The organism is Mariniphaga sp. (genome assembly GCF_041687215.1).
In the GTDB taxonomy this organism is placed as follows: domain Bacteria; phylum Bacteroidota; class Bacteroidia; order Bacteroidales; family Prolixibacteraceae; genus Mariniphaga.
The window spans coordinates 57672-173014 of sequence record NZ_JAWLCI010000003.1; the positions used below are offsets into that span (position 1 = coordinate 57672).

At 41.9% G+C, this 115343-nt stretch carries 76 protein-coding genes, 1 other RNA gene and 1 riboswitch (2 of these 78 cut by a window edge); of the genes, 41 read left to right on the forward strand and 36 right to left on the reverse strand.

Annotation, left to right across the window (positions count from 1 at the left end; all coding sequences use genetic code 11):
* Positions 1–3686, forward strand: the 3' portion of a protein-coding gene (locus ACESMA_RS02360; RefSeq protein WP_372947153.1) for a tetratricopeptide repeat protein. The gene continues 2317 nt to the left of window position 1, outside the view; the window shows 3686 of its 6003 coding nt (coding positions 2318–6003); its start codon lies off the left edge, out of view; it ends in the stop codon at positions 3684–3686.
* A gap of 43 nt (positions 3687–3729) precedes the next feature.
* Here ACESMA_RS02360 and ACESMA_RS02365 read toward each other — a convergent pair whose 3' ends face one another.
* From ACESMA_RS02365 to ACESMA_RS02380, 4 genes are all read right to left on the reverse strand, one after another.
* Complete coding sequence (locus tag ACESMA_RS02365; RefSeq protein WP_372947154.1) at positions 3730–4260, reverse strand: dihydrofolate reductase family protein; 531 nt, start codon at positions 4258–4260, stop codon at positions 3730–3732.
* 159 nt (positions 4261–4419) lie between these two features.
* Complete coding sequence (locus tag ACESMA_RS02370) at positions 4420–4908, reverse strand: DinB family protein (protein WP_372947155.1); 489 nt, start codon at positions 4906–4908, stop codon at positions 4420–4422.
* Positions 4909–4954: 46 nt separating this feature from the next.
* Positions 4955–6952, reverse strand: a complete 1998-nt coding sequence (locus tag ACESMA_RS02375) for an alpha/beta hydrolase (RefSeq protein ID WP_372947156.1) — start codon at positions 6950–6952, stop codon at positions 4955–4957.
* Between the two features lie 22 nt (positions 6953–6974).
* Positions 6975–8429 carry an aminoacyl-histidine dipeptidase gene (locus ACESMA_RS02380; protein WP_372947157.1) on the reverse strand — a complete coding sequence of 485 codons (1455 nt, stop codon included), beginning with the start codon at positions 8427–8429 and terminating at the stop codon, positions 6975–6977.
* Between the two features lie 186 nt (positions 8430–8615).
* Here ACESMA_RS02380 and ACESMA_RS02385 point away from each other — a divergent pair, with 186 nt between their 5' ends.
* Positions 8616–10487: a LytS/YhcK type 5TM receptor domain-containing protein gene (locus tag ACESMA_RS02385; protein WP_372947158.1), complete on the forward strand. Its 1872-nt coding sequence runs from the start codon at positions 8616–8618 to the stop codon at positions 10485–10487.
* A gap of 15 nt (positions 10488–10502) precedes the next feature.
* On the opposite strand, the gene ACESMA_RS02390 is transcribed toward ACESMA_RS02385, so the two are convergent.
* Positions 10503–11714, reverse strand: coding sequence for an S-adenosylmethionine:tRNA ribosyltransferase-isomerase (locus ACESMA_RS02390; RefSeq protein WP_372947159.1), 1212 nt, complete (start codon positions 11712–11714; stop codon positions 10503–10505).
* A gap of 83 nt (positions 11715–11797) precedes the next feature.
* Here ACESMA_RS02390 and ACESMA_RS02395 point away from each other — a divergent pair, with 83 nt between their 5' ends.
* Positions 11798–12835 carry a DUF2027 domain-containing protein gene (locus ACESMA_RS02395; RefSeq protein ID WP_372947160.1) on the forward strand — a complete coding sequence of 346 codons (1038 nt, stop codon included), beginning with the start codon at positions 11798–11800 and terminating at the stop codon, positions 12833–12835.
* Between the two features lie 91 nt (positions 12836–12926).
* Positions 12927–13337: RNase P RNA component class A (gene rnpB, locus ACESMA_RS02400), an RNA gene on the forward strand.
* A 20-nt stretch (positions 13338–13357) separates the two neighbouring features.
* Here rnpB and ACESMA_RS02405 read toward each other — a convergent pair.
* From ACESMA_RS02405 to ACESMA_RS02425, 5 genes are all read right to left on the reverse strand, one after another.
* Positions 13358–13870 carry an aminoacyl-tRNA deacylase gene (locus ACESMA_RS02405; RefSeq protein ID WP_372947161.1) on the reverse strand — a complete coding sequence of 171 codons (513 nt, stop codon included), beginning with the start codon at positions 13868–13870 and terminating at the stop codon, positions 13358–13360.
* A 131-nt stretch (positions 13871–14001) separates the two neighbouring features.
* Positions 14002–14472 (reverse strand): phosphate-starvation-inducible PsiE family protein, encoded by a 471-nt coding sequence (locus ACESMA_RS02410; RefSeq protein ID WP_372947162.1) that lies wholly within the window; start codon positions 14470–14472, stop codon positions 14002–14004.
* 139 nt (positions 14473–14611) lie between these two features.
* Positions 14612–15595, reverse strand: a complete 984-nt coding sequence (locus ACESMA_RS02415; protein WP_372947163.1) for a cellulase family glycosylhydrolase — start codon at positions 15593–15595, stop codon at positions 14612–14614.
* 12 nt (positions 15596–15607) lie between these two features.
* Positions 15608–17605, reverse strand: coding sequence for a cellulase family glycosylhydrolase (locus tag ACESMA_RS02420; protein ID WP_372947164.1), 1998 nt, complete (start codon positions 17603–17605; stop codon positions 15608–15610).
* 70 nt (positions 17606–17675) lie between these two features.
* Entirely contained in the window at positions 17676–21668 is a 3993-nt protein-coding gene (locus ACESMA_RS02425; protein WP_372947165.1) for a T9SS type A sorting domain-containing protein, read from the reverse strand.
* A gap of 528 nt (positions 21669–22196) precedes the next feature.
* Between ACESMA_RS02425 and secA the strand changes: the two genes are divergently transcribed.
* The 3 genes from secA to ACESMA_RS02440 all read left to right on the forward strand — a co-directional run bounded on the left by secA (position 22197) and on the right by ACESMA_RS02440 (position 27627).
* Positions 22197–25514 carry a preprotein translocase subunit SecA gene (secA, locus tag ACESMA_RS02430; RefSeq protein ID WP_372947166.1) on the forward strand — a complete coding sequence of 1106 codons (3318 nt, stop codon included), beginning with the start codon at positions 22197–22199 and terminating at the stop codon, positions 25512–25514.
* Between the two features lie 84 nt (positions 25515–25598).
* The gene (gene lgt, locus ACESMA_RS02435) at positions 25599–26417 is read left to right on the forward strand and encodes a prolipoprotein diacylglyceryl transferase (RefSeq protein WP_372947167.1); all 819 of its coding nucleotides are present in this window, start codon (positions 25599–25601) and stop codon (positions 26415–26417) included.
* Positions 26418–26427: 10 nt separating this feature from the next.
* The gene (locus tag ACESMA_RS02440; RefSeq protein WP_372947168.1) at positions 26428–27627 is read left to right on the forward strand and encodes an agmatine/peptidylarginine deiminase; all 1200 of its coding nucleotides are present in this window, start codon (positions 26428–26430) and stop codon (positions 27625–27627) included.
* A gap of 85 nt (positions 27628–27712) precedes the next feature.
* On the opposite strand, the gene ACESMA_RS02445 is transcribed toward ACESMA_RS02440, so the two are convergent.
* A complete protein-coding gene (locus tag ACESMA_RS02445; protein WP_372947169.1) occupies positions 27713–30052 on the reverse strand; it encodes a TonB-dependent receptor in 2340 nt (779 codons plus the stop codon).
* 70 nt (positions 30053–30122) lie between these two features.
* Positions 30123–30332: riboswitch (cobalamin riboswitch) on the forward strand.
* Between the two features lie 65 nt (positions 30333–30397).
* Between ACESMA_RS02445 and ACESMA_RS02450 the strand changes: the two genes are divergently transcribed.
* The 9 genes from ACESMA_RS02450 (at position 30398) to ACESMA_RS02490 (ending at position 40432) form a co-directional block, all read left to right on the forward strand.
* Complete coding sequence (locus ACESMA_RS02450) at positions 30398–32752, forward strand: T9SS type A sorting domain-containing protein (protein ID WP_372947170.1); 2355 nt, start codon at positions 30398–30400, stop codon at positions 32750–32752.
* Complete coding sequence (locus ACESMA_RS02455) at positions 32749–34713, forward strand: TonB-dependent receptor plug domain-containing protein (RefSeq protein ID WP_372947171.1); 1965 nt, start codon at positions 32749–32751, stop codon at positions 34711–34713. Before ACESMA_RS02450 ends, ACESMA_RS02455 begins: the two co-directional genes overlap by 4 nt.
* Positions 34710–35756, forward strand: coding sequence for a DUF5074 domain-containing protein (locus tag ACESMA_RS02460; protein ID WP_372947172.1), 1047 nt, complete (start codon positions 34710–34712; stop codon positions 35754–35756). Before ACESMA_RS02455 ends, ACESMA_RS02460 begins: the two co-directional genes overlap by 4 nt.
* Before the next feature lie 24 nt (positions 35757–35780).
* Positions 35781–36755, forward strand: a complete 975-nt coding sequence (locus ACESMA_RS02465; protein WP_372947173.1) for a DUF4465 domain-containing protein — start codon at positions 35781–35783, stop codon at positions 36753–36755.
* Between the two features lie 129 nt (positions 36756–36884).
* Entirely contained in the window at positions 36885–37463 is a 579-nt protein-coding gene (locus tag ACESMA_RS02470) for a peptidylprolyl isomerase (RefSeq protein WP_372947174.1), read from the forward strand.
* A 47-nt stretch (positions 37464–37510) separates the two neighbouring features.
* Complete coding sequence (aroC, locus tag ACESMA_RS02475) at positions 37511–38620, forward strand: chorismate synthase (RefSeq protein ID WP_372947175.1); 1110 nt, start codon at positions 37511–37513, stop codon at positions 38618–38620.
* A gap of 1 nt (position 38621) precedes the next feature.
* On the forward strand, positions 38622–39035 hold the full coding sequence (locus tag ACESMA_RS02480) for a DUF134 domain-containing protein (protein WP_372947176.1): 414 nt from the start codon (positions 38622–38624) through the stop codon (positions 39033–39035).
* A 311-nt stretch (positions 39036–39346) separates the two neighbouring features.
* A complete protein-coding gene (locus tag ACESMA_RS02485) occupies positions 39347–39898 on the forward strand; it encodes a PepSY-associated TM helix domain-containing protein (protein WP_372947177.1) in 552 nt (183 codons plus the stop codon).
* 27 nt (positions 39899–39925) lie between these two features.
* A complete protein-coding gene (locus ACESMA_RS02490) occupies positions 39926–40432 on the forward strand; it encodes a hypothetical protein (protein WP_372947178.1) in 507 nt (168 codons plus the stop codon).
* A 10-nt stretch (positions 40433–40442) separates the two neighbouring features.
* On the opposite strand, the gene ACESMA_RS02495 is transcribed toward ACESMA_RS02490, so the two are convergent.
* Complete coding sequence (locus ACESMA_RS02495) at positions 40443–40952, reverse strand: methionine-R-sulfoxide reductase (protein WP_372947179.1); 510 nt, start codon at positions 40950–40952, stop codon at positions 40443–40445.
* A gap of 119 nt (positions 40953–41071) precedes the next feature.
* Between ACESMA_RS02495 and ACESMA_RS02500 the strand changes: the two genes are divergently transcribed.
* Positions 41072–41308, forward strand: a complete 237-nt coding sequence (locus ACESMA_RS02500; protein ID WP_372947180.1) for a hypothetical protein — start codon at positions 41072–41074, stop codon at positions 41306–41308.
* A gap of 180 nt (positions 41309–41488) precedes the next feature.
* Here ACESMA_RS02500 and ACESMA_RS02505 read toward each other — a convergent pair whose 3' ends face one another.
* From ACESMA_RS02505 to ACESMA_RS02520, 4 genes are all read right to left on the reverse strand, one after another.
* Positions 41489–41878 carry a hypothetical protein gene (locus ACESMA_RS02505; RefSeq protein ID WP_372947181.1) on the reverse strand — a complete coding sequence of 130 codons (390 nt, stop codon included), beginning with the start codon at positions 41876–41878 and terminating at the stop codon, positions 41489–41491.
* A gap of 49 nt (positions 41879–41927) precedes the next feature.
* Complete coding sequence (locus ACESMA_RS02510; RefSeq protein ID WP_372947182.1) at positions 41928–43055, reverse strand: dipeptide epimerase; 1128 nt, start codon at positions 43053–43055, stop codon at positions 41928–41930.
* A gap of 62 nt (positions 43056–43117) precedes the next feature.
* Entirely contained in the window at positions 43118–44281 is a 1164-nt protein-coding gene (locus ACESMA_RS02515) for an NlpC/P60 family protein (protein WP_372947183.1), read from the reverse strand.
* Positions 44278–45729: a transglutaminase-like domain-containing protein gene (locus ACESMA_RS02520; protein ID WP_372947184.1), complete on the reverse strand. Its 1452-nt coding sequence runs from the start codon at positions 45727–45729 to the stop codon at positions 44278–44280. The genes ACESMA_RS02515 and ACESMA_RS02520 overlap by 4 nt, the downstream gene beginning before the upstream one ends.
* A 63-nt stretch (positions 45730–45792) precedes the next feature.
* Between ACESMA_RS02520 and ACESMA_RS02525 the strand changes: the two genes are divergently transcribed.
* The 3 genes from ACESMA_RS02525 (at position 45793) to ACESMA_RS02535 (ending at position 50025) form a co-directional block, all read left to right on the forward strand.
* On the forward strand, positions 45793–46491 hold the full coding sequence (locus ACESMA_RS02525; RefSeq protein WP_372947185.1) for an RluA family pseudouridine synthase: 699 nt from the start codon (positions 45793–45795) through the stop codon (positions 46489–46491).
* Positions 46492–46570: 79 nt separating this feature from the next.
* A complete protein-coding gene (locus ACESMA_RS02530; protein WP_372947186.1) occupies positions 46571–49351 on the forward strand; it encodes an alpha/beta hydrolase family protein in 2781 nt (926 codons plus the stop codon).
* Between the two features lie 170 nt (positions 49352–49521).
* Positions 49522–50025, forward strand: a complete 504-nt coding sequence (locus tag ACESMA_RS02535) for a DUF4252 domain-containing protein (protein WP_372947187.1) — start codon at positions 49522–49524, stop codon at positions 50023–50025.
* 128 nt (positions 50026–50153) lie between these two features.
* On the opposite strand, the gene ACESMA_RS02540 is transcribed toward ACESMA_RS02535, so the two are convergent.
* From ACESMA_RS02540 to ACESMA_RS02550, 3 genes are all read right to left on the reverse strand, one after another.
* Positions 50154–52607: a helix-turn-helix domain-containing protein gene (locus tag ACESMA_RS02540; RefSeq protein ID WP_372947188.1), complete on the reverse strand. Its 2454-nt coding sequence runs from the start codon at positions 52605–52607 to the stop codon at positions 50154–50156.
* An 80-nt stretch (positions 52608–52687) separates the two neighbouring features.
* Complete coding sequence (locus ACESMA_RS02545) at positions 52688–53533, reverse strand: ATP cone domain-containing protein (protein WP_372947189.1); 846 nt, start codon at positions 53531–53533, stop codon at positions 52688–52690.
* Between the two features lie 45 nt (positions 53534–53578).
* Complete coding sequence (locus ACESMA_RS02550) at positions 53579–54274, reverse strand: hypothetical protein (RefSeq protein ID WP_372947190.1); 696 nt, start codon at positions 54272–54274, stop codon at positions 53579–53581.
* A gap of 482 nt (positions 54275–54756) precedes the next feature.
* Between ACESMA_RS02550 and ACESMA_RS02555 the strand changes: the two genes are divergently transcribed.
* Positions 54757–56430 (forward strand): M20/M25/M40 family metallo-hydrolase, encoded by a 1674-nt coding sequence (locus ACESMA_RS02555; protein ID WP_372947191.1) that lies wholly within the window; start codon positions 54757–54759, stop codon positions 56428–56430.
* A gap of 37 nt (positions 56431–56467) precedes the next feature.
* Here the strand turns inward: ACESMA_RS02555 and ACESMA_RS02560 are convergent, their stop codons facing one another.
* From ACESMA_RS02560 to ACESMA_RS02585, 6 genes are all read right to left on the reverse strand, one after another.
* Complete coding sequence (locus ACESMA_RS02560; protein ID WP_372947192.1) at positions 56468–58192, reverse strand: DUF5060 domain-containing protein; 1725 nt, start codon at positions 58190–58192, stop codon at positions 56468–56470.
* Positions 58193–58256: 64 nt separating this feature from the next.
* Entirely contained in the window at positions 58257–59030 is a 774-nt protein-coding gene (locus ACESMA_RS02565) for a cupin domain-containing protein (protein ID WP_372947193.1), read from the reverse strand.
* Entirely contained in the window at positions 59027–60076 is a 1050-nt protein-coding gene (locus ACESMA_RS02570; RefSeq protein WP_372947194.1) for a galactitol-1-phosphate 5-dehydrogenase, read from the reverse strand. The genes ACESMA_RS02565 and ACESMA_RS02570 overlap by 4 nt, the downstream gene beginning before the upstream one ends.
* A gap of 6 nt (positions 60077–60082) precedes the next feature.
* The gene (locus ACESMA_RS02575) at positions 60083–61819 is read right to left on the reverse strand and encodes a M14 family metallopeptidase (RefSeq protein ID WP_372947195.1); all 1737 of its coding nucleotides are present in this window, start codon (positions 61817–61819) and stop codon (positions 60083–60085) included.
* 2 nt (positions 61820–61821) lie between these two features.
* Entirely contained in the window at positions 61822–63834 is a 2013-nt protein-coding gene (locus ACESMA_RS02580; protein WP_372947196.1) for a M14 family metallopeptidase, read from the reverse strand.
* A 20-nt stretch (positions 63835–63854) separates the two neighbouring features.
* Positions 63855–64631 carry an NIPSNAP family protein gene (locus ACESMA_RS02585; RefSeq protein WP_372947197.1) on the reverse strand — a complete coding sequence of 259 codons (777 nt, stop codon included), beginning with the start codon at positions 64629–64631 and terminating at the stop codon, positions 63855–63857.
* A gap of 210 nt (positions 64632–64841) precedes the next feature.
* Here ACESMA_RS02585 and ACESMA_RS02590 point away from each other — a divergent pair, with 210 nt between their 5' ends.
* Positions 64842–65435, forward strand: coding sequence for a porin family protein (locus ACESMA_RS02590; RefSeq protein WP_372947198.1), 594 nt, complete (start codon positions 64842–64844; stop codon positions 65433–65435).
* Between the two features lie 56 nt (positions 65436–65491).
* Here ACESMA_RS02590 and ACESMA_RS02595 read toward each other — a convergent pair whose 3' ends face one another.
* The 4 genes from ACESMA_RS02595 to ACESMA_RS02610 form a co-directional block, all read right to left on the reverse strand.
* Entirely contained in the window at positions 65492–66649 is a 1158-nt protein-coding gene (locus ACESMA_RS02595; protein WP_372947199.1) for a formylglycine-generating enzyme family protein, read from the reverse strand.
* Positions 66650–66747: 98 nt separating this feature from the next.
* A complete protein-coding gene (locus tag ACESMA_RS02600; RefSeq protein WP_372947200.1) occupies positions 66748–67014 on the reverse strand; it encodes a transporter suffix domain-containing protein in 267 nt (88 codons plus the stop codon).
* Positions 67015–67072: 58 nt separating this feature from the next.
* The gene (locus ACESMA_RS02605) at positions 67073–68653 is read right to left on the reverse strand and encodes a beta-N-acetylhexosaminidase (RefSeq protein ID WP_372947201.1); all 1581 of its coding nucleotides are present in this window, start codon (positions 68651–68653) and stop codon (positions 67073–67075) included.
* A gap of 71 nt (positions 68654–68724) precedes the next feature.
* Entirely contained in the window at positions 68725–69489 is a 765-nt protein-coding gene (locus tag ACESMA_RS02610; RefSeq protein ID WP_372947202.1) for a ThuA domain-containing protein, read from the reverse strand.
* 189 nt (positions 69490–69678) lie between these two features.
* Here ACESMA_RS02610 and ACESMA_RS02615 point away from each other — a divergent pair, with 189 nt between their 5' ends.
* The 3 genes from ACESMA_RS02615 (at position 69679) to ACESMA_RS02625 (ending at position 74879) form a co-directional block, all read left to right on the forward strand.
* Positions 69679–70917 carry a M48 family metallopeptidase gene (locus ACESMA_RS02615; RefSeq protein WP_372947203.1) on the forward strand — a complete coding sequence of 413 codons (1239 nt, stop codon included), beginning with the start codon at positions 69679–69681 and terminating at the stop codon, positions 70915–70917.
* 98 nt (positions 70918–71015) lie between these two features.
* Entirely contained in the window at positions 71016–72257 is a 1242-nt protein-coding gene (locus ACESMA_RS02620; RefSeq protein ID WP_372947204.1) for a competence/damage-inducible protein A, read from the forward strand.
* Between the two features lie 99 nt (positions 72258–72356).
* Positions 72357–74879, forward strand: a complete 2523-nt coding sequence (locus ACESMA_RS02625) for an AsmA family protein (RefSeq protein WP_372947205.1) — start codon at positions 72357–72359, stop codon at positions 74877–74879.
* Between the two features lie 85 nt (positions 74880–74964).
* Here ACESMA_RS02625 and ACESMA_RS02630 read toward each other — a convergent pair whose 3' ends face one another.
* Positions 74965–78138 carry a glycoside hydrolase family 2 TIM barrel-domain containing protein gene (locus tag ACESMA_RS02630; protein WP_372947206.1) on the reverse strand — a complete coding sequence of 1058 codons (3174 nt, stop codon included), beginning with the start codon at positions 78136–78138 and terminating at the stop codon, positions 74965–74967.
* Positions 78139–78364: 226 nt separating this feature from the next.
* Here ACESMA_RS02630 and ACESMA_RS02635 point away from each other — a divergent pair, with 226 nt between their 5' ends.
* The 16 genes from ACESMA_RS02635 (at position 78365) to ACESMA_RS02710 (ending at position 104697) form a co-directional block, all read left to right on the forward strand.
* Positions 78365–79411, forward strand: a complete 1047-nt coding sequence (locus tag ACESMA_RS02635) for a zinc-dependent alcohol dehydrogenase (RefSeq protein ID WP_372947207.1) — start codon at positions 78365–78367, stop codon at positions 79409–79411.
* 298 nt (positions 79412–79709) lie between these two features.
* Positions 79710–80957 (forward strand): tagaturonate epimerase family protein, encoded by a 1248-nt coding sequence (locus ACESMA_RS02640; protein WP_372947208.1) that lies wholly within the window; start codon positions 79710–79712, stop codon positions 80955–80957.
* A gap of 11 nt (positions 80958–80968) precedes the next feature.
* Positions 80969–82372, forward strand: coding sequence for a glucuronate isomerase (gene uxaC / locus ACESMA_RS02645; protein WP_372947209.1), 1404 nt, complete (start codon positions 80969–80971; stop codon positions 82370–82372).
* 77 nt (positions 82373–82449) lie between these two features.
* Entirely contained in the window at positions 82450–83487 is a 1038-nt protein-coding gene (locus ACESMA_RS02650; RefSeq protein WP_372947210.1) for a PfkB family carbohydrate kinase, read from the forward strand.
* Between the two features lie 159 nt (positions 83488–83646).
* The gene (locus ACESMA_RS02655) at positions 83647–84318 is read left to right on the forward strand and encodes a bifunctional 4-hydroxy-2-oxoglutarate aldolase/2-dehydro-3-deoxy-phosphogluconate aldolase (protein WP_372947211.1); all 672 of its coding nucleotides are present in this window, start codon (positions 83647–83649) and stop codon (positions 84316–84318) included.
* Positions 84319–84347: 29 nt separating this feature from the next.
* Positions 84348–85316 (forward strand): TRAP transporter substrate-binding protein, encoded by a 969-nt coding sequence (locus tag ACESMA_RS02660; protein ID WP_372947212.1) that lies wholly within the window; start codon positions 84348–84350, stop codon positions 85314–85316.
* 11 nt (positions 85317–85327) lie between these two features.
* Positions 85328–85807 (forward strand): TRAP transporter small permease, encoded by a 480-nt coding sequence (locus ACESMA_RS02665; protein WP_372947213.1) that lies wholly within the window; start codon positions 85328–85330, stop codon positions 85805–85807.
* 5 nt (positions 85808–85812) lie between these two features.
* A complete protein-coding gene (locus tag ACESMA_RS02670) occupies positions 85813–87276 on the forward strand; it encodes a TRAP transporter large permease (RefSeq protein WP_372947214.1) in 1464 nt (487 codons plus the stop codon).
* 148 nt (positions 87277–87424) lie between these two features.
* Entirely contained in the window at positions 87425–91522 is a 4098-nt protein-coding gene (locus ACESMA_RS02675; protein ID WP_372947215.1) for a two-component regulator propeller domain-containing protein, read from the forward strand.
* Positions 91523–91857: 335 nt separating this feature from the next.
* On the forward strand, positions 91858–95109 hold the full coding sequence (locus ACESMA_RS02680) for a SusC/RagA family TonB-linked outer membrane protein (RefSeq protein WP_372947216.1): 3252 nt from the start codon (positions 91858–91860) through the stop codon (positions 95107–95109).
* 12 nt (positions 95110–95121) lie between these two features.
* Complete coding sequence (locus ACESMA_RS02685) at positions 95122–96966, forward strand: RagB/SusD family nutrient uptake outer membrane protein (protein ID WP_372947217.1); 1845 nt, start codon at positions 95122–95124, stop codon at positions 96964–96966.
* An 18-nt stretch (positions 96967–96984) separates the two neighbouring features.
* Positions 96985–98556: a DUF5123 domain-containing protein gene (locus ACESMA_RS02690; RefSeq protein WP_372947218.1), complete on the forward strand. Its 1572-nt coding sequence runs from the start codon at positions 96985–96987 to the stop codon at positions 98554–98556.
* Between the two features lie 104 nt (positions 98557–98660).
* On the forward strand, positions 98661–100118 hold the full coding sequence (locus ACESMA_RS02695) for a polysaccharide lyase family 1 protein (protein WP_372947219.1): 1458 nt from the start codon (positions 98661–98663) through the stop codon (positions 100116–100118).
* 12 nt (positions 100119–100130) lie between these two features.
* Positions 100131–101585, forward strand: a complete 1455-nt coding sequence (locus ACESMA_RS02700) for a polysaccharide lyase family 1 protein (RefSeq protein ID WP_372947220.1) — start codon at positions 100131–100133, stop codon at positions 101583–101585.
* A gap of 44 nt (positions 101586–101629) precedes the next feature.
* Positions 101630–103321, forward strand: a complete 1692-nt coding sequence (locus ACESMA_RS02705; RefSeq protein WP_372947221.1) for a glycoside hydrolase family 28 protein — start codon at positions 101630–101632, stop codon at positions 103319–103321.
* 5 nt (positions 103322–103326) lie between these two features.
* A complete protein-coding gene (locus tag ACESMA_RS02710) occupies positions 103327–104697 on the forward strand; it encodes a hypothetical protein (protein ID WP_372947222.1) in 1371 nt (456 codons plus the stop codon).
* A gap of 101 nt (positions 104698–104798) precedes the next feature.
* On the opposite strand, the gene ACESMA_RS02715 is transcribed toward ACESMA_RS02710, so the two are convergent.
* The 6 genes from ACESMA_RS02715 to ACESMA_RS02740 form a co-directional block, all read right to left on the reverse strand.
* The gene (locus tag ACESMA_RS02715) at positions 104799–106499 is read right to left on the reverse strand and encodes a T9SS type A sorting domain-containing protein (RefSeq protein WP_372947223.1); all 1701 of its coding nucleotides are present in this window, start codon (positions 106497–106499) and stop codon (positions 104799–104801) included.
* Between the two features lie 254 nt (positions 106500–106753).
* Entirely contained in the window at positions 106754–108598 is a 1845-nt protein-coding gene (locus ACESMA_RS02720) for a DUF4623 domain-containing protein (RefSeq protein WP_372947224.1), read from the reverse strand.
* Positions 108599–108764: 166 nt separating this feature from the next.
* On the reverse strand, positions 108765–111176 hold the full coding sequence (locus ACESMA_RS02725) for an Ig-like domain-containing protein (protein ID WP_372947225.1): 2412 nt from the start codon (positions 111174–111176) through the stop codon (positions 108765–108767).
* A 3-nt stretch (positions 111177–111179) separates the two neighbouring features.
* Entirely contained in the window at positions 111180–112091 is a 912-nt protein-coding gene (locus ACESMA_RS02730; protein WP_372947226.1) for a hypothetical protein, read from the reverse strand.
* Between the two features lie 55 nt (positions 112092–112146).
* Complete coding sequence (locus ACESMA_RS02735; protein ID WP_372947227.1) at positions 112147–114930, reverse strand: family 10 glycosylhydrolase; 2784 nt, start codon at positions 114928–114930, stop codon at positions 112147–112149.
* Positions 114931–114976: 46 nt separating this feature from the next.
* A protein-coding gene (locus ACESMA_RS02740; RefSeq protein WP_372947228.1) for a phosphodiester glycosidase family protein crosses the window boundary here: on the reverse strand, positions 114977–115343 show its 3' end. It continues 2099 nt past the right edge of the window; only the last 367 of its 2466 coding nucleotides appear in the window; its start codon lies beyond the right edge, outside the window — the gene reads right to left on this strand; the stop codon is at positions 114977–114979.

The window sequence follows — 115343 nt, forward strand, 5'->3', positions numbered from 1 at the left end:
AAGCCGAAGCCGCGGAACAGGCACGTTTGGCAGCACTTCAGGCTGAACAGGACCGACAATATGCGCAGGCCGTTTCGCGTGGCGACAGTTTGTTTAATCTGAATGAATATGAAATTTCGCGAACAGCTTACCAGTCTGCATTGCAGGTAAAACCCAACGAAAATTACCCACAGCAAAAAATTGATGAAATCGGTAATTTGCTGGAACAACTTGCCACAGCACAGCAAAATTATGATGCAGCCATTGCCCGCGCCGACAGGGATTTTCAAAGTGAATTTTTTGAAAGCGCCAAAGCAGCTTACGCCGAAGCAAAGCAAGCTAAGCCGGAAGAAACGTATCCGGCAGAACAAATCTCCAAAATCGACAGTATTGTGGAAACCCGCGCCCGGTTGGCAGCAGAGGCCGAAGCTGCCGAACAAGCTCGATTGGCAGCCATCCAGGCAGAACAGGATAGGCAATATGCACAAGCCATTTCCCGCGGAGACAGCCTGTTTAATTTAAATGAATACGAAACTTCCAGAACGGCTTACCAATCGGCATTGCAGGTCAAACCCGACGAAAATTACCCACAGCAAAAAATTGATGAAATCGGTAATTTGCTGGAACAACTTGCCACAGCACAGCAAAACTACGATGCAGCCATTTCTCGAGCTGACAGTGATTTCCAAAGTGAATCTTTTGAAAGCGCAAAAATTGCCTATACCGAAGCGCAACAGGCCAAGCCGGAAGAAACCTACCCGGCAGAACAAATCGCCAAAATTGACAGTATTGTAGAAACCCGCGCCCGGTTGGCAGCAGAAGCAGAAGCAGAAGCCGCCCGGCTTGCAGCAGAAGCCGAAGCTGCAGAACAGGCTCGTCTGGCAGCACTTCAGGCCGAACAGGACCGGCAATATGCGCAGGCTGTTTCCCGTGGTGACAGTTTGTTTAACCTGTATGAATACGAAACTTCCAGAACGGCATATCAATCGGCATTGCAGGTAAAACCCGACGAAACGTATCCTCAACAACGGATTGATGAAATTGGTAATTTACTACAACAACTTGCCACAGCACAGCAAAACTACGATGCGGCCATTTCTCGAGCCGACCGCGATTTTCAAAGTGAAACTTTTGAAAGCGCCAAAGCAGCTTACACCGAAGCGCAACAGGCCAAGCCGGAAGAATTGTATCCGGCAGAACAAATCGCCAAAATCGACAGTATCATGGAAACCCGCGCCCGGCTGGCAGCCGAGGCTGAAGCAGAAGCCGCCCGGCTTGCAGCAGAAGCCGAAGCCGCGGAACAGGCACGTTTGGCAGCACTTCAGGCTGAACAGGACCGACAATATGCGCAGGCCGTTTCGCGTGGCGACAGTTTGTTTAATCTGAATGAATATGAAATTTCGCGAACAGCTTACCAGTCTGCATTGCAGGTAAAACCCAACGAAAATTACCCACAGCAAAAAATTGATGAAATCGGTAATTTGCTGGAACAACTTGCCACAGCACAGCAAAATTATGATGCAGCCATTGCCCGCGCCGACAGGGATTTTCAAAGTGAATTTTTTGAAAGCGCCAAAGCAGCTTACGCCGAAGCAAAGCAAGCTAAGCCGGAAGAAACGTATCCGGCAGAACAAATCTCCAAAATCGACAGTATTGTGGAAACCCGCGCCCGGTTGGCAGCAGAGGCCGAAGCTGCCGAACAAGCTCGATTGGCAGCCATCCAGGCAGAACAGGATAGGCAATATGCACAAGCCATTTCCCGCGGAGACAGCCTGTTTAATTTAAATGAATACGAAACTTCCAGAACGGCTTACCAATCGGCATTGCAGGTCAAACCCGACGAAAATTACCCACAGCAAAAAATTGATGAAATCGGTAATTTGCTGGAACAACTTGCCACAGCACAGCAAAACTACGATGCAGCCATTTCTCGAGCTGACAGTGATTTCCAAAGTGAATCTTTTGAAAGCGCAAAAATTGCCTATACCGAAGCGCAACAGGCCAAGCCGGAAGAAACCTACCCGGCAGAACAAATCGCCAAAATTGACAGTATTGTAGAAACCCGCGCCCGGTTGGCAGCAGAAGCAGAAGCAGAAGCCGCCCGGCTTGCAGCAGAAGCCGAAGCTGCAGAACAGGCTCGTCTGGCAGCACTTCAGGCCGAACAGGACCGGCAATATGCGCAGGCTGTTTCCCGTGGTGACAGTTTGTTTAACCTGTATGAATACGAAACTTCCAGAACGGCATATCAATCGGCATTGCAGGTAAAACCCGACGAAACGTATCCTCAACAACGGATTGATGAAATTGGTAATTTACTACAACAACTTGCCACAGCACAGCAAAACTACGATGCAGCCATTTCGCGAGCCGACCGCGATTTTCAAAGTGAATCTTTTGAAAGTGCCAAAGTTGCTTACACCGAAGCGCAACAGGCCAAGCCGGAAGAAACTTACCCGGCAGAACAAATCGCCAAAATCGACAGCATTGTGGAAACCCGCTCCCGGTTAGCTGCAGAAGCTGAAGCAGAAGCCGAAGCTGCAGAGCAGGCACGTTTGGCAGCACTTCAGGCTGAACAGGACCTTCAATATGCGCAGGCTGTTTCGCGTGGCGACAGTTTATTCAATCTGAATGAATACGAAACTTCCAGAACGGCATATCAGTCGGCATTGCAGGTAAAACCCGACGAAACATATCCTCAGCAACGAGTTGCAGAAATTGGAAGTATTCTTCAGGAACGTGAAAGAATAAACAAAGCATATCAAAATACAATAGCTTTGGCTGATCAGCAATTCAATTCGCGGGATTACAGTAATGCAAGAATAAATTTTGAAAAAGCTCTTGAAATAAAACCAGAGGAAAGTTATCCACAGGAAAAAATTAATGAAGTGGACAGGATTCTGGCTCAGCAGGAACTGGATGAAAACTACCGCACAATTATTCTTGCAGCCGACGGATTTTTTAATACTGAATCGTGGAACGAAGCCAAATCAGAATACGAAAAGGCCCTGGAGATTAAGCCCGATGAAAGTTACCCCAAAGGTCAGATTGTAAAAATTGACAATTTGCTCAGGCAACAGCAGGAACGTGTTTTGGATGAACAAAGGACAGCAGAAAATATGGAACGCAGGCGGGCAGAAATTGAACAACGCCAGCAACAAATGAGCGAAAGGCAGGAGATGAGTGAGTCGGGATTAAACCAGTTATACAATGAATATATTTCGTTGGCCGACGGATTTTTTGACAATCAGCGTTACAATGTTTCGCGAGCCTGGTATTACAAAGCGTGGGATGTTAAACCTGAAGAAACTTATCCGCCACAGCGGATTGAAGAAATAAACAGGCTGGTAGGCAGTTTATTGCTCAGTCAGCGCGATCGCGATTACCAGAATTTTGTCAATCTGGCCGATTCAACATTTCGCGAGAATCAGCTTGCTGTGGCCAGAGGTTGGTACAACCGCGCCCTCAGTGTTAAACCCGAAGAAACTTACCCAAGGGAGCAGTTGCAGGCTATTACCGATTTAATTGCTGAACGAATGGCCAGCCGGTCGGGCGAACAGTTTAATACGCACATGCAAAATGCATCTGAAGCTTTTGAAAACGAAAATTACAATGTTGCCCGGTTTTGGTACAAAAAAGCTCTGGAATTAAGACCTGATGACCAGCAGGCTAAAGAAGGATTATTGAAAATTGAAGAAGCATTGAATTAATCTGTTTTCAAATAAACAGATAATTTTCAGTTAGATTTTAATTTTAGATACAGAATTTATAATGCAGTTGAACCAGTCCGGTTTCAAATGACTTTACCGATATTAGCTGCAATTTTTGCTCCGATCTTCCATCCTTGAAAAGTCGGATTCCGGAACCCAGTAAAACCGGAATTACCGAAATAATTAATTCGTCGATTAGATTATCCTTTAGCAGTCCATTTACGATTTCGGCACCTCCATCGCAAAAAATATTTTTACCTTTTCGGGATTTCAGCCTGCTTACAAGTTTTGTCAGACTTCCCTTGTAAAAGGTAATATTGCCAATTGAAGGCCTTTCTGACCGCGTAATGATGTATGTTTCCTTATCAGCATGTATAAATTCAGGAACGTGATTTAATATCCAGTCGTAGGTTTTACGACCCATAATTACCGTATCCACTGTGCCAATAAATTCTGAATATCCGTAATCTTCGCCCTCTTTTTCCACTGCCTTAAGAAAATTCAGATTATCATTTTCACCGGCAATGTACCCGTCTAAACTGGAGGCAATATAAAGAACAAGTTTTCTTTCCATTTTTTTACCCTTTGTTCAAAAACATTCATTTGGCTTAAAATATTCCGGGTAAAATCCTTCCGCTCTCTTGCAAAATTTTGATTCACAGTATTTCGGCTTTAATTAACCGGGTTACAAAAGACCAAACGTTATTATTAAATGAAACAGTTATTTAAACTGTCAGGTTAAATTTACCGGGATATTGTTTTGTTCCAGTACTACCTGAATCTCTTTCAGGTGCAGTTCCAAGTGCCACAAATAGCCTTCAACCATCTGATTAAGGGTTACTTTGGTGCCTTCAAAGTCATTCCAGTAGTTGTCGAGACAGGCAATATCCAGGGAATGAATTAAATGAATCATGTGCAGGTTGTAAAACTTCCAGAGTTGAACCAGAATTTTCCAGTCTTCATGCTGATAATCCTGAATGGCAATCCATAAATTGTTATCCTGCCGGTAATCGGGGAAAATAAGTTTTTTTGCATATTGAAGCCTTACCATCCGCTGATGATTATTCGATGCAGAATCAATCATGTGTCCAAGTACCTGTTTGATGGTACGGTTTTGCCAGTTTCTTTTATCTGCCAGAATGTTTTCCGGCAATTTCTCCAGCAAAGGAACCCACGCAGTAATCAAACCGTCAATTTTTCCAGTAATCGTTGAAAAGCTCATGTTCTTATACTTTTAAGTAAATATGTTCAATCATACTTTTTTTGATTTACCGGGTGATGATTTCTGTACCGGCATTTTGCAAATATTCGGTTAAGTCAGGCAAATCGTAATAATTCAAACTTCCTGGTGCAGCCGTAAAAGCCACAGCAGGGTCGTAATATTCCTTTCTTACCAGTTCCTCAACCGGTTCGGGAAAATTGCGGATGGTGATTTTTAGAAAAGGGTTTTTAAATACTGCATAATGCAATACGGCTGATGCTGCAATTTCCTGAACAATTGCCTCTGCTGGTTTTCCTGGGAATTTGATTTTAGCAAACTGCATGAGCAAATCAATGGCTTCGGCCTGAATTCCAGCAATACTTTTGCCGGCCAGGTTAGCTCCGAATGTGTAATTAAATGGAATCCCCTGAATTACGCCGTCGCCGGAAAAATCCGGATCGAATAATTCCCCGTTTCCGGGTAAATCGGCAGAAATTACAGTGTATCCTGTCTGAATCAGCTCTGCAAGCAGCGGTTCTTCCAAAATATTTTGTTTTCCTTCCGGATGGAACCAAACTACCAGTTTTTCCGTACTTTCGCTTTCATTTTGAATAACATAAACAGGAAGCGCATAGTCTGCCCAATTGTTTTCGAGGAAATATTTTTCAACCCCAAAATCTTTTTTGGTGAATTTTCCTGTGTAAACAGCGGCAGTCAATTTTCTTTTAAAATCAATTCCGGCAATGTGGGCAACTTTTTGGGGCAATTCATTTTCGGAAACATTTTTCTCCTGAAAATAGGTGCGGTTCAGGTTAAAAACGGTTTCACAATCGAAAGAGGTTCCCACCTGTCCGGTTGGTGTAACCCAAAGTTCTTCTGCAGAAAAAGGTGTTGTTTTCCTGTCTGTCGGGTCGCCGGGCAGTTCAAGGTGTTTCTGAAAAAATGTGTAAAGCGATTCACGGTTGTTTTTGGTTGATTCGTGAACGCCAAAATCTTCCACCATTTGAATGTTGTCTGGTTTTCCAAAAGCAGCGTACGATTTTTGTACTTCTGCAAAAGTTTCCCGAGCTCCCTGAATGCTGAAAAAATCGTGAGTGGTGGTAATCATCAGGGCAGGTTTTGGCGCTCTGATGTGCAGATAATCGGCATGGTCGAATCCTTTGGCAATGGCGTTATACGGATTTTGCTCGGCGTCTTGCGGGCCGATGGACTGCAGCAGCCGTTTAAAACTGGTAATGTAACATTCCGGAGCGGCTGCATAAATGCGTTCATCGCAGGCGGCAATCTGTGCGGTTTGCGTTCCGCCGCCCGAGCGACCAGTCATACCAATACGCTTCATGTCCACTTCAGGGCGTGTTTCAAGGTAGTCGAGTACCCGAATGCCATCCCAGATAAAATAATCGGTTAACGATGTGCCGGTTAATAAAGTCTGAACTCCTGCAAAGGAGTGCTCTTTAGTTGAACCGCCAACCTTCGATTTTCCCGTTTCGGAATCAGGATATTGCAAACGTTCACCCTGTCCCAAAGGATCGAATGCCAGAACAATGAAACCTTTTTCAACCAGATTAAGAATTACGTGCTGATAGATTTCGCTTCGGAATCCCAGCTCGGTATGGCCGCAAGCGTAAATTACGGCCGGTGCAGGATTTTGTCTTTTCCGGGGAAGAAAAAGGCCGGCAGTCACATAAAATCCGGGATGCGACTCAAACAAAACTTTTTCAACCGTACAGTTTTCCCGTTCCAGAATTCCGGTAGTTTGGGCATTCAAAGGTGTTTTTTCGAATTTTTCAAGCGAACCGCATAAAGCTGTTTTAATTTTTTTTTGATGTGTTTTCCAATCTTCGGCAGATTGTAATTCCGAAACTTTTTCTGCCCGTTCTTCAAGCAGGCTGAATGCCTCATTGGTTATTATTCGATATAAAGCGCGGTGATTGTCCTGATATGTGAGCCACTGCTGCCCACCACCTTGGTTGCCAAAAAATACAGACTGAGCAGATTCCTGCGAAAACCCAGTTTGCGCGAAAATGCAAAGGGAAAATACAAGAAAAAAGAATATACGGTTCATAATCTGATTGTTTTGTGGTTTATTATTCAATATTTTCAAGCACATCCACCAAATGTTTCCAGAATTTTTCGGTGGTTTCTATGTTCAGCCTTTCGTCTGGCGAATGAGCGCCTTTAATGGTTGGACCAAATGAAACCATATCGAGATTCGGATATTTTTCGAGGAACAGGCCACATTCCAGTCCTGCATGGATGGAACGAACGATGGGTTCTTTTCCAAACAATTTTTTGTAGGAAGCCACTGTGGTACCCAGTATTTTGGAATCAGAATTGGGTGTCCAGCCCGGGTAACCATCAGAATGAGTTACATCGGCGCCAGCCAGTTCGAAAACAGACTGCACCATTTCTGCAGCAAAATATTTACGGCTTTCCAGTTCGCTGCGCTGGCTGGTAGTAATGATAATTTTATTTCCGTTTGCAAATTTTATCGAAGCCAGATTCGTTGAGGTTTCCACCATCCCTTCCATTCGCGAACTCATTTCCAGAATCCCATGCGGACAGGCATATATGGAATCCAACAATTTCTTTTGCGTTTCAGTGTCAACAATTTGTCCGGGAATTGCAACTTTTTCGGCTTTCAGTTTCAGGTTGGGTTCGTTTTTTTCAAATTCAAATTTAACCTTTGCTGTAAATTCTTCAAATGCATTCAGCAGGTTTTCTTTTTCATTTATAGGAAGTAAAAGAATTGCTGATGATTCGCGCGCAATGGCATTTCGCAGGTTTCCGCCATCAAATTCAGAAAGTTTGACAGAAAATTCGCGGGAGGCTTTCCATAAAAAACGGTTCAAAATTTTTATGGCATTTCCCCGGTTTTTATGAATATCATCGCCAGAATGACCTCCTAACAACCCGGAAACAGATAATTTCACTGCAACTGAATTTTTTGGAACCGGTTCATTTTTAAAGGTAAATGAAATGAGCGTATCAATTCCTCCGGCGCAACCGATAAAAATTTCGCCTTCGTCTTCTGAATCGAGATTTAAAAGAATGGAGCCCTTCATAAATCCGGGTTGAAGTGCGAAAGCGCCGGTGAGGCCCGTTTCTTCATCAACAGTTATTAAACATTCAAGTGGTCCGTGTTTTATTTTGTTTGAAGTGAGTACGGCCATTTGAGCAGCAATTCCAATCCCGCAGTCGGCTCCCAGGGTGGTTCCGTTGGCTTTTACCCATCCATCAACAATCATTGGTTCAATGGGGTCGTTGTTAAAATCAAATTTTTTGTCGCTGTTTTTTTCACAAACCATGTCCATGTGGGTTTGTAAAATTACTGTCGGATTGTTTTCGCGACCTGGTGTTGCAGATTTGGAAATTAATACATTACCCGCTTTGTCGGTTTTTGCCTGAAGATTATTCTTCCTGGCAAAATCGAGCAAAAATTTTCTGATTTTTTCTTCCTTTTTTGAAGGCCGGGGAACCTGGCATATTTCTTCAAAATAATTAAACAGAGGTTGTGGTGTAAGTTCTCCCAGTATTTTCATTTTTTCGAAATTTATTTGTAGAATGTAAATATGGTAAAAAACACACGAATTTTATGCTTTTATATTTTGTTATTTGTGCAAAGTTATTTTTTCTGTTTTTAATATGTCAAATTATATTTTTAAAACAAAAATTGCCGTATATTGCATTAACTGTAATAAAACTTCAGTTTATCAATCCATTAGTATATGAATGAGCCAATTATCATTAGCCTGATTCAAAATATCGCTGTACTTCTTGCATTTGCCATGCTGTACGAAAATTTCTGGCTCAGAAATGATAAGCCACGAGGCATAATTTCGAAAATATTTACAGGTTTAATTGTGGGATTAATTGGTATTGTATTGATGTTTACTCCCTGGCGAATGACGCCTGGTTTGGTGTTTGATTCACGTTCGGTAATGCTGGGAATTTCAGGGATATTTTTTGGACCGCTGCCAACAGTTATTGCCATGGTTTTATCAGGTATCGTACGTTTTTATATTGGTGGTGAAGGTTTGTGGATGGGATTGGCAGTTATTGTATCTTCAGGCACAATTGGTATTGTTTGGGCTGAATTACGAAAAAAATGGAAGCGCACCAACCAGCCAATCGAGTTTTTTGCGTTGGGTTTGGTTATTCATGTTGTTATGCTGGCTGCTACGGTTCTGCTGCCTGATGACAGGATGTCAGAAATTTTACGAATTATCATCCTGCCCATATTTCTTATTTATATTCCCGGAACAATGTTGCTTGGATTGCTAATGGCTGCCCAAAAACGAAATTTTCAAAACCAAATTGAAAAAGAAAAACTCTATTTAAAAGAACATTCCCTTCAGAAAGAATTATTGGAAAAACAACAGCAACTAACCGAACAGCTTGAGAAATATACCCAACTTAACAAAGAATACAGGTCGCAGAATTTTGAATTAAAGTCAGCCAAAGAAAAAGCAGAAGAAAGCGACCGGTTAAAATCTGCTTTTCTGGCTAATTTGTCGCACGAAATTCGTACCCCGATGAACGCCATTATAGGCTTTGCAGATTTGCTTAATCTTGATGAATTGGATGACAAAACCCGTGAAAATTATACTCAGATAATAAAAAACAGTGGAAATTACCTGCTTTCAATTATTAACGACATTGTAGAAATTTCTCATATTGAAGCTGGCCAGGTTGAATTAAATGATACAGAATTTGACCCTGGCGAATTTTTAGATGATGTTTACAGTACTTTTAAAGTTTCTGTTCCGGCGAAAAAAAACCTTTCTATTAAGCTTGTTAAAGATGAATCCCGTATTTCAGGTAAAATAAAAATGGATGAAATAAAGCTTAGGCAAATATTAATGAACCTGTTGAATAATGCTTTAAAATTTACTGAAAAGGGGGAAATTTGTTTTGGATATGAAATTTCAGACAATGCTGAAATAACATTTTTTGTTAGAGATACCGGCATTGGAATTGCTCCCGAAAACCAACAATTTATTTTCGAACGTTTCAGACAGATTGATAAAGGAAAATCAAAAATAAACTCGGGGTCGGGGCTCGGGCTTTCCATTACCAAAGCTTATGTTGATTTGATGGGAGGTACTATAAAATTGAATTCTGATTTGGGAAAAGGATCAGAGTTTAACATTACCTTTCCCTATTTTCAACATAATTCTGCCCCAAAAAGAATAAAAAGAGAGGAAATAGCCCAGCCAACCCCTGCTAATGGGAAAAAGGTGATTGTTGTGGCTGAAGATGAAGATATTAATTGGTATTATATTGAACAAATATTGTCGAGGTATAATTACAACCTGATTCGGGCTGAAAATGGAAAAGAAGCAGTGGATTTATGTTTGGAGAATGAAAATGTTGATTTGGTTCTGTTAGACATAAAAATGCCGGTGATGGATGGTTACGAAGCACTTGAAAAAATAAGAAGCATTAATCCGAAACTGCCGGTAATTGCACAAACAGCTTATGCTTTACCGGGCGATGTGGAAAAAATTAAAACATTATTTGATGATTATATTACTAAACCGATAAACCGGCAATTGCTGATAGAAAAAATTGCCGTAGCCAAAGCGAGCTACTCGTAATTTTCTATACACAAGCTATTTCAAGTATAAATTGCTGTCACCGTAACTCAGAAACCGAAAATTGTTATTTAGCGCGAAATCATAAACCTTTTTCCAGTCCTTTCCCAAAAATGCCCCGATTAACAACAATAAAGTACTTTGAGGTTGATGGAAATTGGTAATCATTCCGTTTATCAGTTTAAACCGGTATCCTGGTACAATAATAATTTGTGTTGAAAACTGAATTGTACTTTGGTTGGTTTTTTCAAGGTAAGCAAGAATATTTTCCAGCGATTGCTGAATGGTTAATTGCTGAATATTTTCGTAAGGTTCCCACTGTTCAATTTCCAAATTTTGAGATACATTAATTGCCTTCCCCAATTTTATTCCCAGCCAGTACAAACTCTCAAGCGACCTTACTGAAGTAGTTCCTACTGCAATTATTTTTTTGGTGTTGACCAACAGTTCCTCAATAAATTTTTTAGAAATGATAACCTTTTCCTGATGCATGTTGTGGCCATTTATGGTTTCCGATTTTACCGGCTGAAATGTTCCGGCGCCAACATGCAAGGTTATTTCGCGTAAATCAATATTTTTTTTGCTCAGTTGGTCCAACACATTTTCGGTGAAATGCAGCCCGGCAGTGGGTGCAGCAACCGAGCCGTCGGTTTTGGCATAAACTGTTTGGTAGGTTACTTCGTCGGCAGGTTCGCTTTCGCGGTTCAAGTAAGGCGGGATGGGCAAAATACCCGATTTTTCAATAATTTCGGCAAAAGTAAATCCATTCGACCAGCTAAATTCAATTAAAAATGAATTGTTTTCCTGTGCTGTTTTTTTTGCCCTTAATTCTGTGGTTTTACCATTTATTTCAATTTTTCGGGACAACGCATCATTTTTCCATTTTTTTGAATTACCCACCATACATTTCCACACCACTATTTCAGATTGCTGAAAAGCCAGTTGATGATCGTTTGGATGAACAGGCTCCAGGCAAAATATTTCAATTTTTGCACCGGTTTCTTTCCTGAAAAACAGCCTGGCATGAATAACCCTGGTGTTATTGAAAACCAGCAATGAATCCTCTGGCAGATAGTCTGTTATATTACGAAATTCATCTTTTTTGATTAACCCATTTTTCCAAAACAAAAGGTTCGAACTGTCGCGTTCGGCAAGCGGATATTTGGCAATTCGTTCTTCCGGTAGTTTGTAACTGTAATCGCTGATTTTTATGTTTTTGTATTCTGACAATTTTCTGAGTTTTGAATTCGGCTGCAAAAATAACCCAAAATTCTGATGGATAAAAAATAGTACTTTTGTTAAAAATTTTGAAAATGATAAATGTTGGCGACAGAGTTAAATTTCTGAACGATGTGGGTGGAGGAATCGTTACCGGATTTCTCGGAAAAAACATGGTTCAGGTTGAAAATGAAGATGGATTTGAAGTACCATACCCACTTGCAAAACTTATTAATGTGGATGATCCAGCGTTGAATAAAGGAACAACTCTGGCAGAAAAGCCTGCTGTTGAAACTGTTCAGCAACCTGTTAAGGCAGAAAAGCCAAAAGGAAAAAAGCGAACAGGAAAAGATTCGCCCGATTTTTATTTCTGCTTTGTGCCGGCAGATGCAAAAAATCCGCTGGCCGGCGATATCGAATTGATTTTGGTAAACGACAGCAACTTCACAATCCTGTTTCATTACGCACATTTAAAAGAAGAAAAATACAAATCGGTATTACATGGCGAAGTTCAGCCCAATTCTGATGTGGAGCTTGAAGTAATCGACCAAAATGATCTTTCTGATTCGCCTGAATATAGTTTTCAACTGATATTTTTTCGCGATGATGAGCGGGAAATTCATCCTTCAATTACCAAAAAATTCAAAGTAAATCCGGTAAAATTTTACAAGGAAAAAAGTTTTCAGCCAAACGATTTTTTCCATCAAAATGCCCTGGTTTATCAAATTTCTGAAAATATACTGAATACAGAAATTGACAAGATGACTGAAGATGATTTGCGAAAGGTTATTAAAGCAAAAGAGAGACAACAGCCGAAAAAAAATCTAAAAAAACCGGTGCAGCCCGATGTTGTTGAAGTTGATCTGCACATTCATGAATTGATTGAAAACACTGCCGGTCTAACCAATAAAGAAATTCTCGACCTTCAAATGGAAAAAGTGGAACGTGAAATGCGGCAAGCCATTGAAACGGGAGCCAGGCGTATTGTATTTATCCATGGAGTGGGGCAGGGCGTTTTAAAACAGGAAATTGCCAGGTTGCTTAAATCGAAATTCCCAAAATATATTTTTCAGGATGCCTCGTTTCAGGAATATGGTTATGGCGCAACAATGGTAATACTGAGGAGGAGGTAGTTTAAAGTTTAATGTTCAAAGTTTAAAGATTGTCCTTCCATCACTTTACACTTTAAATTTTCAACTTGAAACTAAAAGTATTACTTTTGCAGCGGCAGGCTGCTTTATCGCTCTCCCGAGTACTCGGGGGAGAGGAAAGTCCGGGCAACGCAGGGTACCGTGCTTCTTAACGGGAAGATCTTTGAAAGGGGATAGTAGCGTAACAGAAAATAACCATCCGCCAGCTGGCGGATACGGGTGAAAAGGTGGGGTAAAAGCCCACCGGTGGTTGTGGCGACACAGCCAGCCGTACGCCTCACGGGTTGCAAAGCCAAATATATCCTGATTGCGCGGCTGTTGCAGCGCAGCGAAGTTGCCCGCTTCGTTTCCGGATGCACACCGGATGTCAGGAGGGGTAGGCTGCAGCGATTCCGGTAGTGATACCGGAACCAGATAAATGATAAAGGTTTCTTTGCTGAAAAGCGGAGGAATACAGAACCCGGCTTACAAGCCTGCCATTTTTTCTTTTTTTCTGAAAAAGACTTAAAGATCATCCTGCCACCGCTCTGCAGGATCTTTGGGTAATGAAACCGATTTCCACGAAAATTTGAAAACTTTTGGTTTTACAAGCTTTTCAAAATCTTCATATTTAAGTTTTATTAATTCGGTATGTGTGCCGGCATTAAATGCAATTTCTTCATTTTTTGTCAGCACTTCGGCAACAAATACTTCCATATCGTAAAGGTTTCCAAATGGCGGCATAGCGCCAACCTCGCAATCTGGAAAATGGTACTTAAACTCAGCTTCATTTGCCAGGCTAATTTTTTTTGAGCCAAGAAATTTTTTAAGTTGCTCAAAATCGATTTGATAGGATGCCGGCAGAACGGCCATCGCCATTTTTTCATCAATTTTAACCATTACGGTTTTGGCAAATTCCTTACCTGAAACATGGGCGGAGGAAGCCACTTCCTGCGCAGTGTATGCGTTGGAGTGTTTTACGGTTACATACCTGATGTTGTTTTCATCAAGAAATGTTTTTAATTTTTTTGCTGGCATGGCATTAATTTTAATTCGTTAACAATTCTGAATTACATTTTCGCTATGCAAGAGCTCTCTGAAAAGATTCTACTTTTTAAAACCGGAAAGGTTTCAAAAACTTCTCATCATTTTTCACTTCAAAATTTGAATTACAGTGGATTAATCTTTTCCGGAGGTTCTGGCTTTGGCGTGCCTTCATCATCGTCGAAGTTGCAGACCATCAGGCCAGCTTTTTTTATGAGGTAATAAGCTATAGAAAGTGCAATAATGAGCACACCAATGCCAATTATGGTTTCTCCGTCAAGTTCTTCTACCTTAAGAATAACTATTTTACGGGCCAGGGCAATAATGGCCACAAGTACCACTACTTCAACATGTACCTGGTTTTGTTTCAAATAAACCTTTATGGTATCGAGCAATTCAATACCGATTAGCACAAGTAAAAATACGCCAAACAAATCCATTAAATCGTCCAGGTCCATCAGCAGGTAATCCGACTGAACAATGTTCCGTATCAGGTAATATCCCAACTCAACAGTGGCAAGAATCAGGATTATGGACATCATTACAATCAAAACATAAATAATACCTTTTTCAATATACCTGGCGAATTTTTTCATGGTACAGCTTATTTTATTATATCATAAAAATTCTTATCAGTTTAATCATTAAGAATTCTTACAGACAAAACTATATAATTATTTTCAGGTTAAGGAAAAATAGCATATTTCAATGTCGGAATACATTTGTGCATTCTTATTATTTTTTCCACCAGTAGTTTTTAATTTTGGCATCAGTTATCAGCGTGTCGAGTAGTTCGTTCAGCGTTGTGTCGTCCCAGTCGCGCCAGTCAATCCAGCTTGAGCCAATCATTTCAAGGGTCTGGGCATTTTCTTTGTGCCCGTCAACCTGTTTAATGAAGGTATATTCGGGCCTTTCGAGGCTTACAAAATGATAAAACCACTCTGTGCAAATTACCCGGTGTTTTTCCATCAGTTTTTTCACCGCATCACTCGAAGTTGAATTGTACATGTGGTAGGCTATTGTAGTAAAATTCCAATCCAGTTCATTTTCATAATGTTCCACAACATCCAGAATTTCAGGTTGAATTGTATTAAAACTGAACATCAGAATTTCTCTTTCAGGAGCGTCATTTCTTACCTGCCGGTATATCTGCATAAGGCTCTTCTTAAATCCGGGCTTATGGTAATCGCTCATTCTGAAGGTAGGTTCATTGGCTAATTCATAGTAAACCAAATTGTTATCCTTATATCTGGGGGCAATAGCCTTCCAGAATTCTTTTTCCATTTGAAAAGTGTAGGTGGTGTCAAAATTTTGCTGCGGTCCAACGTTGTGATAATTGATGATAAGGTTCATTCCCAAAATGTGGGCATTTTCAACACATTTATCGTAATAAGGCAACACTTCTTCAACACTCCAGTAATCTCTGCCATGATCTTTTTGCCAACCATCAACCCAGCAAACACGAATGGTGTTAAATCCGTTTTCTTTGATTTTTTCCCAGTTTTTTATATTGGTTGCAAAATCAACCGAGCTTTTCAGGTTTTTGCTCAGTACCATTGGTGTGCCCCGCATCATTGCCCCGTTCCTGTCTTTCAGGGTTCCGGTTTCGTTTTTTCCAGTTTCATCTGATGTGAATGATTTCCGGGAAATATTTTTTTCTGGTAAAGAAATCAGGATAATTAATAAAGTAACGGTTATTTCGGTAAGTATTGATTTCATTTCTTTAACTTTTTATTGAAAATTTTGGATAATGGTTTTTACCGAATACCTTTTATTGTTTTTAAATCCTTGTATAATGTAAATTCCTGATGGTAAATTTGATACTGAAATTTTAGTTACATGTTCCGGATGGTTAACCGAATACATTGTCTGGCCGGTTATATTTGATACCACAATGTATTCAAACCGACCAACGGAATTGGTTCTAATTTCAAGTTCATTGTTGTGATTTTGAAAAGCCAGGATTTGAATGTTTTCTTCCTTTTTCATTGTTTCCAGTCCGGTAGCCAGCTCAAAAGCCATTTTATCAATATTGAACAGCGGATCGCTCAACACGGTAAAACGCATGATTTGTTCACCCGGATAGAGGTACATTTTAAAAGAAACAGGCACTGTATTTAAAGCGCTGTAACTTGTTGGAACTGATATTGCTCCCGATGATATTGTGTCAAATTCGATTTGAAAAGTTCCACCGCCGTAAAATGTTGCTGTGTAAACAGTCACATCATACCAGCCTTCGGTGAGTACGTTTACCGAATATTCCATCCATTCTCCGGGAAGTGCATTTCCCACATGATATCCGTCTCCCATCCGGTCGTAAATATCCACATTATCGTCGGGCCGGTAATCCCCGGTAATGTTATTTGTTCCTTTATCGTGGTAGGATAACCCTTCTCCACCTTTATCAAAATTTTCTGCTTCAACAATACCTGGTATTACCATCAGAGTATCGAGAAACGGAGCTCTAACAGGACGTGTCCATTCTGGAAAAAATACTCTAACCGGTTGGGAATAAATTCCTGCCGAATCGTTGTAATGGGAAATTATCCGGTAATTGTAATAACTGTTAACTCCGGGTTTCATATCAAAAAACTGCGTAGAATCGGGCGACAACATCACAAAATCGGAGTAATGTCGCTGGGTTCCCAGTTTTCGCTGAACCAAAATACTGTCGTGGTTTTCGGTTCTGATTTTCCAGGACACCCGGATGATTGAATCCTGGTAAATTTTTGCGTCAGGTACCGGCGAAAGCGAATTGGTGTGGAGCAAAATATCCTTTACTTCATCCCAGTCGCGTTGCTGGCGCTCCATAATCCGGAAATCGCCGCCGTCATCCCAGGCTGCAAAAGCGAAACCGTATTTATACGAATTTTCCACATAAGCACGATAATGGCGCATCCTGGAATTGTAATCGCATTTTTTCAGTGCCCCAAATTCGCCAAGAAAAACAGGAATGTTGTGCGCAAGCGACCAGTTTGAAACAGCTTTAAATTTGTTTTCAAGTTGATTATAATCGTAGCTGGTTCCCCAGGTGCCCTGGCCTTCCAATCCGAAAAGGTAGGGATCGTATGAATGAAATGAACCAATTACGTAATCATCATCGGGGATAGCTGCTGTTAACAGTTCGTCAGAGCCGCCCCAGTTGTGTCCTTGAAAAATGACCAGCCTGGTGGGATTTGTTTTACGGATAATGGAAAGAATCCGGGCGTGCATATCGTCGTTTTGTGCTTTGGTCAATCCATGCGGCTCGTTAAGTATTTCAAAAATCAGCTTTTCGGGTTTATCCTTAAAATGTGTGGAAATTTGGGTCCAGATGCTGTCGAACCGTGCTTTGTTGGCTTCCGAATAATTTTGTTTAATCCAGTCGTCATGGTGGGCATTAATAATAATGTACAATCCCCGTTCAAGGCCCCAGTCTGTAACCTGTTCAATGCGGTTGAGCCATGATTCACTTACTTTGTAGGGGGGCGTTTTACCCGTATAATTATCCCAGCGAACCGGAATACGGACACACTGAAAACCTTCTTCCTGGTATAAATCGAAATAATACTCTTCTGCTCTTGGATTGTTCCAGCCTGCTTCTGTTGGCGCTTCATGTGTATTTCCCAGGTTGATGCCTTTTTGCATTTGGAGAATAGCTTCATGGGGAGTAATCTGTGCATTTCCGGAACTGGAAATTCCGAAACTAAAAATAAGAAACAGAAAAAAAGTGGAAAAATGACGGTTCATGCTGGTTTAATTTAAAAAATAAGAGCCTGCTGGAACAGGCTCTCATTTATAAAGTTTTAATAATCAATAATTAATTTTTTATCGCTTTGTAGCGACCAATTAGTTGTTTGTCAGTGCTTATAAGAATCAGGTACATACCAGCAGGCTGATCGTCAATGGACAAAACTTCCAGGCTGCTGCGAACTTTTAGATCGCGCACGATTGCTCCATTGGCGTTGAATACCTGGATGCGGTTACCTTGTTCTGCACCTCTGATATTCAGTCTTCCGTTTGTCGGATTCGGGTAAATTTCAATCTGGTTGGCATTGGGTAAACCAGCATATGTTCCCAAATCAATCTGGTAGTCCACAACGATTTTTCCATCGGCAGAAGTTACCTGAACTTTGTCTCCAACAGCCAGGTTGCCCGATGTTTTCTCGTTTCCTCCGGCATCAACAACAATAGCAGTTGCACCCATTGAAGCTGTAATTCTTGAATAGAATTCAGAAAGTGGGGTACTTTCTGATGGTCCTTCAACGATGTAATTTACCTGATCTACACTGTAAATGTTCGATAAAATGTAGGCAAGATAAGTTGATTCAAGGATGTACTGTGTACGCAACATGGAGAGGTGATAAACTCTTGTTACCAAACCATTGGGCGAAGTAACCACCACTTTGTCGTCTTCATAAAGCTCACCTTCAGTTCGTTCAAATCCCATTTTATCAACCAGTTTTACTGTAGCACCCAAAGAAGGCACAATGTTACTTAGGAAGGTTTGAACATTTGATCCACGAGGTACAAAATTAACCAGGTTTTCACTTTGGGAAACAAGGTAAATATCTGAAAGAATAAAAGCATCGTTTTGCGAAGAACGCGGCTGCAACTGATATACGATCCGTGTAATTCCGTTTTCAGCAACCACTTCGAAGTAGGTATTGGCATTAACTGTTACATTAACATAAGCTGTATCGAAATTCAACCTTGTCAAAGGTACGTATGCTCCTTCGCCATCAATGATACTCAGGGTAGCTCCCATTGGAATGGTAACATTGTTTAAGACAGTACGCAACTGTGTACCGTACTCAAATCCGGTAATGTAACCTGAGCCATCTTCAGCAACAGAAGAGGCACTTTTAGGTTCGTTTTCTATGGCAACTTCATACAAAGTGGAAGTAAGCACTGCATCGGAACTTAATCCTTCTTCGCTAACCTGCAGATAATACTGAGTGGTATTTGTACTGTCAGCAGAGAGAACAACAAGCACATCATCCTGACTTAGCAAGTCATCTGCAGTTAAATCTGAATCTCCAGATTTAACAGTCAGTGACTGATCTTCGTGGGCTTTGTTCAGGTTACTCAGTAAAGTTCCAACAGTAGTTCCGGCAGTAATTCCCCTTATTTCTTCCTCCATAGAATAGCCATCACTTACTTTGTAAACCACCGAGGTTACGGTTGATTTGTAGTGGGTGGGTTCATACAAAAAATGCTGCCCGATATCGTTTCCAACATTTAGAATTTCCATTGGCCAACCTACGTTACGGGCCTGCCAGTAAGCACGGTCTGTCCAGGTCCATTCCGCATCTTCAGGTGTTGTTCCAAATGATGCCTGAACTACAGGATTTCCCTGGTATATTTCAGGTTTTCTCATCACATTGGCAGTCATATCAAAAAGCCACCCTCCAATTGTCCATTCAGAACCATCACCCATTCCAAATATTTCGATCAGTTCAAAGTCTTCAATGTTATTGGCAGGTTTGAGGCCGAGCTTTATTGAATCGTTTTTAATTTTAAACAGAAACCAAGTAGAGGATCTCCATTTTCTAACAGGGCTTAAATCATATCCGACATGTTCTCCCCAGGGGTTTCTGTAAGTGTCAACGCCATCGGTATTGGCAAACTGAACATCCAGTTGTGCCGGTACCTGCCATTTGAAATCTGGCAACCAACTCGGGTGTGCATCACCGTCTGAACGGATATCACCCATACAGAAAACATCGCCCGGCTGCACAATTGGATTTACACTCAGGTCTTGTTCCACATAAGCAGGTGTAACCGACCACTGTGTTTCGTTAACCCATTTATAGCCTGGTATATATTTGTTATATCGCTGTTCCCACTCATCATCACCACTTGACCATGCCACAGCATCAGCCGGATTATTGGTCCACTGCATCACAATCATGTAATTACTTAAATCCAGTGGCTCCGTTCCGGGATTGCAAATTTCAGCAAAAGAGTTATTCCATTGATCCCAGTTTACAAACTCTGAAAGGAAAGGTTCAGCGTAATATTTTTGTATATCATCCAAATCTTTTTCTTTTACCAGTTCAACATTGTAAGTAAACGTTACACTGTCGTCTTCTGCTGTAACGATAAAAGAAACAGTGCGGTCCTGTAATGTTCCGGTAAGCGATGTAGCCCGTTTCACTTCAACTGTGGCATTTAAATCCTGGGGTTTGGCAACCAATGCCGGTATTCCGGAAACATCTGCCGGTACCTGCATGCGGTAATTGAACGTAGTAGAATTAAAGCCTGCAATGGTATCTCCTTTCCAGCCGTAAATAGCATTGTATAATGGCCTGTGGTGGGCCGGTATATCGGGCCAGGTGATGGCTGCCAGGTATCCATTGTGGCTTGGGCCGTAAGGCTGAACCTGAATAAAATATTCTTTTGAAGCTCCGTTTTGTGCGGTAACCTTTAGTTGGTCGCCATTTTTCAGGTCTGGTCGGGCAACACCGTCAACCCACACAAATTCCCAAGTGGCATTGGCCGGTTTTTCAAGGTATTTCATCAAGGAGTCGGTACGCAAGGCATGAGGTAACCCGTGCCATGAACCTGTTATGGTATCGGTTCCATGGACATGTTTGGTAACTCTTGGCCATCCCGTATATTCCATTCCATCACTACCCCGCTGTGTATTTGTTCTGATTGCTTCTCCATCTGCTACTGAGGCAATGTCAATATGGTCAATTGGTACAACAATATTTACATCGTTTGTTGGTTCTGATACAATAATGTCGAAAGTAGCAGATGTAAGTTCTTCCCCACAAACATAAATGGTGATTTTATCTCCAGTTTGGGCCGAATGAAACAGGGAGTCTTCCCTGTTCGGGTTCAGGTGGTATTCCCAGGCAATTCCCGGTTTTTTAACCATATGGCGCATGATGCCATCCAGCCTGCGAACGCCCCAAGGCACTGTCAGTGTTTTGTTGGTAAAATCCACATCAATAACATCCGATTCCAGTGTATTTGCATCCAAAACATAAGGGCCATGGCTCCCAACTGTCCACCAGGTATCGCGCCATGAGCTAATGCCATCGGGACGAACAAGTGGAATCCATTCAGAGTCATCACTTCCTACACCGCGTGCATTGGCAAAATCGAGGTTACCAGTTTTTACCTTGTACTTCCGGACCAGGTTTGCTGTGCGTGTAGCCATTGCTACACCGGCAACGTCATAACCGGCGCCCGTAGCATTGCCCCATTCCTGGTTGTTTCCATCGTTATCAAAAACGCCGTTAACCTGATCGACTACTGCTGAATCGCCTTCTGCAAAGTGGTGTTCCAGGTACCAGCATTCACGTCCGTGCCAGCCTTCAATAATTAAGGGATTTCCTCTGCTGCCCTCTAAAGATTGGGTTATGCTGTCAGTTGCATCTCCTTTTACCTCTGAATAATGAATTAACAAATCAGTCACATCGTAAATGTCAATTTGTTTTGGACGCTCATCGCCTTCAAATCCGGGTATCCTTTTTTTGTATTGCCTTGGCCCAAAATCATATGCGCCGGCAATTACATAAGATTCTCCCGGTGCTAGAATTTTGTCAGGAAGGAAAAAATAATCCTCACCCGAAATCCAGGGATCAGAATACAAATCAAGAATTGGTTCTCCCCAGGGAGCAATTCGCCCAAACTTAAATTCATTTAACTGAACAGATTCACTACCCATGTTGGTAATTTCAAAATAGTTATTAGGCTTTGATTCCATCCGGGCTTCAGTGATAATTAAAGACCGGTAAGGTTCCTGGGCATAAAGCATGCTCCCCAAAATCGTCAAAAAAAGTAGAAGTTTTAATTTCATAGTAATTAAATTTAAATGTTAAATTTCTATTATTTATTTCGTAAGCAAATATCAAAATAATTTAGGATAAAGCAACAAAATGGTTAGATTAATGATGAAAAATATCTTACATCAATGTAATAAATCTTGCATAAATGTATTTTGTACTATATCCTGATGTTTTTTTTGCTTTTAATTATTTCGTGAGGTATAATTTAAAAATGCAAATTCTTCAAATGGTTCATAAAACCTGCATTTTACGAATAATTACCCTTCGTTCAAATTAAACGTGAGCAACTTACTCTGTTTTAAGTACAATTAGGAATTTGTATAATAAAAAGGAATTAAATTTGTTATTTGTACTAGTTTACCTTTATTTTTAATAATAATCAAATGTTCATAATTTTGTTACTATAATTAGTGAGCACATTTTATACGTGTTAAAAAAAACTTTTTAAGAAGAATAATTCTTATGGAATTTTATTTAATCGTTTTTTTACCCTGAGCAATTAACTAAATTTGCACTGGTTTAAATTTAATAGTTTAAAAATGGCATTTGTAACCAAAATACTCGGGAAAATTCTCGGGAACAAATCGGAAAGAGATATAAAGGAAGTGAATCCGATTGTTGAACAAATTAAAGAAGAGTACCAACGAATTGTTGGTTTCTCAAACGATGAGCTACGTAACGAAACAGATAGGTTAAGGGAAATCATCAGGGACCGGATTAAGCCGGAGGAGGATGAAATTGCCGCATTGAAGGAGAAGGCCGAAGACGCCGAAATTCAGGATAGCGAAGAAATTTACAAACAAATTGACAAGCTCGAGGAAACAATAGATGAAAAAATTGAAGCGGTTCTGAATGAAATTCTTCCTACCGCATTTTCTATTGTGAAAGAAACTGCCCGCCGGTTTTTCGAAAACGAAACGGTGGAAGTTACCGCCAGGGATTACGATAAAGATTTGGCCTCCACACGGGCCAGCATTTCTGTTCAGGGAGAAAAAGCTTTGTGGAAAAATCGCTGGATTGCCGGAGGAACAGAAATTATCTGGGATATGGTACATTACGATGTGCAGCTCATTGGAGGCATTGTACTGCATCAGGGCAAAATTGCCGAAATGGCAACCGGTGAAGGAAAAACACTGGTGGCCACATTGCCTGTGTTTTTAAACGCGCTGGCTGGCCGCGGTGTACATTTGGTAACGGTGAATGACTACCTCTCGAAACGGGATGCCGAATGGATGGGCCCCATATTTGAATTTCACGGGCTGACTGTTGATTGTATCGACAAACATCAACCAAATTCCGAAGCGCGACGGAAAGCATATAATGCAGACATAACTTACGGAACAAACAATGAATTCGGTTTTGATTATTTGCGCGACAATATGTCCATCAATCCTGAAGATTTGGTGCAGCGCAAACACCACTACGCCATTGTAGATGAAGTGGACTCGGTACTCATTGATGATGCCCGTACACCTTTGATTATTTCAGGACCGGTGCCTAAAGGTGAAAACCAGCAGTTTGAAGAGCTGAAAGGTTATGTGGAAAAATTGTACAAGGCCCAGCGTGATTTGGTAAACCGCATTTTTATAGATGCCAAGCGGTTGCTTACCAAAGAGAACACTACCGATGAGGAAAAAAAAGAAGGCGGTTTGTTATTGCTGCGGGCACATAAAGGGCTGCCCAAAAACAAATCAATTATAAAATTCCTGAGCGAGGAGGGCATGAAAAACCTCATGACGAAAACGGAGAATTTCTATATGCAGGATAACAATAAAAACATGCATATTGTAACTGACCCTCTCTTTTTTGTTATTGAAGAAAAACAAAACTCGGTAGAACTTACTGATAAAGGGATTGACCTGATTTCTGAAGGCTTTGAAGACCCCGACTTTTTTGTAATGCCCGACATGGGAACTACAATGGCAGAACTCGAAAATGCAGGACTGTCTCTTGATGTAATGCAGGAAAAGAAAGATAAACTTTTGCAGGATTACGCTGTAAAATCAGAAAGGGTGCACACCATCAATCAGTTGCTGAAAGCTTACACCATGTTCGAAAAAGATGTGGAATATGTGGTGATTGACAACAAGGTGAAAATTGTTGATGAGCAAACCGGACGTATTATGGAAGGACGCCGGTATTCAGACGGATTGCACCAGGCCATTGAAGCCAAGGAGCGGGTTAAGGTGGAAGCTGCCACCCAGACTTTTGCAACCATTACTCTGCAAAACTACTTCAGAATGTACCACAAACTGGCCGGTATGACTGGTACTGCTGAAACCGAAGCTGGCGAATTCTGGGATATTTACAAACTGGAGGTGGTGGTTATTCCTACCAACCGCCCGATTGTTCGCGACGACAGAGAAGATTTGGTTTACAAAACCAAACGCGAAAAATATAATTCGGTTATCGATGAAATTGTGGAACTGAACCAGGCCGGGCGACCGGTGTTAGTGGGTACCACTTCGGTTGAAATTTCGGAATTGCTGAGCCGGATGCTCAAAATTCGTGGAATTAAACACAATGTGCTAAATGCCAAATTGCATGCGCGCGAGGCAGAAATTGTAGCCGAAGCAGGCCGGTCGGGTGGTGTTACCATTGCCACCAACATGGCAGGCCGCGGTACAGATATTAAGCTTTCACCAGAAGTGAAAAAAGCGGGCGGTTTGGCTATAATAGGTACCGAACGCCACGATTCGCGGCGGGTTGACCGTCAGTTGCGTGGTCGTGCCGGACGACAAGGTGACCCAGGTTCGTCGCAGTTTTACGTTTCACTCGAAGACGATTTGATGCGTTTGTTCGGCTCCGACAGAATTTCAGGTGTGATGGATCGGCTTGGTTTGAAAGAGGGCGAAGTGATTCAGCACTCAATGATATCCAAATCTATAGAACGCGCGCAGCGGAAAGTAGAAGAAAATAACTTTGGAATAAGAAAACGGTTGCTGGAATACGACGATGTGATGAATTCGCAACGTGAAGTGATTTACAAGCGAAGAAAACACGCCTTGTTCGGCGAAAGGCTGGATGTGGACTTGCTGAACATGATGTACGATTCGGTGGAAGAGTTGGTGAACGAGTATTTTGGCTCCGACCAGTTCGAAGATTTCAACATGGAATTATTGCGGTTGCTTTCCATCGAATCGCCTGTTACTCAGGAGGAATTCAAACAACTTTCAATAGAAGAAATCACTGAGAGGATTTACCAAAAGATGATTGACGGATATAACCGCAAAGTGGAATCGATTTCGAAACAGGCGTTCCCGGTTATTAAAAATGTGTATGAAACCAAGTCTCAGGTTTACAAAAATATTGTGGTTCCCATTTCAGACGGGAAACGGATTTTCCAGATTATTTGTAATCTCGAAAAAGCTTATCTGAATAAGGGTAAAGAGCTCGCAAAATCTTATCAGAAGCAGGTTGTGTTGAACACCATTGACGAAGCCTGGAAGGAGCAGCTTCGCGAAATGGACGATTTAAAACAGTCGGTTCAGAATGCTACTTACGAACAGAAAGACCCGCTTTTAATTTACAAGTTTGAGTCGTTTAACCTTTTTAAAATGATGATTAGCAAGGTGAACAAAGACGTGGTAAGTACCTTGATGAAAGGCCACATACCGATTCAGAGCCCCGATCAGGTGCGGCAGGCCGAAGAAAGAAAACGCACCGATATGAGCCGGTACAGGACACAAAAATCGGATATGCCCGGAGTTGAAAACCCGATGGAGGGAGCAAATACCCAAACCGGAGAACGAAGCAAACCACAACCGGTTAGGGTTGAGAAAAAAGTGGGTAGAAATGATCCTTGCCCGTGTGGAAGCGGTAAAAAATACAAACAATGCCACGGTAGAGGCGCATAAAAAGGATCGTATTTTTTACCTGGCCTGACGACGGCGTAATTTTAACCAGTAAGCTTTAAAAATTAATACCGAAAAAAATATAGTATGATACACCTGTTAAACTTTATCCACTGGAATGCCAATCCCGAGTTGTTTAATTTAGGCCCGCTCTCGGTTCGCTGGTACGGACTGCTTTTTGCCTCCGGGTTTTTAATTGGCTATTACATTGGCGAAAAGATGCTCAAATCGGAAAATGTATCTCAAAAATGGATCGATTCCCTGTTTTTTTATATCATAATTGCAACCATTTTAGGTGCTCGGCTGGGGCATGTTTTCTTCTATGGCTGGGAATATTATTCTCAGCACCCGGCAGAAATTTTTAAGGTTTGGCACGGTGGCCTGGCCAGTCATGGAGGAGCGCTTGGAATCATTATTGCGCTATTAATTCATTCAAAATTAATAACCAAACGGAATGTATTGTGGACCATCGATCGCATAGTTGTACCCACCGCACTGGTCGGGGGTTTTATTCGACTCGGTAACCTGATGAATTCCGAAATTTACGGCATTGAAACCACTCTTCCGTGGGGATTCATTTTTGAACGTAATGGTGAAACAGTTGCAAAACATCCCACTCAAATTTATGAAGCGCTGGCCTATTTTATTTCTTTTGGTATTTTAATGTTTTTTTACTGGCGCACCAGGAGAAAATTAAACGAAGGATTTTTAACCGGTGTATTTTTTGTGTTGATTTTTGCCGCCCGCTTTTTCATCGAGTTTATAAAGGAAGATCAGGAAGCTTTTGAAGCAACAATGTCCTTAAATATGGGGCAGTGGCTGAGTGTGCCTTTTGTTTTAGCCGGAATATTTTTAATTGTACGGGCTATGAAATTACCGGAAAAGGAGTATAAAAATCAAGCCTGATTTGATCCATATGAATAAAATACGCAACATTTTATTCTCTACAGCAGCAATCTCCTTGTTGGCCTTTGTAATTTTTTCCTGCTCAACTGCAAAAGAGGTTGAAACTTATTATCATCCGGCCGATTTTGATGTGTCTGCTTCAACCTGTTTTGTTTGGACGACCGATTTTTATGAAATCGTCCCAAAACTTGCCGCTATCATTTCTAAAAAAGACAAGGTCACACTTTTTGTAAAAGAAAATGCCGACCTAAATGATATTAAACGGATTCTTGAGAAATACGAAAGTAACCCCGAAAATATTGGTTTTATTCCATTAAAATGGATACCCGCAAATGCCTGGCTTAGGGATTTTGGTCCGGTTTATCTGGTAAATGGCAGGGGAAAAAAGAAACTTGTCAATTTTTTATACTTCAGAAGCCGGCTAAAATTTGTTGATCAGATCTCCGAAAAACAAAAAATTCCGTTGACTCAGATTCCGCTAAACAGCACCGGAGGCTCGCGGGAGGTAAACGGGAAAGGTACAGCCATTCTTGTTGAATCGCATGAATTACTGGAGAATAAGCCCAAAACAAAAGACGTGATTGAGGCTGAAATGAAAAACGCCCTTCATTTGAAAAAGATTATATGGCTTAAACAGGGCATTCCGCAAGATGATGGTCAGTTTTCCGGGCCAATTTATCAAGACATTTATCCCAACGGCGTAAATGGTCATGTGGACGAATTTTGCCGTTTTGCCGATGCACAAACTGTTCTAATCAGTTATGTTTCAGAAGAGGAGGCCGGTTTGCATCCCATTTTGGCAGAAGCAAAAAATCGGCTCGACGAGAATTACCGGATTCTTTTGGAATCAACCGATCAGGATGGAAATAAACTAAATGTGAAAAAGGTGCCTTTTGCCCCATTATTAATATTCGAACAACCCACCCCTCAGGGAAAGAGAAAAACGGCGGCGGTTACCAGCTATATGAATTTTATTGTTACCAATTCGTTGGTTATCCTGCCATCTTATCTTGATGTTGCAGATGACTCAAACCGAGAAGCATTTCAGGCAAAAGAAAACGAAGTGATCCGGATATTTCAGGAAGTTTTTTCTTCAAGAGAAATTATCACGGTTCCTTCTTATGATTTAAATCGGTTCAGTGGCGGTTTTCACTGCATCAGCATTAACAAACCTTTGGGTGGCGCGGTTTCCGAACCGCGCATTCCATAAAAGGAGGAATAGACAAATCAGTGAAATGATATACGGAGAAGTATTCACAATATCAAGAATGAGCGAATCGGAATTCGCTCCACCATCAGTTGAAAATACGCAAGCCAAGAAAAAATGTCCTCGGTTTTGCCGGACCGTAAATGTATCCGCTGTCGCGGTTTTTACCGGTATCGAAATCGTTTTGGAAATGATTCAAAATATTGCTGATTCCCCCAAACAATTCAATGGACGAATCCATGCGGCGCATATTAAAAATGTATCCCAGTTTCAAGTTCATTTCCATGAAATTTGGTGTATCAATAAGAACATCCTGCTCCGGGGTGCCTGCATCGCCTGCCAGCCCGTAATGTGGTACCAGCATGGAACCTGTATAAATTCCCGACAATGAAGTACTAAAACGGTTTCCGGGAGTCAGCGTTAACGTGTAATACCCGTAAGCTTCCGGAGTTCGCAGGTACTTGGCAGTTCCGGGCAGTTGTTCCGACCATGCAACGGGCTCTTCATACAAACTTTTCTGCAGGGTAATTCCGCTTTCCAACTGAAACATCCTGTTATAATTGGCACGGGCTTCGAATGTTACGCCATACACATTACTCAATCCGCCGTTTCGTTTTTCCATCAGCGAATTTCCATCGGCATCTCTGCCCACTTCTTCCAATATAAAAGCATCGTTTAACCGGGTGTAAAAACCTTCGAGGGTAAATCCGTAAATGTGTTTTTCAGTGGGTTTGTCCCAGTTCATGGAAACACTTGCACTTTGTGACCGTTCTTCTTTTAAATCTTCTGAAAGACTGATAGTTTGAATCCCTCCACCTGAAAAAGCAATGTGCATATCGGCATCGAAAGCCTGCGGCGCACGGAATCCGGTTGACCAGGATGCGCGCAGTTGCGTATTTAAACCAGGTTTAAAAAGCAGGGAAATTCTGGGGTTTACAATAAGGTTATCAACAAAGTTATGTTTGTCGGCCCGAACTCCAGCCAGCAATGTTGTTTTTCGGGTAATTTCCCAGTCACTTTGTATAAAAGCACCAATATTTCTCGAATTCTGATCAATTAAATAATTGTAAGCCTCAATAATATCGTAAACATCATCCACAACATATTCCGTCCCAAAAGTGAAAGTGTTGTTTCCCTTTATAAAATCCAGTATCGTATGGTTCAGTTGGGCACCAACCTGCAGGGTATAATTTTCTGAATTGCCGTAGGGCGGGTTGTTGTTGTATTCCTGAAGTTCATCAGGGTTGTCAGGAGTAATACCGGTAAAGTGTTTTCTTTTGGTGAATTGTCCGGCTGTATATAAAACAAAGGAAGTCCTGTAATCGTCACTTGAAACTTCATAATCGGCTCCTCCCATAAGCACATCGTGAGTCCGTTCTTCCGATTGCCTTGCAAGGTAAGCAGGTCCATCTCCCATTTCGCCTCCGTAACGGTACTCGTGCATACTTGAAAAATTGGCCTGTAGCTGCTGTTTTTCATTGAGTTTGAAAAAAGAATTTAATCCGAAGGAATTGTTGTTTAGTGATGGCATTTCTGAAAAATTATCTCCGTTGTGATCGTATAAATCGCGTTGGCGGTGTGAGGTGTAAAGTGCCATTCCGGCATTGCGTTTTTGCGAAAGGGCTGTAAGGGTTCCGTTCAGGTTATAATCAGCAGAACCACCTCCAATTACTGAATTGTTTGAAGTTATTTCATACGAGTTCCGTTCAGGCATTTTGGTAATAATGTTTACCGTTCCGCCAATGGCACTTGAACCATACAACGCAGAGGCGCCACCGCGGACTATTTCAATACGTTCCACCATTTCAGACGGCAATTGCTCTAAGCCATAAAGGCCTGCGAGGGGACTAAAAACCGCCCGGCTGTTTACCAGAATCTGGCTGTATGCGCCTCCCAGCCCGTTCATTCGCAATTGCGTGTAGTTGCAGGTATGGCAATCCACTTCCATGCGCAAACCAGGTTGGAAATTCAGGGTTTCTGAAACAGTTTGTGCGGCCACATTTTTAATTGTTTTCGAATCGAGCACATTAACAATCACTGCACTTTCAGTTTGCCTTTTAAATGTTTTGGTGCCGGTTACCACCACCTCTCCAACACGCTGTACATCTTCTTCCAGTTCAAATTTAATTTCAATGGTTTCCCCTGCTTTCAATACAACTGGTCTTTTTTCAGTTTTGTAACCAATCATTTTGGCCACCAAAACGTAATCTCCTTCAGGTAAATCCACCATCATGTAGTGTCCGGTAACATCGGTAGTGGTTCCGTAATTGGTATCTTCCAGATAAATATTTACAAATGGTAAATGTTCGCCTCGCGAAACCACATGCCCAATAATTACTGCATCTGTGTGGTCTTGTGCCACGATTTCCAGGTAATGAATTAAAAATGGGAGTAATAAAAGTAGTTTTTTGAATCTGATAAATTTCATAATAGATTACTGGTTGAAACAACAAACTTTATTCGGAAACATTCTAAACAGGATTTTGTTTCCGTTTTATTACCTTTGCACCGAAAATGGTTCACAACAAAAGGGAATCCGGTGATCCCGATAGTTATCGGGAAAGTCCGGAGCTGTACCCGCAGCTGTAAGCCTTTCATGTTGACGGCAACCTTAGCCACTGTTTCATTCCGATAACTTTCGGGAGGGACGGGAAGGCCGCCGCCAATTGGGGTAAGCCAGAAGACCTGCCATTTTCAAAAAGCTTTCGGGAATAAAAGCGTCGGTTTCATTACCTGACTTTTTATTTCCCCATGTTCAAATAAACAAAGGGGAATGAAAAAAATTACGATTTTATCAGTATTTGTACTTTTAGGGTTGGCTTGCCTTGCGCAAAATACAGCTTTAAAACTTAGGGAATACCGGCCTGCGCCGGGCCAGCACATCAATATCGAAAATATTGGTACACCTGAAGCTGCCCAAAAAATGACAGAAAATTTCAGCAGCCTGGTTTCGCTGGGCAGTTTTGGCGGTTTCATTATTTTGGAATTTGAAAAAACCTGCGACAATCATCCGGATAATCCTTACGGCGTTGATTTTACCATTTTCGGGAATGCTTTTTCCGGTTCATCGGAGCCCGGGGTGGTTTGGGTGATGAAGGACGAAAACCAAAATGGCCTGCCGGACGATACCTGGTACGAGATTGCAGGCAGCCATCATTTCCATTCAAAAACGGTTCGGAACTATAAAATTACTTATATAAAAACCGAAACCCGCGACTTACTATGGAAAGACAACAGAGGAGAAATTGGTAAGATTTTAGCCAACAGCTTTAATCTTCAGGAGTATTATCCAACAGAACAATACTTTCCGCAATATCCACGCGACTCTGTAACTTTTCGGGGAACTTTGCTTGACCCGGAAATAGATTTCTCCAACAGTCAGGTAATAAAAGTAAAACCGCCGAAGTTTGGATATGCCGACAGTCATCCGCAAAAACAGGGAGTTGATTTGTTTATACCCGATAATCCTTTTACAAATGAAATTGAAGGCGCGGGCGGCGATCCCATCGATATTTCATGGGCTGTTGACAGTTTGGAAAACTACGTGAATCTGGATTCCATCCATTTTGTCAAAATTGTTTCAAGCAGTTTGGCCAGCGCCGGCTGGTTAGGCGAAATTTCCACCGATGTGGCCTGGGTGGAAGCAGTAAAACCAAATCCCGAAATTTCAGGGAAAGAAAACCTCCTTCTGGTTTATTCACATCCTTCAAAAGTTTTGGTTCGAGACTCAGTACAACTTGAAGCTGCTTATTTTGAAAAAGGGAGAAGAACGGAAGTTTCTGTAACATTTTCCTCTCAAAATACAGAAGGTTTGGAAGTAAATGCTGCAGGTCTGGTTACCGCTAAGAGTTTAGGTGAAAGTGAAATTTCTGTTTCTGTAAAAAATGAATCAGAAACAGTTACACTAAAAGTAGTAAAGCCGGAATCCATTCAGGTTTTGACTGATTTTTCATCGGTTTATCCCGGCGATACCCTGGAATTGACTGCTCAGGTTTTTGATAACGAACAGGACAAACTGGAAATTCCGGTGCAATATTCATCTTCGAATCCGGCTGTTGGAGAGGTGATTGAAATGGGAGGGCAAACTTTTTTCGTGTCCCGTCAGGCTGGTGAAACAATACTGACTTCCCTGGTGGAAGGTTTTGAGGTTGAAAGTCAGGTTACTGTTAAAGTGCTTTCTCTAGATGATAAAATCCGTATTTATTTTACACTGAAAACCGAAGATGAAAATTTGCTGCCTTTTCAGTGGATTGAAGTTGGAGCATCAGATTTAAATAACATTGTTGAAAACCGGCAAAACGATTACTCCGTTTTGGAAAAACCGACCCTTTTTCATGCGCTGACCGCAGGATTGCAAAAGGCAAATGTTCCTTTTGTTTTCAGGGACGACGACGCAGTGGGAGGGAAACTCTATTTGTATTCGGTAGAAAATGATGGATTGTTTTATAATGGCTGGGGAGGCAAAACTGAACCGGAAGCTTTTGCCCGTGCATGGACTGCCCGGATAAATAATGAACATTTTTTAAATGATTTCGATAAAAAAGAGATATCCAATGGCGACACGGTGGCTTTGTACCATGTATCGGATTTAACAGAACCCTGGATTTATTCAGTGTTGGTTGCCAGTTCTGATTCAGCAAAGGCATACGAAGAAATTGAAATTCAGTTGAGCCAATCGGAGTGTACATTTTCCGAAGGTGTGGTTTTGGAGTTTGATTTTATTCCGGTGGCCAATGCTGAAGTTTTTGCCGGAAATGTTTTCTACACTGACAATACCGGGAAAGTAATTTTTATTCTCGAATCAGAACCTCCACTGGTTATTTCTTCCGGTACAGAAGCAATTTTGATTTCAAAAAAAATAACCACAGAAACCGATTTGGTGTTTAAAAATAATTTTCACTTTTATCCTAATCCTGTTAAAAATGATTTGGTTATTGAAAGAATTCAGAATAAAGGAATTTCTGAAATTACATTAAGATTTATCACATCAGGCGGACAAATTGTTTTTGAAAAAGAGATTAACCCGAATTTTCAGCGGCTCAACCTTACGTGGTTGCCACCGGGAATTTATTACCTGGCAATTATTCAGGGCAAAAAAACTGAAACGCACAAAATCATCAAAAAATGAGGCGGTTAAAACTTTTATCGGTTTTGTTTTTTGTGCTGATGGCTGGTTTTTCAGAAGCGCAGAGTTTTACAGATACTATTCGGATTAGAGAAATTCAGGTGCTGGCCAAACGAAAAGTGGAAGAAGCGGGCCTGAAAATCACCCGGCCCGATTCGCTGCAACTGGTTTCCTTTCTCACCACCGATATTTCGGAACTGCTTTCGGATTATTCGCCGGTGTTTATCAAATCGTATGGCCGGGGTTCTTCGGCTACGGCCAGTTTTCGAGGAGCGGCAGCTACCCACACGCAGGTGTTGTGGAACGGAATGAACCTGAATTCGCCCATGCGCGGAATGGCTGATTTGTCGCTGCTGCCGGTGTTTTTTACCGACGAAGTTTACCTGCTGCACGGCGGAAGCTCCATGACCAAAGGAAGTGGCGCCCTGGGCGGCAGCATCCATCTGGAAAATTCACCTGACTGGAGTTCTGCTTTTAAACTGGAAGGTTTGGCAGAAACCGGCTCTTTTCATTCGAGAAAAGGATTTTTAAAAATACAGCTTGGAGGCCGACAGTTTCAATCGTCAACCCGAATGTTTTACGATGGTTCGAAGAACGATTTCACGTTTTACAATTCGGGTGTGATTCCCAAAAGGACAGACACGCTGAAAAATGCGGAGTACTGGAAAGCGGGTATCCTTCAGGAATTTTACCTGCGGCACATGAACGATCAGGTCTCCAGTCTGCGGTTGTGGTTTCAGCAAAGCGACCGGAACCTGCCGCAACTGATGTCATACCAGGGAAGTCCGCGCGAGGAGTACCAAAAAGATGAGCAGTTCAGGGCACAATACGACTGGAAAAAATATTCCGACGGATTAAACTACCAGTTTTTTACCGGCTTGAATACTACCCGACTCAACTATTATAGGGCAACTCCGGCTTTTCAGTTTGTGAATGAAGACTCGCGCAGCGCCGAAACCAGCCTTTTGAACCACCTGCGCATTTTTAAAAAATTTGATGAGAAAACCTGGGCTACTGTAAGTTTCGATGCCAATTACCATCAGGTGGAGGCAATGGATAATCAGAAGAAAAATGGTTATAAAAAAGACCGTTGGGAAACCAGCCTGTTGCTGAACCTGCATTTTAAGCCTTCCAACCGGTTTGCTGCTTTTATTTTAATGCGTTCGGAAAATTACGACAAACAGGTTGTACCCCTGATTCCCTCTGCCGGTTTGGAATGGCAAGTGCTGCGAACTTTACCGATTATATTACGGTCCAATGTATCCCGGAATTACCACAAACCTTCGCTGAATGATTTGTACTGGATTCCGGGCGGAAACCCTAATCTGCAACCTGAAGACGGATACACCGTCGACCTTTCGCTGGCTGGCGATTTTGTTTTCGGGCAGATGGTTTTCAGAAATGAACTGACCGGTTTTTTATCGAAAATTGAAAACTGGATTGTGTGGCAACCTGCGGCCAGCGGCGCTTATTTCTGGGAAGCCGGCAATGTAAAGGATGTTTTGTCGCGCGGAGCTGAATACCAGTTCAACGCTGCGCTCGACTGGAGAAAATTCAGATTTCGTTCAGGCGGAAATTACGCATTCACTGCAACCTCAAATCTGGACGCGGTTGGTTCGGTGGACGAATCGCGCGGCAAACAACTGGTTTATATTCCGAAACACAAAGGAGGGTTTTATTTTAGCGCCACCTGGCAAAAATTTACACTGAAGTACGATTTCAGCGGGGTGGGGAAGCGGTTCACCAAATCGAGCAACCAGGAGTCGCCTTTTGAGCAGGTACTCAATCCCTATTTCCTGAGCAAAATTGCGGTTGACAAAAAGGTGGATTTGAATGACGTTTCGCTCAATATGAAATTTACGGTTGACAACCTGTTTGACCAGAATTACCAAAGCATTTTGTGGCGGCCCATGCCGGGGCGGTTTTATACGTTGTCGGTGGCATTAAAATACAGAAAACCATGAAGCATTTTTTGAAAATAACATTTGTTCTGGCGCTCTTGGGGTCGTGTACCAACGAACCGGTGGAAACCGTTTTTTTCGACCTCGATACCGAAAACGGTATTTTCATTGCCTGCGAGGGAAATTTTATGTACGGAAACGGTTCGCTTTCTTTCTATCATCCCGAAAAAAAGGAAGTCACAAATCATTTGTTTCAGGCACGAAATAGTGCACCGCTTGGCGATGTAGTTCAATCGCTGGCAAAGCATGGAAAATCGTTGTTTATTGTGGTGAATAATTCAGGAAAAATTGTGGTGGCTGACTCCCGAACGGTTGAATTCAAAGGGATAGTTTCAGGTTTGACTTCACCACGGTATATTCATTTTGTTTCAGAAGAAAAAGCATACATCTCCGATTTGTATGCCAGTCATATTAACATTTTCAACCCGGAAACGTTGGAAATTAGCGGTACAATTGATTTGGAGGGGCACACTTCGGAACAGATGGTTCAGATCGGAAAATATGTATATGTTTCGCATTGGGAAAACGGGGAACACATTATGGTGATTGATGTCGAAACAGATGAAATGGTTGACAAAATGAAAGTTCCGGCTCAACCTAAAGACCTGCGGGTGGACAAAAACGGGAAAATCTGGGCGCTGTGTGGCGGCAGTTATGAAAATTCTGATGTTGATTCGCAACCGTCGGCTCTTGTTCGCCTCGATCCGGAAACCCGAACCATGGAGCAGATTTATCGGTTCAGCGAAGGTGTGTTTTCATCGGGTTTGGAAATGAATGCAGCAGGCGATACGCTTTATTACCTGAACAAAGGCCTTTTCAAAATGGCCATAAACAGCCGCCATTTGCCCGATTCGATGTTTATTCCGGAAAAAGAAAAACTGTTTTACCACCTGGCTGTGAATCCTGAAAATAACGAGATTTATATTGCCGATGCCATTGACTACACCCAGGATGCTGTGGTTTACCGTTTTTCGCAAAGCGGTGTGTTAAAAGATTCGTTTAAAGTTGGAATAAATCCTTCAGATTTTTTGTTCGCGAATGAATAAATGTTTTACAATAAAAGAAATACAATGAAAAAATTTTATCTGATTTCGGGTCTTTGGGCGGCCTTGTTTTCTGTTAATGCCCAGCAACTTGCAACTTTTGATGATGTTGAGTTACAAACCGGTTCGTTCTACAATGGTTCCGATGGTTCCGGCGGATTTTACAGCGGCGAATTTTGGTTCCCAAACAATTACAATACCGATTTCGGTAGTTGGAGCGGATTTTCGGTTTCAAATATGACAGATACCGTAACCGCCGATTATGAAAACCAGTATAGTGCAATAACCGGAGGAGGATCTGCTTTGTCTGAAAATTTTGCTGTAGTTTACTGGCCGGGTGAGTTGAAAATGGAATTTGACTATGCACTTGAAATTACAGGATTCGAAATTACAAATTCAACATGGGCCTATCTGACTATGCGCGACGGAGATATTAATGGATTTGCCAAAAAGTTTGGAGGTGTTGACGGAACCGACCCCGATTATCTGAGACTGCTGGTTTGGGGAACCGATTCTATGGGTAACGTTACCGATACTTTAGAGTTTTATCTTGCTGATTACCGGTTCGAAGATGCAAAGGAAGATTATTTGGTAAATACCTGGGAATGGATGAATCTGACCAGTCTTGGAGCTGTAAAAGAACTGCATTTTGGTATGGAATCGTCAGATTTGGGTGACTGGGGTATTAACACACCTACCTATTTTTGCATTGATAACTTCACTACGGCAAAAGTTACTTCATCATTTGAAAGAAAAACAAAGAAAAATGTTGAACTGATAGTTTATCCAAATCCGGTTAAAGATGATTTTTTTGTTGAAATTTCTGAATTTGCAAAAAAAATCTATCTGAGCGATGGTACAGGAAAAATTTTGTTCAGGCAGGAAATGAAAGGACAAAATAAAATCAAAATTTCTTCATTAAATAGCCTTTCCTCAGGAGTTTACTTTTTAAAAGTTGAAACTGCCGAAGAATTAATTGTCCGAAAAATTATAAAAAACTGAAATGGTGATAGAAAATTCACAATCAATTTGTTTGAAATTTTATTTAAATTTGCATAAAAAGACAAAATGGTATTTTGTTCTGTCCCATAAAAACAGTTAATTTGCAGTTTATTAAAAAAACAAAGGAATATGTTGGAAATATCAAAACATGCAATGGTTACCTTAACCTACGATTTACGCATTGACGATGAACAGGGAGAAGTTATTGAACAGGCTACAGATGACAAGCCTTTACAATTTCTTTATGGCGCAGGTACCATGTTGCCCAAGTTCGAATCGCATTTAGCCGGATTAAAGCAGGGGGCACCTTTTAAAATCAGGTTGTCAAAAAACGACGCTTATGGCGATGTAAACAATGATGCCATTGTTGATTTACCCAAAAATGTTTTTCTGGTTGATGGTAAATTTGACGATGAACTTATTTCTGTTGGAAATACGGTTCCCATGATGAGCAGCAACGGTCAGCGACTGAATGGTCTGGTTCTCGAGATAAACCACGAAAACATTAAGATGGATTTTAACCATCCGCTGGCTGGTGAAGACTTGTTTTTTGCAGGTAAAGTGCTTGAAGTTCGTGAAGCGTCAGACGAAGAACTAGCCCAGATACTTTCGGGTGGTGGTTGCGGTTGTGGCAGTGGTGGATGCGGAGATGACGGATGTGGAGACCATCATCACGACCATAATCATGGATGTGGATGCGGCAGCTGATGAGATTTTGATTATTAGTTCAAAATAATTAATTTAACCCCGTTTTCTTGTTGAAAATCAAAGAAAACGGGGTTTTTTTCACTATGAATACATTTGGAAAAATATTTAGGCTGACATCTTTCGGCGAATCTCACGGAAGGGGAATCGGTGGAATAATTGACGGTTGTCCTGCCGGATTGGAACTTAATATAGAGCTAATTCAGAATGATTTGGCACGTCGAAGACCCGGTCAGTCTAAAATTACTACTCAGCGTAAAGAGCCCGACCAGGTTAAATTTCTTTCCGGTGTTTTCGAAGGGAAAACTCAGGGAACACCCATAGCATTTGCCATCTGGAATAAAGATCAGCACTCGAACGATTACAACGATTTAAAAGATGTATTCAGACCTTCACATGCTGATTATACCTACATAAAAAAATACGGAACCCGTGATCATCGGGGTGGTGGACGATCTTCCGCCCGTGAAACTATTGCCAGGGTTGTTGCCGGGGCCATTGCAAAACAATTGCTGGCAAAACCGGGAGTTTCCATTCAGGCATTTGTTTCACAGGTAGGCGAAATCAAACTGCAAAAACCTTACACAGAGCTTGATCTTTCAAAATCTGAAGATAATCTGGTTCGCTGCCCGGATTTAGAAACTGCCGAAAAAATGATTGCCCGCATTGAAGCCGCTGCCCAAGATCGCGACACAGTGGGTGGTGTTATTACATGTGTTATTCAGGGAGTGCCTGCAGGTTTGGGCGAACCGGTTTTTAATAAACTTCATGCCGATCTCGGATTTGCCATGCTTGGAATTAATGCTGTTAAGGGATTTGAATACGGCTCCGGTTTTGAGGGCACAAAACTCAGCGGCTCGCAACATAACGATGTATTTATTCAAACAGAAAAAGGTATAAGAACAAAAACCAACCATTCGGGTGGTATTCAGGGAGGTATTTCCAACGGAGAAGACATTTACTTCAACGTGGCTTTTAAACCCATTGCAACCTTGTTGAAAGAACAGCAAACAATAGATAAAAACAACAACGAAACTACTATAAATCCTAAAGGAAGGCACGACCCGTGTGTATTACCGCGCGCTGTGCCCATTGTGGAAGCCATGGCCGCTTTGGTTTTGGCCGATCATTTTTTATTGAGTAAACTTAATTCGATTTAATATGCCCAGAAGAAAAAGAAACAGAAGAATTCAGGTGCCCCCCGTAATTAAAGGTATGTCGGTTTATGGCGTTCGTGGCCGTAAATCAAATGAAGTCATTCTTCGCCTTGAAGAATACGAGGCCATCCGGTTACTCGATTATCAAAATCTTACCCAGGAGCAGGCGGCTGTGCACATGGACGTTTCCAGGCCCACGCTTACCCGCATTTATGAGGAGGCCAGAAATAAAGTGGCCACAGCGTTTGTTGAAGGTCGTGACATTATTTTTAAGGGTGGTGATATCTATTTCGAAGAAAACTGGTTTAAATGCAACTCCTGCCAGGCCAGTTTTAACGATTACAAAGAGAAAAATCCCACTTGTCCCGTATGCAGTTCCGATGATGTGATTACGCTGAACGAGTTTTACTCGAAGTAGAAATTATTTAATCATGAAATGAAAATGAATCGGGGCCATTAAAAGTTCCTTTCATATAAAAAGCCACCGGGCCAATACCCGGTGGCATCCATCTAAGTTGTGATAAAACCAGAGCCCATTGCACTTCGTTATACAAGTTATGAAATTTGTATCATTTAGCAATGGGCATTTTCTTTTCTTTCCCCAAATTGCCTGATTCTCTTTTATTATATTTTTTTAGCATAGTTTAGTTTACGGTTAAATTTTATATTTGCGCCTTACAATTTTTTTAAAACTGAAATTTATACAATTAACTTTTGCTTCTTGGTAAAATGAAGATACGCAGGCTTTTAAGAATATTGCACCGTGATTTAGGTTATTTTATTGTTGGAATGACAATTGTTTACGCCCTGTCTGGCATTTTTCTAAACCATCGTCATGATTTTAATCCCGATTATAAGATTTATTTTGTTGATTTTCAGACTGAAATTGGGCCAGATACCGATGTTGATGAAAAAATGCTAAGAAATATTCTTGAAGAACTTGACCATGATTTGGTTTTCAAGAAGCATTATATTACCAACCAGGGGAATATAAAAATTTTTATCGAGAATGGTGAAGTGGTTATCAATACAGGAACTGGTGAAGCCACCATGAACTACCTTCAGCGAAGACCCATTATTTTTGAAATGAATCTGTTACATAAAGCTTCAATAGGAACATTATGGAAGTGGGTAAGTGATGGAATGGCTGTGATTCTTTTATTTGTAGCTGTTTCAGGGTTGTTCCTTCTGAAAGGAAAACGTGGTTTTGGCCGATGGGGATGGTGGTGGACAATTGCCGGAATAATTGTACCTTTATTTTTTGCAATCATGTATATTTGAAATTGAAAAACCAAAAATAGCTGAGATATGAAACGAATTGCGTTAATCACTTTAGTTGCAGCCTTCTTTTTTAGCTGTGGAAATCAAAAGAGCCAAAATGAAAACACATCAGGAGAAGCTGAAAAATCTGCTTTAGTTTACTCTGTTGATGAACTGTATGCCAATGCTTCTGATTTGGTTGGTAAAGAAGTTACTGTAAAAGGTACTGTTATGCACGTTTGTAAGCAAGGTGGTGGCCGCTGTTTTTTAATGGGAAGTAACGAAGATTTTAATATTCGGGTGGAAGCCGGTGAAAAAATTGGCGCTTTTAACCAGGAGCAGATGGGCAGCGACCTGACCATTACCGGAATTTTCAAAGAGGTAAAAACTGAAGCCGATGCGCACAATCCTGCGCGGGAACATGGCACTGAGGATGCTGACCACGAACATGATGAGGAAGCAGAAGAAGCTCACCGTATTATTGTTCAGGCTGAAGAAAAAGCGGAGGTAGTTTATTTTATGGAAGGTCTGACTGTTGAGAAGGAAGAAATTTAAAGCAAATTCTTTATTTCTCTGCCGGTACAAAGTCAAGCGAAACAGAATTTACACAATGACGTGTGTTTTTTTGCGTGTAGCGTTCGCCGTAAAATACATGGCCCAGGTGTCCGCCACAGTTGTTGCAGGTAATTTCAGTCCGGCGTCCGTCGGCATCTAACGTTTTTGTCACTGCGCCTTCAATTTCATCATCGAAACTTGGCCAGCCGCAGTTCGATTCAAATTTATCTGATGATTCATACAATGGAGCCCCGCAACGTTTGCATGCGTATGTACCTTTTTCCTTGTGGTTATTGTATTCACCGGTAAACGGACGTTCGGTCCCTTTGTGGATAATTACATATTCTTCAAAATCAGTTAACTGCTTGTATTCATTCATTTTTTCATCCTCCTTTATCTCAACCTTGTCCTTTGCCTCAGCCTTCGCCTCAGCCTCCGCCTTAATCTTCACCCTCTCCTGAACCTGTCCGCAGGCAGAAAAGGTGACTGCAAAAAATAATATGGTAATCATTGTTTTCATTTCAGAATTAAAACAACCGGTGCGGTTTATTGGTTCAATTTTACTACGACAATACAAACTCACTTATTTTGTTTTATCCGATTGGGCACTTTATATTTGTAAAAAAGAAGAAATAAAATATGATTACAGATATTCAAAGGCGCAATCAGATATTAAGACGTATAAACCGGATTCCAAAAGATAAACTGAAAGAACTGGACGAATACATCTCAAAGCTTGAGCATGACGTTGGGCGGAATAACAAAACGTTATCTTTTGCCGGAGCATGGAAAGATATTGATGAATCTGTCTTTGATGATTTTACAGAAAAGCTGATAAGGAATCGTCAAAAAAACAGACCCAGAATTGATGAATAGAGCACTTATTGATACAGATATTCTTTTCTTTTAATAATTGCCGGAGTAGCAATTGAAAATGAAATGACCCTGGTGACGAATAACGAAAATCATTTTAAAAGAATTCCCGGGCTAAAAATTGACAATTGGTCAAAGCATGTTCTAAAATCATAAACCGAATAAATATTAAAACTTTGTTCCTTATTGATTTTTCTTCTTTTTCTTTAACGCAATTTCTATTCTTCTCAGCCAAATTTTATCTGTTACAATTCCACCGCTTCCACTCCAAACCTGTATTTCTGAATCCGGGCAAAGAATATAATAATAATCATAACCTTTTTCTTTACTTAACCTGCACTCATTTATAATAAAATTTTCAAAAAGACGATCATAACTAAAAGAATACCAGACAGTATCCAGTAGAATAAATACATTTTTGTCAATTAGTACAAAATCATTCATCTGACCATATATTTCCATGCCAATCCATTTTTGGGAACTTTTATGGCTTCGAAGGAAAAGACCTGCAAACATGATTAAACCTATAATCCCCATAATAATCAGGTAAATACGAATTGCTTTTGGATTCATCTTAATAAATTGATTATGAATTAATAAAATATTTTTATTTGATAAAAAATCAAACCTTCCTTATCCCAATCCCCGGCTTATCAAAAAGTGTGATTTTTCCATCCACAATTTTTACCCCTTCATACGGGTCGTTGGAAATGAGCAGGTTGCCGTCCAGGTCGGCCCATTCGGCTTGTGGGGCAAGCTGGGCAGCTGCTGAAATGGCACACGAGGTTTCAGTCATGCAGCCAATCATCACCCGCAGGTGGTTTGCGTGGGCCAGGTTAATCATTTTGTGGGCTTCGCGCATGCCAGTGCATTTCATCAACTTGATGTTGATACCTGAATAAACTCCCGATGACCCCTGCACGTCGCAAAGCCGCTGAATAGCCTCGTCGCCGATGATTGGAAGCGGCGAATGTTCTGTCAGCCAGGCGTGGTCATCTTTCCGGTTTTTGGGGAGCGGTTGCTCCACAAACTCAACACCCTTTTCTTTCAGCCAGTGCACCATTTCCAGCGCCTCTTCTTTGTTGTCCCAACCCTGGTTTACATCCACACAAAGCGGTTTGTTTGTCACCGAGCGGATAGTTTCAACCATTTCCTTATCGTTCGGCCCGCCCAGTTTTACTTTTAAAATTTTGTAAGGCGCAGCTTCTTCCACTTTTTGTTTCACCACATCGGGTTTGTCGATTCCGATGGTGAACGAAGTGTTGGGTGTGTTTTCCGGGGAAAATCCCCAGATTTTGTACCACGGCTGGTCCATTATTTTTCCCACCAAATCGTGCAGGGCAATGTCAACCGAGGCTTTGGCCGCAGTATTTCCGGGAGCTGCTTCGTCCAGGTATTCCAGAATTTCGTCCATACGAAACGGATCGGTGAACTGGCCCAGGTTGAGTGCCGTTAAATACCGGGCTGCCGTTTTTTGCGATTCGCCCAAATAAGGTGGCATACTGGCCTCTCCATAACCGGTAAATCCTTCAAATTCAATTTTTGTCAGCATCACCGGTGTGGTGGTTCGCGAACTGTTGGCCAGCGTAAACACATGTTTTAATTGCAAATCGTAGGGCTCAAAGGTCAGCTTTAAACCCTGCCCTGGAAATTTTCCTTTCATATTCGAATAAATTAAATGGGGAAGTGCTATACCACCCGCTGTAAACAATGCCGTATTTTTGATAAAATTTCTTCTGTCTGTACTCATTTTCTTTAAACTCAAAACTTTTAATTTAACCCGAAACTTTAAACTTTTAACTTTAAACTTCTTCAGTACCATGGATGCACTCTCACCCACTGTATCCCTTCTGTTCCTTCCGAACCGATAACTCGCCGAGCGCTAATGAACGTGTTTTTTCGATATTTCGAATATATTTTACTTTGCGGATCAAAACTGTTTTCTGCCACTTTCCCGGCTGCGTGAATATATTCCGCTTTTCCCAGTGAAATGGCCACATGGGTAATTCGTTCAGGTTGTTCTTCGTTTGCTTTTTGGCCGAAAAAAAGCAGGTCGCCGGGCTGCAGGTTTTCAAACGACTCGTCCGGATTAACAAACTGTCCGTGCCGAACCTGCAACGATGCGTCCCGGGCAAGAATGATTCCGTGCATAAAATAAACCATTTTGGTAAAACCGCTGCAATCCATAGCAAGGGCCGAAGTCCCGCCCCAAAGGTAGGGACGGCCTTTCATGCTTTGGGCCAGGTTTACCAGTGAAGAGGAATCAGGCCTCATTGTTTCCCTGAATTCAGAAAAGGAAACCCAGCTTTGCTGAGTGGTAAAACCTTCCCGTCCGTCAGGAAACCTTACCTTAATGTAATTTCCTTGCTGCTCTAATCGTTCCAATATTCCACCCATCGTCACATCGCCAATAGGTTTTTCCTGTTTTTCCGACTCATAGATTTGTGAAAATGAGCCGGTGAAAATAATCCGATCGGCCTGCCTCAAGTTTTGAAGTTCGGTTTTAGTAACCGGAAAAATTCCGCCCGACGGCGCCCATGAAATATAGCGATCGGGTGTTTGAACCAGATGCCAGCCGCCCTGTTTTTTCAGGATTTTTGCCGGGGTTCCCAGAAGTGCCTGGGTAACCAGCTCCGAAGAGTACCGTGGAGTTGCCCTGAAGTTGGCTGCTGAGACATTTACCAGCGCATACGTTTTTTCGCCAACAGTGGAGTCGGGGAGAATTGTAATTTCATCAACTACCTCAAAAGATTGGAATTGGTTTAACAGTTCATTTTTCAGATTCTCATTATCGGTTTCACCTTGCAGAATAACCTTCCCCTTTTGAAATGAGGCTTCCACATCGAAAACGGTCTCGCGCTTGTCCGGGACCTGGTTTTGTTCAAACCTTGCGATAACCGCTTCTGCCTCTTTGCGGTTACTCACTCCGCATGAAACAGTTGCAAGCATTAAAAGTATGATTCCAATTCTGTTCATAATTCCGGTTCATTTAAATAGGTCACATTCATTTTATAGCTCCACTGGTCGAAATAAATATTTCCTCCGTTCCATTCCAGTTCGCCCCGCTGAAAGTCGATAGGTTCGCTGCGAAAATACCTTTTGGGAGGGTCGAATTCCCGGCTGAAATCGTCATTTACAATCAACCGGTACCCATCAATCCCGGAAATATAAAAATCTTTAACTTCCAAATCTTCTGAATCCTGCAGCCCGAAGGACTGATCAAGTGGCACCCAGCCCACACCTTCGTAATACACTTCACACCAGTCGTGCAGGTTCATCTGGCCGGGGTGCAACATCCAGCCGCTTTGCCATTTGCAGGGAATGCCGCTTGCCCGTGCCAGCGACATGAAAAGCAACGTCTGCATTCCGCAGTCGCCTTTCCGGTATTTTAAAACGTATTCAGGAATATTTTCAAATGTGGAATATTCCAGCGCCGATGCCCAGGGTATGTTATGGTTTATCCAGTAATAGATGGCTTTTACTTTTTCAACCGGATTGGAAATTCCGCTGGTAATTTTTGTGGCCAGACTTTTAATTTCTTCAGAAAAAACGATATGCGGCGGAAGTTCGGCAGTATAGGTTTTGTTTAATTCAGATGAATTATTGTAAGGTTCAATTTTTTCCGGTGATAGCTGAATCCATTCCGGCTGGGTTTTAAATTCAGCCGAAAAACTGAAAACAGTAGGCTGGCCGGCCAGAGTTTCTTTTTCAATATACAGACTTCGCTGCAAAAAGGAATTATCGGCAATGTGATAGTTTTCCGAATTAACCGAAAGCAACTTCACATTTTTTTGCCGTGGAAGTGATTCGCGCGGAAAAGGCATCCAGCATTTTACGGTTTCGCCGGCTGGTACAACATCGGGTTTCAGGGTAATGGAAAAGTCGATTTGGAATTTGTGAGCGAGTTCATCCTGTGAAATGCCTTTCTCAAAATTTTCAATTAAACCGGCTGTGTTCTTCAAACGAAAAACATCCAGAGGGTCGGTAAATTCTCCGTCTTTGCTGATTTTTGCCTTCCGGGCCAGTGAATCAACCCGGAACAGGTTGGGCACGGCATTTCGGAAATACCTTTTTTCCCCGTCAATTTTTCGCATTTCCAGATTGCCTGAATTTTCCCATGTTTCGAGTTGTTGTTTTGTTAAATCAGGAAAATAAGGAAGGAGTTCTTTTCTGACTTCCGGTTCTGTTTTCGAAAAATCGATTTCTATCCGGTCCATTTTGGCCTGCAGTATTTCAAAATATCCGGCCTGTTTTTTTCCGGGATTCTTTTGAAAAAAAAGTTTGATTTGTTCACGGGCTTCACTGAATCTGCCTTCTTCAAATAGTTCGAAAGCTTTTTTATCGGGCTGAATGGCTGGGTTACATCCGTAAAAAAAGATTACGGAAAGCAGCAGAATGACAATATTTTGTGATCTTTGGCCCATATTCCGATTTTGCAGTGGAACAAAGATAGGGAATCACTTGGAACATTAACCAAAATTTTATCAGTGGAAAACAATTTTGAAATACCCATTCTGTTTCAGGATGAACATATTATTGTGGTGAATAAACCGTTCGGTCTGGCGGTGCATAAAAACGATTTTATGCCCCACGATGCGCCTTACCTGACCAAACTGCTGGGCGAAGTTACCGGCAAATGGATTTACAACGTGCACCGGCTCGATGCGAAAACCAGCGGTGTAATGGTGCTGGTGTTTTCTCCGGAAATGGCAAAGGAACTTACAATGCAGTTTGAACGGAAAGAGGTGGCGAAAAAATATGTGGCTGTAGTACAAGGAAATCCGGGAGAAGGCACATTTAGCGAAAAGGTGCTGGTAAAAAAGAAGTCGAAATTTAAGAAGCCGGCTGTAACGCACTACAAAACAATTCGTTCGGTTGAAACGGATATTTCGTACAAGGAGAAAACCAACATTGTGCTGAGCCTGGTGGAAATAACTCCCGAAACCGGACGGTGGCATCAGATTCGTCAGCACTTTGCCAAAAACCGGTTCGATATTGTAGGCGACTCGCACCATGGAGATTTTACACTGAATAAAATCATCACCGAAAAAGCCGGGATAAACCGGTTGCTGCTCCATGCTTCGTCGCTGGAAATCACCCATCCCGAAACACAAACCCGGAATGCATTTGTTTCGCCTGTTCCGCCGGAGTTTGAGAAGGTGATGGATAGCTGCCGGAAAATGTGATGTTCTTATTTTCCTGTTGCCCAAAAATCAAATTCAGTTATCTTTGGAATTTTAACGAAAAATCAGAAAAAAATTTGTAATGAGAAGAATTGTTCTGCTGTTTTTATGTCTTGTTTCAATAGGAGTTTTGGCGCAACATCCTGCTAAAAAATCATTAACAATTGACGATTTTGGTAGCTGGAATACCTTGTCGAATCCGATTATCTCAAATGACGGAACCCGGGTTGCTTTCGAACAAAATCCGCAAAAGGGCGACGGGATGCTGATTGTGAAAAGCGGAAAGTCAGATTTTGACACCATTCCCCGTGGCAATAAAGCGGCATTCGGGCCGGAAAATGATTTTATCATATTTTCAATAAAACAGCCTGAAGACAGCATCAGAAAAGCAAAACTGGACAAGGTGAAAAAGGAAGATATGCCCAAAGACAGTTTGGGTATTTGGGTTTTTAGCAGGAATGAAATCAATAAATACCCAAAGCTGAAATCCTATAAAATTCCGGAAGAAAATGCCCGTTGGATTGCATTTACAGTTGAACCTGCGCCAGTTCCGAAAGATACCACCGAAAACAATTCGAAGAAGAAAAGGGAAAAACAGGAAGGCGATGAACTTGTATTTTTTGAGGTTGAAACCAGCGATACATTAATGTTCCGAAATGTTACCGACTGGACTTATGCAAAAAAAGGAGAATCTGTGTTTTTCAACCGGGAAGTAAAAGATTCAACCGGAACTGTTTCGTCACTCCATGTATTCGATACTACAACGGGTGAATCATTGGAAATTTTTTCAGAAGAAGGTTGGATGAAAAAGCTGACTTCAAACGAATCCGGAAATCAGTTTGCTTTTCTGTTTTCTTCGGACACCATCAAAGAAAAAGTATATTCGCTTTTTTTGGGAGATTTAAATGAAACGCCTGAAAAAACAGTGGACGGCTACACCAGTGGCATTCCTGTTGGCTGGACCCCCAGCGAAAACAGCGATATTTATTTTTCGGAAGACGCCACCAAGCTATTTTTCGGCACGGCTGAAGCTCCCAAACCAGCGCCAAAAGATACACTTTTGGACGAAGAAAAACCAAAACTGGATATCTGGAACTGGCAGGATTTGAAACTTCAGCCCCAGCAAAAAGTTGAAGCAGAGCGGGAGAAAAAACGGACCTACCTGGCGGTTTATCATATCAATCTCAACCGGTTCATTCAACTGGCCGATCCGCAGGTGAGAGACGTTTCTACTCTGCAGAAAGGAAACAGTGATTTGGCATTCGGGTACAACGAGATGCTCTACTTGCGTGAGTCAAGCTGGACCGGCGACCGGAAACGCGATTACTACATTGTGGATGTACAATCGGGCATCAAACGTGAAATTGCCGACTGCAAATCGTTTGTCCGCATTTCTCCTCAAGGGAAATATGTGGTTTGGTACGAGCCGGCTGACAGTAGTTTTTATGCACGTTCTACCGACATTAATCAATTGGAAGCAGTTTCGCTAACAAAAATATTACCGGTGAATTTTTACGACGAACGGAACGACACACCGATGGACCCAAGTCCGTATGGTTTAGCTGGCTGGAGCGAAGACGATCGGTTTGTTTACATTTACGACCGTTACGATATCTGGAAACTCGATCCGGCAGGCGAACGGGTTCCGGTTAATATTACCAAAGCTTTTGGCCGCCGGAATCAGACCCGGCTTCGCTATATAAAGCTTGACTCTGAGTTGGAGCACATTCCATCTAATGAACCGGCCCTGCTCAGTGCTTTTGATGAACGCACCATGTCTGGCGGTTTTTTTCGGACCCGGTTTGGTGTAGTGGCCGATCCTGAAATGCTGGCTATGGAAAAAAATCAATTTGGCGGAGTTAAAAAGGCCAAAAATGCAGAAAAACTGATCTGGACAAAGGAAAACGTGCGTGAATTCCCCGATTTGTGGTGCAGCGATCTGAATTTTATGAAAACCGAACGGATTTCAGATGCCAATCCGCAGCAGGAAAATTTTATCTGGCCAAAAGTACAACTGGTGGAATGGACTTCTTTTTCAGGCGAAAAGTTACAAGGACTGCTCTATTTTCCGGAAAATCTCGATCCGGCAAAAAAATATCCGATGGTAATTTATTTTTACGAAAGGAATGCTGAAAACCTTTACAATCATCAGCACCCGGCTCCAAGCCGTTCCACTATCAACAAGCCGTTTTATACAAGCAACGATTATGTGGTTTTTGTACCCGACATCACATACAAAATAGGCTATCCGGGGCAAAGTGCCTACAATGCCATTGTGAGTGGCACACAATATCTGATGAATACATTTCCTTATATCGATGAAAAGCGAATGGCCTTGCAGGGGCAAAGTTGGGGTGGTTACCAGATTGCTTACCTGATTACCCAGACCGATTTGTATGCTGCTGCCATGGCTGGTGCTCCGGTAAGCAACATGACCAGCGCCTTCGGGGGAATTCGCTGGGCATCAGGAATGAGCCGGATGTTTCAGTACGAACAACAGCAAAGTCGTATAGGTGGTACCCTTTGGGAAAAACCGCTGCATTACATCGAAAACTCACCCTTATTTTATGCGCCTAAAGTGAACACACCGCTATTGATGATGCACAATGATGATGACGGAGCCGTTCCGTGGTATCAGGGCATTGAATATTTTGTGGCGCTGCGTCGCCTCAATAAACCGGTGTGGATGCTTTCTTACAATGGAGAACCGCATAACCTGAATGCTACAAGCTGGGCCAACCGCATAGATTTGAGCAAACGGATGTTTCAGTTTTTCAATCATTACCTGAAAGATGAGCCTATGCCAGAATGGATGGAGAAAGGTGTTCCGGCAATTGAGAAGGGGGAAAACCTGGGATACTAAATTTCATCAAAAATAATATTTGAAACAAGCCGGGTATGTCGCCCGGCTTTTGTTTGCCGTAAAATATGGACAGTTCATCGAATTTGTTGAATTAAGAATTTTCTTTTCCCGAATTTTGGAGTAACGTTTTATCAGTGCTGTACGTCTAACAAAAAACAAAACAATAAGCTATGAAACGAATTTACTTATTTTCCATTTTATTTGTTTTCCTTTTTTCAGCCTGCGAATACGAAAGCGGAGTTTCTGAAGCGTTTGCCAAATATCGTTATAAAGAAGGAGTTACAACTATTACAGTTCCCGGTTGGGCAATAAGGTTGGCAGCGCGCTGGGGCGATTTGGAAAAGAATGAACGCGAGCTGCTACAGAGTATTGATAAGGTGAAAGTGCTAACCATTGAAGATGAAAATTTGAATGCCCGCAGCAATTTGCACAAGGAGTTTTACAACGCCGTTAAGGAAAACAGTGAAATGGAAGAACTGATGGTGGTAAGAGACGGGAACGACCAGGTAACTATTTTCGGAATAGCTGACGAAAAATCCATTAAAGAATTACTCATTCTGGTTGGTGGCGACGACAATGCCATGGTTTACGTGAAAGGCAGGCTCAAACCCGAACTCATTTCAAACTTCATGGATGAAAACTCACAAAGGGGATTCCTGAGTTTTAAGAATTAGTCGGTTTTATTTTCGTCTGAAAAAGTCTTCGTCAAACGGTACCATCCATTAAATTATCGGATATTTTTGTGGGTGTACTACTAAAAATATCCGGTATTTTTATGGGTGACAAATAAAAAATACCTGTGTTATTTATACAAATCGGCCATTACCAATCTGATTTCGCCATAGGAATAGTCATTTCCCAGTTTATTTTTGATGTCGCTGGTAGTTTCGGTTTCGGTTTTTTCACGAAGGCATTTAGCAATTGCATCGTATTTTGTGCGGTCGATGAGTTCGAAAATATCCAGTTCCCCGCGGTTTACAAAATGCGCCAGATGACCTTCAATGGTTGAAACGGCCAGGTTGCGTTTTTGTGCAATTTTGGACGGTTTGAGTCCCTGTTTAAATAGTGTCAGGCTCACTTCTTTGGTGTCGAGGCCGGCCAGCTCCACTTCCTGTTTGGCGTTCAGCGGAATGTCCATTCCTTTTTCCCTTCTGAATTCAAGAACAAGCGCCAGTATGTCCTGCCCGAATTGTTCCATCTTTTTACCTCCCATTCCTTTTACCGCTTTCAGTTCAACGGCAGTGGCAGGGAGTTTCTGCGCAATTTCCAGCATCACCTTTTGCCGGACAATTTTTGCCTCGTCCATGCCGGTTTCCATCGATTTGTTGACACGCCATTCCAGCAGTTTCCGGTAAAAATCAGGGTAGGTCACATTCAGCGATGCAGCCTGTTTCCGGGCTTTAACTGCAGGTTTTTCAATGGACGCCAGCGCGCGGACTTCGAGGTACCGTTGAATGGAAAATCCTCCGGTAATAGATTCCAGTCCGGCACGTTTTGTGGCCAGTTCAGTTTCCAGTTGTCCCAGAATATCGGCCAACCGTTTCCGGATGGCCCGGTTGTCGGTCTCAAAGCCTGTTTGTTCAAGCGGTACTTCCAAATGTTCGTTCAGTTTGGTTAAAAAGTATTCTGTCGCTTTTTTCAGCCGTTCCTGCAACGGGGCATTTTCTTCGGCATGACCATATCTCCCGGCCAGTTTTTCCAATTGCGGACTAAACTTTTCAGCCACGTCAATTATTTCTGCCTGAACTGGTTTCAGTAAGTTTTGGAGTTCTGTATGCAGGTTGCCCATCAGCGAGGATGCATTCTCGTTCCATATTTTCAACAGGTAAGAGATGGTTCGCACAACCGGTTTAAAATCGAACAGTTCGTTCAACAGTTGAAGTTCGTAGGTTTTACGGTGCTTTTCCAGCACTTTTACATCGGGCTGATTTTGTTCCACCTGGTTGGTAAACCCAATAACCGTTTCGTCGTTGATAACGCTCTGTGAATTCAGCGGGGTACTCAGCACCAGTCCATCGAGGCTTTTGCAACGGCTCAGTGCCACATAAACCTGCCCGTGGGCAAACGACTGCCGGGCATCGATGATGGCTTTTTCAAAAGTAAGTCCTTGGCTTTTGTGAATGGTGATGGCCCAGGCCAGCTTCAGCGGATACTGGATGAACTTTCCTACCACTACTTCTTCTATTTCACCGCTGAATTCATTCAAACTGTAACGCGAATTTTCCCATACATCGGGTTCAACGGTTATGGGTTCGGTATCTCCGGGGCAAAGCACCTCAATTTGCTCGTCGATGATGTTTACCACCTGGCCGATTTTCCCGTTGTAATACCTTTTTTCAATGGAAGAATCATTTTTCAGGAACATCACCTGGGCGCCGGTTTTAATTTCCAACACTTCATCGGCAGGAAAGGCGTATTCCGGGAAATCACCTTCCACGGTACACTGAAACTGGTGAAGTTTCGTAATCAGTTTTTTCAGTTGTGCTTCATTTATTCGTTTTGCCTGGTAGTTGTGGGTGGTGAGGGTAATGTATCCTTCATCTTCGGCAGGCGAAAAATTGGGTTTAAACCGGTTGTTCAGCAATTGCAAATCTGCAGCGTTCATTTTGTTATCGCGCACCTTGTTCAGCAAATCGATAAATACCTGTTCGCTCTGGCGGTAAATGTGCTTTAGTTCAATACCCACACAATCAGACTTTTTCAGGGCATGGCTGCTGAAGAAAAATCCGGTATCGTAGTATTTTTTCAGAATATTCCATTCATCATCTTTTATTACCGGTGCCAGTTGCTGGAGGTCGCCAATCATAAGCAACTGTATGCCTCCAAAAGGCTGGTAGCGGTTTTTGAACCGACGCAGCGTGGCGTCGATGGCATCGAGCACATCAGCGCGCACCATGCTGATTTCGTCAATAACCAGTAAATCGAGGCTGCGGATGAGGTTGATTTTGTTTTTGCTGAACCGGTTAATGCGGTCGGCACCGGGTCTGTTGTCGGGAAAAATGGTATTGTCTGCACTCTGCGGAATTTGCGGTCCGAACGGAAGCTGGAAAAAGGAGTGAATGGTTACCCCGCCAGCGTTAATAGCTGCTACTCCGGTTGGAGCAACCACCACCATCCGTTTGGGTGAAATCTTTTTCAGGTTTTTCAGAAAAGTGGTTTTTCCCGTTCCGGCTTTCCCGGTCAGAAAAACATTGCGGTTAGTGTAATGAATAAAATTAAATGCTAACTTAAGTTGCTGATTGGATTCGTCGTGCATGCCTTAAATGTTCTATGGTCATTCAAATCAGCTAAAATAAACATGTTTGCCAAATTTCCCAAAAGCAATCTTACTGAATTTTAGGACAAGTCGCTGATTTCTTTCCTTAAACTGTTTAATTTTCTTGGTTTTATTTGAAAAGGTTCAAGTACTTCAGGATTTTCGCTTATCTGCTTGCAAATAACAATACCTTTTTCCATAAGTTGCTGTTTTTGTGCTATTGTAAGATTATGCAGTACTGTTATTGGGAAAATTTTATCGCGGTCGATCAAATCTTTAAGGCCGTTTTGTGCAGGGTAATCCCAACTGAGAAGATGAAGGCCACTACAGGTTCCATAATTGATGGCATCGGTTGAAAAGCGGGTGTTGGTTACCACCCATCCATGAAAAGTAAAGTCTTTGAACCTGTCGTCTTCTTTTCTTTTATCAATAATATCGTTTACGCGGCTTCGGATATAAAGCGGTATTTGAACGCTGAAAATCTTACCCTGTGAAGTTCCGTATTTACATTCAACAAAATATTGATTTTTGTCCTGAGTGGCAATTACATCTACCTCGTGGGTGACACATTTTCCGTTTACAACCTGGCCTACTTCTGTTTTAAAACCCTGAACTTCCAAAATTTTTCCAATAAAGTGCTCAAAAGGAAATCCGGTGGGGCCCAACTCCATAATGGCTTTTTTTAACTTGTATCGCGATGCAGTGTAGCTTTTCTTTTTTCGTAGCAGTGAAAAAGCCCGGCCATAAATTTTTGCAGTAGTAACGCCATCGTAAATCCAAGAGTTTACATCTTCCGCAACCTGTTCAATGATTTCTTCATCAGCTCCGGCATTTCGTAACGATTGTTTTAGCTTGTTAACACTAAAAGGTTCTTCTTCGCCAGATGCTTTTTTTATGGTGACTACTTTATTATCTTCTTTTATCATATTATTTATTGTACTGAAAACGCGTTTTTCCATAAATCATTTCCTCTAAATCCATTTTAATACTTCTGTTTTTATGCATGTAAGCATTTTGAGATCAAGGTGTTCGGAATAAACGCGCATTATATCCTGCACTTTTCCATCAATGATTAACCCACCAATGGCCCCATCGAAAAACAAACAATCGCTGTTGTTTTTTACTTTTTCCATTAATTTTTCAAACTTAGACAATTCCGGACGTTTGGGCAAATTGATGTATCCTTCATGCTTTTCCTGTTTATCAAAAAATATACCATCTCCTTTATCTTCAAGAAAAAAGCATTTACTCACGGTAACTACTGCTTCTTTTTCAAGTTGAACCTTCCGGGCAAATTTTACTCCTAATTTAATATAACATTCCTGCAGCATTTTTAAATGTTGATAATCGGGAAAGTTTCTGATTCGGATGGCAGGAATGTGATGCCCTTGGTGCAGAAAGATTGCACTGGCTGTATTCACTTTGTTTTTAGCGCAAATATCGATGTTTTGTGTCAGCCTTAATGCTTCTTCCAACGTATAAAACCCTTCGGTAAACAAAAAAAGAGAATTGGGCTGAGGTTTATCCGGAATTCTCCCGTAATAGTTGGAATAAGGCATATCAGCCTCAGCTACAACAGTGTTTTCCAGTATGTTGCTGGTTATTAAAGCCAGAGATTCTTTTTTGGTGATGGAGCCGCAAACTTTAAGTATTTTTTCTGATTCCATGACAGTTGATTTTAATTGAACAGAAGTTTATTGATTCTACTTTCATTTTTATATAAAGTTACACCAAAAGCCAAATGAAAAATATGTTTTACAAAAGGTTCAGTGTACTACCAATTCCATATTTTTATATGCTTTCGTAAAAACGGATTTTTTACACCGTGGCTTTAGCCCGGTGAATAGAGATATCAAAAACAAAAGGGCTTTAGCCATTAAGAGAATTAAATGCTAAAGCCGAATAAGACTACGAAAAAGAAAAACACCGGGCTAAAGCACCGGTGTAAAAAATTGATTGTTTGTTTTGTGATTTAAAACGTGGAATTTGTCGTACACCCCAAAAGGTTCGGTTTTCTATCGGGTTTGTTAAAATTTTTAACCACAATACCGGAATTTTTCAATGGAATAAAAAGTTATTTGTATTATTACGATTCCAAATAAAACAGGAATTCAGAAATATCTAAATAACAATAAATTAAAATTTTACAATGAAATACCTAAGATACATTTTTACATCAGCAGTTTTGTTTTCTGCTTTGTTTATTGCTGAAGCTCAAACCGATGCGCAGAAAGGGCTTGATGCTATTTCTGAATCGGCTGTTAAAGGACAACTCGAATTTTTGGCTTCAGACTGGACCGAGGGCAGGGGAGTAGGAACAAAAGGGGCCTATCTGGCGGCTGATTATATTGCATCGGTTTTTAAAATTTACGGCATCGAACCTTTTGGCGATACGGAATATATTGTTCCGTCCAGAAAAGAAAGAATGGAAGGAAAAATGGTGACCACCGAAAAAACTTTTTTTCAAAATTTCAGTTTGCTGGAATACTCACCGGGAGAAGATCAGTTTCTTTCGGTTATTGCTACCGGAAATAATAATGAAAGTGCCGTTGATTTTAATTTTAAAACAGATTTTTATGTAACTCCCGGAACAGTTGGGCGTTCGGGTAAAGCTGGTTTGGTGTTTGCCGGGTATGGTTTTAAAAATGAAAAGGAAAATTATGATGATTTGAATAAACTGGAACTGAAAGGAAAAGTTGCCGTTATTCTTGCCGGTTTTCCGGGTCATAAAGATTCCGCATCTGTTGCATTCGAAAAATTTGCTCCGGTTGGTCGGTATGCGCAATACGGACTGGAACGCAACAAAATTGAAAATTTGAGCAAAGCCGGTGCTGTGGCTGTAATCCGGGTTGATACTGAAAATGATCTTTCAATTTCGTGGGCAGAGAACAGGATTTACCCGGTTAAAGGCGATTACTTCGAAGCCGACGAGCCTTTTCCAACTTATTATGACAACAGGATGACACTTCCCGGAGATTCGCTTTCTTCTGATCTTCCTGTATTTACAGTATCGAAACGACTGGCCGGTGAACTGATTTCCGGAACATCAATCAGTTTTGAAAAATTTGAGGAAAATGCAAAAGATAAAATGAAACCGGCATCAAGTGAAATTCCCGGAAAACAAATGGCTTTTAAAACTACGGTTGATTCGCGAATTGTTAAAGCACGGAATGTTTTGGGAATGATTGAGGGCGAAAAGCAAGATGAGTTTATTGTGGTGGGTGCCCATTACGACCATGTGGGAAAATACAACGGCTGGATTTGGAACGGTGCCGACGATAATGCCTCAGGTACCGTTGGAGTGATGACCATTGCCAAAGCTTTTAAAGCTACCGGCAAGAAACCTGAAAAAACTATAATTTTCGCTGCATGGACGGGCGAAGAGAAAGGATTGTGGGGCTCCAGGTATTTTGTTCGCGAAGCTGTAAAGGAGAATATGGATATAGTTTTAAACCTGAACTACGATATGATTGCCCGCGATGCTCATGACGATATTCATAAAAATAAAGCCATGATGACTTACACCAAAGCCAACGCCGGAATTGAAAAATTGACCAAAAAACATATTCAGGATTTTGATATTAATCTCGATTTGTCTTACCGGGCATCCGAACTACCGGCTGGCGGGAGCGACCATGCTCCGTTTGCTCAGGAAGATATTCCCATTTTCTATTTTATGGCTGCCATGCATCCCGACTACCATTTGCCTTCGGATGAACTGTCTAAAATCAACTGGGCGAAAATGATAAATATTATCAAACTTGGTTTCCTGAATACCTGGGAATTTGCCACCAGCGATGAATACCTGAAGCCGCAGGATTAGTTTATCACAGTGGTTCAAACTTGAATAAAATTCCGAATTAATCCTTCCTGATTTTAAAAGCGATATCGTTTTGAGCGGTTTCCGTTTTTGGTGCAGTTAAAATCAGCTTTCCGTTTTTAACTTTAACTTTTTCCGTTTTTATCCATTTTCCATTCCAGGCATCGAACCAGGAAACCTCAAAATTACCCTTTCCTTTTTTGGAAAGAGAGATTTCTGTTCCTTCTGCATTATCCTTTGAATAAGAGCGCATCCAACCGAAACAATCTTTTCCGGCGTCCATCACATAAATATCGGCACCATCGGCGGTAGCATCAGCCGGTTCAAACGGGAGATGGGCAAAATCAATGTCGGCCACAAAACCGGCCAGGTGGTTCAACTGTTCCCAGTCCTGTTGGGTCAGAAAAGTATAATCCCACCAAACGGGAATTCCGGCCAGACCGTTTGTCAGCGAAGCCCAGATGGCATTGTGATAAACTTCCTGGTACCGGTCATCGTTTCGTTTAAAATATTCCCACTCTGCGCCCGATTCTCCAAAAATGGATGGTTTTTCAAAGTTGTCGTAAAACCTGCGGGCAGCCCAGGCATAGTTGTACATGGCGCTGCGCAGCGAATCTTCGGGATATTTCAATTCCCAGCCCTGTCGCGGATAAAGGTGCAGGTTGGGTACATCAATAATTTCATGAAGTTGTTCCCGGTATTGGTCAAAACCACCGCTGAACGAAGCAGTCATCGGGTGGCCGTACGGATCGTTTTTGGTGAAATATTTTTGCGCTTTGGCCACCCAGTCGAATGCTTCCTGGTGCCGGCCCTGCGCCCAGCCGTCGGTTCCGTTCATTTCGTTTATCAGCTCCCAGATTCCCCAACTGCGGCTATGGGCATACCGGGCAATCAGGTAGCGGTACTTCTTCTTTTGATATTCCCAAACCAGCGAATCTTTATACACATCAGCAACATCAATTAAATGGCGGAAAGGATTTTTGTCCCACTCAGCAGCCCAAACGGTTTCCGAAAACAAATCGTGCGGCCAGATGGCATACATGAGTTTGATGTCGTTTTGTTCAAAAATCGTCAGCATGGAATCAATCCGCCCACATTTAAGCTGATTGTACCGTCCCAGTTCTTCCTCTATAATTCCGGTACCATTTACAAACCCGCCATAACCAATATCCCAGATGGCAAAAAAGTTGGCGTTGTGTTCTTTGTACCTGTCGAATCGCTCCTGGTTGTTTCGCCAGGGGGAGTAAACACCCACGGCAAAATAAGTGGAGCCGTCGTCGTACGCAAAATAGCGCGGATTCACCTCCGATTGTTTTATCCAGCCACTGTGTTCCGAATTTACTACCTCAAAAGTTCGGGAGTCAGAATTCCCTTTTTTGCCGTTATTTTCCACAAAAACCTGGTAGTTGTATGCGCCTGTTTCATTGGGCGAAAAACGGATTTTCCAATGGTTGGCGTCTTCGTAATTATCGTAAAAACCGTTTATTCTTATTTCTTTTCCCGAAGGAGATTGAAAAATGGCATACAGATCAATTTCTTCAGGATCGAATGGATTTTCATAGGTCACATTCTGCATTTCGAGCCGGATTTCAAACTTCTCGTATTTTTTAATTGTGGTGCTGTTCACTTTGGAAACCGTAATTTCGGGAACTTTAGTTTGAAAATTATCATTTCCAAAAGCAGAGTAATTCAGAATAAAAAACAGAATCAGAAAAACGGAAAGTATTTGGAATAATTGAAATCTTTTTGCAGAGTGTTTATTCAATTTGAACAGATTAAAAGATTATATGATTTTTATTTTGAGTGAAATAAAACAGTATCGGGAACAACTATTTCCATTTAAAAGCAAAATATTCACACTGTCTTTTTCCGGCATTTTTTATTCCGTGCGGAACATTATCGGTTAAAAAGATAAGCGAACCCGGACCCAAACGGTGTGGAATTCCGTCAATTGATTCTTCTACTTCGCCCTTAATAACCAGGATAATTTCCTCGTTTGCATGAACATGTTCTTCATGGCTCATAATTCCCTCATTCAAAGTGGTAACATGCATCTCCAGATTTTCGAGCAAAACCGTCGGGCGATCCATAAATTGTCGTTTTCCACCTTTTGCTGTGGGTTGGAATTCAATATCCTCCCAGTTGTAAAAATCAGAACTTCCTGTCTTTTCTGTTTGTATGAGTTTGTTTTTCTGATTCGTTTTCCAACGGATAATATAATACGAAGCTTCTGTGTCGCCTGCATTCCTTAATCCATGATCGTCGCCGGGCAAAGCCAGAACGACACTTCCCGGGCCCAATATTTTTTTATCGCTGTTAATACTTTGTTCAACCAGTCCTTCCTTCACAATAATAAGTTCTTCCATGTCGGCATGAACATGGCTTCCGTGTGGCGCGTTGCCGGGACTTAAAGTGGTCACATGAATTTCGAAATAGTCGAACACATTCGTTTTTCCTTCCAGAATCTGCCGGCGTTCACCAGATTTGGTTTTTTCCACTTTCATTTTTTCCCAATCGAAAACCGAAGTGTTGATTTTTTCCAGATTTTCATTCGGAAAATTGAATGCCGGGAACATAAATACCAATAATAAAATGAGTTTCATGCTTTCAAATTTTTGTCAGGTATTAAAATGACTTTATTTAATCCGGGCTCTTTGTTATAAAGCCGTTTGAACCAGTCCGCTCCTTCGGAAAGCGGCGCAACAGCAGAAATATGCGCTTTAACGTCCACCTTTTTGTTTGCCAGCAGGTCGAGCACCAATTCATATTCCCCGTTTATGGCACAACTTCCCTGAACGGTAATTTCACGTGTAACCACTTGTTGTAAAGGAAATTGAATTTGCGGCGAAAGGTTTCCCACCAAAACAACCGTTCCTCCCTTTCGGGTGTTTTCAACACAAATTTGCACGGTTTCGGCAATACCAACCACTTCAAAGGCAAAGTCTGCGCCCCGGTTTTTGGTTAGTTCCAAAATTTTTTCAGTGTTGTTTTTTTCTTTTGAATTGAAGGTGAAATCTGCACCGAATTTCTTTGCCAGCTCCAGTTTTTTGTCGTCAATATCTACTGCTATCACCGGATTGGCGCCAAAAAGTTTGAGCAGTTGCACCACAAAAACGCCAACCATTCCGGCGCCAACCACCAAGGCGCTGCTTCCTGGTTTCAGCCCCGAAACATTGATGGCATGGGCAGCCACGGCAATGGGCTCCACCATGGCCGCTTCCTCAAACGAAACCCCGTCGGGAACCCGGTGGAGGATGTGTTGCGGAACAGCCACCTTTTCTGCAAAAGCCCCGTGCCGGCGGTATTCGCCGGGAGAAACACCCAGTACCTGGCGGTTATCGCTCAGGTTGTAATGTCCCTTCAGTGTAAACCAGTCGTTAAGCGGATAGACGGTGGAATCGAATGTTACGCGATCGCCCGCTTGCCAGTTTTTTACTTCAGCACCTGTTCCGAGAATTACTCCGGATGCTTCGTGTCCCATAACCAGTGGTGGTTTTCGGCGACCTGTGCTGCCGTCCATTCCGTGAACATCGCTACCGCAAATTCCGCATGCTTTCACTTCAATCAACACTTCATCAGGCTGAATTTCAGGCTCGGGAAAATCGCGGTAATTGAGTTCAATGTATTTATCGAGAACAAGTGCCTTCATAAAATATTAAAGTTTTACAGATGCCGTTACATTTTGGGCTTTTTGCGATTCAAAGCTGAATGTGACATCGCCTTTGCCTTCAATTAAAAATTCATATTCTACAACCCCGTAGCCGGGAATTGCAAGAAATTGAATTTCAGGTTTTTTCTCTTTGTAACTTACCTTTTCAAAATATTTATCGGTAATTTTTCCACCTGCAACTACTTTTGCTCCATTCACCATCAACCTGTCCAGTTCATATAATTTGGTTTTAAATGCATGGGCAGTCATAGCTGGCAGGCCTTTTTTGTTTTCCAACCTGACTCTCACCCGGTTCAGATTACCGTCCAGTTTTTTTACGTCATAAACTTCCATTTCAATTTCAGGAGTGTGCTGTGCCGAATGTAAAACAACAGAGGCGTTCCGGTGAACCAAATCGGGCAGCATAAACGGGTGGGGGAGTCTCGAACTCATTTTCACCCAGCCTCCGATTTCGATTTCTCCAAATTGCGGGTGATCGAATTTCTCCCAGTCTTTATATAATTCTCCCTGGGTCAGGAAGTCGTTAAACTGCAACAATTCACGATTGCGGTCAGATGAACCGCCGCGCCCTGAAAAGTCAAGGTCATCCTGTTTCTGACTTTCATTTTTTGACCTGAAAGTTTCCTGGTTGCGCATAAACAATTCACCCACAAAGCCAAGTATTCCATTAATAAAATACAAATGCGTGGTGAAATCGCCGTAGGTTGGATAAAGTTCGTGTGAGGCGTGGTAAACATAACCGGGAGTCATTTTCAGGGCTTCGTTTCCAACCACGTCAAAAGCAGCGATATCAGAAGGATCGAGGCGAATCGATTTATCGGCCGGTGCACGCAGCCACATTCCGCCGGTATTGTGAAAAGCATATCCAACGATGATGTTCGGGCGGGCTGCAATGTAATCTGCAATGGCTTTCAGTCCTGTTCCCGAAAGTGGAAAATCTCCGGCTCCCCGTTGCACATAAGGCGGCATCCAGCTACTTCCCCAGTTGCGGTTGGGGTCGAGGTAACCTTCAGTATCTTCGTTTAACCGACCATCGCCATCGTTATCAATCCCTTCATATCCAAGTAGCGTGTATTCCCCTTTTTCCCCGGGTTTTACACGTACCATAATGCGCGGGTCTTCCGGGTCGGGTTTGTATTGGCCGTGCGGATCTTTAATTCGCATTTGTGTGATGTTACCATCGCCGTCCAAATCATCCGGGCCATCCTCGTCGAAAAGCCCGTCGCCATCGTCGTCATAAGGCACCCGGATGCTACGGTTGGTGCTGGGCGTATTTCCTTCCTCAAAAAAGTAATACCGTCCGTCCACGTTCACCACCGGAATAATGTAGTGTGCATTTTTATCCACCGCATTTGTAATTTGTTCATTTTCTCCGTATTTGGTGAGCAGCATGTTCGCGTAATAAAGGCAAACCTCGCCTGCCTGAATTTCGTTGCCGTGAATATTTCCATCTACATAAACGCCGGGCTTTTCGAGTTCGTTTCCGGTATCAGGATTGTTGATGGTGAGGGCATAAATTTCGCGTCCTTCCTCACTTTTCCCAACCACATCCAGTTTGGTCAGTTTTGGAAAGGCCTGATGCAATGCCCGAAGTGCTTCTTCTACTTCGGCCAAATTGTAATACCTGTCGAACCGCAATGGAACTTCTATTTTTCCTTTGTCTGCCGGATAACCTGAAAAAGCCAGGGAAACCAGCAATATTATTATTGATAATTGTTTCATGATTACCCTCCGATTTTTATTTGTTTCACTTTTTCACCGAAAACAGCCGACTCCAGTTTGGCTGAAATTACGGCTCTTTTACCGGCTTTCACCAACCAGGTGAGTTTTCGAACCTGATTTCCGCCAATACTGCCAACCGAGGTTCGGGCGGTTCCTTCAAGAATTTCAAAATCACCCTCCAGAACCACAACCACCGGTGCAGGTTGACTGTTTCGCTGACCCATTGCAATTGGATAGGAAAGTGTTCCATTGTTTTCAATAAACAGTTCCAGCTTGTAAACTCCTGAACCCAATTCGGTTAATTCCTCTTTGGTAAAAGAAATTTCGGGCATTTTTTTTGTGAGATGCAGCAGCCAGGGGAGCTGAACCGCAAGCAACGAATCAACGAGTTCCGGTTTTGGCGTGGATTCCAGGTATGGAACAAATCCGCCTATTTCAACTTCGCCTAAATCGGAGTGCTGAAATTTTTGCCATTCCACAAATCCTTTTCCATCCCATTCCTTTTCAGACCAGGCCAGCAAGGCTTTTTCCTTTTCGCTGGGTTCGCCTTCCTTTTCCTGTTTCGGCATATTTTTCATCATTCCGGCCATCTGTTTCGGAGATAATTTCCCAGACTCCATCATTTCGATAATTCCTTTTGCCGTAAATCGGTCGGGTGCATTATTGGCTTTTAAAAAAGTTGCTATTTTTTCTTCACCCATTGCAACAAATGCTTCTGCTTCCATTTTTTCAACCTCTTCCAGGGAAAGTGAATTATCTTCTTCACTTTTTTCTTCTTTCACTTTTGGAACAGAAAACAGATTCATACTGAACGAAGGAACACCCAAATGATAATATGCCCAAAGTTCGAAAGAGCCGTCTTTGGCCGGTTCAGGATCAAGATTTTCAATACTGAAATTTTTTGCTTTCAGGTATTCTTTATATTCTTCCGAAAACTTTGAGTAGAACTTCAGATCATCTTCCTGCGGGTTCACAACCGCTCCCAAACCAAGCATTCCGGCTACCAGCGACGGGGTGACTTCCATTCCAGGGGGTACAACTTCCTTTACCATCTCAATGACTTCATCCATTGTATAGGTCTGGTTTTCATCGGCATTTAACATGCGGGCATAGCGTCCCGGTAGTTTTATCCGGTCGAGATTTGCTTCTCCTTTTCGGCCTCCTTTGGGCGGAACCAGGCAAAAGTTGGAACTTCCCAACGTGTAAACCATGGCAATTTCGGGCCGTTCAAAAATAAACCGTAAAATCCCGTAAACTTCGGGAGTTTGCCCCGGGTAAAGTCCTGCTTCCTTGTTGTTTGCCGGGAAAAGGTGGGGAAAAGCAATTCCCACATTGATTCCACCTTCGCCATCTTCGTTGAAGAGTCCGTCACCATCGTTGTCAATTCCTTCTGAATAAATTTTGTACTCTCCCCGTTCCCCTTTGCCGGCATCGGCACGTACCATTATCCGTGGGTCGTTTTTGGAAACGATATGCGTTCCATCCAGACTTTTTAAACGCATTTGGGTAATGTACCCGTCACCGTTCAAATCGTCATACCCATCTTCATTTACGGCTTCATCGGCATCGTTGTTAATTTCGAAATCGTTTATCGTGCGGCTATATTTTACACCGGCAAAAAAACCTTTGGCGGCATCGGGATTGGGATTTGGCATGATATACCACTTTAATGCTGAAGTGTAGCTCACTGAATCGATTAGCATTTTTGCCAGTCGCAATGCCCCTTCAGTAGAAATTGGAATGTTGCCTTCAAAATTGGCGCCTACAAAAATAGCAGGAACTCCGGTTTGGTTGCTTCCGATTTCCAAAACAGTAACCGGTTCGCCACCGGGGCTGGTTGCAATGGTATGGACCCGCGTGTTCCCGGCATTTTTTTGTTGTAATTCTTTCAGCGTTTGCTGAACTTCTTTTACATTGTGGTATTTGCCATTGGAAGTGCTGTTTTGCGCATAACTCATCAACGTTAGCGCAATAAAAAAGCAAAAAACTAAATAACGGATTGTTTTTTCGAACATAGTATAATCTGTTTGTGAAATTATATTTGACTGAAATCCATTGGTGTCAGGAATATTTTTTTCACTTTGCTAACTGTATCAGCATATTCTGGCTTTGTTCGCATAGTTTTCCACTCTTCGCTTGCACCAAATTTAGCCCAGTTTGCAGTTCTTTCGTCCATGTCTTTAAACCACAACATGTAAGTTAATGCCGGCATAAATCGTCCGGCAACGAGTTCACCAAAAAATACCGGATGCAAACCTACCTTTTCAAACAGTGGAAGCTCCTCCACATTAAACATTTTTACTTTCCGTCGGAATGCGTCTTCATTATAGCTCTCATAAGTTCGCAGCTCTAAAAGTCCCCGGCTTTTATCGGGTGTTTTTAACTGCGGAATGCTATCGAAAGCTTCCATCAAAAAAGTTTCGTAGCGCTCAAACACCGGTTGACTGGCCGGAAGATCGAAATAAGTTTTTGCCGCATCCAGGTATGTTTTGTCGTTTTTCATGGCCTGAACAGCATCCCAGAAATCGGCCGGGCTTTTATGCGCATGAAGAATGTATAGTTTTGGCGGATCTTCCAGACTGTATTCGCCGAAAGCTCCAACTTTTGCACCCCGTTTATTTAAAAAGGGAATAACAGCCTCGGTGTAATAATTTTTTAACTGGTTTACGCCGCCGCCTCCGGCAAATTGGTAAACTTTCAATTCGTAAAAATCTTTTTCAGGAGGTGGAACAGAACCGGCACTCAAATTACCGGTTGCAAAGGCAGCTCCTGTAGCTGCCGCTGATTTTTTCAAAAATGATCTTCTTTCCATTATTAAGGTTTTTTTATTGATGGCAATATACTAATTATTGTTCTTAATGCTGTTTATGTGGTTTCAACAATTTTGTATTCTGAAGAATTTGAAAGTAAAATGGCACAGGTTTTGAATTTTAGCAACCGGCAAAAATAAATGCGAATTTGAAAAACGAATAAATAATATACTTCAGAAATAAAATTAACGTTCTAAATAAAATTTGAAGCCATGAAAAAGTTCATCATTTCAATGTTTTTTTTGTTACCACTTGTGATAACAGCACAACCTTTTCTGACTGCAGGAATTAAGGGCGGGATAAACAGTTCGAAGGTTACATTCAGGAAAAGTGAATTTACTTCCGAATCGATTTTGAAAACTCATGTAGGTGCATTTGCCCGTGTAGGTTATGGCAATGTTTATCTTCAGCCCGAATTGTATTTTAGCGCCAAAGGGGGTGAAGTGCTGGAAAAGGGTCCAAATATATCGGAACGTATAACCAGATTTGATTTAAACAATGTTGATGTTCCATTGCTTTTAGGGATTAATATTGTTAATGGCGAAAGATCAAATTTGCACATTATTGCCGGACCGGTTTTTAGCTTTTTGGCAAGTAAGAATATTGAGGATCATGATGATTTTTCCAAAGAGTATCTGAAAGATCATTATTATGGGTATCAATATGGAGTTGGGATTGATTTTTGGAATTTCTTTCTGGATGCCCGTATGGAGCATGGAGCAAACAATCTTTATTCTTACCCCACCGAGAATCTAAGCGGTAAAAACCAGACCTTTATGATTACTCTTGGATTTAAAATCTTATAATCAGGTCATTCTTTTTCCCAACCTTTAAGAGATTTGGAGTGATTATTCAGGAATTGTTATTCGGCTGAAACAACACACCGGAACCCCAGGTGAGACATACCGGTGTCTTCGGTACTTTTCATGCGGGCAGCAGCCCGGTACCCCGAACAATACGAATCATTACAAAGAAATGAACCGCCCCTGATTACCCTTTTTTGCACATTAGGTTCCATGGGGTCGTAACTAGTTGAAGGTCCGGTCGGATTATCTGCAACTTCCTCTGGATTAAATGTTTTATAATATTCATGATGATACAAATCGGCGCACCATTCCCATACATTACCGGCCATATCATATAATCCATATTCGTTTGGTGCATACTGTTTTACCGGAGACAAAAGCTCATATCCATCGCGTGCAGAGTTGTAAACCGGAAATTCGCCGTCCCAGCTATTTGTCTTTGGTGCTCCTTCATTCACCCGTTCAAAACCCCAGGCATAAACGTAATCGTCGTGGCCGCCACGGGCTGCATATTCCCATTCGGCTTCAGTAGGTAATCTTTTTCCAGCCCATTTTGCGTATGCATTGGCATCTTCCCAACTTACATGCACCACCGGGTAATTTTCAATTCCTTTAATGCTGCTTCCCCTGCCATGCGGATGTTTCCAGCTTGCTCCGCGAATCCATGTCCACCATTGCGAAACATCATTCAGGTCTACACGATGTGCCGGTGGAGAGAAAACAAGAGAAGAAGCCATTAATAAACTATCGTCGGGTTTTGGTGTTCCGGGCGGAAGTTGTTTCCGGAATTCATTCCAGTCAATGTCTTTTTCGGCAGTGGTAACATACCCGGTTTCTTCCACAAATTTCTGAAACTGGGCATTGGTTACAGGGTGGGGGTCCATAAAAAAGCTGTTCACTTTTACGGGGTGAACGGGGTATTCGTCTTCCCGCGCAAATTGCGCATCGCGGGCTCCCATATTAAATACACCGCCTGGAATAAAAAGCATTTCTTCCAAAGCCGGATTTGTTTTTTTTAAAGAATCAATATTTACTGTTAAAACGCTGTTGGTGGTTGTTAATGAACCATTAAACCGATCGGGAACCGCGCTGACACAACATTCTTGTGACTGCACATTTGCTTCTTGGGTTGATTTATTATTGTCATTCTTTTTTGAAGACTGGCAGGAAAATATAAGAATCAAGGGAAAAATGGAGAATATATTTTTTATCATTTTGAAAGGCATATTATCAATCTGAAATAAAAATTTTGATTTAAAGATGTTTTATTCTTTTTTAATTTCAAAATAATTGAAATATTTTCATTAAGATTTTACTGATGATTTCCCGGATCGGATTGGTTTTTTTTAAACCAGTTCACCGGATTAAGTTGTTTTTTATACCGGGTAAATAATTCTTTTCCAACGAGTAACCCGCCCGACCAAAACACAATTTCCATGAGGATCAAACTCACAGTTGACCCTATCACTTTGGTTTTAGTTGGTAAATCGGAAAGTGGAATGAGTAGGGTGGCCGCAAAAAATACCCCTGAAAAAATCATTAAAAATATACCTAGTTTAATTTGCCAGTTCTTTTTCATTCAAAATTGATGTCAAATTTCTGTCAATAATAACCGGAAAACGAAACTATTGTTCTGCTTAAAAAGTTACCTGCGGTTCAGGGGTGGACTCCGGTTCAAAAAGATTAAAATAATAAATGCCCTTCGATTCGAAATAATTTATCATTGGTTTTAACCGTGTTTTAAAATTGTTGTAATTTTTTACTTCAGGGATGGTCCAGGCTGCCTCGGCAAGCACAGAAAGCCTGGGATGAATCATGAAATCGAATTGTTGGTTATCTGAAAATTGTTCCGTCCACAGGTTTGCCTGAATCCCAATAATTTGTTCATAATGTGTTGAAAATCCGGGTAAAGTGTCGGGTGGAAATTGATAAACCAGTTCGGGCGGACTGAAAGCTCCGGCCCAACGTCGGCCAGTTTTATGCGATTCGTGCTGAACAAAATCGAAATACAACGGAATTCTTGGACAAAGCACCGTAGAAAAGTTTTGGTTGAGCGCTGCCTCAAGTTTTTCGGGTAAATTGTGCCTCCACCACATTACCAGCGAATTTTCAGGACTCAATCCGTGATCGACAATTTCGTCCCAGCCAATAACTGTTTTTCCCAGCATTTGAATCGAATCGGCCATTCGGTGCACAAAATAACTTTCAACTTCTTTTAAGTCGCTGAAATGATGCTGTTTCATCAAACGTTGCACATCAGAATTCGTGTTCCAGCTTTCGTTGCCAAAATGCACTTCATCTCCGCCCAAATGAATGTACCTGGAAGGGAAAAGCGCGGCAACTTCTCTAAGAATGTCGGTTAGATAAGCGTATGTTTCTTCCTTTCCCGGATTAAACGTAAATTCCGGATACCTTTCAGAACCGCCTCCTGAAAACTCAGGATAAGCCCGGTTGGCAGCGGCTGCATGTCCCGGCATATCAATTTCAGGGATAATTTCGATATTTCGTTCAGCAGCATATTCCACAATTTCCTTAATTTCATCCTGCGTGTAAAATGCAGCAGGAGCATCCGGATTTGAATGATTTCCGATTCCACCAACTTCGGTTAATTTTGGGTACTTTTTTATTTCGATTCGCCAACCCGGCACATCGGTTAAGTGCCAGTGAAAGATGTTAAGTTTGTGCAATGCCATTAAATCGAGTAATTCCTTTACTTTTTGGGCTCCAAAAAAATGACGCGATTCGTCGAGCATAATTCCACGCCACTTAAAACGCGGTTGATCCCTGAGGGTAATAACCGAAATCTCAAGACTACCATTTTCTGATTCAGCAAAAAGCAGTATTTGCCTCAAAGTTTGCAGCCCGTTAAAAATGCCCTCCACCGAATTGGCTTTAATTGTAATTTGTTTTTTCGTTGTTTCAAGCTCGTAAAATTCACTTTTATTAAGGGGTTGTTGCAAAATAATTTTGATGTCTGCTTTTTCATCTTTTGTAAGCTGAACCGGAAGAACTTCCGCCATTTGGGAAGTAAAAATCAGGGCAGTCTTCTCTATCGTTTCGTCGTTAAAATGGAGGGTTAATTCTTTTTTAATTTTGAATGCACCCTTTCTGTAAGCCATTTCGTTGGGCAGTGGAATAACGTTAATCGGGGTTGGTTCCGGTTTTTCCACAGAACAACCTAAAATAAATAACAGCATAAAGTAGCCAATGAATTTCATCTTCTGGTTTTTAAGATTTTACAGAATGGAAAAATCCTCTTTGTAGTAAAAATTTTAAATCTGAAATGCTATTAATCGATTCGTTTTGCAGCCCAATTGATCGCATTTTTAATATGAACCTTCACCTTTTCATCCTGAAAAGCTTCGTGGGTGTGGCCAAAACCGGTGTAAAACGAACGCATTCCGTCTTTTTCCAGCCACCAAATGATGGGGTGATCCCCCATGCGCCAGTCGTCGTTTTTGTATTTTTTTATGCTACCCTCATCAAGCGTTGCCAGCACATTCACTTTTGGGCGAGGATTTTCCCTGAACGTGTACCATTCGTCAAATGTGGTGTAGCTTTCCATTCCTTTAAATGGTTTCATAGCCGGATGATCGAAATTTTCAAAAATAACGGTGCCGGTTTGGGCTGGCGGATGGGTTTTGAAATAACCGCCAATCAGTTCGCCGTAAAATGGCCACTCGTATTCAAAATCAGCAGCCGAATGAATTCCAACCATTCCTTTTCCTTTTTTCATGAAATTTTCAAAAGCTACCTGTTCACTGGCATTCAGCGCATCGCCTGTCGGATTCATAAATACAACCACATCAAAACCGGATAGTATTTCAGTGTTAAAAGCAGAACTCTCCTCGGTAGCAGTAATAACCCAGTTTTGCGATTTACTCAGGTCGAACAGCATTTTTATTCCCGACGACAGCGATTCATGCCGGAAACCTGAAGTTTTTGAAAAAACGAGAATATGCGCCGGGGTTTCAAATTCGGGTTCTTTTTCCTGTGCACACATGGAAAACGAAAATAAAATGAGTAAGCCAAAAGTTAAAATAGTGATTTTCATTGGATGTAATTTTTACAATTCATGTGCAATGTAGTTAAAATCCCTTTGAGGTTACAAAGAATAAAATGAAATATTTTTATGAAGTGGTTCATTTCGCACATAAATATTTTTCGCGGTTGATTTTATAAGATAATGAATCGGAATTCGGGTTACCAAATGTTATATTTGCGATTCATATAATTATTCAATATGCACGAAGTTATTTTTTGGATCATCATAACGATACTTGTTCTCGATTTTGTTTTCGAAAATTACCTGGAATACCTGAACACCAAACGGATGGGCACTAAACTGCCAGATGAACTGAAAGGGATTTACGACGATGAAAAATATACCAAACAACAGGCCTATCAAAAAGAAAATCACCGGTTTGGAATGATTACCGGGACTTTCAGCTTTTTGGTTATTCTGGCCATGTTTGTTTTTTACGGATTTGCATTTGTTGACAGCATTGCATGGAATATTGCCTCTCATGCCATTTTGGCGGCACTACTTTTTTTCGGTATCATCATGTTTGCTTCTGACTTAATTACCATGCCTTTTTCTGTTTACGATACGTTTGTGATTGAAGAAAAATACGGTTTCAACAAAACCACTCCCAAAACGTTTGTGCTCGATCAGTTAAAAGGGTGGGTGCTGGGAGCTATTATTGGTGGCGGATTGCTGGCACTTATCATTTTTATTTACCAGAAAACGCAAGACATGTTCTGGATTTACGCCTGGCTAGTGGTGGCAGCTTTCAGTATTTTTATGGCCATGTTTTATTCCAACCTTATAGTGCCGTTTTTCAACAAACAAACCCCGCTGGAAGAGGGTCAGTTGCGTACTGCCATTCAGCAATTTGCCGAAAAAGTAGGTTTCAAACTCGACAATATTTTTGTGATAAACGGCTCGAAACGATCCACAAAAGCCAATGCTTATTTTACCGGGCTTGGCGCCAAAAAGCGAATTGTGCTGTATGACACGCTGATTGAAGAGATGGGAACTGATGAAATTGTTGCGGTACTGGCTCACGAAATAGGTCACTATAAAAAGAAACACGTCATGCAGGGACTGGTCATTTCACTGATTCAAACCGGAATTGTGCTGTTCATTTTTTCTCTGTTGATCGAAAATTCTCACCTGAGCAAAGCGCTCGGCGTTGAAGAGCCAAACTTTCATATCGGACTGGTGGCATTTGGTATTTTGTATTCACCGGTTTCGTTTGTTTTGGGAATTTTTATGAACCAGCTTATCCGGAAAAACGAATACCAGGCCGATGCGTTTGCAGCACAGCATTTTAAACCGGAGCCGCTGATCTCTGCGCTGAAAAAACTTTCGCAAAAAAACCTGAGTAACCTGACTCCACATCCGTTGTATGTTTTTTTCAACTATTCGCACCCTCCGTTGTTTGAACGGTTGAAACATTTGAAAACATTTGAAAAATAACATGGCGCATTTGCGTCTTAGCGAGAGAAAACATGATTAGTTGGTTTTTACTTTTCTTAGTCTTGTGTCTCGTAGTCTGATATTTTGATACTTATAAAATGAAAGCAGAAATTATAACCATTGGCGATGAAATTCTCATCGGGCAGATAATTGACACCAACTCGGCCTGGATTGCCGAACAATTCAATCTGAGCGGCATTGAAATCTACCAGATTACATCGGTTCACGATGATAGCGATCACATAATGGAAGCCTTGAAAAATGCTGAAGAAAAGGTGGATTTGGTCATTCTTACAGGCGGCCTCGGGCCAACAAAAGATGATATTACAAAACATACCCTTTGCGAATATTTCAACACGAAAATGGTGTTTCATGAGCCCACATTTGAACACATTAAACAACGATTTAAAAACCGGAACATCGATTTGAACAAGCTGAACCGCGATCAGGCGCTGGTCCCGGAGTCGTGCACGGTTTTGCCCAACAAAGCGGGCACAGCGCCGGGCATGTGGTTCGAAAAGAATGATACCATTTTTGTTTCGGTGCCCGGAGTCCCGTTCGAAATGAAATATTTGGTGGAAAATGAAATTTTGCCCCGCCTGCAAAACAACGGGAAAACCAAAGCCATTTTTCACAAGACGGTTCAAACGCAGGGACTCCCAGAGTCGATGCTGGCCCAGCGCATTGAAAACTGGGAAAACTCGCTGCCCAAAAACATTAAGCTGGCTTATCTTCCCAACCCCATGTCGGTGAGGTTGCGACTATCAGCCATGGGAAGTGATTTAAATGAATTGAAACGACAGGTTCAGGATGAAATAGAACGCCTGAAGCAGCTCATTCCCGACCATATTTTTGGTTTCGATAATGAAACTTTGGCTGAGGTGATTGGAAAAATGTTACTGGAAAAAGGTCAAACGCTTGCCGTTGCAGAAAGTTGCACAGGTGGTTACATCTCACATCTCATTACCTCGGTTCCCGGAAGTTCGGGCTGGTACAAGGGCGGAACTACGGCCTATTCAAACGAAATAAAACAAAACCTGCTGGGAGTTTCAGTGGAATCACTGGAAAAGCACGGCGCTGTTAGTGAACAAGTGGTGCGCGAAATGGCAACTGGCGCCCGTAACAAACTGAATGCTGATTTTGCAGTGGCAACATCGGGAATTGCCGGCCCAACTGGCGGGACGGAAGAAAAGCCAGTGGGTACGGTCTGGTTTGCCGTAGCTGGTCCCGGGAATACAGTTGCCGAAAAATTTGTGTTTGGCGATAATCGTGAAAGGAATATCATCCGGTCGAGCCAAACGGCGCTGCAGATTTTACGGAAAACTATTATCACTCTTTAACACTTATCCCCGTCAAATTCGTCAGGTTTTCTTTAATTTTGAAACATGGCATCATTTTAGGAGGGTGTTACTGTCAAAATTAAAAAACACAAAAAGAACATGAAGAAAATACTCATCATTATTGGAATAATTGTGGCAGTGCTGGTAGCGGCGTTATCTGCCATTCCGCTGTTTTTCAAGCAGACTTTAATCGAAAAAGCGAAAACCACCATCAACAAAAATGTAAATGGCAAAGTGGAATTTGCCGACCTGAAACTGTCGCTTCTACGCAGTTTTCCCAAAGTAACACTTGAATTAACTGATGTTTTGGTCGTTGGTAAAGGCGAATTTCAAAACGATACCATTTTTACCGTTCCCTCGTTGCGTTCAAAAACCGCATTGCGGCAGTTGTTCAATAAGGATAACATTGGTATTGAGGAAATTATTCTCGATCGTCCGCTACTTAAGCTTGTGGTTGGGCCAACCGGAAATGTCAACTGGGACCTCATGGTAGAATCGGACGAGGCTGCTGAAACGGTTCCCTCGGTGGCAGGCGACGCAGAAGAAGATGGCCTGGTGCTCCAGCTTGAGAAGATTGAAATCATCAAAGCAAATTTTATTTATGAAGACCGGGAAATGGATATGTTGCTGAAGTTTGATGAAATCGACATTGATATTTCAGGAAAAATGTACGGAACAGCCGCACAATTGCTGGCCGAAGGGACGGCTGCAAAGTTTTTACTGAATTATGTAGGTGTGAATTACATTTCCAATACTTCGGTGGAAACCCGCACGGTGCTGAATGTGGATTACGATAAAATGGACATCGAAATTCAGGAAAACGAACTGCTGATAAACCGCCTGCCACTGGAAGTGCTTGGTCTGATTCAAATGCCCAACGACAGCATGTTTTTCGATTTGAAACTGCAAACAAAAGAATCGGGGTTCGATAATTTTCTGGCTCTGGTGCCTCCCGATTACGAGGATTATCTGAAAGACATTGAAACCAGCGGTACGGCCACCATTTCAGGTACAGTAAAAGGATTTTATTTTGAAGAAGATTATCCTGCATTCGACCTGAAAATGGATGTTGCCAACGGGAATGTTCATTATGCTGATTTGCCCGAAGAAATTAAAAATATTTCAGCCGATGTGAGTATTAAAAAGCCACAAGGAGATCTCGATTTAACAGAGGTTAATATTTCAAAAGCTCATGCCGAAGTGAAAAACAGTCCGGTGGATTTAACACTACAACTCAAAAAGTTGTTTTCCGATCCCTGGTTTGACGGGGCTTTTGTTGGGAACGTAAATTTCAACGATTTGAAAGATGCGCTTCCACTTGATAGTGTGGATATTGCAGGAATAATTGATGCAAACCTTTTTGTAAAAGGCAACTATTCTGCCATTGAAAACGAAGAATACGAAAAAATTCAGTCGGACGGAACGGTTTTATTAACGCGTTTTATTTACAATTCACCATCATTAACACAACAAATTAATATTCCTGAAGGCAGACTCGATTTTTCTCCCCGCGCGGTTAACCTAAGTGGACTAAACCTGCGTGTTGGAGCAAGCGATTTTAAATTAACCGGACAGGTTAACAACTACCTTAATTACTTACTCAAAGACGGAACTTTGGCAGGTAATCTTCAATTGAATTCCAATCTTGTTAATCTGAATGAGTTGCTGCGCTTGCAGGTAGTCAAAACTGATACAACTGCCCAACAACCAAATCAGCCATTGGCAGAAAATGCTGCTGAAGAGGAGATTCTTGTTTTTGATATTCCCAAAAATATTGATTTTACATTTCAATCAAATATTCAGCGGGTTATTTTCGAACAACTTCCCATTACCGATGTAAATGGTTTAATTACAGCTCGTAACGGTAAACTGGTCCTCGACGGACTGAATATGCGCATGCTCGATGGTGAATTGAAACTGACTGGTTCTTATGAAAATACAACAGAAAATCAGCCATTTTTCGATTTTGGTTTCGATTTAGTTGGGGTAGATATTCCAAAAGCCTATCAAACACTTACGAGTGTACAACGCATGATGCCCATTGCACGGCAAAGCCAGGGAAAATTCAGTACCAGTTTGAAAGTGAACGGGCAACTGAGCCAGGGATTTAAACTGCTTGCCACATCCATTGACGGAACCGGTTTATTTAGTACAGAAAACCTTCAGATTATTGAATCGCCTATATTTAACCAGTTAAAAGGAATTTTAAAATCGGAACGATTGAGCAATGTTAAAGTTGATGATTTTCGTGCGTTCGTGGAAGTGGTTGATGGAACTATTCAACTGAAACCTTTTACTACCCGAATTGCTGGTCAGGAAACTAAAATTGCCGGAAATCTTAACACGGAAAATCTGCTGGATATGCGCCTCGATTTCAACGTGCAGCGGGAAGCATTCGGAAATGATATTCAAAATATTTTAAGCGTTTTACCGGGACAGGAACGTATTCAACTTATACCGGCTTCAGTGCTGTTGAGCGGCCCGGTTGGAAAACCTGAAGTAAAAATTGATTTGAATGATGCCCGTAAAATGATTACCGAGGAAGTAAAAAAATCAACCAGGGATAATCTACAGGATAACCTGAATAAAATAGGTGAAGGTTTGAGAAAGCTGATAAAATAAGCTCTACTTTTTAACAAACAAAAAACCATATTTCCAGCATTTTCAGGAAATATGGTTTTTAATTTTGTATGATTTTTAAAAAAAATCAGAAAACCGGCTGAATGGTAAAACTAAATTCGTAATCCTGCGCCGGAATGGAATATTTCCGATAGGGCCGTGCACCCCACGAATTGTCGCCGGCCACGCCCATCATTTTCAGGTCGCAGGTTACAAAAACGCCGTCCTTTTTTACAATATCGTTGGTATGCCGGTAATCTTCAGCATCTTTCATGTCAAAATCTTCTACCGGATTGTGCAGTGCAGAAAAACCAACAAGCGGCTCTCCTGAAACACGGATTCCCACACCATTTTCGTTGCGCAGTTCAAACCAGCGTACATCAGTTTTGTAACCGTTTTCCTGCGGACGCACATACTTAAAATACTGGCCGGCCACTTTCCCGGCATATTTTCCCACAAAAGCGCTCCTGTTTCTGTCCACATAATTTTCGTGTGGTCCGCGACCAAAATATTCCAGATTTTCGAAATTTACCGGCAGTTTCCATTTCAGACCAAAACGCGGAAGGTCGGGTATTTCACTTTCACCGGTTTCCAACTGTGTGTTTATGTAAATCGTTCCGTCGCCAAAAATCGTGTACGTTACTATCTGTTTTGAATTCACTTTTTCGTGGTTGAAATGTGTTGCAATCACCACTTTCCCTGGATCGGACTGTGAACTTTCAATAGAAGAGGGTAAAGCTTCGTTGGTCACTTCGCGCCAGATTCCGAGACGGGAAATCATGTTACTCCCTTTGTCGTTATCATTTGGCGGTCGCCAGAAATTCACCCGCGGACCTTTTTGCAGCAATTCCATTCCGTTTATTTCGTAAGAAGTAAAAGTGCCGGAATTTTTATCCAACTGAATTTTAAAATTGATGCCGGTAACTTCCAGTATGTTTGCAGTTTCAGTAAGTTGAAGTGCATCATATTCCAGAGTTTCAGATTTTTCCGGAACAAACATTTCAAATTGAAACTGGTCATGCGCCACTTCAAAACCTGCCGGCCTGAAAGGTTTGTTTTGATTCAGTTTCACCGAAAAATCGATGAAATATTCCACATCGGGTTTTGGGGTGAAATTGGTAAAAGGCGGGTTGATTATTCTGTTTGAATGTGGCTCAAGGTTGAAATTTTCCAGAATCCCGGAGTATATTTTTTCACCATTTCCAGAAATTGTCCAGCTTATTTCATAATTACTTAAATCAATAAAATCGTGGAAGTTAGAAATTTTATACCCGTTCTGAACTTCCTCAAAACGAACATTCTGATAGGCATACTTTACTTCGTTTATTGCCGGGTGCGGGGTATAATCGGCCGAAATGATTCCGTTGCACACAAAATTGTAGTCGGTTGGCATTCCTTCTCCGTAATCTCCGCCGTAAGCCCAGAACTCTGTGCCACTTTCGTCGGTTTTCGCCAGCGCCTGGTCAATCCAGTCCCAAATGTAACCGCCCTGCAACTGGTCGTTTCCTTCGCGGTAAATCACTTCCCACAAATCAACCAAATTGCCGTTGCTGTTACCCATGGCATGGGAATATTCGCTGGCAATCATGGTTTTGGGCTGCCATTCCGAAGCATATTTTTCAAGTGTTTGAACTCCCGGGTATTGCGGACAGAAAATGTCGGTGTTGTCGCCCATAATGGCCCGTTCGTAGTGAATGGGACGCGACGGGTCGCGTTCTTTTATGGCTTTGTATCCGGCTGTGAAAACAACACCATCGCCGGCTTCATTTCCCATGGACCAAACAACCACCGAAGGATGATTTTTGGTGCGTTCTACCATGCGCATCATGCGATCCACATGAGCGGCTGTCCATTCCGGCTTTTTTGCAAGCGAATGTTCGTCGTAGTACATACCGTGCGATTCGATGTTGGCTTCATCGGTAATGTACAAACCGTATTCATCGCAAAGTTCGTAAAACCGCTCATGAGCAGGGTAGTGGCTGTTTCGCACTGCATTGATATTATGCTGCTTCATCAGCTTAATTTCCTGAATCATCTGCTCTTCAGAAATTACATGGCCGGTGTACTGGTTATGTTCGTGACGATTAACACCTTTAATGAGAACAGGAACGCCATTTACACAAAACAAGGTGTTAATGAGTTCAATTTCGCGGAATCCAATGCGGTGATTCACCGTTTCAACGGTTTTTCCGGCTTCATTTTTCAGAATAATTATGAGCGTGTAAAGATTTGGGGTTTCCGCTGTCCATTTTTTCGGATTGAATATTTCCTTTGAAAAAGTGAGCTGCAATTCTTCTTTTCGGTTGATTTTTGCTTCCTGAGATTCCTCAGTTACCAATTCAAGGTTTTCATCGTAAAGTTGAAACGCAACCTGGAAATTTCCGGAACGGAAACGGTTGGTATGGTTTTTCAAATCCACATCCAGTTTTAGTGTTGCATTTTTGTATTCCGCATCAAGGTCGGTTTTTGCAAAGAAATCGCGAATGCGCACTTTTGGAGTAGAATAGAGGAAAACTTCGCGTTCGATACCACTGATTCTCCAGAAATCCTGGCATTCAAGGTACGAACCGTCCGACCAGCGGAAAACTTCGGTTGCCAGCACGTTTTCGCCTTCCTGTAAGTAATCGGTTATATCCCACTCGGCAGGAGTTTTACTGCCCTGGCTGTAGCCCACTTTCTGTCCGTTCACATAAAGGTAGAAAGCCGATTTTACTGCGCCAAACTGGATAAATACCTGGCGTCCGTCCCAGCTTTCGGGAATGGAAAATGTGCGCCGGTAAGAACCTACCGGATTGTAATCATCAGGAACATCTCCCGGATTTGCCGGGTAAATCTTATCGATAAATTTCATTTCGTCAGAAACCGGAGCTTTGTAATCGGCAAATTCATATTGGTGGTTCACATAAATCGGAATTCCGTAACCTTCAATTTCCCAGTTGGACGGTACCGGAATTTCATCCCAACCTGAAACATCGTAATCCGGTTTGTAAAAATCAACCGGGCGGTCGGCGGGTTTGCGCACCCAATTGAATTTCCACATTCCGTTCAAACTTTTGTAATAAACCGACTGGTTTTTTTTCAAAGTAAGCGCTTCTTCCGCCGTACGAAATGGAATGAAAAAAGTACGGGGTTTTTCTTTGTTCTGGTTGAACATGGCCGGATTTTCCCAATCGGGTAATTCGGTATTTTGTGCAGTCAACATATTTTTTCCCGCTGGAAATATCAGGAAGAAAACAATTAAAAAAGCAGTAATTTGATTCATTTGATTGAAATTATATTTAAAAAACATTGTGGTCTTTTTAATTTTTTTCAAAAGTAATTATTTTGAGGGGATTTTATCTTCAATTTGAAAATTTCGTTGCTAAAATGCTGAAAAAGGCCAAAGAAAAAGAAAAAAGAATCATAGTTTGCATGCGATTTTCGTTTTATTTTGAAAAGAATTTTAAACCATGTATTATTTCCCGAAATAATCAAAAACCAGTATTTATATGAAAGCAGCAGTTTTAGAATCATACAGTCACTTTGAATGGAAAGAAGTTGAAACCCCGAAAGTCAAACCCGGCGAGGTTTTGGTACGCATTCAGTTTGCCAGCATTTGCGGTACCGACATGCACATTTTTCCCGGCGACTTTCATCCGAGAACTCCGGTTCCGTTTATTCCCGGCCACGAAATGGGAGGGATAGTTGCCGAAGTTGGTGAAGGTGTTTCGGGTTTTAATCCTGGAGACAAAGTGGCTGTCGATCCGATAATCTGGTGCGGTGAATGTCCTGCCTGCCAGCGGAAACACTACCCGGCCTGCACGAGTCTTAAATTGCTGGGTGTGGACATGGACGGCGGTTTTGCTGAATTCATTTCAGTGCCCCCGCACATGTTGTTTAAAGCAGCATCGCATTTACCCGACGAACACGTGGCTCTGGTTGAAATTTACGGAATTGGTTTCCATGCCAATAACCGGGCGAAAACAAAAGAGGGAGACACCTTGGCTATTTGGGGAGCCGGCAGGGTAGGACAGGTGATTTTACAGGCCGCCCGCACCAAAACCAAGGGAACCATATTTATGGTCGATCCGCTGGAGAACCGTTTGCAAATAGCTGAAAAATTCAATGAAAATGTCATCGGAATTAATCCCAAAAAAGAAAATCCGGTGGAGGCGATAAAACGGCATACAGGCGGTAAAGGCGTTGACATTGCATTTGAAGCTGTAGGACATGCTGAAGAAATTGAAGGAGTTTACACGCCGGTACGCAGTTGCATTCAGAGTTTGCGTGGCGGCGGTAAAGTTTGTGTGCTTGGACTGAGCGACGAACCTTCGCCGGTAGTTTTTAAAGAATTAATTTGGAAAGAAGCGCAGATAATTACTTCCCGCGTTAGCGATGGTGAGTTTACCGAGGTAATTGAACATTTAAACAGAGGAAACCTGAAACCCGATGCTCTGATTTCAAAAGTTATGCCCGGATCGGAGATTCAAAAAGCATTCGAACTTGTTCAAAAAGAAAAAGAGAAATATTTGAAAGTGCTGCTGGATTTCCGGTAGAAAGCCGGCTGAAACCGGCTGAAATCGGCTGCCCAACTAAGGCTGGCCGTTGTTATCAGATTTTGAGGGCTGCAGTTGAATAAATTATGCTCCGGGCTCAGCCTAATGTTCAGAATAAATAAAAATTGTCAACCAGCCGGCTTCAGACCTGCTTTTAACGCTTCTGAATTATCATATTTTAAGGAAAAAATTCCAAATCATCACGATTTTTTTTGAAAGTTTAAAATATATCTCTACTTTCGTGTTCGTACACGGAAACTTAAATTCGTTTGAAATCAAAAACTTTAAATACTAAAAAATGATATTGGGAAAGTACAGTTTTGGAGTGGGAGACCGATTTAATCATCAGGGAGAGGCTCAGTTAAGTGCATTAATTACAGCTACTTCAGAAGGAGTGGAAGTAACACCTGTTTGGAATAAATCGAACCGGGAACATAATATTGTTCATTCTGAACCGGTTGGAACACGAATGGAAGCGGATGCTGCAGTGAAAAATTTGGGTTGGGAAGGACCTTATTTTGTGGATGCCGACCACATTAACTTGTCCAATGTGGACCGGTTTATCGATCATGCCGACTTTTTTACGCTTGACGTTGCCATGTATATCGGAAATGAATCTTCTCAGGAAGATGTTGCTGCTTTCAAAAAATCCTGCGCTACTCTCGGGTCAGAGGTAACCATTCCTGGAATTCCGGAACCCATTCAGATTTCAGATGAATTGCTGCAACAGGTTGCCGGAAAATACCTTGCAGCAATTAAAGAAGCCGGGAAAATTTACCGCCACATTGAAGAAAAAAAAGGTGCCGGAAATTTTGTGACCGAAGTTTCCATGGACGAAGTGGAAACTCCACAAACACCTGTTGATATGTTTTTTATTTTGAAAATGATTGCCAATGAAAAAATTCCTGCACAAACCATCGCACCTAAATTTACCGGACGCTTTAACAAGGGGGTGGATTACGTGGGTGATGTGGAGCAATTCGCCAAAGAATTTGAGCAAGATGTTTTGGTTATCGATTATGCCGTAAAAGCTTTCGGTCTTCCGGAAAACCTGAAGCTCAGTGTTCATTCAGGATCCGATAAGTTTACAATTTACCCGGTTATGGCCAAAATCATAAAAAAACACAACAAAGGTCTTCATGTAAAAACCGCTGGCACAACTTGGCTCGAAGAGGTAATTGGTCTTGCCATTGCAGGAGATGAAGGTTTAATTGTAGCAAAAGAAATATATATCAAGGCATTGGAACGCAAAGTAGAATTATGTGCACCCTATGCTGATGTAATTGACATTGATGATTCTCAACTTCCCTCACCCGACGAAGTTGCCGGCTGGACCGGTGAAAAATTTGCCAATACACTGCGTCACATTCCAGGCTACCCAGATTATAATCCCAATTTCAGGCAGTTGATACATGTTGGTTATAAAGTGGCTGCCGAGATGGGAGAAGAATACACCAATCTGCTAAAAAAATACGCTGATGTGGTTGGGAGTTGTGTGGAAGAAAACATTTACGACCGACACCTGAAAAGATTGTTCGACCTTTAAAAACGATACTGATGAAAAAATTTATGGATGAAAATTTTCTGCTGCAAACAGAAACTGCGCAGAAATTATACCACCAGCACGCGTCTAAAATGCCTGTTTTCGATTACCATTGTCACATTCCGCCAAATGAAATTGCCGAAGACAAACAATTTGAAAACATGGCTCAGATCTGGCTTTATGGCGACCATTACAAGTGGCGGGCCATGCGAGCCAACGGCGTTGACGAACGTTATTGTACCGGTAATGCTTCCGACTGGGAGAAATTTGAAAAGTGGGCTGAAACTGTTCCGAACACGCTCCGGAATCCGCTTTACCACTGGACACACCTGGAGCTTCAGCGGTTTTTTGGAATCAATAAATTATTAAATCCTTCAACCGCTAAAGAAATTTGGGACGAATGCAATGCCAAACTGCAAACCCCTGAATATTCGGTCAGAAATATTATTCGAATGGCAAATGTACATACCATTTGCACAACCGACGATCCTTTGGATTCACTGGAATATCACCGGCAAATAAAAGAAAGCGGGTTTGAGGTAGCTGTTTTACCTGCCTGGCGTCCAGATAAAGCCATGGCTGTTGAAAATACCGGAACATTCAATCAATATCTGGATAAACTTTCAGAATTTTCCGATATTTCTATTGAAAGTTTTAGCAGTTTTATGGATGCAATTCAAATTCGCCATAAGTTTTTCCATGAAAACGGCTGCCGGTTGTCCGATCACGGTTTGGAAACTGCCATTGCCGAAGATTATACAGAAAAAGAGATTCGCGATATTTTTGAGAAAATCAGGGGTGGAAATGATTTAACCAGACTGGAAATTTTAAAATTCAAAGCGTGCATGTTGTACGAATTTGGCATTATGGATCACTCCCGTGGCTGGACACAGCAATTCCATTTGGGAGCCCTGCGAAACAACAGCACCCGGCTGTTCAGCAAACTGGGGCCGGATACCGGGCTGGATTCCATTGGCGATTTTGAAATTGCCCGTCCGCTTTCGAAATTTCTGGACAAACTGGACATGGAAAACAAATTGGCCAAAACCATTTTGTATAATCTGAACCCACGCGATAACGAACTGATTGCAACCATGATGGGCAATTTTCAGGATGGTTCGGTTCCCGGAAAAATGCAGTTTGGCTCAGGATGGTGGTTCCTCGACCAAAAAGATGGTATGGAAAAGCAAATGAACGCTTTATCAAATCTGGGACTACTGAGCCGTTTTGTGGGAATGCTAACCGATTCCAGAAGCTTTTTGTCTTATCCGCGTCACGAATATTTCCGAAGAACTCTTTGCAACCTGATTGGCAACGACGTGGAAAACGGCGAAATTCCGAACGACATGGAATTGCTGGGGAAAATGGTGGAAAACATCTGCTTTAACAACGCAAAAGCTTATTTTAATTTTGAATAACATACCGGATTTCTTTTTTATTTCCGGTAGAATTGTATATTTGCAATCGATTGCAATATCAACTTAAATTGAATTCAATGAAGAAAAAAGTCGTTACATTTGGCGAAATCATGTTACGCCTGGCAACTCCCGGATATTTACGTTTTTCACAAAGCAATGAATTAACTGCAACTTTTGGAGGCGGGGAAGCTAATGTGGCGGTTTCTCTTGCAAACTATGGCATTCCGGTTGACTATGTTACCCGGCTTCCAAAAAACGATATTGGTCGCGCCTGCATGATGGATCTGCGTAAACATGGCGTTGGAACCGATAACATTGTTTGGGGTGGCGAACGTCTTGGAATATATTTTCTGGAAACCGGAGCGGTGAGCCGTGGAAGCAAAGTGGTTTACGATCGCGCGCATTCAGCCGTTTCCGAAATAGAACCGGGAATGATTGACTGGGATGCTGTTTTTGAAGGTGCCACCTGGTTTCACTGGACAGGAATTACGCCGGCCATTTCGCAAAATGCTGCCGAAGTTTGTCTGGAAGCTATTAAAAAAGCTAATGAACTGGGTGTTACCGTTTCATGCGATTTGAATTACCGCAAAAACCTTTGGAAATACGGGAAATCAGCCGGTGAAGTGATGCCCGATTTGGTTGCCGGCACTGACATTATATTGGGTAATGAAGAAGATGCTGAAAAAGTACTGGGAATTAAACCCGAAGGTGTGGATGTAACCGGCGGACATGTGGAAGGTGCTGCTTACGAGTCTGTTTCCAAACAAATTATGGAACGTTTTCCGGAATGTAAAAAAGTGATTACAACACTGCGTGGTTCGGTAAACGCCAACCACAATTCCTGGTCGGGTGTGCTTTGGGATGGAAAAAAACTTTACGAAGCGCCAACCTATCAAATCACTCATATAGTTGACCGTGTGGGAGGCGGCGATTCGTTTATGGGCGGACTCATTTACGGATTACTGACTTACGAAGGCAACGACCAGAAAGCACTAAACTTTGCTGTAGCTGCATCGTGTTTGAAACATACCGTTTACGGCGACTTCAACCAGGTTACCGTTGATGAAGTAGAAAAACTGATGGGTGGCGATGCCTCAGGAAGAGTAGCGAGATGAAAGCCTCCCCCAACCCCTCCGTGGGAGGGGAGAAAGAAAAAAAGAGACCTTCCTAATCCCTATAAAGGAGGGACTTGATTGAAATAAAGGATTACAATTTTAAAAAACTGGTTGTCCCGCCAGTTCTCCCCCTTGGGGGAGATAGAGGGGGCTTTAATTATGGCACGATTTACAAGAATAGAAGTAGCATTAAAAATGAAGGAAACCGGAATGATTCCGGTGTTTTACAATGCGGATGCAGAAGTTTGCAAAAGAGTGGTCAAGGCCTGTTACGATGGCGGAGTTCGTTTGTTTGAATTTACCAATCGCGGCGATTTTGCCACACTCATTTTTGCGGAACTGAACAAATGGGCTCAACAACAGTGTCCTGAAATGATAATGGGTGTAGGCTCGGTGATTGACGAAGGAACTGCTGCAATGTACATCGCCCTTGGCGCCAACTTTATAGTTTCGCCACTTGTTGACGAAGCCACTGCCCGGGTTTGCAACAAGCGAAAAATTGCCTGGAGTCCCGGTTGCGGGACAGTGACCGAAATTGGTCGTGCGCACGAACTTGGTGCCGAAGTTGTAAAAATATTTCCTGGTTTTGAAGTGGGAGGTCCCGGTTTTGTGAAAGCAGTAAAAGGTCCTATGCCGTGGACAAGTATAATGCCCACCGGCGGAGTTTCTCCAACCGAAGAAAACCTGAAGGCATGGTTCGAAGCCGGGGTAACCTGCGTGGGAATGGGATCAAAATTGTTCCCAAAAGAAGTTTTAGCCAATGAAAATTATTCCTACATTACGCAAAAATGCGAAGAAGCATTGAAAATTATAGGCAAGTATAAAAAATAATCAACTGTATTAGAATGAAATACAAAAAAATGAAACAATTTTTCGGAAGTATTTTGCTTTTGGCAACTGTTTCCTGCATTGGTCCTTCAGACGAAACGGAGCTAAAACTGGCACACGGTCTTCCTACCGATCATCCTGTGCATGAAGCCATGGTTTTTATGGCCCAAAGAGCCAGCGAGTTATCTGACGGGAAACTAACCATTGATATTTATCCGGCAGAGCAACTCGGTTCGGAGCAACAATGTGTGGAACTTTTACAAATTGGCAGTCTGGCCATTACCAAAGTATCTGCTGCTGTAATGGAGAGTTTTGTGGAAGATTATAAAGTTTTCGGCCTTCCCTATATTTTCAGGTCAAAAGAACACGCTTTCAAGGTTTTCGACGGGGAAATCGGTCAGGATTTATTGCTCAGTACGGCGGATAAAAGATTGCGTGGACTTTGTTATTATGATGCCGGTTCGCGAAGTTTTTACACCATTGCCAAACCCATTGAACATCCTGATGATTTGGCCGGAATGAAAATCAGGGTAATGAACAGTGTCACGGCTGTTGGAATGGTCAGAGCACTGGGAGGATCGGCCACTCCGATTTCCTGGGGGGAACTTTATACCGCTTTGCAAAGTGGGGTGGTTGATGGTGCCGAAAATAATCCGCCAAGCCTTTACACTTCTCGGCATTATGAAGTTTGTAAATATTATTCTCTGGACGAGCATACCACAATTCCCGATGTGCTGGTAATCAGTCAGGTTGTTTGGGATAAACTTTCTGAACAGGAAAAAGAATGGATTCAGCAGGCTGCCGACGAGTCGGCTGTATTGCAGCGTAAATTATGGGCAGAATCGGAGGAAGAATCGATGGAAGAAGTTCAAAAAGCAGGTGTTCAAATCAACCGGCCCGACAAAGAGCCTTTCATTAAAAAAGTACAACCTTTTTTGGAGACATATAGAGATAATGAAATTATCTATTCATATATTAAAAGAATTCAGGCAGTTGAATAAAATTTTTAACCATGACTATACGAAAAACTATTGACAAAATTTTAGAATGGTTCCTCGTTTTTTTAATGAGTGTGCTGGTAATTGATGTATTGTGGCAGGTATTCAGTCGTTACGTTTTAAATGATCCCAGCAGTTATACCGATGAACTGGCCGGGTATCTGCTCATTTGGGTGGGAATGTTTGGCGCAGCATACGTTGCCGGTAAACGCGAACACCTCGCCATCGATTTGTTAGTGCAACGCAGTTCCCCGGAACGTAAATTCAAACTCGAATTGATAATCAGCGTAATAATCGTCATTTTTGCCATCACGGTTCTGATAATAGGAGGCGCTTCTCTGGTATATACCCGGTTTCTTCTATCAGTAAAATCTTCAGCCCTGGGCATACCGCTTGGCATTGTTTACCTCGTAATGCCAGTAAGCGGCGTTCTTATCGCTTATTTCGATATAGACAATATTTTTAAAATGATTAAATCTAACCGGAAAAACTAACAGCTATGGAATTTCTCGAAGTATTTGTACTCGTTTTTAGTTTTGTCATTTTGTTGATAATAGGTGTTCCTATTGCATTTAGCATTGGCATTTCAGGTATTTTAACCATGCTGGTTAGTATTGATATGATACCGGCACTAACCACTTTTTCGCAGCGAATGGGAACTGGTCTTAACAGTTTTGCGCTTTTGGCTATCCCTTTCTTTATTTTGGCTGGAAATATTATGAATAGTGGAGGAATTGCCATCAGGCTCATTGATTTTGCACGAGTTTTAGTTGGCGGAATCCCTGGTGGAGTGGCCATGGTTAATGTGTTGGCTAATATGTTGTTTGGCGCCATTTCGGGTTCGGCTGCAGCATCGGCTTCTGCCATCGGAAGTATTATGCAGCCTGAAATGAAAAAAGAAGGATATCCTGAGAATTTCAGTGCGGCGGTGAATATCACTTCCGCAACAACCGGTTTGTCCATTCCACCCAGTAACATTCTCATTGTTTATTCGCTGGCAAGTGGCGGAGTTTCCATTACTGCACTTTTCCTGGCCGGCTACTTGCCCGGAATCCTCACCGGTTTGGGAATAATCATCACCGCTGTTACCATGCTCATATACAAGAAAAAAGGAACAAAGGCTGCAGTTAAAGCACTTGGTGTAGTTTCTTTAATTGCAATTGGACTTGTGCTTATTTATCAGGGAATTTCGTTTTCACGAGCCAACCTTTCACCACTTGCAAACCGCATTTTCCTTTATGTTATTCTTGCTGGTTTAGCTGTCTGGGGATTCATCAGAACAAAAAACAATAAGAAAAAAGCGCTGGAAGGAACGAAAAAATTCCTGGATGCCATTCCCAGCCTAATGATGCTGGTGATTGTGATTGGCGGGATTGTTGCCGGTTATTTTACCGCCACCGAAGCTTCGGCCATTGCTGTTCTTTATTCGTTAATTTTAGCTTTTATATATGGCGAAGTAAGCTTCAGTCATCTTCCTGATATTATTCTTCGCTCTGTAAAAACAACAGGTATTGTAATGTTGCTGGTGGCAACCTGTTTGGGTTTGTCGTGGATTATGGCATACGAAAACATTCCGCAGAATGTGAGTGCCGGTTTATTAGCGCTTACCAGCAATCCGTTTATGATTTTGCTTATAATTAACTTGCTTCTTCTGTTTGTCGGCATTTTTATGGACATGACTCCTGCAGTTTTAATTTTTACACCCATTTTTCTTCCTATTGTCACAGCAATGGGAGTGGACCCGATTCATTTCGGAATTATTATGGTTTTAAACCTGAGTGTTGGGCTTTGCACACCGCCGGTTGGTTCGGTGTTGTTTATTGGCTGTAGTGTGGCCGGGCTGAGTATCGACAAGGTAGTAAAACCACTGCTGCCCATGTTCATTGCCATGGTGATTGTATTGTTGCTGGTTACTTATTTCCCGCAAATAAGCTTGTGGCTGCCAGGTAAACTTGGATTTTAATCGAATAAACAAATTAATACTGAAAAACCGGAATCGTTCTTTTGATGTTTCCGGTTTTTTGCTGAAAAATAATTTTTTGTTTTTGATTGAAATAAAACCTTATTTTGTATGACAGGTTGAAGGGCAGAATAAAATGGAGTTCAAGTTAATGCAGTTATTTAGAAGCGCATGGATTAAAAAACTAATCCTCGTATTCTTTTGTATTTCCATTGTATTTGGAGATGCAAAAGCTTTTTCTTCAGAACTCACTTTCGACATTTTTACCCAGGAAGACGGACTTCCAAACAATCAGATTCAGTGCATTTACCAGGATACCAGGGGTTGGATATGGATTGGCACCAGCCAGGGTCTGAGCCGGTTTGACGGTTATTCGTTTGTGAATTTTTTGCCAAATACTGATGACAGCACCAGTTTAAAAGGTAACCTGGTGAGGGTTATTAAAGAAGACAGGAAGGGAAACCTGCTTATAGGAACAGAAAATGGCGGACTTAATGTTTTTAACCGGGAACTCGAACGCTTTTCACATCCCCTTAAAAATTCTGGTGACTTAAAATTTAGGGATATTTCGGTTAATGATATTGTTGAAGATGGCAATGGAAACTTTTACATTGGCACCAATATTAACATTCTTCTTTTTGACTCTCTCGGAAGAATTTCCCCACTAATACCGGATATGCCGCAAGCGCAAAGTTTTGAAGGAAGTTTTGTGAGAAACCTCGAGTTCGATCAAAACGGGATTCTTTGGATTGGGACTAACAACGGATTATTTACCTTCAACCCCGAAACAAATCTTATTGAACCATTTCAACTTCCTTTTCAACCGAACCAAAACAAACAAATCTGGGAAATTTTTTTGGATGATGATGGCGCCATTTGGGTGGGAACATATACTGCCGGCCTGTTTATTATATCGCCTGAAGACCATTCGCTCACACAAGTTTTACTCACACCCGATGTGAACAGAAACGAAACGGTGCGTTCAGTATCGAAAGGAGTATTTGGCGAATTTTGGATTGGTACCCGCGGTGGTCTTTATTCTTATTCGAAAAGCCGGGGCGTTACTGGCTTTTACAGGCACGATGAACGTGATCCGCGCAGCATATCCAATAATTCAATCTTGTCTGTTTTTGACGATGCACGTGGTGAAACATGGATTGGAACTCGTGGAGGTTTGAACTTGCTGGCCAAAAGCAAACAGGTTTTTCACCATTTTAGCGCTTTGCCCGGCGATAACAATTACCTGAACAGCAATATTATATATGCGTTTTGGATTGATGATGACGGAAAAATATGGATTGGCACTGAAGATGGCGGGGTGAATATTTTTGATCCGGAAACTGGAAAATATGAATATCTGACCGCCGATGAAAATAATCTCAATTCCATTTCCCAGAACTGCATAAAGGCATTTCTGGACGACGGACACGGAAACCTTTGGATTGGAACCTATTTGGGTGGAATTGATGTTATCAACCTGAAAACCAGAAAAATAAGTCATTTCAAGCATGAACCGGGAAAGCCGGGTTCGCTTTCGGATAACCGCGTTTGGGATTTTTGCCTCGATAAATACAACGATATTTGGGTAGCCACCTCAAAAGGAGTGGACAGATACAACCGGCAAACCAACTCGTTTGAACACTTTTCACTGCTTAATGGAGAAAATCAGGTTTCGTGGATTGAGCCCGATTCCAACGGAAATTTGTGGATGGGTGGCCTCGATGAAGTCATTGTTTTTAATCAGGAAGAAAATGTTGTGACCCGCTTCCCCGAGCACTCACATACCATGTTTGAAGATTCCGGAAATCGCATTTGGATTGCAACATTCGACAAGGGAATTGCACTTTATTCCCCCGATGATGGTCCAATTAAGTATTATGGCGAAAAAGACGGTTTGGCCAACAATCATACATTGTCCATTCTTGAAGACCAAAATAACCAACTGTGGATTAGTACCAACAACGGTCTTTCCATGTTTAACACCGAAAAGGAATATTTTCGGAATTTTAGCAGCCAGGATGGATTAAGCAACAACCAGTTTTGTTACCGGGCCGGATACAAAACCCAGTCGGGGCAAATGCTTTTTGGCTCCATTTCAGGTTTTAACCTGTTTAATCCTGAAGAAATTATATTGGAAGAAACCAATGTGCCACTGGTGTTTACCGATTTTAAAATTTTCAATAAATCGGTTGCTATTGGTGAAGGCAAAAAACCGGTGTTGCAGAAAAGCATTTCTGAAACCGAACATTTGGTGCTAAACTACGACCAAAACATGTTTACAATTGAATTTGCCGCCCTGAATTTTGTGAACAGCGATAAAAACATGTATTTGTATATGCTGGAAGGTTTTAACCGTAATTGGAATGAACCCGGAACAAACCGCTCGGCCACTTTTACCAACCTCAATCCGGGAAATTATTTACTTCGGATAAAACGTGTGGTACCCGGATTTGCCGATACCGGAAATGAACTCCAGTTGAAAATTACCATAATGCCTCCTTTTTGGAAAACCACCTGGTTTTTATCCCTGCTTTTTATTTTTATCATTTTTATGATTTATTCTTTACTCAAATTTTTCGTGAATCGTGAAAAAATTAAAAACCAGTTGGTTATGGAGCGTGTAAATGCTCGAAAGCTGCATGAACTCGACATGATGAAACTGAAGTTTTTCACCAATATTTCGCATGAAATTCGTACGCCTTTAACCCTGATTATAGGTCCGCTTGAAAAAATTCTGAACCAGGATTTGCCCAAGTCTGAAATTAAAGAAAACCTGAAGCTGGTAAATCGCAACGCAAAAAACCTTGAAAAATTAATCAGTCAGTTGCTCGATTTCAGAAAACTGGAAGCTGGTAACTTAAAGCTTGATTTGGTGGAAGGCGACATTGTTGAATTTACCCGGAACATCGTAAATTCGTTTAACGACTTAGCTCTTGAAAAACAAGTGAAACTGCGTTTTAACACCTTAAAAAAACAGCTTTTCACTTCATTCGATCCTGATAAAATTGAAAAAGTACTGAACAACCTGCTTTCCAACGCTTTTAAATTTACTGAACCAGGTGGAAGTGTTTCTGTCAATCTTTCTTTGATTTTCGATACCGAAGATGATGATTTTTCAGCCTCAGAAAAAGAAAAACAGTTTGTGGAAATTGTGGTAAAAGATACCGGAAGGGGAATTCCATCGGAAAATTTGAAAAAAATATTCCATCGGTTTTTTCAGTCTGATGATGAAGCAAAAGACTCAGGAACAGGAATCGGTCTGTCATTGGTAAAAGAATTGGTTTCCATTCATAAGGGGAATATTTTTGTGGCAAGCAAACCTGGCAAAGGAACAAAATTCACCATCCGGATTCCCTATATTCAGGCGTTTATAAAAACCGTTGCAGAGGATAAAAATGAACCTGTTAATACCGAAAAACCAGCCAGCCTGTTAAATAATGCACCCATTCAGCCTGCTGAGAATTTACATTCAAAAATTATGTTGGTGGTAGAAGACAACGCCGATGTAAGACAATTCATTGCAAGCCATTTTAATTCCACATTTCAAATTATTGAAGCCCGGAATGGGGAAGAGGGTTGGGAAAAAGCGCTGGAGCATATTCCCAATATCATCATCAGCGATGTAATTATGCCGAATATGAATGGTTATGAATTGTGCGAACGTGTAAAAAATGACGAGCGAACATCGCATATTCCTGTTTTACTGCTCACAGCGCTCCATTCAAAAGAACATGAAATAAAGGGTATTACAACCGGTGCCGACGATTACATCACTAAACCATTCGATTTGTCGGTCCTTCAGGCAAAGGTTGAAAATGTTTTATCCATCCGTGAATCGCTGAAAGAAAAATTCAGCAGAAATGTGGTGCTGGAACCAACTAACGTTGAAATTACTTCTCCCGACGAGCGGTTTCTGCAAAAAGCTATCCAGGTGGTTGAAGAAAATATTTCAGATTGCGATTTGGATATTGAAACTTTTTCGGAAAAAGTGGGTGTGAGCCGCATGCAGCTATACCGGAAACTCCATGCCTTAACGGATATGACTGTGAAAGAATTTATAAGGCACATCAGGTTGAAAAGGGCAACCCAAATGCTGGTTCAGAATAAAATGAATATTTCTGAAGTTGCATACGAGGTAGGATTTAAAGACCTGTCGCATTTCAGAAAGTGTTTTAAACGCGAATACGGAATGAGTGCTACAGAATATATTGCAAATTCGAAAAGCAAAGAAGCTGACATAAAAATTTGAAAATCAAATTGATGTTTTGCTCCCTAAGCTGTTGAAGGAACATTTATCCCGTTGTTTGGGAAATATTTCCCCCTGTTGGGAAACCACACAACATGTTCCGGGAAAAATACCAACGCTTTTTAAACCCTAAAAAACTAAATTGCACAATCATTAAAACCTTTGAATTTGATGGATAAAATTCAGAAAAATCTTAAAAGAACAAATCGTACTATCATTGCCATTGTAATCGTTTTAATCGCAGCGCTCATCTTGCTTTTAAATCTGATTTTGTAACAAAGAACAAATTAAAAATAGTAAATGAATATTATCGAACCTAATTTAAAAGTATGGTAAATATGAAAAGTAATAACAGAAAGAATCCGCTGAAAAAACTTCGCAGGATTACTTTTCTGGTTTTTGCGCAGTTATTTTTTGTGTGTACTGCTTTTGCACAGCAGCAAACAGTAACCGGAAAAATAACTGAAGCTTCAACCGGCGAGGTTTTACCAGGGGTAAACATTGTGATTAAAGGTACAACCACGGGTACTGTATCTGATGTGGATGGCAACTACCGGCTAACGGTGAATAATGCACAGACCGATGTTCTGGTATTCCGTTTTATTGGATTTGAAGAACAGGAAATTCCGGTTAACGGACGGTCAGCCATCAATGTGGAACTGGAAACAACTTCAATTGGAATTGAAGAAGTGGTGGCCGTTGGTTACGGAACCGTAAAAAAACGTGATTTAACCGGTTCTGTGTCTTCGGTTTCTGGAGATAACCTTCAGGATATTCCGGTGTCGTCAACAGCCCAGGCTCTTACCGGGCGATTGGCAGGTGTGCAAATTACCACAACCGAGGGTTCGCCCGATGCCGAAATTAAAATTCGTGTGCGAGGGGGAGGTTCAATTACCCAGGACAACTCACCATTATATATTGTAGATGGTTTTCCGGTGAGCAGCATTAGCGACATTGCACCAACCGATATTGCCTCCATTGATGTGTTGAAAGACGCATCTTCAACCGCCATTTACGGAGCACGTGGCGCTAACGGGGTAATTATTATTACAACCAAAGATGGTGTTGAAGGCGAAGTGACCGCGAATTACAATATGTATTACGGAGTGAAACAAATTGCCAATCAACTGGATGTTCTGGATCCTTATGAATATGTATTGTGGCAATATGAACTTGCCGGAGAAAGCGGAAACACCGCCCGAAATTTTCAACGGTATTATGGCGTTTTTGGCGATTTGGAATTGTATAAAGCACAAAAAGGATCCAACTGGCAGGAGGAAATTTTTGGGCGGGAAGCCATTACGCAATACCATAATGCAAGTGTTACCGGCGGTTCAAAAACCACAAAATACAACCTGAGCCTGACACGTACCGACGACGAAGGAATCATGCTTCATTCAGGGTATGTTCGGAACAACATCAATTTCAAACTGAACAGTAAAATTTCCGAGCGCATTACGCTTGATTTTAACACGCGTTTTGCTGATACCAATGTTACCGGTGCCGGTACTTCAACCGAAGGCTCGTCAAGTAACAGCCGTTTGAAACATGCGATTAAATATTCGCCTGTGCGCGGTTTGCAGGATTTTTTGGATGCAGTTGATTTCGACACCGATATGGAAGCAGCCAGTCAGTTGTATAATCCGGTGGATGTGGTGAACGATGATTACCGCAGTTCCGACCGCAAAAATATGACATTCAATGCCGGCGTGAGTTATGAAATAATTAACGGTCTGGTTTTGAAAAGCGACTGGGGGGTGGAATTTGAGACCCGCCGTGACGATCGCTTTTACGGCCCTTCCACGTCACAATCGAAAAATAACAGTGGCGGAACTCCAATGGTGAATATTGAAACCCGCGAGGGTCTGACCCAACGGGTGGCCAATACCATTTCTTATTCCAAAAACGATTTCATTCCTGGGCACAGCCTGAATGTTATGCTCGGGCAGGAAATTTATTCGTTCAAAACAAAAAGAGTGGAAATGGAATCACGCTTTTTTCCAAGCGATGTGGACCAGAATGCCGCATTAGCTATGCTGAATCTGGGAACACCTCAACCCACCATTTCGTTTATTTCGCCCGAAAACCGGCTTTCTTCGTTTTTTGGTCGTGTAAACTATAATTTGCAGGAACGTTTTTTGGCAACGGTTACTATGCGTGCCGATGGTTCGAGTAAATTTGCTGCCGGAAACCGCTGGGGATATTTTCCTTCGGTAGCTTTGGCATGGAGACTTTCGGAAGAAAACTTTTTGCAGAATATTGACAACCTCTCGAATCTTAAACTGAGAGCCAGTTACGGAACTGCCGGAAACAACCGCATTGGCGACGATATGTGGAAAATGCTTTACACAACTTCTGATGGCAACAAACCTTATTATATTGATGAAAATTTGCAAAATCAACTGGTTCCGGGAAATACCATCGCAAATCCCGAATTACGCTGGGAAACCACTTATACCCGAAATCTCGGACTCGATTTCGGCTTTTTCAACTCAAGGTTAAACGGTACCATCGATGCATATTTGAATACAACCGAAGACCTGTTAATTCGTGCGAATATACCCAGCAATACCGGGTACGATTTCCAGATGCAAAACATTGGGAAAACCTCGAACAGGGGAATTGAACTGGCGCTTGACGGCTACCTGGTTCAAACCCGCAATTTTTCGCTCAGTGCATCGTTCAACATTGCATTTAACGTGAATAAAGTAGAGGAACTTGGTGACGTAAAAATGAGCTTGCAAAGTTCAGGCTGGTATGGAAGTTCATCAGGTCCCACCGGCGATTATTTGCTACGCGAAGGCGATCCGGTTGGCCAGATGTGGGGTTACGAAAGCGATGGAATGTACAGGTACGATGATTTTACTTATGATGAAGAATCGGAAACCTACACATTGAAACCAGGTGTGCCCGATAACAGTAACTTGATAGGAGCACGTTTTTTTGGACCGGGAACGTTGAAATTCAAAAAACTTTCAGGCGAGGGTTCAGTAATTAACCCGGATGAAGACCGCACAATTATTGGAAATGCCAACCCAAAACATACTGGTGGTTTTAATCTGACTGCAACTTATAAAGGTCTCGATTTTTCAGCCTTTTTAAACTGGGTTTACGGAAACGATATTTACAATGCCAACAAACTGGAATTCACTTCATTTCCAGATACAAGGCTTTACGGAAACTTGTTGGAAATGATGAATTGGGATGATCGTTTTTCCATTGTAAACCGCGAAACCGGCGAATTCGTTTACAATCCACAGGAACTGGCCGCATTGAATCAGAATGTGGAAATCTGGCATCCTATGATGAGCCGCGTGGTTTTGCACTCATGGGCAGTTGAGGATGGTTCTTTTTTACGACTCAATAACTTAACGCTTGGTTACACGCTTCCCGAAGCATTAACTTCGAGGGCATTTATTGAAAGACTGAGGTTTTATGTTACAGGCTACAACTTATTTGTACTTACAAACTACACCGGATACGATCCGGAAGTAGATACGCGCCGTTCAACTCCGCTAACGCCGGGTGTTGACTATTCGGCTTATCCAAGAAGCCGTTCAATTATTGCCGGTATTAATGTAACGTTCTAAAAAACAATGATTATGAAAACGAAATTAATTTATATACTTACACTGGTTTTCAGTTTAACGTTGTTTACCAACTGCAGCGATGAGTTTCTGGAAACCGAAACACAGTCGAGCTACACCACCGATGTGGTATTTTCCAATCCGGCTTTTACGTTGAATGCACTTTATGGAATTTATTCGCTGATGACACTGGATGAAATGTACTCGCAAAAAATTCCCTACTATGCTTCATTGAATTCTGATATTGAGGTGGTTGCATTTGGTTCAGGGGATTATGGCGACAATGGCCGCCGCGGAATTGGAAACTACCTGGCAACACCGGGAAACAACGAACTTGCACGCCCATGGAACGCACTTTACCGTGCCATTGAACGTGCAAACATACTGATAGCCGAAGTTCCGAACAGCCCGGTAATGAGTGGCGATGACGAGGAAGCCATAGCAAAAATGTGGAGCTACTATGGCGAAGCGTTAACCTTGCGGGCCCAGTTCTATTTCGATTTGGTTCGCATTTGGGGCGATGTTCCGTTTAAAACTGACCCCACCCAACCCGACGGTTCCAACTTCTTTTTGGGAAAAACCGACAGGGATGAAATTCTGGAAGCCATGATTGAAGATTTACAGGAAGCCGAACAGTACGTTCCCTGGATAAACCAGCACGAAGCCGGCACACCGGAACGGGTTTCCAAGGGTTTTGTTAAAGGATTGATGGCACGGATTGCATTGTATCGCGGAGGCCATTCTTTAAGGGCTGAATCGAATTCAATTGAACGTGGATCGGATTATGAAACTTATTATCAAATTGCCCGGGATCAGTGCAAGGAAATTATGGACCGGGGCATACACCAACTAAATCCTTCGTATAAAGATGTATTTATGCGGCAAAATCAGTTGCAACCCGACCGTCAGTTTTATGAAAGCTTGTTTGAAGTGGGGCACGGGATGGCAAGAAGTGGTGAGGCAGGTTACTATATGGGAATTCGTTTTGATACCAATCCGGTTTACGGACGTGGAACCCAGGGCGGTGCTTTAACGCTTCCACACTATTTGTATGCGTTTGATGAGGCTGACAGCCGTCGTAATCTTGCTGTGGCATTTTATAAATACAACGATAAAGGCAGACAGGAAATTTATACCGATCCATCGCAGTATCGTATTGCAAAATGGTCGGTTAAATGGATGACAGACGCTTACATTGCTGCCAACCGGAATGCAGGAAACAAACTGCTCACAGGCGTAAACTGGACATTAATGCGCTTTTCTGACGTATTGCTCATGTTTGCCGAAGCAGAAAACGAACTGAACGGACCAACAGCATTAGCCAAAGATGCTTTGAAAGAAGTTCGGAGCAGAGCTTTCCCAACTGAAGAACAAGCTGAAAAAGTGGAAAACTATGTCAATAATATGGGAAGCAAGGAAGCATTTTTCGAGGCAATTGTGGATGAACGGGCCCTTGAACTGGGTGGTGAAAGCATCAGAAAATTCGATTTGGTAAGATGGAACTTGCTTTACGAAAAAATTACTGAAGCCCGTGAGTTGAACTGGAAAATCGTATATGGCGAAGCGCCTTACGATAATCTTCCGAACTACCTCTATTACAAATACCGCGAGGATGATCCGGAAGACCTTGATTACGCCTCGCTGAATCTCGATGAAGACCTGGGTGATTTAAATATCCCCGGATTCGACAGGGTGGATTGGCTACCCGGTTTGACTGACAGCGATAAGCAGGAATTTATCGACTGGCTCAATTTAATGTCATCGGGACTGGACAACAATCCTGAGCGGCATCTGCTGCCCATTGCACAACCGGTTATTGACGATGCAAACGGTGCATTTACCAACGACTATGGATTTTAAACAATAAAAGCGAAAACCATGATTTATAAGAAATTAAAATATTTGTTATTAATAGCAGCCGGGGTGCTTATGTTATTGCCTTCCTGCAAAGAAGATGAAGAAGTTTTTGAGAGGGTGCGCCTGTTCCGTCCGGTGGAATTGACAACCAATTTCGATGGTACAACTGTTGAACTGACCTGGCTGCCCATAAAGGGAGCAACAGAATATGTTCTCGATCTCAGTATGGATAGCCTTCAGTTCCAAAATATTGTTCAATCGTTTACAGGAATTTCAGAATCCAAAATTGTAATTCCTGAACTGGCAGGTGGAACCCGCTATTCCGTTAGAGTAAAAGCGCTGGCCGATGAAGAACAATACAACTCTCAGTTTGCTGAACTGACCTTTGTTACGCCTACTGAAAATATTCTGTACCAAATTGGAAGTGACCAGATTGGTCCAACCGATGTAGTTATTTCGTGGGATCCAACCAAAACGGTTTCACATATTGTGATTACTCCTGAAGATGGATCTCCAATTCAGTTTGAATTATCCGAAGCGGAAAAAGCTGCCGGGGAAAAACTGTGCGAAGGGCTCGAAGGGGAAACCAATTACGTTGCTGCAATTTACAATGGTGACATTCAGCGCGGTGCTATTCCGTTTAAAACGTTAATTGATATTAGCGATGCCATTGTGGTTTATCCTGAAGACGATTTAAGAGCTTTACTTGAAACCGAAGGCGGAGGTGTTTTTGTGTTGATGCCAGGTGATTTTGCCGTAAGTTCGGGTGCTGTTACAGTCACCAAATCAACAACGTTAAAAGCATTTAATGCTGCTGACAAACCCATCGTTCACCTGCTGATTGACATCGACGGTCCGGGTTCCTATATCTTCCAGGATATAGAATTCTCTGGATTTACTGTTGATACTGAGGGCAATTTAAGTGAAGAAGAACTGGAAAGTTATGTGCTTAGGGTGAACGGAAATACCGATGCCGATGAAATTGTGTTGAAAAACTGTGTGGTTAAAAACTACGGTCGCTCGCTCATCCGAGGTACAAGTGGAGGTGCAGTAACCAATATCACCATTGACGGCTGTTATGTTGAAAATGTAACTTCAGGGAATAACGAATTCCTCGATTTCAGAAGTTGTGCGGTAAATGATATTTCTATCACAAATTCAACTTTTACAAAATCGAGCAATACTCGTCACTTCCTGCGCTGCGATGGCATAGTTGGCCTCGAAAATCAGGTAATCAACATCGAAAACTGCACGTTCTACAAAGTGGCAACTCCTGCAAACAGATTGCTGTATATCAGAACTTTAGGCAATCAGGTTACGCTGAAAAATAATGTATTCTCTGAAATGGCCGAAGCTGAATTCAGAGCCGACGATCCGGCAACCGGTTATCCGGTAATTGACTACAACTATTTCCACAATTCGGTGAATTTGTCGGCATACGAATTTAACGGGCCGAACAATATTACTGACGATACACAAAGTCCGTTTGCGGGTGACCCGGAAGCAGGTGACTTTAGCGTTGATTTTAATTCGCCTATACGAAACTCAGGAGAGGGAGGAAGTCCAATGGGAGATTCTCGTTGGATTGACTGATAGGTTGGTTTTCCGGAGACGCCTCACTTTTGAAGTGTCTCCGGTATTATTTTTTAACTTTAAAAGTTTTTTTGGGAGAATTCCCTGAGTTTAATAACTGTTGTATGATAAAAAGAATTTTTGTGCTGATGTTTGCCGCGATCTTAATTGCCGGCTTTTGGGGGTGTGAAAAAGATGATCCGATTCCCGGCCCGGGTGATCCAAACGGTCAGAATCCTGATGATGACGACGACGATGATGATGGACCGGTTATCAATCCTGACAGTGTTCCGTCTTTTCCCGGCGCTCAAGGGGGTGGAATGTTCACTAAAGGCGGACGTGGAGGCGATGTTTATGTGGTAACTTCGCTCGAAGATAATACTACTGAAGGAACACTCCGCTGGGCAATTGACAAGGAAGGGCCGCGCACCATTGTTTTCGCCGTTACCGGGACAATTTACCTCAATTCAGAATTAAGAATAAATAACGACGACATTACCATTGCCGGACAATCGGCTCCGGGCGGTGGAATTACTTTGGCAAATTATTCTGTTCGGATTGCAGCCGATAATGTTATCATCCGGTTTTTGCGTTTCCGGATGGGCGACGTAAAAGCGTATGAAGGCGATGCCATTTGGGGACGCCGGCAAAAAAACATCATACTCGACCATTGCAGCATGAGCTGGTGTACCGATGAATGTGCATCATTCTACGATAATGAAAATTTTACCATGCAGTGGTGTGTGATTGCCGAAAGTCTCAACGAATCGGTTCACGGAAAAGGGGAACACGGTTACGGTGGATTGTGGGGCGGTTACAATGCAACATTTCATCACAACCTGCTGGCTCACCATAAAAGCCGGAACCCGCGTTTTTACGGTATTCGCGATGGTGTTGAGCGTGAAATGGCAGAAATGGGCAACAACGTAATTTACAACTGGGGAAGCAATTCTTCTTATGGCGGTGAAGGCGGTCAGTATAACATTGTAAACAACTATTACAAAGCCGGCCCGGCAACAAAAAGTAACAAAGACCGCATTTTTGAAGCGTATTACGAAGGCTCTTACGGAAAATTCTTTTTGGACGGAAATTTTGTTTTTGGGTTTGAAGATGTGACCAGCGACAACTGGCTTGGATTCGATTTAAAAAGCGGAGGCAATCTGGAACCTTTAAAAGCTACTTCGCGTTTCGATATAACCCAGGTGGAATACACTTCGCCTGAAGATGCTTTTGCGGATGTACTGGAACATGCAGGAGCCAGTTTATGGCGCGATGCAGTGGATACGCGTATTTTGGAGGAAGTTTCAACAGGAACCGCTACCTACGGCGGAAGTTACGGCGAAAGTCTGGGTATTATCGACACGCAGGCGGCTGTTGCTGGCTGGCCCGAACTGGAATCGGGAACTGCACCGGCAGATTCTGACAACGACGGTATGCCCAATGCATGGGAAACCGAAAAAGGATTAAATCCGAATGATGCATCAGACGCTGTTAAACATACATTGGATCAGGCTTACACCAATCTTGAAGTTTATCTGAACAGTCTGGTCAGCAGTAAAATTGATTTTGGAAAAGAAGAATAACCAATTCACTTTATGAAGAGCATATTTCAGGTTATATTATTGATGTTTTTCTCAGAACCGGCATTTGCACAGGTGCCGGCGTTCCCTGGTGCCGAAGATATAATCAGCGGATCGGAATCCGCTGCACCCGGTGCATGTGCACAGGTACCGGCGTTTCCGGGTGCCGAAGGAGGTGGAATGTATGCCACCGGGGGCAGGGGAGGTCAGGTAATTTTTGTGGATAACCTGAATGACAAAGGTGATGGAAGTTTGCGTAAAGCCATTGAAGCTGAGGGCCCCAGGATTATTGTGTTTCGCGTTTCGGGGAATATCGAACTGAATAAAATGCTCCACATAAAAAACTGCGACCTCACCATTGCCGGCCAAACTGCTCCCGGCGACGGGATTTGTTTAAAAAACTACGGAATTCGAATCGACGCTGACAATATAATCATCAGGTATTTGCGCATCAGACCAGGCGACACGGCACAGGAAGAAAATGATGCCATTTATTCCATCGGAAATAAGAATATTATTATCGATCACTGTAGCGCAAGTTGGGCCAACGACGAGGTTGCGTCATTTTACGACAACGAAAATTTCACCTTGCAATGGTGCATAATCAGCGAGAGTTTATACAAATCGGACCACCACAAAGGGGAACACGGTTACGGAGGAATCTGGGGTGGATGGAATGCGTCGTTTCATCACAATCTGATAAGCGACCACACCAGCCGCAATCCAAGACTTTGCGGTTCCCGGTATTCCGGCAGGCCTGATCTTGAAAAGGCGGATATACGAAACAACGTCATTTACAACTGGGGGTTCAATACCATTTATGGTGGCGAAGAAGGCCATTACAACATTGTAAACAACTATTTTAAGCCGGGGCCTGCAACACAAAAAAGCAAACAAAACCGCATTCTGGATTTAACACAGAAGTTTTTCAACAAAAACATCAATCCCGATACATTGGGAGCCGGTTGGTTTTACATTGACGGAAATGCGATGGAAGATAACGTGGAGGTTACTTCAGATAACTGGAAATACGGCGTTGAGGGAAATGATGTGGACGAAGCTGCCAAAGTCAAATCGAAATTATTGACTCCGGTTGAATGTACCCCGGTGAAAACAACGGATGCAACTGTTGCTTTTAAACAAGTGCTGCAAAATGCAGGCGCCAGCCAAAAACGCGATGCCGTGGATTTGCGAATTGTGGACGAAGTGAAAACAGGAAATGAACAATTCGGAAAATCCTACGAGGGAGGTTCCAATGGAATCATCGACTCGCAAAGGGATGTGGGAGGCTGGCCAAAACTGAAATCCAAAAAATATCCGAAAGATTCGGATAACGATGGAATGCCCGACAAATGGGAGAAGAAAAACAAGCTTAATTCAAATGACCCGTCTGATAATGTAAAAATATCAGTCGATAAAAATTATACGAATATTGAAGTTTACATTCATGAATTGACAACACTTCTTTAATTTTTTGCTTTCAATGAGTTAGTTAACCTATAATAGAATAAAAAATGATAGTGAAAACCATAGCAGCAATACTTCTGACTTTTTCTTTGGCACTGAACGGGTGTGCGCAGGCAGATAATCAACATCGGGCATCAAAAATTATTCATTTTGAAGAAATTGAGTTTGACATGCCTTCCATTCACGAGCCGGTTATTCCAAATTATGAGGTGAGTATTGAAGATTTTGGAGCAGTAAGCGGAGGCCAGGTTTTGAACAGTAAAGCTTTTGCCGACGCCATTGAGGCGGTTTCCCAAAAGGGTGGGGGAAGAGTTGTTATTCCGGCAGGAATTTGGTTAACGGGACCAATTATTTTGAAAAGTAATCTGGAACTGTTTACCGAACCCGGCGCTGTGGTTATTTTTTCTGAGAATAAAGATCTCTATCCGGTTGTTGAAACCAGTTTTGAAGGACTGGATACCTGGCGCTGCATTTCGCCCATTTACGGCAAAAATGTGGAGAATATCGCGTTTACGGGTCACGGTGTTTGGGATGGTTCTGGAGATGCATGGAGGTTTGTAAAGCGCAGCAAACTTACTGCAAACCAGTGGAAAGAGCTGGTGGCATCGGGTGGTGTGGTTAACGAAAAAGAAAATGAATGGTACCCTTCTGAACAATTCAAAACAGCCCAGGAATCTGCCAATATGAATGTTCCTACCGGATTAACAACCAAAGAAGAATATGAGGCTATTCGCGATTTTTTGCGCCCGGTGATGGTAAGCATTCAAAACAGCAAAAGGGTGTTGTTTGATGGTCCGACTTTTCAGAATTCACCAGCCTGGTGCATTCATCCGCTTATGGTGGAAGATTTGGTTGTCAGGAATTTAACCGTTCGAAATCCCTGGTATTCGCAAAACGGTGACGGAATAGATATTGAATCGTGTAAAAATGTGCTGGTAGAAAACTGCAACTTCGATGTGGGCGACGATGCCATCTGCATAAAATCAGGCAAAGATGAAGACGGTCGGCGACGTGGTGTGCCAAGTGAAAATTTGGTCATTCGCAGCAACATTGTTTACCACGGGCATGGCGGAGTTACCGTTGGCAGCGAAATGTCGGGTGGTGTGCGCAACATGCACGTTTCAAACTGCACGTTTATGGGAACCGATGTGGGCCTCCGTTTTAAAAGCAACCGCGGTCGGGGCGGCGTGGTTGAAGGCATTTATATTTCAGATGTCCGGATGACAGATATTCCGACCAATGCCATTTCATTTAATTTGTATTACGGGGGAATGTCGGTTTCGGAAATGCTTGCCTCGGGAAAATCTGATGCCATTGCGAAACCCGAACCGGTTACCGAAGAAACACCCCAGTTCAAAGATATTTCCATGAAAAACATTGTGGTAAAGGGAGCTCAGCAGGCTGTGGTTTTACAGGGATTACCCGAAATGAACCTGGAAAATGTGACCATGACTGATATGCTTTTGGAAGCCGACAACGGATTTTCGATTGTGGATGCAGATAATGTTAAAATTGAAGGTGTTGAACTCATTACCAAAAATAAAACGGCTGTTGAATTTTACAATTCCAAAAACGTGGAAATCAGAGGACTCAAATATCCGTTTAAGGAGGAAAAATCTATTATCATCAATGGTGACAGCAGCCGAAACATTAAATTGCTGCCATTTGATGGTGAAAATTTACAGCCTTTTACCACTTTAGGAAATGAAGTTCCCCGTGATGCTGTTCAGTTTGAATAGTGGGTATGAATCGAATAAAAATTCTCAGATTCCTGATTGCTTTCGGGCTGATGTTTTATCCGGCTTTAAGCAATGGGCAGACTGGTTCCAGTCAGCAACCCGGACTTATCAACAATAGTCAGGTTTCAGAACCCGATTTCTCCATGATTGGGTATGCAACTGTGGCGCGCGATGGTGTTGAAACAACCACCGGAGGAAAAAACGGGGAAGTAATTGTGATTGAAACACTTGAACAGCTCATTGCCTGGGGTGCAAAACGGGAGGATAATTACAATGCTGAAACGGTTATTATTAAAGGAAAAATTGAAGCCAATCCTTCCGTATTAATTACCATCAAGCGGGGAAAAGATATTTCAATTCTGGGCGACTCGGAATCGAACGGAGGATTTGCAGAACTGAAAAATATCTCTCTGAATATCCGCGATTATTCCAACGTAATTGTAAGAAATTTGAAGATTCACGAAGTTTTTTATCCGAATGACTGCCTGACTATCGATCATTGCCATCACGTGTGGATTGATCACTGCGAGTTTCACAGCAAAATCGGTCCGGGAATTGGTGTGGATACCTACGACGGATTGCTCGATATAAAAAAAGGTTCGCATAATGTTACAGTATCCTGGTGCTATTTTCACGACCACATGAAAACGATTCTTATCGGGCACAGCGACAATAACGGCGAGCAGGATAAAAACCTTCAAGTTACTTTTCACCACAACTGGTTTTCAAATACCGACGGCAGAAATCCGAGTTTACGCTTCGGATTGGTTCACTATTTCAACAATTACCTGGAAAATATTTCAGATTATGGATTTGCAGTTCGAAATGGCGCTCACGCAAAAATTGAAAACTGCCATTTCGAAAGCGTAAATACCCCCATTGCTACCGACAAATTTAAGGGGCATGGATATGCTTGTGTTTCGGGATGTATTTATACAGGTTCATGCACCGAAGCCGACAATCAGGTTTCTGACCCGGTGGATTGCGAATTCTGGGACAACCAGATTCCATACAGCTACCAATTGGAAGATGTGCAAACAGTTAAATCGTCGGTTCAGGAATATGCCGGTGTGGGAAAAGTAAAACTGACGACCTCGGGAAAGCAATTTATTCAGAATAACGATTTTGAAGTTGAAAATTATACTTTTTCTGAGGCGGAAGGTGCCATCAGAATTTGTATAAATGGCTCAAAAAATCAGGAGATTCAAATTTCCGTGTATTCGATTACCGGTGAAAAAATATATTCTGGAAAAGCTGAAGTTATTCAGGGGAATCAACAAATCAAAATTCCGCTGCAAAAAAATTTGAAAGGTATTTGCATCCTTGCCATTACTTCACCCTCAAAAAAGGAAACATTTAAGTTATTTGGGAATTAAATGCTGAGGTATCCTACAACCCGCTGAAAGCAATTTTTTTGCGAAAAAAAAAGACCGTCAGGATACCAGACGGTCTTTTCTGTTATTTCAAATTTTATCGTTTATTTTACAATTAATTTCTGAGTAAAATCATTGGTAAACTGTGACTTAATTAGATACATACCGGGCTGTAAATCAGAAACGTTAATGAAATCGTTCTGTGATTCAATCAACCTTGATTTAACTATGCTACCTGCCAGATTGTAAACTGCAACCTGTGTTGGTTCGTTCACTTTAACAAAAACCCTGTCGGTTGCCGGGTTCGGATAAACACGAACTACTTGTTTTTTCTGTATTTCAGGACTCGCAAAGGTGGTTAAAGGCTCAGCTTTCAGGTAATAAATATTAACACCGCTGCTCGAAGAATACAGAAAAATGGTACCTGCCCCGCCGGTATAAGAATAAACACCTTTTGAAATTTCAGGTCCGAGAGCCGGGAAGGTTGCAAATATGGAATCCTTATGATCTACAGCAAGTTGCAGTTCACGATCTTCACCACTGCTGGATGACATACCCATTACCGTAATTTCAGTGTTTCCTTCAACCTCGAAAGAAACCACACGACCAAGTGGAAGTCCGTTTTCATCAAAATCTCCAACTCCGCCCAGTTTTAACCGATGAGTAAATTCCATGCCATCAAGCGATTTGTTATTGGCATCAATAGTTACCGTTTTTTCGGAATGTGCCCAAATGGTCAGTCCGTTTACAACTGTCTTTTCCGTGAGGGTTCCCAGAGCATTAAAGTCTTCGGCGCTAATGTTCCAATCACTGCCGGTAGTTTCTTCGATGGCTTCTTCAACTTTCAGATAATACACATTTACGCCGCTGCCTGGTGAATACAGATAGATTGTTTCCGGTCCGCCTGAATAATTATATTCTCCCTTTGAAATTTCAGGGCCGAGAGCCGGGAAAGTTGCAAAAATGGAATCTTTATGGCCAATCGCCAGATTTAATTCTCTGTCTTCGCCACTGCTTGATGACATCCCCATTACAGTGATTTTTGAATCGCCTGAAACGTTGAAAGACAAAACACGTCCGAGAGGTTGCCCGTTTTCATCGAAATCTCCTGCTCCGCCAAGTTTCAACCGATGGGTAAATTCCATACCATCAAGCGATTTATTATTGGCATCGATAGTTACCGTTTTTTCGGAATGTGCCCAAATGGTAAGCCCGTTAACAGTAGTTGTTTCATTAACTGTACCCAGTGCATTAAAGTCTTCGCTGCTAATGTTCCAATCTCTTGTAGTTTGTTCAGGTTCTGCCTTCAAATAATACACGTTTACACCGCTGCCTGGTGAATACAGATAGATTGTTTCCGGTCCGCCTGAATAATTATATTCTCCCTTTGAAATTTCAGGGCCGAGAGCCGGAAAAGTTGCAAAAATGGAGTCTTTATGGCCAATTGCCAGATTTAATTCTCTGTCTTCGCCACTGCTTGATGACATCCCCATTACAGTGATTTTTGAATCGCCAGAAACGTCGAAAGACAAAACACGTCCGAGAGGTTGCCCGTTTTCATCGAAATCTCCTACTCCGCCAAGTTTCAACCGATGGGTAAATTCCATACCATCAAGCGATTTATTATTGGCATCGATAGTTACCGTTTTTTCGGAATGTGCCCAAATGGTCAGTCCGTTAACAACGGTTGTTTCACTAAGTGTACCCAGCTCGTTAAATTCAGCATTGCTGATATTCCATTCCTGGGCATTAACAAAAACAGAACAGAGGGTTGCAAATAAAATAAATGTAAATAATCGTCTCATAGGTAATATTTTTAAAATGAATAATTATTTGCAATCTACTCATAATCAGAATAAATTAAATTATTCATCTTCCCAGATAAAGAGTGGATAATTCTCAATGGGGGCAATAAATATCAGATTACGGGATTATTGTCCCAAACTACCTTATTAAAACTGAATTTCGATTAAAAATCAAATATTTCATTTTTAAAATGGTCAAAAAAAAGACCGACTGAATCAGTCGGTCTTTTTCAAAGTATCATTTTTTCAAATGTTTACCTTACAATTAATTTCTGTGTGAAATCATTGGTAAATTGTGACTTAATGAGATAAATGCCGGGTTGCAAGTCGCTCACACTGATGAAATCGTTTTGCGATTCAATCAACCTTGATTTAACCATACTACCAGCCAAATTGTATATCGCTACCTGGGTCGGTTTGTTTAATTTAACAAAAACCCTGTCAGTAGCCGGATTTGGATAAACCCTCAATTCCGGCACTTTGGTTAGATCCACATTTGTTGGAACTGATTCTGCATGTAACATGTAAAAATTAATTCCGCTGTCTTCGGAATACAGATAGATAGTTGTAGCATCTCCGTGATAGAAGAATACACTGTCAGTAAGTTCTTCACCCAATGCATTGAATGTTGCAAACACATTGCCGGGAGTTCCGTATGCAATATTCAGCACACGGTCGGAACTACTGCTGCCTGACATTGCAGCTACTCTGATATTGGTGTTTCCTTCCACATCAAATGAAATTACTCTACCGTAAGGTGAACCATCTTCATTTAATTTACCACTTCCGTTCAGTTTTAGGCGGTGAGTAAATTCCAGATCACCTAATGTTTTTCCGTTTTCATCAACGGTAACTGTGCGGTCATCTTTAGCCCAAATGGTTAATCCGTTGATTGTTGTGTCAGCAGCCACATCGCCCAATGCGTTAAATGCACTGGTACTGAAATTCCAAAGACCTGGTACTTCCTGTTCTGCTTCTATAGTAAGCTGGTATGCCGCAATGCCGTTGTTTGGCGACATAATATACATCATAACCATATCTTCCTGTACATCAACGGCAAGCGGTGCCGCATAAGATGCATTGGTATTTAAACCCAGACCACGTTCCGGAAATACAGCAATTGAGTCAGCTTCTTCAGCACCAGCTTCTGGAATCAGAAACAACTGGAAGGCTGCAGGCGGCACTGTAACATGGTTTGTAGTTGGAGCCAGAATAAAATCATGGTCTTTGAATGAAAAGAATGCTACACCGGAAATTCCGCCTGTAATCGGTTTAAATTCTCCTGTGAAGGTTGAAATCAGTTCTCCCTGCATGTTGTATAACGCAGGATAAACACTGTGTCCGTCTGCCCAGAAAAAGTCATTGTCAAGTGGCCAAATACGGGGTGAAATTCCCAGCTTGGCAATTGCACCTTCTACAGGTGCCGGATAAACTTCCTGCAGCACAATTTTTGTTGGTTCAGCAGCAACCACACCGGCCTGAACATCCCATTTGAAAACAATGGGTTCAACAGCAGCGCCGTTGGCATCACCTACAATAACATATCCATCTTCTTCCTCGGAAACATCACCATAAAAGGTAAAACCATCGCCCAAACGATGGAATGGTTGTTCAACTCCGTCGATGGTATCTTGCGAATTCCATTCCAGCAGAACTGTTGCATCAAGACCACCTTCACCGTCTTCCTCAAGCACATAAACTTTAAAAGGTTGGGTGTGGGTATTTGTAGCAAGGTTGGCTACCAGAATTTTCCCTGATGGTGTTATGGCAATGTCATTCACATTAAATGTGCCGCCTTTCACCACGGAGGTGTCGATTGGCATAGATTCAAGGTGATTTCCGGTTGCTGCATCAAGAACAACAAGTACAGGTGGATTGGCATTTCTGGAAACAATATACAGTTTTCCATCATAATGCGTCATTCCACGTTCGGTAGTGCCGCCCATCCATTCAGGAATTTCCTCACCTACCGGAAATCCTGCACTCCAGTCGGCATTTCCATAAGCTGAATTATCCCAGACAGGGGTTACTACTGGTTGCTGGGCAAAAGTTATTGCTCCAATCAACAAAAAGAAAAACAAAAAAGTAAAATTTCTCATAATCATTAATTTAAGTTCGACAATTATTAAATATAAACAGTATTATTTCTATTCAGTCGCTTTCTTTGCAATTTACTAAAACCGGGTCGCAATTCCGAATTCTTCTTCAACAATTTTCAAAAATTTCAATGAACAACCTATATTACTCCCTTCTTCTGTTAATGTTTCATTTTTTTAAAAATAATCTTCGATTTTTGTTACCTTCCTGTTCAAAAGATAAAATGAAAACACCTGATGCATGAAATGAAAAGGTTATCTGACTTTTTCCCCCTGTAAAATTTGTTATTCCTCTTTGCATAATTTTTCCCTGCAAATCATATATTTCATAAGAAATATTGGCCTCTTCCGTTTCCATTTGGATATGAATATGGTTTGTGGCCGGATTCGGATAGATTTTTAAACTATTTTCTTTTTTTGCAACTTCTTCTGATGATGTAAATACAGAATCGGATACCAATAAATTATCGAAAATAATTATTCCGGTTGCAGAAAAAGGAGTTTGGCCCGAAACCAAATTGAAACCGAAAAAATCGTATTGTCCATTTTTTTCAGGGAATTCCAATGTACAGGTTTTAAATTGCCAGCCAGCAAAATCAATGTCTGTTATCAGAATTTCTTGTTCAGTTCCATCTTTTTCGAAAAGTATAAACAGTTGGTTATCCGACAGATTTCCATAAATATACATTCCAATATGCTGACTGTCCAGTACACTGAAAAACGGTTCAGGGGGACGGACAACTATTTGTGCTTCAGGAGCATTAAAATCATACAAAAGCCGGTAACTATATCCGTCGAAAAGTTTATTGGTACTGTAACGCAGAATTCTATTGCCCGCTCCCTCGTTTATGTTCAGGCTGTTTTCAATGTCCACGGTCCATGTAAGGGCAGATTGTTCAAAATCAAACACAACATTGGTTCCCGGTTCATCCACAGGTTTAACTTCAAATAAAATTTCTATGCTTTCCCCTAATTTAAGTCCGTCAGTATCTGTTAAATCAGGACTTAATTTCAGAATATAACTTCCGCCTGCCTCCAAACCTGAAGGATTGAATGCATAGGAACCTATGTTTCCCTCAAAAGTATTGACTACTATTCCTGTTCCGTTTAAAATATTCCCCTGCAAATCTTCCAGCCAAATAAGGTTGCTCAGGTTTTCTTCCACCAGCCGGCCATCAAAATGAATTCTGACCTGGGTGTTTTCGTACACATTTTTCATTCCATCGCGTGGGTAATTATTTACTATTGACAACCGGTTTTTCATTGCGGTTAAAAACGAAAAGGTGAAATCTTCGTTCATTGGAAGTCCGCCAATGTGCTCAACACTTTTATCAAGCAGAACGGTATAAATCGTTGAAGTATCCAGTGGTGAATCTGGTGTAAAAAACGCAGTCCGCTCCTGGTTTTCGTATGAAAATGTTCCGTCAACTTCAGGGGAAATGGAAAAAGCATTTTCAAATGATTCGCGGTTCACCTCAAAGTTAAAATGAAAAATAACGGGAGTTGCCGCAGAAACTCTTTCCCCTGATTCAACATTTGGCGCATATTCAAGTACCATCATGGAATCTGAACGGTCTTGCTCCAGGTAAACCAGTTGGTAGGTAACATTATTGGAGTCAACTACCAATGAATCGAAAGATTGAGTAATGTATTTTTCTGCTTCAATTTCAAGCTGATAAATTCCAGGTTCCAGGTTATCGAAAAGAAAAAATCCGTTATTCAGGCTGTCAACAGTGTATTCCAAATCTCCGGGCTGCAGTTTAATTTTTGCCCCATTTACCGGAAGCCACTGATCTTTGGAATTGGCAGCCGTATAATAATCGGTAACCTTGCGAAAACTATCCTTAACAAAACCGGCAATTTTACCATTTGGATCAATTCCGCCTTCGTAATATTCCAGAAATGCTTTGTAAAAATGCCACGCTTCCAGGTTTTTGTATTCACGGTTCATCAGCCGGTAGGTTTCAGGGATGTAATCGTGAAACGAACCTTCGGAAATCAGGCCCGGCACGGTTAACGGACGCAAAACGCCATAGCCGTTCCAGTCTGGCGGGGCAAATGATTTATCACCGCGCACCAGCCGGCTGCTGTTTGTCCAGTGTGAGGTTTCGTTGGAAATCAGGTTTTCCCAAAAAAGATTGGCCACATCCATACTTTGTGGCAGAATCGGGTCATTGTCCCACCCATGAAAAAGCTGAAGTACATAGTTGGTTACACTGTTAAATGCATTGCTGTGAATGGAAATCATAAAATCAACCTGGTTTACATTTGCTTCTTCGGCAATGGCTGAAAGCGGCCTGTCATCTTCAGTGCGATTCTGAGTACGCGACATAATCACTTCTGCACCAGCCGCTTCGAGTAATTTGCGAAGATGTAATCCTTTTACCAGATTACTTTTCGACTCCCAAAATCCTGCTGTGTCACCCAGAGCAAAAGGTGGAATGGGAACATTACGGTCGTCGGAATTAAATCCGCCATGCCCGGGATTTACATAAATTTTCACTCCTTCCAGGTTTTGTCCCATCACATTGGAAACCAGCAAAAAGAAGGGAAATAAAATCAGAAACAAAATTCTTTTCATCACTTACCGGATTAACTGATAATGAATGAACCAAATTTCCCCGTCTGGGGTGTGAAAAACAATTTTCTGCGTTTTTGCAGAAACATCAGGATGCATGGCAATTACATTTTCAGAGGATAAAACCTGTTGTTCTCCGCTCAGCGGATGAACCGCAACAATGGAAGATTCCAGAATCTGATGTCCGTCGTCTTTGGTAACCATGCCCACTATAAAATCGTTTCCGGCCCAAACCGGCGCCTCAATTTGTCCCAGCTCTGCCAGCACCATTCCGGTTAAATCGCTTATGAAAGCTCCTTTTCCCATAGCATAAGCAAGTACATGCTTCCTGTCTGGAGAAACTGAAGGCCAAATGTAACTTTCACTTTCATAGGGTTTTATCACAAGTCGTTCTTCTCCCCGATAAAGCACGAGCTGCTGGTTTTCAATCCCGGCAAAAATTTCATCACTTCTGTCGGGCTGCGTTTCGTCAACCACAGCGCTTTTTAATCCCTCGTCTGAGCGAAATAAAACACGGTTCCCGGCAATCATAGGAACTGAAAGATTTCGCACAGCAGGTTCAATCAGCCTAGTATTTTCTGTTGTTAAATTCCAAGCCTTCAACTTCGTAAAGCGTCGTTTTTCAATGTATTCCTGTTCCTGAAAAAGAACGGTTTCATCATTCCACGAAAATTTGGGTGAATACCCGGCACCATCGGCATCTGAAATTTTCTGCAGGTTGTTTTCCTGCAATTTCAGCAAATGGAGACCTTGGTAATTTTCAGATGTTAGCAAAAGTTTCTCCCCCGAATGATCAAATTGCGGATGATAAAATTTTTGATTTCCGGGAATGGTAACTTTTTCCATTTTTGACACTTCAACCTGTTGGCCAAATGCAAAAGCAGAAATGAACATAAAAACAAAGAGTAAAAATTTCATTGTTCTGATTTTTAGTTTTATCAAATTCATAAGTAGTACCTTCAAATACAGATATTTATTTAACCAGTTTCAACGTTTTTTTCCCATAACCTGTTTCAAGAGTCAGCAAATATAATCCCTGAGGTAAATCGGCACCATCCAGCATTACGGTGTGTTTTCCTTTTATTTTGAATGAATGCTGAGCCAGTTTAATCCGCTTGCCGGTAAGGTCTGTAATAAATAACCGTACGCGCGAATCCCGTGGCAGAACATAACTGATTTTCAGTGGTTCGGATGTGAGGAATGTAGGAGCGGAAAGCTTCAGTTCAGCATGTGCAATTTTATCTGCCGAAGTAATGAGCAATGAAAACGAAACCACTTCCGACCAGTCGGTATAAGAAGATGAGCCATAATTGGCACGGGCTTTCACGTACCATGTTCCCTGGTTCAGATCGTCCAGAACCAGCGTATTTAGCGGAGCATCAACCGAATGCTGGAGGCGGTTGTTCCAGGGAAAAGTTTCTGAATTGGACAGTTGAAAAGTGAAACCTTTTGCCAGTTCATCTTCCAAAACAGAAATTGAAACCTCTGGCCCGGTAACGGTTTCACTCTCGTTTGGTGAAATAATTACAGGAACCGAAGGGGGAGAAGTTACCGTGAAAAACCGGATGATATCGGACCAGGAAGTTACTGAATCACCACTTATTGCCTGCATTCTGAGGTAGTAGGTGGAATAAGAATAAATGGTTCCGGGTGGCAGTTCATAAGAGTTTCCTTCAATGGAATCCTGGTCGAAAATTACACCAGTAAATAAACTGTTGGTTGAAATTTGTATTCTGAAGGTAAACGCTTCATCAAAAGGTTCCCATTCAATCACTGGTTTGAGTTCCACACCCGCTGCTTCGTTTTCAGGATAAACCAACTCAGGTCGTGGAATTTCCTGCAACTGAAAATTTCGGATTTCTGAAATTTCGTCTTCAACTCCGGGCATTCGTGTGAAAACTCTCCAATAATACCTGGCATTTTCCTGTAAACTGATATTCGAGGATGAAAATTGGGGTTCAGTAATATTTCTCCGATAAATAACATTTGTAAACTGTGTATCTGCGGCAACCTCAATAATGTAAAATTCAGAATTTTCAACTTCTTCCCACGAAAACTGAAATCCGGGAAAAACTGCCTGTCCGTTTGCCGGATATAAGAGCGCAACCGGTTGGTTTTCTTCGGGTTCATAATTCTGCATTACAGGTGGAAATTCATTCCCGTTTCGGTCGAAAACAGCAACGGCAAATATATGGTCTTCAATTAAATCCTGAAATTTTGTTAAGTCGAAAGCAGTGGAATAAGTCATTTCCAGCAAATACCTTCCATCTGTAAAATTACCGGGTTGGTTTGCCATTATTTCAGGGATGGCATAAACCGAAAACCGTACATTTTCTTCCGGTGAATCCCAAAGCAGACTGTCGTTTTCAACCCTGAGGTTTTCCGGTAATGAACGGTTCTCAAAAGCATTCCATGGTTTCACAGGCGGCAAAGCCCTGTTTTCATATTCGTGGGTACGCAAATAGTTGATGAATCCCTGCCGGTAAAACATAGTAGCCCGGAAAAAGACACTTCCTGGCGCCTGGTTTTTGTCTGAATTGCGGTTCCACTGAATTTGCAATCCAAATTCGGAAGGATCATATCCGGCAACTGAGGTTTTGGCACTCATTTTCGAGAAATATTCCATCATGGAAAGACCCCTCAATTCCGTTCGCAAAAAATCGCTGTACGCTGATTTTAATGCCATAGGAGGTGGGTAATCCGATTCATCCAGATCTGACAGAGAATGACTTACATAAAGATGACGGCCAAAATGGTTCACTACATCCGACCACCAGGGAGCAAGTTTTTTGTAATCCTGCCCATCGCTTGTGGTAGGCCAGTAAATTTGCGGAGAAATGTAATCTACCGTTCCTTCATTTAGCCAGGCAACAGGATCGCAGTAAATGGATTTGTACGCATCCATTCCGGTTATTCCAACTGGAAGTGTGAGTCCGTAAGTGGCCGCCACCTGCGGATCTGTGGTCCAGATTCCAAAAGGTGAAACGCCAAAAGTCACCCATGGTTTATTTTGCTGTATGGTTTCGTAAACATCTGCAACCATTTGGTTTACATTATCGCGACGCCAGTCATGCAAATCCATAGACGACGGTTTCCAGTTGTTTTGCGAATATTGATCGAGAGAATTGGGAGTGCCCCCGTACGCATAAAAATAGTCATCGAAAACAATTCCGTCAACATCATAATTCAAAAGAATTTCTTCCACAATGTCTGAAATTCGCTCCCGGACTCCTGGATTTCCAGGGTCCAGAATTGAACCGCCGCCACTGTAAGAAAGCACCCATTCAGGATTGGTTTGACTGTAATCTCCTGGCTGTCCGGCATACTTACCTGCAACCGATTCAAACCGGTAAGGGTTGAGCCACGCATGAAGTTCCAGACCCCGTTTATGACTTTCTTCAATGGCAAACTGCAGTGGATCGTAACCGGGATCCATTCCGCGGGTTTCAACCAAATGTGCAGACCAGGGTTCGTAACTTGACGGATACATGGCATCACATTCGGACCGAACCTGGAAAAAAACAGCATTCATACCTGCTAACTGCATGGAATCGAGAATACGGATAAGCTGATCTTTCTGCTGGTTGATATATAAATTGCCTCCACCCGTAGGAATTTTGGTTTTGGGCCAGTCGAGTCCCCAAACAGTAGTCAGCCAAGAGGCCCGCATTTCGCGTTTGGGAATTTGTGCCTCGGAATGGAAAGCTGTTCCGGCTAAGAAAATGTATAAAATAATGAAGGTAAAATTTCGAATCATAAGCTTTATTTTCTATCTGTTTTATTGAATTTCATTTATTTACTCACTATGGTGAAACAATTACTCTGCCGGCAAATGTTGATTTATCTCCTTTCAGAAAAATAAAATAGATGCCGGGTTGTAAATCCTTTACCTGAATATATGGAGTTTTTCCATTTTCGCTGATGTTAATGGTTTCATTTCTGATTAATTCTCCTGTAATGACATACATTTTCAATTGAAACAAACCCGGTTCGTTTTGGTTTGTCTGAATATAAAATCCATCTGTCGCCGGATTGGGAAAAACCAGCAATTCTAATTTTTGTTTCGGTATAATTAATTGATTCTGCACGTCTTTTTCAGGATAAACCGCATAAATTCCTTTTAACCAAAATGTTCCGTTGTAATTATTGCCTGAAACGTATGATGGATCG

Bases quoted from the DNA above. Each gene is read 5' to 3' on its own strand.
- ACESMA_RS02730 (WP_372947226.1), bottom strand. From the start codon at position 112,091: ATGAAATTTTTACTCTTTGTTTTTATGTTCATTTCTGCTTTTGCATTT.
- ACESMA_RS02610 (WP_372947202.1), bottom strand. From the start codon at position 69,489: ATGAAAATCACTATTTTAACTTTTGGCTTACTCATTTTATTTTCGTTT.
- ACESMA_RS02420 (WP_372947164.1), bottom strand. From the start codon at position 17,605: ATGAACCGTCATTTTTCCACTTTTTTTCTGTTTCTTATTTTTAGTTTC.
- ACESMA_RS02550 (WP_372947190.1), bottom strand. From the start codon at position 54,274: ATGGAATCAGAAAAAATACTTAAAGTTTGCGGCTCCATCACCAAAAAA.
- ACESMA_RS02705 (WP_372947221.1), top strand. From the start codon at position 101,630: ATGATAGTGAAAACCATAGCAGCAATACTTCTGACTTTTTCTTTGGCA.
- ACESMA_RS02655 (WP_372947211.1), top strand. From the start codon at position 83,647: ATGGCACGATTTACAAGAATAGAAGTAGCATTAAAAATGAAGGAAACC.
- ACESMA_RS02665 (WP_372947213.1), top strand. From the start codon at position 85,328: ATGACTATACGAAAAACTATTGACAAAATTTTAGAATGGTTCCTCGTT.
- ACESMA_RS02590 (WP_372947198.1), top strand. From the start codon at position 64,842: ATGAAAAAGTTCATCATTTCAATGTTTTTTTTGTTACCACTTGTGATA.
- ACESMA_RS02505 (WP_372947181.1), bottom strand. From the start codon at position 41,878: ATGAATCCAAAAGCAATTCGTATTTACCTGATTATTATGGGGATTATA.
- ACESMA_RS02600 (WP_372947200.1), bottom strand. From the start codon at position 67,014: ATGAAAAAGAACTGGCAAATTAAACTAGGTATATTTTTAATGATTTTT.
- ACESMA_RS02555 (WP_372947191.1), top strand. From the start codon at position 54,757: ATGAAATACCTAAGATACATTTTTACATCAGCAGTTTTGTTTTCTGCT.
- lgt (WP_372947167.1), top strand. From the start codon at position 25,599: ATGATACACCTGTTAAACTTTATCCACTGGAATGCCAATCCCGAGTTG.
- ACESMA_RS02575 (WP_372947195.1), bottom strand. From the start codon at position 61,819: ATGAAACAATTATCAATAATAATATTGCTGGTTTCCCTGGCTTTTTCA.
- ACESMA_RS02480 (WP_372947176.1), top strand. From the start codon at position 38,622: ATGCCCAGAAGAAAAAGAAACAGAAGAATTCAGGTGCCCCCCGTAATT.
- ACESMA_RS02455 (WP_372947171.1), top strand. From the start codon at position 32,749: ATGAGGCGGTTAAAACTTTTATCGGTTTTGTTTTTTGTGCTGATGGCT.
- ACESMA_RS02700 (WP_372947220.1), top strand. From the start codon at position 100,131: ATGAAGAGCATATTTCAGGTTATATTATTGATGTTTTTCTCAGAACCG.
- ACESMA_RS02485 (WP_372947177.1), top strand. From the start codon at position 39,347: ATGAAGATACGCAGGCTTTTAAGAATATTGCACCGTGATTTAGGTTAT.
- ACESMA_RS02585 (WP_372947197.1), bottom strand. From the start codon at position 64,631: ATGGAAAGAAGATCATTTTTGAAAAAATCAGCGGCAGCTACAGGAGCT.
- ACESMA_RS02695 (WP_372947219.1), top strand. From the start codon at position 98,661: ATGATAAAAAGAATTTTTGTGCTGATGTTTGCCGCGATCTTAATTGCC.
- ACESMA_RS02735 (WP_372947227.1), bottom strand. From the start codon at position 114,930: ATGATTCGAAATTTTACCTTCATTATTTTATACATTTTCTTAGCCGGA.
- ACESMA_RS02470 (WP_372947174.1), top strand. From the start codon at position 36,885: ATGTTGGAAATATCAAAACATGCAATGGTTACCTTAACCTACGATTTA.
- ACESMA_RS02630 (WP_372947206.1), bottom strand. From the start codon at position 78,138: ATGAATCAAATTACTGCTTTTTTAATTGTTTTCTTCCTGATATTTCCA.
- ACESMA_RS02385 (WP_372947158.1), top strand. From the start codon at position 8,616: ATGAATGAGCCAATTATCATTAGCCTGATTCAAAATATCGCTGTACTT.
- ACESMA_RS02725 (WP_372947225.1), bottom strand. From the start codon at position 111,176: ATGAAAAGAATTTTGTTTCTGATTTTATTTCCCTTCTTTTTGCTGGTT.
- ACESMA_RS02650 (WP_372947210.1), top strand. From the start codon at position 82,450: ATGAAGAAAAAAGTCGTTACATTTGGCGAAATCATGTTACGCCTGGCA.
- ACESMA_RS02450 (WP_372947170.1), top strand. From the start codon at position 30,398: ATGAAAAAAATTACGATTTTATCAGTATTTGTACTTTTAGGGTTGGCT.
- ACESMA_RS02690 (WP_372947218.1), top strand. From the start codon at position 96,985: ATGATTTATAAGAAATTAAAATATTTGTTATTAATAGCAGCCGGGGTG.
- ACESMA_RS02520 (WP_372947184.1), bottom strand. From the start codon at position 45,729: ATGGGCCAAAGATCACAAAATATTGTCATTCTGCTGCTTTCCGTAATC.
- ACESMA_RS02675 (WP_372947215.1), top strand. From the start codon at position 87,425: ATGCAGTTATTTAGAAGCGCATGGATTAAAAAACTAATCCTCGTATTC.
- ACESMA_RS02405 (WP_372947161.1), bottom strand. From the start codon at position 13,870: ATGCCAGCAAAAAAATTAAAAACATTTCTTGATGAAAACAACATCAGG.
- ACESMA_RS02710 (WP_372947222.1), top strand. From the start codon at position 103,327: ATGAATCGAATAAAAATTCTCAGATTCCTGATTGCTTTCGGGCTGATG.
- ACESMA_RS02605 (WP_372947201.1), bottom strand. From the start codon at position 68,653: ATGAAATTCATTGGCTACTTTATGCTGTTATTTATTTTAGGTTGTTCT.
- uxaC (WP_372947209.1), top strand. From the start codon at position 80,969: ATGAAAAAATTTATGGATGAAAATTTTCTGCTGCAAACAGAAACTGCG.
- ACESMA_RS02410 (WP_372947162.1), bottom strand. From the start codon at position 14,472: ATGAAAAAATTCGCCAGGTATATTGAAAAAGGTATTATTTATGTTTTG.
- ACESMA_RS02660 (WP_372947212.1), top strand. From the start codon at position 84,348: ATGAAACAATTTTTCGGAAGTATTTTGCTTTTGGCAACTGTTTCCTGC.
- ACESMA_RS02595 (WP_372947199.1), bottom strand. From the start codon at position 66,649: ATGATAAAAAATATATTCTCCATTTTTCCCTTGATTCTTATATTTTCC.
- ACESMA_RS02640 (WP_372947208.1), top strand. From the start codon at position 79,710: ATGATATTGGGAAAGTACAGTTTTGGAGTGGGAGACCGATTTAATCAT.
- ACESMA_RS02545 (WP_372947189.1), bottom strand. From the start codon at position 53,533: ATGATAAAAGAAGATAATAAAGTAGTCACCATAAAAAAAGCATCTGGC.
- ACESMA_RS02720 (WP_372947224.1), bottom strand. From the start codon at position 108,598: ATGAGAAATTTTACTTTTTTGTTTTTCTTTTTGTTGATTGGAGCAATA.
- ACESMA_RS02370 (WP_372947155.1), bottom strand. From the start codon at position 4,908: ATGAGCTTTTCAACGATTACTGGAAAAATTGACGGTTTGATTACTGCG.
- ACESMA_RS02680 (WP_372947216.1), top strand. From the start codon at position 91,858: ATGAAAAGTAATAACAGAAAGAATCCGCTGAAAAAACTTCGCAGGATT.
- ACESMA_RS02625 (WP_372947205.1), top strand. From the start codon at position 72,357: ATGAAGAAAATACTCATCATTATTGGAATAATTGTGGCAGTGCTGGTA.
- ACESMA_RS02620 (WP_372947204.1), top strand. From the start codon at position 71,016: ATGAAAGCAGAAATTATAACCATTGGCGATGAAATTCTCATCGGGCAG.
- ACESMA_RS02510 (WP_372947182.1), bottom strand. From the start codon at position 43,055: ATGAGTACAGACAGAAGAAATTTTATCAAAAATACGGCATTGTTTACA.
- ACESMA_RS02580 (WP_372947196.1), bottom strand. From the start codon at position 63,834: ATGTTCGAAAAAACAATCCGTTATTTAGTTTTTTGCTTTTTTATTGCG.
- ACESMA_RS02715 (WP_372947223.1), bottom strand. From the start codon at position 106,499: ATGAGACGATTATTTACATTTATTTTATTTGCAACCCTCTGTTCTGTT.
- ACESMA_RS02365 (WP_372947154.1), bottom strand. From the start codon at position 4,260: ATGGAAAGAAAACTTGTTCTTTATATTGCCTCCAGTTTAGACGGGTAC.
- ACESMA_RS02615 (WP_372947203.1), top strand. From the start codon at position 69,679: ATGCACGAAGTTATTTTTTGGATCATCATAACGATACTTGTTCTCGAT.
- ACESMA_RS02535 (WP_372947187.1), top strand. From the start codon at position 49,522: ATGAAACGAATTTACTTATTTTCCATTTTATTTGTTTTCCTTTTTTCA.
- secA (WP_372947166.1), top strand. From the start codon at position 22,197: ATGGCATTTGTAACCAAAATACTCGGGAAAATTCTCGGGAACAAATCG.
- ACESMA_RS02500 (WP_372947180.1), top strand. From the start codon at position 41,072: ATGATTACAGATATTCAAAGGCGCAATCAGATATTAAGACGTATAAAC.
- ACESMA_RS02440 (WP_372947168.1), top strand. From the start codon at position 26,428: ATGAATAAAATACGCAACATTTTATTCTCTACAGCAGCAATCTCCTTG.
- ACESMA_RS02395 (WP_372947160.1), top strand. From the start codon at position 11,798: ATGATAAATGTTGGCGACAGAGTTAAATTTCTGAACGATGTGGGTGGA.
- ACESMA_RS02565 (WP_372947193.1), bottom strand. From the start codon at position 59,030: ATGAAACTCATTTTATTATTGGTATTTATGTTCCCGGCATTCAATTTT.
- ACESMA_RS02530 (WP_372947186.1), top strand. From the start codon at position 46,571: ATGAGAAGAATTGTTCTGCTGTTTTTATGTCTTGTTTCAATAGGAGTT.
- ACESMA_RS02495 (WP_372947179.1), bottom strand. From the start codon at position 40,952: ATGAAAACAATGATTACCATATTATTTTTTGCAGTCACCTTTTCTGCC.
- ACESMA_RS02515 (WP_372947183.1), bottom strand. From the start codon at position 44,281: ATGAACAGAATTGGAATCATACTTTTAATGCTTGCAACTGTTTCATGC.
- ACESMA_RS02685 (WP_372947217.1), top strand. From the start codon at position 95,122: ATGAAAACGAAATTAATTTATATACTTACACTGGTTTTCAGTTTAACG.
- ACESMA_RS02380 (WP_372947157.1), bottom strand. From the start codon at position 8,429: ATGAAAATACTGGGAGAACTTACACCACAACCTCTGTTTAATTATTTT.
- ACESMA_RS02425 (WP_372947165.1), bottom strand. From the start codon at position 21,668: ATGAAATTAAAACTTCTACTTTTTTTGACGATTTTGGGGAGCATGCTT.
- ACESMA_RS02490 (WP_372947178.1), top strand. From the start codon at position 39,926: ATGAAACGAATTGCGTTAATCACTTTAGTTGCAGCCTTCTTTTTTAGC.
- ACESMA_RS02445 (WP_372947169.1), bottom strand. From the start codon at position 30,052: ATGAAATTTATCAGATTCAAAAAACTACTTTTATTACTCCCATTTTTA.
- ACESMA_RS02540 (WP_372947188.1), bottom strand. From the start codon at position 52,607: ATGCACGACGAATCCAATCAGCAACTTAAGTTAGCATTTAATTTTATT.
- ACESMA_RS02375 (WP_372947156.1), bottom strand. From the start codon at position 6,952: ATGAACCGTATATTCTTTTTTCTTGTATTTTCCCTTTGCATTTTCGCG.
- ACESMA_RS02465 (WP_372947173.1), top strand. From the start codon at position 35,781: ATGAAAAAATTTTATCTGATTTCGGGTCTTTGGGCGGCCTTGTTTTCT.
- ACESMA_RS02670 (WP_372947214.1), top strand. From the start codon at position 85,813: ATGGAATTTCTCGAAGTATTTGTACTCGTTTTTAGTTTTGTCATTTTG.
- ACESMA_RS02415 (WP_372947163.1), bottom strand. From the start codon at position 15,595: ATGAAATCAATACTTACCGAAATAACCGTTACTTTATTAATTATCCTG.
- ACESMA_RS02635 (WP_372947207.1), top strand. From the start codon at position 78,365: ATGAAAGCAGCAGTTTTAGAATCATACAGTCACTTTGAATGGAAAGAA.
- ACESMA_RS02460 (WP_372947172.1), top strand. From the start codon at position 34,710: ATGAAGCATTTTTTGAAAATAACATTTGTTCTGGCGCTCTTGGGGTCG.
- ACESMA_RS02570 (WP_372947194.1), bottom strand. From the start codon at position 60,076: ATGAAGGCACTTGTTCTCGATAAATACATTGAACTCAATTACCGCGAT.